The sequence below is a fragment of the Amycolatopsis arida genome (assembly GCF_900115565.1).
GTDB classification, from domain to species: domain Bacteria; phylum Actinomycetota; class Actinomycetes; order Mycobacteriales; family Pseudonocardiaceae; genus Yuhushiella; species Yuhushiella arida.
Map to the genome: position 1 here is coordinate 288,103 of NZ_FOWW01000004.1, position 113,610 is coordinate 401,712.

Consider the following 113,610-nt stretch of genomic DNA (forward strand, 5'->3'; position numbering starts at 1 on the left):
TCGTCGGTGTCGGGCGTAGCGCACGGGTCCGGCCACAGGACCTCGTGGGTGCCATCGCCGGCGAGTCGCAGCTGACCGGTCGGGACATCGGGGCGATCGAGATCGCCGACCGGTTCTCGCTGGTGGAGGTGCCGGAAGGCGCGGCGGACGACGTCGTCGCGGCGTTGCGGGCGACGACCATCAAGGGGCGCCGACCGACCGTCCGCCGCGAGCGGTTCTAGCGCTCCACGCCGGGACCTTCCGCCGGGGCAGGGGAGCACCACCGCCAGCACCGCCACCACCGCCACCAAGGGGCCTTGGTGGCACGAGCGCCCCCGGGTTCCGGCGCCCCGCTCGCGCGACTGTGTTGGTAATCACAATTTCCGCCGGCCTCGTGGCCGCTCCGGAGGGCGCGACGGAAAACATTCCCGTGCATGGTCGACTCATTCCGTGGCGACTCGGAAACGAGGAGTCACCGACGGTTTCCGGTAACCGCGGGTGAGCGAGCCATGCCTACCGGTGTCTATTGTCAACTGGGAAAGGATAGGGTTCGGAAAGCTCCAACTTGTCGCGTTTCCGCTGGTCAGCGCGGCAACGGCGGGATCAGGTGCAGCGATGGGATGATCGGATGACGCCGCCCGGGTCTGTCGAACTGCTCCGAACGGAGATACCGTGGAGGGCGCTGTCGAGGCACAATTTTCTGGCCTGCCGACCACCGATCCACTGCCCCGGGAGTAGTCATCAGTTCGCACGGGAAGCGGAAGCCCAGCGGGAGCACCCCGGAGTTCCACCCGCTCGCGTTCGGTGGCTGGGGTGACTACCAGCAGTGGGCCGAGCACGACTTTCGCCACCGCGAGCCGGACGACGAGCCGCCGGCCGGCTCCAGCCCGCCCACCGGCGGCGATGTCGGCGGTGCCGACGATCGCACCCCCGCTCCGCCGCAGGAGCGGGATCTCCCCCGCCCCTACCCGAGGGGAACCGGAGCGCCCGCGCCGGGCCCGCGCCGCGCCGCGGAGCTCGGGCCGCGCTCCGCCGCCGAGGCGCGGGACCGGGACGAGCCGTCGTCCTGGCCGGGTGCCGGTGACGCCGGGGACGGCGAGGACCTGGTCATGGTGCGGCCGTACGTGCGCACCCGCGGGCGGGCCAGCACGTCCTACGACCTGCGCCTGGAGTCGCTGATCTCCGCGACCCGGCTGCGGGTGCCGATCGACCGGTCCCGGTTGGGCGCCGACCACCTGGCGATTTGCCAGCTGTGCACCAAGCCCACGTCGGTCGCCGAGATCGCCGCGCACCTGCGCGCGCCGCTCGGGGTGGCCAGGGTCCTCATCGGCGACGGGCTGGACCTCGGCCTGCTGATGCTGCACGAGAACACCACCATCGCCGACGGCCGCCCGCCGCTCGAGCTGCTGCACCGCGTCGTCGACGGGCTGCGCAAGCTCGCCTGAGCGCCCGCACCCGGAACCGAACGCTCGGGAGGACATTTCCCATCCCGACCCCCCATCCCGACCCCCCATCCCGAGCCCCCAACCCGAGCCCCTTCATCCCGAGCCGGTGACGCCGCCGCGCTACCCGCGCCCGCCCGCGCCCCGCAGGGTGGAGCCGACACGACGTCCGGGGAGGTCGACGGGATCCGGTACTCGAGGTGCGCGGGCCGCGGCACGCCTACGGCGACACGGTCGCGCTGGCCGGGGTGGACCTGACGCGTGCCCTGCGGTGGCGCCGCGTCGGCGTCGGTCGGGGTGGCCGGCCGCACCCGGCCCGTCATGCCTCCACTGTGCCGCGCCGCCGTTCCGCGCGGCTCACCCGCGGCCCCCGGCGCGGTGGCGCCCGCGCCGGGGGCTCGATGTCCCGGGCGGTACCGTGACACTCCACGAACCGGCACGCCCCGCACCGACACCTCGCGCGCCGGCGACAGCGCGCGGGGGCTTCACACGGGATTTCCCACCGGTGGTTAGGGTTCGCGGCGGTGGCCGGTGACGGGGCACGGATTGACACCACCCGGAGCGGAAGGGGCGGGACGCGGGATGAGGTTCGAGGACGAGGTCGGCGCGGCGGCCGGGGACCTGGTGCTGGAGAGCCGGAACGCGATCAGCGAGGCGTGGCTGCGACTCCCGGTGTTCGCCCGGCGCCGCGGGTACGACGAGGAGCAGGCCGTGGCCGACTGCCACGCCCTCGTCTCCGCCGTGGCCGAGGCCGTCCGGGACGGCCGCGCCCACGACCCGGCCTCACCCGCCTTCGCACAGGCCAAGCCGATCCTCAGCGAGCTCGCCGACGCGCGGGCCCGCGCCGGGGTCAGCGCCGCGCAGGCCGCGCTGGAGCTCAACGACCTCAAGGCGCCGCTGCTGGAGCTGCTCGTCCGGCGGAAGGACCACGCCGCGCACCTGGAGGCCGCGCTGCTGTCCACCGCGGTGGACAGCCTGCGGTTGCTGCTCATGGACCTCGCGCTCAACGTCGGCAGCGACGTCATCGCCGCGCAGCGCCAGCAGCTGATGGAGCTGTCCACCCCGGTGATCACGCTCTGGAAGGGCGTCCTGGCCGTGCCGCTGATCGGCACGCTGGACAGCGCGCGCAGCCAGACGGCGATGGAGAACCTGCTGCACGCGATCGTCGACCAGCGGGCCGAGGTCGCGATCCTGGACATCACCGGTGTGCCGACGATCGACACGATGGTCGCCCAGCACCTGCTCAAGACCGCCATGGCGGCGCGGCTGATGGGCGCGCACTGCATCATCAGCGGCATCCGCCCGCAGATCGCCCAGACCATGGTCCAGCTCGGGATCGACCTCGAGGAGGTCACCACCCGGGCGAGCCTGTCCGACGCGCTGGCGTTCGCGCTGGACCGGTTCGGGGTGACGGTACGGAAGGCAGGGCAGTCGTAGGTGGGCGGGAACGGCGAGATTCCCGTACTGCAGCTCGGTGACGTCCTGCTGGTCACCATCCAGACCGAGCTGCACGACCGGCTGGCGTTGCGCCTGCAGGAGGCGCTGACCGAGCGCGTCCACCGGACCGGCGCGCGCGGCGTGGTGATCGACATCTCGGCGGTCGAGATCGTCGACTCGTTCCTGGCCAGGGTGCTGCACGACGTCGCCGCCGCGACCACCGCGCTGGCCGCCCGCACGATCGTGGCCGGCATGCGTCCCGAGGTCGCGATCACCCTCACCGAACTCGGCCTGCCGCTGCGCGGCCTGCGGACCGCGCTCGACGTCGATCGGGCGTTCCGGCTGCTCCACGAGCCGGGTGGCGGAGCGCCGGAGCGGGCATGAGCACCGCCACGAGCGAGCAGGTCTGCCACATCTCCACCGAGAGCGACATCGTCCTGGTCCGCCAGGCCGTCCGGGAGGCCACCGTCACCGCCCGGTTCTCCCTGGTCGAGCAGACCAAGCTGGTGACCGCGGCCAGTGAACTGGCCCGCAACGCCCTCGTGCACGGCGGCGGCGGGCGGGCCGAGATCGCCGTCCGGGAGAACTCCGACGGCACCGCGACGGTCACCGTCACCTGCACCGACGAGGGTCCGGGCATCGGGGACGTCGAGCAGGCACTCGCCGACGGCTTCAGCACCGGCGACGGCCTCGGCCTCGGGCTGGGCGGCGCGCGCCGCCTCGTCCACGAGTTCAGCATCGACTCCGCGCCCGGGCGCGGCACCACCGTCCGGATCGGTGCCACCGGCCCCGGCGCGCGCCGATGATCACCCGCTGCGTGCCGGTCCACGGTCCCTCGCAGGTGGGGCAGGCACGGGTGGCGGCGCGCACCGCTGCCCGCGGGGCGGGGCTGACCGAGCACCAGGTGCAGCAGGTCGCGCTGGCCGCCACCGAGCTGGCCACCAACCTTCTCCGGCACGCCACGGAGGGGGCGGTGCTGGCCCGCCACGACGGCGAGCGGGTCGAGGTGATCGCGGTCGATCGCGGCCCCGGGCTCACCTCCGCCAGCGACAGCATGCGGGACGGCTACTCCACCGGCGGCACGTTGGGCACCGGCCTCGGCGCGGTGCGCCGCGCCGCCGCCACCTTCGACCTCTACTCCCGGCCGGGGGTCGGCACCGCGGTGCTGGCCCGCTGGCCGGCGCTGCCGCCCGCGCGGAACCCGTGGGCCTGGGGTGTGGAGGTCGCCGCGCCGGGGGAGGAGGTGTGCGGCGACGCCTACGCCGTTCTCCGTGCCGACGACCGGCTCACCCTGGTGGTCAGCGACGGCCTCGGCCACGGCCCCGAGGCGAGCGTGGTCAGCAAGCAGGTCGTGGAGGTCGCCCGCGCGCACGCCGCCGACCGGCCGCGCGACCTGCTCGGCGCCCTGCACCGCGCGCTGGCCGGCGGCCGCGGCGCGGCGGTGGCGGTGGCGCAACTGGACGTCGCCGCGGCCACCCTGCGCTACGCCGGGATGGGCAACATCAGCGGTCGGCTGGTCGACCGGGACACCGGTGACCAGCAGGCGTTGCTGTCGGTGCCCGGCATCGTCGGGATGCCCGCCGCGAGGTCGCGGTTCGGCGAGACCGTGCGGCCGTGGCCGCCGGACGGGCAGCTGCTGATGCACTCCGACGGGCTCACCCAGCGGTGGCGGCTCGCGGACTGGCCCGGGATCGAGGACCACGACCCGGTGCTGGTCGCGGCCTGGGTGCTGTGGCACACGTGGCGCCGCCGCGACGACGCGTGCCTTGCGGTACTGGCCAGTACGATGCCGTAGCGATGACCCCTCAGTCCGTCCGTTTCACCAGCGCGGCCCAGGCCGACGACGCGCTCCGGTCCCTCGTGCGGGACAGCCTCGCGCTGCCCATCGAACCGCTGCTCAGGGCGCGGCTGCTGGCCGAGACCGCCGCCGCACTGCGCGAGCTGGTCGGCGACAGCGGGTCGGGCACGCTGCGCTGGCACGTCGAGGGCCGCACCGGGACGGACAAGGGTCGGCGGTCGGCGGGCGCGCCGGTGGCCGACCTGGTGCTCACCCCGCTGCTGGAGCACATCGCCCGGCAGGACGAGGCGATGGCCGGCTACGAGCGGGAGCTGCAGCAGACCAACAGCGGGTTGCTCGCGCTGCACGCCGAGTTGGAGCGGCAGCGCGCCGACCTGGCCCTGCTCGACGAGCTCAGCTCCGCCACGGCCACCTCGCTGCAGGTCGACGACGTGCTGGGGACCACGGTGCACCTGCTCACCCGGCACGGGCTGGCCGAGACGGCGGCCGCGTGGCTGCCCGACGAGCGGGGCGTGCTGCGCCAGCCGCTGCGCCCCGACGCCGGGCCGGCGCCCGCCGCGGTGCGGGAGGCCTTCCGCGGTGGTGACCTCACCCTGGCCGACCCCACCCACCTGCTGGCGCCGCTGCGGGTGGGGCCGCGCCGGCTCGGCGTGCTCGAGCTGGCCAGGTCGACGCCGTTCGACGGCACCGCGCGCAACCTCGTGCAGCACCTCGCCGGCCGGGCCGCGGTGGCGCTGCGCAACGCGCGGGAGTACGAGCGCGAGCACGAGCTGGCCAGCACGTTGCAGCAGGCGATGCTGCCGCAGCCGGCGCCGGTCGCCGGTGCCGCGCTGTGCACCCGCTACCTGCCGGCGACGTCGGGGGTCAACATCGGCGGCGACTGGTACGACGCGTTCACCCGGCCGGACGGCACGCTGGTGCTCGCCGTTGGGGACGTGACCGGGCACGGCCTCGACGCGGCGGTGCTCATGGGACAGCTGCAGAACGCGCTGCGGGCCTACGCCCTCGAGGGCCATGGCCCCAGCCGGGCGCTGCACCGCGCGAACGAGTTCCTGCTCGCGCGGAACACGCCCCTGCTCGCCAGCGCGGCCGTCGCGGAGGTCTCCCCGGGTGGCCGGTTGCGCTGGTCCATCGCCGGGCACCCGCCGCCGCTGGCGCGGACCCCCGACGGCGGGGCCACGTTCCTCGACCACGGGCGCGGCGCGATGCTCGGCGTCCCGACGCACCGACCGATCCCGGAGCACGAGCTCGACCTTCCCGCCGGCGCCGTGTTGTTGCTCTACACCGACGGGCTGGTGGAACGGCGGGACAGCGCGCTCGACGACCGGCTCGACCGGCTCGCCGCGGAGCTGGCCGGGCTGCCGGCCGGGTGCTCGCTCGACGACGCCGCGGACCGCCTGCTCGCCAGGATGCTGGGCACCGACCGGCACCAGGACGACGTCTGCCTGCTGCTGTACCGGCGGGGCTGACCGGCCGGGCGGCTACTCGGTCGCCGGATGCTCCGGTGCGGCGCCGGGCCGCGGGGTGCCGTAGAGGCGCGGGTCGCCGGGCGGGAGGACCGGCCGGTCGCCGTGTGGCTGCGGGTCGTCCTCGTAGCGGAACGAGCGGCCGCTCCCGTCGGGCATCTCCCCGCTGGCCCACCGGCCGTCGCCGGCGGCGGTGCCGTCGCTGCAGTTCAGGTACTGGGTGATGAAGTCGGTGTTCTGCTCGGTGTCGTTGGGGAAGGCCTCCGGGACCGGCAGGCCCTCCAGCCCGTCGGCCTTCAGCTCCTCGATCGCGGCCAGCCACTGCTGCTGATGCATGTGGTCGCGGGCGAGGTTGAACCGCAGCATCTCCCTGACGCCGGGGTCGTCGGTCATGTTGTACAGCCGCGCGACCTGCAGCCTGCCCTGCATCTCGGCGGTGGCGTTGAGGTGGAAGTCGGCCATCAGGTTGCCCGAGGACGTGGTGTAGGCGCCGAGCCAGGGCACCCCGCTGCTGTCTTGGTAGTAGCCGCCACCGCCGTTGTTGATGAGGTGCTGCGGGTTGGTGCCACCGTAGACCGCGGCGGTCATCGGGTTGTCGGCGACCGCGGCCTCGTGCACTGACAGCGGCGCGCCCTCGTTCAGCCGCGCGATCATCGTGCAGATCATCTCGACGTGGGCGAGCTCCTCGGTGCCGATGCCCAGCAGGAGGTCCTTGTACTTCCCGGGCATCCGGCAGTTCCAGCCCTGCTGCAGGTACTGCAGCGCGACGGTGAGCTCGCCCCACTTGCCGCCGAGGATCTCCTGCAGCCGCTTGGCGAACGCGGGGTCGGGCCGGTCCGGCTTGGCCTCGAACTGGAGGGTCTGCACGTGGTAGAACATGGCGCTCCCTTCGCGCGGTGACGCGACGTACTCGACCTCTCCCAGCGTGGCCCCCGGCGGTGCCCCGAGAAGGTCAAGGTTGGCCCCGAAAGGTCAGCGGGTGACCGATTGCTCGCGCTGGGTACGGGGAACCCCTCGCGTGGCCGGTGTGCCGGCGGTGTCGACGGCGTGAGGAGCCGGGGGAATGGTGGGCGCGGACCCGGCGGTGCGGATCGTGGTGGTGGGTCCGCAGCCGCTGTTCAGTCGGGGGCTGGCGATGCTGCTGGCGTCGGTGAGCGGCGGCAGGCTCACGGTGGTCGCGAGCGGGTGCGCGGCGGGGGAGGCCGGCGGCCTCGTCCGCCGGCACCGGCCCGACGTGGCGCTGGTCGACCTCGGCCTGCCACCGCCCGGTGGGGCCGGGGCGGTCGCCGCCATCCGCCGCGCCGACCCCGCCGTGGCCGTGGCAGTGCTGGGCGACGAGACCGCGCGGGACGTGGTGCTGCCGGCGGTGCGCGCCGGCGCCCGCGGCGTGCTGCCGAAGTCCGCGGAGCCGGAGCGGTTGCTCCCGCCGCTGCTGGCGCTGGTGGACGGCTGGGCCGTGCTGCCGGCGGACGTGGTCGCCCGGTTGTCCGCGCCCGGCCCGGCCGCCCGGCCCCGTGACGGCCTCGACGGTCGGGACCGGCGGCTGTGGCGGTTGCTCGCCACGGATCGCACGCTGGCCCAGATCGCCGTGGAGTTGCACGTGTCCGAGCGGACGGCCAAGCGGCTGACGGCGGCGCTGCTGCGGCGGTTGCGGGTCAGCAGCCGGCCGGAGGCCGCGGCGCTCGCCGGCCAGTGCGGGCTGCTCGCCCCACCGGCGCCGCCACGACCCGGCCGCGGTGGCTGAGCTCCGGTGGGGTCAGTGGGCGGGGCGGGTGCGACTCTCGGTCGCGTGGCGGTAGGCCTCGGCCTGCTCGCGCTGCTCGACCACGCGGACGCCGTAGCGGTAGGACAGCGTGCCACCCAGGTAGCCGGAGACACCCAGCACGGCCAGTGTCACCGCGGACAGCACCAACGGTCCGATCGCGACCGCGTCCGCCTGCGAGAAGGCCGCCTGCCGCCAGAGGAAGTTCACCACGAAGGCGGCGACCACGAGCAGGTTGAGGCTCATGTGCAGCAGGCCGGTGCGGAACGCCCTGGTGCCCCTGGGGATGGCGAGCAGGTCGAGCGCGCCGACCGCCGCGGCGGCCAGCGCGCCGACGACGCCGATCGCGATCAGCCAGACCGAGCCCCTGGCGAGGAACCCGGGATCGGCGACGACGTGCGAGCCGATGTCGAAGACGAGGCTGGACACCCAGGCGCCGATCGGGACGGTGACCAGGATCGGGTGGAAGGGGTGACCGTAGGGGCCGGCCAGCGCGGCGTTCACCGGTCGCTTGGCGGCCTGTTCCTCGGACATTGTGGAACCTCCCTCGCGGTGGTCGGCAGCTGTCGGGCACCATGGTCTTTCACCAATCGATATTGGTCTTAGTCGCCGGGCCCCGCAACTCGGCCGGCTCCACGCTCAGGGCACGCGGGGCAGCACCACGACACCGTCGTCGTCGGCGTAGAGGACGTCGCCCGGGGTGAAGGTGATCCCGCCGAAGCCGACCGGGACGTCGACGGCGCCCGCGCCGGCCTTGGCGCTCTTGCGCGGGTTGGTGCCCAGCGCCTTGATGCCGATCGGCAGCTCGGCCAGCGCCGCGCTGTCCCGTACCGCGCCGTGCACGACGAGCCCGGCCCAGCCGTTGCGGGCCGCGGCGGCCGCGATCAGGTCGCCGGTCAGCGCGGTGTGCAGCGAGCCGCCGCCGTCGACCACGAGGACCGCGCCGCCGCCCGCCGTGTTGAGCAGGTCACGGACCAGGGCGTTGTCCTCGTGGCAGGACACCGTGCGCACCGGTCCGGTGAACGACCGCCGGCCGCCGAACTGGCGGAACTGCGTGTCGCACACCCGCAGCCGGTCGCCGTGCTCGTCCACGAGGTCGGCGGTGCTGAAGGTCTCGGTCACGGCTGGCCACCCTTCCTGGGATTACTGACGAGTAACAAGGGCATTGTGCCAGCTCGCCCTGCGCGGGACGCCGGCATGGTTTCCAGTTGGTGGGGGTGGGTATCTCTGGCGCGCCACAGGGCGAGAGGAGCGAAGGATGTCCAACCCGATCCAGATGCAGAAGTTCCTGTCCGGTGTGGACTACCCGTGCGGGAAGGACGACCTGGTGCGACACGCCAGGGGTCAGGGTGCCGACGACCAGGTGCTGCGGCGGCTGGAGGAGCTGCCGGACCGCACCTACGACGGTCCCAACGCCGTCAGCGAGGCCTACGCCGGCAGCTGAGCCGCTGGGCACTCGCCGGCGCACGACGGTTCTGCGTTCTAGGTCTGCCGGGGGCGCAGGCGGACGAACGGCAGGTGCCGGCCGACCGCGCGGTAGTCCTCCGGCGACCCGTCCACCGCGAAGCCCAGCACGCGCACCAGTCGGCGGGCCGTCCACGGGTGATGGCGGGCGTAGCGGGCCATGGTCTCGCCGCCCTCCTCCTCGCCCAGTGGGACCGCGGTGGCGGGCAGGACATGCCGGCCCACCTGGATGGTCACCTCCGGGGTGGTCAGGACGTTGCGGTACCAGTCGGCGCGCGGGCCGTAACCGGAGCAGACGACGTAGTCGCCGGCCCGCGGATCGTGCTCGATGACCTCGATCACCGTTCTCCTGGTCCGACCCGACACCCGCCCGACGTGGGTCAGCAGCAGGAACCGGTCGCCGAGCAACCAGCCCAGCCCCAGCCGGTAGAGGTGGATCGGCAGCCGGAACAGCAGGCGGCCCAGCCCGGTCGGCGGTCGCCGGTCCTTGATGATCTCCATGGCCCCTCGGATCGGTCGGTGCGGTCGGCGGGACACGGGACGGCGACGAGCCATGTGGTTGGTCATCCGCCCAAGTTGGTCGCTCGACCAACATAGCACCATTCAGCCGGCGGTGGCACCGCGGAACGTCGCGCGGTACGCGCTCGGGGAGACCCCGATCGCGGCCTGCAGGTGCTGGCGCAGCGAGGCCGCCGTGCCGAAGCCGCACTCGGCGGCGATCCGGTCGACCGGGAGGTCCGTCTCCTCCAGCAGCTGCCGGGCGCGCTCGACCCGCTGCCGGGTCAGCCACTGGCCCGGCGAGAGGCCCACCTCGTCGCGGAAGCGGCGGGTGAACGTGCGCACGCTCGTCGCCTCCCTGGCGGCCAGCTCGCGCAGGGTGAGCGGCCGGTCGAGGTGCGCCAGCGCCCACGCCCTGGCGGCGCGGGTCGAGGAGACGGTCGGCTCGGGTACCGGGCGGCGGATGTACTGCGCCTGCCCGCCGTCCCGGTGCGGCGGCACCACCGTGCGGCGGGCCACGTCATTGGCCACCGCGGCGCCGTGGTCCGCCCTGATGAGGTGGAGGCACAGGTCGATCCCGGCCGCCTCCCCCGCGGAGGTGAGCACCCCGCCCTCGTCGGTGTAGAGGACGTCCGGGTCGAGCCGGACCGCGGGGAACAGGGCCCGGAAGCGGTCCGCCGACTGCCAGTGGGTGGTGGCCCGTCGTCCGTCCAGCAGCCCGGCGGCGGCCAGCACGAACGCGCCCGTGCAGATCGACGCGATCCGGGTGCGCGGGCGGATCCGGGCGAGCGCGGCGGCGAGCCGGTCGTCGAGGCGGCCGACCGCCTCGGGTTCGTCGGGGCCGTGGGAGGCCGGGACGACCACGGTGTCCGCCTCGGCCAGCGTCTCCGGTCCGTGCGGCACGTGGATGTCGAAGTCGGCGTCCGTGCGCAGCGGACCGGGTACCGGCGCGCACGTCACCACCTCGTACAGCCGATCGCCGCCGGCCGACCTGGCCGCGCCGAACAGCTGGTGCACGATCCCCAGCTCGAGGGGCAGCAGCCCGGGGCGGACGAGCACGGCGACCCGGTGCCGCCCGCGCGAGGCGAACGGTGCCGGGGTGGACGCTGCCGAGGTGGAGCGGGCCGAGGTGGAGCGGGCCGAGGTGGAGCGGGCCGAGGTGGAGCGGGCCGAGGTGGAAGAGGCCATGGCCGGATTCTTCCACCTGCCGCCAGCCGGGCCACCCGAAGCGCCCTGCCCGCCGAGCTGATGGAGCACCAACGCCACCAAGGACGCCTTGGTGGCACTCGACGCGACCACGAAGGCCTTGCTGGCACGGTGGCGTCGGGTTCTAGTGCCGCGCTCCGGGTGTCGGGCGCGGCGCTCCGGCGACGAGGCGGACGGTGAACCCGTCGTCGTGCCGGTGCAGCGTCACGTAGTCGCAGATCTGGTGGACCACCCAGAGGCCGAGGCCGCCGGTGGAGCCGCGCGGTCGGGCGGGCAGCAGGCCGGCGAACGGATCGTGCGGCCCGTCCCCGCGGTCGGTCACGGTCAGCACGGCCCTTCCGGTCGTCGCCCACCCGCGCAGCTCCACCGGAGGCCGTCCGTGGCGGACCGCGTTGGTCACCACCTCGCTCGCCGCCATGACCAGGTCCTCGCGGTGCGTCGCCGGCAGCGCCGCCGTGGCGCCCAGCTCGGCGGCGGCGTGTCGGGCGGCCTTCGGCGCGGGGTCGACGAGGGTGACCAGCGGCGGCGACAGCTCCAGCGGGTCGACGTGGCCGGGGGAGTGCCGGCTGAGGAAGCCCGTGGCATCCTCGTAGCGGTCGTTGGCATGGTGGAGCCCGTCGACCGTCGCCAGGTGCGGGTGGGTGCGCGCGACGTCGGCGAGCACCTCGTCCGGGGTGGTGCGGGTGTCGTACGGGCACAGCCCCCACAGCGGGTAGGGAGCCAGCGCGTGGTTGATCGCGGCCTCGTAGCGGGCCCACCAGTCCCAGGGCGCCCCCATTCCCGGGTGCGGCACGTCGCCGGTGATGCGGATCTGCTCCGCGCCGGCGGCCATGTGCTCGTCGACCAGCCGCTGGTAGCTCCTGATCGCGCTGGCCGGGCGGGCGTACTGCACGTCGTTGGGCACGAACGAGATCCCCTCCGGGTCCGCCAGCGCCCCGCGCACCAGCCGTTCGTTTCGCTGGTCGAACGCCGCGAGCGTGGGCTCGCCGGCGTCCCGGCCGCCCTCCAGGAAGGGGATCACGAGCGCCAGGAACTCGTCGTCGGAACCGTAGAAGCCGGTCTGGTGGAAGTAGCCCTCGCTACCGGCGGCCGCCCCCGATCTCATCGGACCGGCTCCGTCCGCACGTTCGGCATATCGAGGACGTCGATGAGCCGGGCGGGGCCGGTCAGGTCGGTGCGCAGCACCGCGGTCGCGCGCCGGCGCCGGGCGGCGTGGGCGAGCAGCAGCAGGCTCCGGTGGTCGGCGAAGGTGAGCTCGCGGGCGTCCACCACCAGCTCGCCGTCCACCGGCCGCAGCTCCACGCGGTCCAGGGCCAGCGCGAGCAGGTCTCGGGCGGTCAGGTCCAGCTCACCGCTGAGCGTGATGGTTCCGTCGTCGGCGGCGTACAGGCGGAACGGGGTGGCACCGGCGCTGGTGCCGGGATGCAGGCAGGCGATCTGGGCCACGGTGTCGCCGCCGAGCTCGACGCGGTTGTACGCGCAGAGGGCGGAGAAGGGCTGGCCGGTCATGAACCGGTCGACGAGATGCTCGTAGCGGGCGAAGCTGTCCAGCTGCTCCGGCCGGCGGACCAGCGAGGTGGCCTCCGCCGCGACCCGCAGTCCGGTGTACCCCGCGGCGAGCGCGGCCCGGGTGGCCTCGGCATAGGCCCGCAGCTGGTCGGCCGGGTCCAGCAGCGCGTGGGTGCGGTACCGGTCGCGCAGCGACTGCACCTGGAGCGCGCCGCGGGTTAGCGCCTCGTCGACGTCGTCCAGCCCGCGCAGCGCCCCGATCAGCTCGTCCGCGGGCGCGTCGGCGATCAGGGACACCCGTTGCCCCTGGGAGATCCCGTCGGCCAGGAAGTCCAACATCCGCCGGCGGTAGTCGTCGGGGTCGTCGTAGGCCCAGCACACGTGGTCGTGCGGACCGAGTCCGCGCGTCGTGGTGACCTCTCCGCTCAGGCGCACCCGTGAAGGATAGGGGAGGACGGCGGCCCGACCCAGCCCGTGCCCGCGGCCCGGTCGCCGGCGATCACCTTGTCGGGGGGCCGGCCAGGTCAGTTCACCCGGTGGGCGAGTGGTTCGCCCCGCAGGTGGCGCCCGGCCTCGGCCGCGACGATGCGGGCCGCGGCGTGCGCCGTCTGCTTGCTGGCTCCGGCGAGGTGTGGGGTGAGCACCACACCCGGGGTTCGCGGCAACCGAGAGTCGGCCGGCAGCGGCTCCTCGGGGAACACGTCGAACGCCGCGGCGAACAGGTGGCCCGCGTCCAACGCGTCGCACACCGCGTCGTAGTCGAGCAGCCCGCCGCGGGCACAGTTGACCAGGATCGCCCCGGGGCGCATCGCGGCGATCTCGGCCGCGCCGAGCAGCCCCGCGGTCTCCGGGGTCAGCCGCGCGTGCAGGGACACCACGTCCGCCCTGCCCAGCAGCTCGGCCAGTTCCACCACCTCGTCGGCCTCGATCGACTCCGCCGGCACGAACGGGTCGTGCACGACGACCCGCGCGCCGAAGCCCCGCAGGATCCGCGCGACCCGCCGGCCGACGGCGCCGTAGCCGACCAGGCCGGCACACGCGCCGTCGAGCTCGATGCCCACCTCGTCGTACCGGTAGTAGTCGCCCCGCCAGACACCCTGCCGCAGCTCGCGGTCGGTGTGCGGGACGCGCCGCGCGGCCGCCAGCAGCATCGCCACCGTGTGCTCCGCCGTCGCGGACGCGTTGCGGCCCGGCGCGGCGGTCACCGCCACCCCGTGCGCCGCGGCCGCCGCCAGGTTGGCGTTCACCGGGCCGCCGCGCCCCACCGCGAACAGCTCGAGGTCCGGGCACGCCGCCAGCACCCGTTCGGTCAGCGGCGCCAGCTGCGTGACGCACACGCGGACCCCGCGCAGCGCGGCGATCATCTCCTCCTCGTCGCCCGACGCCTCGTCGACCTCGGCCACCCGCCCGAACGGCCGCACCGGCCACGGCAGCTCCAGGGTGGTGATCTCCGGCCCTTCACCGAGCTCGCGGCGCAGCGCGCCGACGAGCAGCTCCGGGCGCACGAACTGGTCGCCGGCGGCGAGGATCCGCGCGGTCATGGGGTGGCCTCCTTCCCGCCGCATCCGGCGTGGACAGTGGTCGGGACAGTGGTCGGGACAGTGGTCGGGACGTTGTACTCCACCAGCGCCGCGGCGCCGGTGCCGCCCCAGTGGACGGTGGTGACGGCACAGTTGCGCACCACCGGGAAGGCGGAGCGATAGCGGGCCAGCGGCAGGCCGAGCAGCCGGCACAGCAGCAGCCGGGTCAGCGTGCTGTGCCCCACCACCAGCACCCGCTGACCCGGGCAGCGGCGCGTCACGTCGGCGAGGCAGGCCGACCCCCGGTCGGCCGCCGCCCTCGGGTCCTCGCCGCCGGGCAGCGGGTGCGCCACCGGGTCGGAGCGGAACGCGGCCCGCGCGGCGGGGAACCGCTGGTGCATTTCCGCGGCGGTGAGCCCCTCCCCGGAGCCGAAGTCGAGCTCGCGCAGGCGCTCGTCCACTGTGGCCACCAGTCCGGTGGCGGCGCTCACCGCGGCGGCGGTGTCCCTGGCCCTGGCCAGCGGCGAGACCCACACCGCGTCGAGCCGGGCCAGCCGCGCCCAGCCGGCCAGCTCCTCGGCCTGCCGCCGCCCGCGGTCGGTGAGCGCGACGTCGCTGCTGCCGGTGTAGCGGTTGTCCGCGTGCCACACCGTCTCGCCGTGCCGGACCAGCATCAGTTCGGTCGTCACGCCGTGCTCCTCTCCCGCGCATGCCGGGCCAGCGCGTCGGGCAGCCAACCCCTGCGGTGTAGCTCGTCGGCCAGGCCGAGGTACCCCTCCCGGAGCGCCTCCGCCGGCTCGCCGCGCGGCACGAAGGTCCGGTGTGGACGAACGAGATGGCGCCCCGCCTCGGCGAGCGACCCGGTGCCGGCCCTGGCCAGCACGGCCATCCCGACGGCCGGCTCGGCCTGCTCCGGCACGACCACCTCGCGGCCGAGGGTGTCGGCGCGGAGCTGGCACCAGTGCCGGCTGCGCGTGCCGCCACCGGTCAGCCGGATCGGGCCGTCCACCGGCGCGCCGAGCAGGTCCAGGTAGTCGAAGCAGAGCCGCTCGACGAAGGCGACCCCGCGCAGCACCGCGGCGAAGGCGTCGACCTCGCTGGCCGGCTCGCCGAGGGTGAACCGCTCGGCGTCGGGCGCGACGAACGGGAACCGTTCCCCGCGGGACACCAGCGGGTAGGTGACCATGGTGGACGGAGGAAGGGCGGCGGCGCGGGCGCCGAGCTCGTCGAGGTCCCGGCCGGGGAACTCGGCGGAGAGCACCCCGGCGCCGGCGCCGGAGGCGCCACCGGGCAGCCACGCCCCGCCGGGTGCCCGGTGCGAGTACACCACGCCCAGCGGGTCGCGCAGCCGGTGCGCCGTCACGCCCTTGAGCACCAGCGTCGTGCCGAGCACGGCGTTCCAGCTGCCCACCGTGAGGGCACCCGAGCCGAGCAGCGCGGCGCACCCGTCGGTCATCCCCGCGCGCACCGGTGTGCCGGCGGGGATGCCGGTCTCCGCGGCCGCGGCGGCGCAGACCTCGCCGAGCGGGCTGCCCGGCCGCACCACCTCGGGCAGTGCCTCCGCGGGCACCCCGAGCTCGGCGAGCAGCTCGCCCGGCCACCGCTCGCGCACGAGGTCGTACCCGGTCTTGAGTGCCGAGCTGGAGTCCGCCGCCGTGGGCCGCCCGGTGAGCAGGCCGGTCAGGTGGTCGGACTGGTGCCGCAGCCGGACCCCGGCCGGCCGGTCGGCGCCGTGGTGGTCGAGCAGCCACAGCAGTTTGGGCAGCGCCCACGACGGCTGTGGCCGGTAGCCCAGCTCCCGCCACAGCGCCGCGCCCGCGGCGGCCGCCCGGTCCGCCTCGCCGGCCGCGCGGGTGTCGTCGTACATGAGGCCGGGTGAGACCGGCCGCCCGGCGCGGTCGGCGAGCAGCACGGTGCCGGAGGTGGCGCACAGGGCGACCGCGCGCACGCCGGTCGGGAGGCCGGCTGGGAGGTCGGCCAGCGCCCGCCGGCAGGCCGTGACCAGTGCCGCCCACCAGTCCCGCGGGTCCTGCTCGTGCCGGTTCCCGGCGCGCCGGCCGGCCAGCGGGGCCGAGCCGGCGCCGGCCACGCGGTCGCCGGCCACCGCGACGCAGCGCACGCTCTGGGTGCCCACGTCGATGCCGAGCCAGATCGGTTCCGCCATGATCAGCCCTTCCCGCCCTGCCCTGCCCAGCGCGCCCAGCCGCGGCGCGCCACGGCACGCAGGTCGCGGAAGTCGGCGAACCCGGCCGCGTACCGCCGGGCCTGCTCCGGTGCCGGCTCGGCGGCGGTGCGGACCCGGACGTGCCGCGCGGCCGCCGTGGCGAGGTCCGGCGCGGCGCCGGTGGCCACCATCCCGGACAGGAACGCGCCCTTGGCGCCGACCTCGGTGTCGGCCGAGCGGACCACCGGCAGCCCGGTGACGTCGGCGATCAGCTGGCACCACAGTGGACTGCTCGCCCCGCCGCCGCAGACCCGCAGCTCGCCGGCGCCGACGCCGGCCACGGCGACGCAGTCGGCGATCACGTAGCTCAGCCCCTCCAGCACGGCGCGGGCGATGTCGGCCGGCCCGTGCTCGAGGCTCAGCCCCCACACGGTGCCCCTGGCGTCGCCGTCCAGGAACGGTGCCCGCTCGCCGGCGGGGGAGAGGTAGGGCAGGAACACCAGCCCGCCGGCGCCGGGCCCGGACCGCCCGGCGAGCTCGACCAGATCGCGCGGCCCGGCGAGGCCGAGCAGCCGGGCCGCCCAGCCGAGCACCTCCGTCCCGGCCAGCGTGGGGAACGCCCTGAGCACGGTGCCCGCCGAGTCCAGCGCGACGGTGAGCCCGGACGGCTCCTCCGTGCCGGCGGGGCGGGCGGCGGAGCCGTTCCGGACGACCTCGGTGCACAGGGTGGTGCCCAGGATCGTGCACGCTTGCCCCGGCGACGTCGCACCCACCCCGATGGCGGTGGCCGCCACGTCATAGGGCGCCAGCACCACCGGCAGCCCGGCCGGCAGGCCGAGTCGCGCCGCGGCCGCGGCGGTGAGCGTGCCCGCCCTGCGGTCGTCACCGCGCACCTCGGGCAGCAGTGGGCGGGCCCACTCCATCCCGAAGGCCTCGACCAGCTCCGGCGCGTACCGCCGGGTGCCGAGGTCGAGGAACGGCGCGGAGGCGTCCGACTCGTCCACCGCCCGCTCGCCGGTGCACCGCAGGAACACCCAGCCACCACAGTAGAGGGCGGCGCGGGACCGGGCGAGGCGGTCCGGGTCGTGCTCGGCCAGCCAGGTGAGGATGGCGTTGGGCAGCCCGGGGAAGGTGAGCGAGCCGTTGTGCCGGAAGGCCCGCTCCAGCACGCCGGTGCCGCGCCACCGCTCGACGATCCCGGCGGCACGCCCGTCCGACCACAGCACGGCGGGACCGGTCGGCTCGCCCCGGTCGTCCACCAACCAGCAGCCGTCGCCCTGCGCGGTCAGCGCGAGGAACCGCACGGGGCCGGGCACCGTGGGCAGCACCTGGCGCACGGTGTCCACCACGGCCTCCCACACCGCGGTCATGTCCTGCTCGGCCCACCCGGGCCGGGGCCGGCGCACCTCGGTGGCCTGCCGCGCGACGGCGACCTCCGTCCCGGTGTCGTCGAACACCACCGTCTTGATCATCGAGGTGCCGACGTCGACGGCCAGTGCGGACATCTGCCCCGCCTCCTTCAGCCGACGCGGGCGGGCGCCGGGCCCGCCGGGTCACCGGTCGGCGCGGGCACCCGGAGGAACAGCGTCAGCACCGCGCTGACCACGTACAACCCGGCGAAGGTCAGCATGACACCTTCCACGCCCAGCGACCCGAGGAACAGGCCGGCGATCGCCGGGCCGGCCATGACGCTCGCGCCGGCGCCGAGGTTGAGCGCGGCCATGGCCTGGCCCTTGTGCTCGGGGGCGAGCGAGGGCATCAGCGCCGACAGCGGGACGTATCCGGCGAGCGTGGCGCCGTAGAGCGCGGCCACGAGCAGCGCCAGCCAGTACTGCGGCCCGGCCGCCACGGGCACGTAGTACAGCAGCACGGTGGTGAGCGCCGAGCCGACGCCGCCGAACCACGTCACCGTGCGCCGCCAGCCGAGCCGGTCGCCGACGATGCCGAAGATCAGGTTGAAGACGATGTTGGTGGCGAACATGACGGTCAGCAGCCGCAGCCACTCGCCGAGGGTGAACCCGATGGTCTGGGTGAAGAAGACCGGGAGGAACACCAGGTAGCCGAACTGCGGGGCGGTGTTGATCATCCGGACCACGGCGCCCAGTCCGATCCTCGGGTTGCGCCACAGGATCGTCACGCTGCCCAGCAGGGTGATCAGCGGGCGTTCCCCCGGCGGCGCGAGGCGGGCGTAGCCGGTGCGCTCGCGCACGCCGAGCAACGCCACCAGCCCGCCGGCGGTGATGAGCGCGAGGGCGAACCACAGCGTGCGGTACTCGCCGACGGCCGGCACCAGCCCGCTGGCCACCAGCGACCCCAGTGTCGGCAGCCCGCCGGTGAAGGCGAACCAGAACCAGCCGACCGCGGTGCCGAGCCGGTGGCGCGGGGTGGCCGCGGCGATCCAGACCAGGAAGCCGAACGCGAACAGCGGGTAGCCGAACCCGCGCAGGCCATAGCCGAGCAGCAGCAGCGGGTAGTTCACCGTGGGCACGGCCACGGCGAGGAACAGCACCTGCAACGCCACCCAGATCGCCAGGCCGAGCCACATCACCCGGCGCGGCCCCCACAGGTCGGACAGCGCGCCGGACAGCCATGCCGCCACGCCCGCGGTCACGCCGTACACGGTGAACAGCACCGCGACCTGGTGCTCGGTCAGCCCGCGGGCGAGCAGGTACGGCGAGAGGTAGCCGGCCTCGACACCGTCGCCGATCATGAAGATCAGCAGGCCGACGAAGCCCCACGCCAGCGGGCGGGGAATGCCCAGCCGGTCCACCCAGGACCGGGCCGGGGGCCCCTCGGCCGGGGTCGCGTCCCGGCCCGGCGGGCCCGCCGGCTCCGCCGCCCCTGACGCGGCGGGTGTCACCGGCGCCACCGGCTCGGCCGGCGTGTCGGACCCCGCTCGGCCGTGACGTGACACCTCGCTGTGTCCCATGGCCACCACCTTCTTCCTCGCCCTCGCTGCCCCCTGCGCGCTCCCGCGGCCGTCCGACGAGGAGCGCACCGAGCAGACCTCGACCGGTGCCGGTGCGGCAATCGTTCCGGCGCAACACACCGGGAAGTCCGGCGGCGCCGATGTGAAGTTCCGGACCGGTGGCCGGGCCGCGGCCGGGATTGGGCCCGGTCGTCGCGTGAGGTTCGTGATAACTTCACTCGAACGTTCGTGGCGGCGAGGAGGCCGGAGATGCCGGCGCGGTGGAAGGATCCGAGCGGCTCGGCGGACGGGCGCGACGTGCCCGGCCAGCCCGCCGGGGTGGCGCCGTCAGTGCGGTCGGGCGCCCAGTGGGACCGGCAGCGGCGGATCCGCGAGCGGGTGAGCGCCGTGGGGTTCCTGCGGACCGCCGACCTGGCCGCGGAGTTCGGGGTCAGCCTGATGACCATCCACCGGGACTTCGACGTGCTGCAGGCGCAGGGCTGGCTGCGCAAGGTGCGCGGCGGCGCCACGGCCGTGCCGTCGGCGATGTTCCACGGCGACGTCGAGCAGCGGATGGCGGCGAACCCGGCGGCCAAGCGGCGGCTGGCCGCCGCGGCGCTGGACCTGGTGGTTCCCGGCCAGGTGGTGATGCTCGACGAGAGCACCACCTGCCTGTACCTGGCCCAGCGCCTGGCGGAGCGCACGCCGTTGACGCTCGTGACGTACTTCCAGCCGGTGGTCGAGTTGCTCGCCGGCACGCCCGGGATCACCCTGATCGCGCTGGGCGGGGAGTACTTCCCGGCCTACGACGCTTTCCTCGGGCTGTACACCGCTGAGGGCGTGGCCAAGGTTCGGGCGGACACCGTGTTCCTGTCCACCACGGCCATCTCGCACGGGCGGTGCTACCACCAGTCACAGGAGACGGTCGCGGTGAAGCGGGCGCTCATGGCGGCGGCGTCGCGCCGGGTGCTGCTCGTCGACCACACCAAGTTCGCCCGCCAGGGCCTCTACGCACTGGCCGCGCTCGCCGACTTCGATCTCGTGCTCGTCGACGAGGGGCTGCCGCCGGCCGAGCAGCGCCGGCTCCGCGACACCGGCGTCGCGCTCCGCGTCGTCCCGACCCGCTGACCACCGAGTTCGACGCCAGGAACCGCGAGTCGCGCCGCGGCGTGGAAGCAAGAGTCCCGAGCCGCGCACGCGGAAGGCGCCGCTGCCGTAGGCTCGTACTCGTGATCAAAGACTCCGCCGCCGAGCTGTTCGACGGCCTCGCCGCGACCTATGACGGGGACGACTACCACCGGATTGTTGCCGAACGGCTCGTCGACGGCGTGCCGGTCCCGGCGGGCGCGGGCACCGGCTCGGACGGCGGACCGAACACCCTGCTGGACAGGGTGCTGGACATTGCCACCGGCACCGGCGAGGCGGCGTTCGCGGCGGTGCGCCGGCTGGGCGCCCGCCACGTGCTGGCCGTCGACATCGCGCCCGGCATGATCGCCGAGGCGAGGGCGAAGGCCAGCACGAGGGACCCGGATCGGCGGATCGAGTGGCGGGTGGCGCCGGGCGTCCCGGCGCCGGTCACTCCGGCGAGCGTCGACCTCGTGCTCTGCGCGTCCGCGCTGCACTTCCTCGGCACCGCCGCGCTCGTTGACTGGCGGCGGGTGCTGCGCCCCGGCGGCCGGGTGGCCTTCACCCTCCCTTGTGCCAGCACCTTCGCCGCCTCCGGCGCGGCGGCCGCCCTGCTCGCTCCCGACCTTCGGCCACCCGCGACCGCCGGGGAGGCGGCCGCGTCGGCGGCGACCGCCGGCTTCACCGAGGTCTCCGTCGAGCGCCTCGTGGTGCGCGCCGGTGGCCGGGCCAGGGCGGTATATGTTGTGCACGCACTCGCCGGGCCCACTCCGGGTCCGGTCTGACGCTATTCTGGGGCGGCCCGGCAAAAGCTCGGTAGAAAGGGCGACAGTACGAGGAACCATTCATACTCCGCGTTCCGTCACCCGCTCGGCCCAGGCCGGCGCGACCGCGGGGTTACCTACTGGTTGGTCGGTTCACCTGGTCGTCGGGCTACTTGCGCCGGTTGGTACATGTAAGTAAGTTACCTGACGCGTCTTGGCTCAACAGTGCGAAGCGTCGAGTCGTCTGGGGCAAGTTTGGCTGCATCTTAACGTCACATAACGCTGCTGTACCCGTACCTCTTCTCGTCACGAAGCGCTGGGGGCTGGATGTGGCATGGAATTTCAGGGTGTTGGGTCCGCTCGTCGTCGAGCAGGACGGGCGCGATTTCACCCCGACCGCGCCCAAGCTGAGAACGCTGCTCGGTTTGCTGGTCGCCCAGCAGAACCGGATGGTCCGGACCAGCGCGCTCATCGACGAGCTGTGGGGCGAAACGCCACCGGGTAGCGCCCGCGCCGTCGTCCAGACCTACGTGCACCGGCTCCGCCGGCTGTTCCTCGGCGAGGGCGCCGTACCTGCGGAGATCGGCCTCCACACCTACGGCGACGGGTACTGCCTCCGCGTCCCGACGACCCGCGTGGACCACTGCGCCTTCAACGACCTGGTCAGGGACGGCGCGGCCGCCAGGGCCGGTGGCGATCTCGACCGCGCGTCGACCCTGCTGCGCCGGGCGCTCGCCCTCTGGCACGGCCCGGCCATGGCCGGGGTGGAGACCGGGAGCCGGCTGTCCGCCTTCGCCGCCAGGATGGAGGAGAACCGGCTGCACGCGCTCGAGGCTCGCATCGACGTGGATCTCGAGCTCGGGCTGCACCGGGTGCTGGTCGCCGAGCTCAAGGAGCACGTCCTCACCTTCCCGCTGCACGAGGGGTTCCACGCCCGCCTCATGCGGGCCCTGTACGGATGCGACCGGCGACCCGAGGCGCTCGACGTCTACCGCGACTTCCGCCATCGGATGATCAGCTCGGTGGGGCTCGAGCCATCGAACTCGCTGCAGCGGCTGCACCAGTCGATGATCTCCGGCGAGACGCCCGCCGGCTCGCGGTACCCCTGACCGGCCAGCTCGGGAGCCGCTCCCGAGCTGGCCGTCGTCGTCAGGACAGTGCCGGCTGGCCGATCAGCGCCGCCTCGTCCAGCGGCGACCGCTGCCGGGGCGGGTGCCGCTCGACACCGAGCTGGTGCCCGACCGTGCGCACCCGCGGCAGGAACCAGTACCGGAACCGGTCGGGCTCGCCGGTCACCGGCTCGATCTCCAGCAGCCGCACCTCCGCGAGCTCCTCCAGCAGCGCCTCGGCCGTGTACTCGTCGACGTCGAGGCTGGTCGCGGCGGCGCCGACGGTGACGTGGTGCGCGGCGGTCGCGGTGAGCGCGCGAAACGCCGCCCTGGCGTGCTCCGGCAGCATCCGGTAGGTCCGCTCGACGCTCGGCCGCAGGGTGAGCGGGTCGGCCCCGGTGCTGACGCAGTGGCCGATCTCCTGGTTCAGCCACTGCGCCGCCCGACCGATCGACCAGTGCGGTCGCAACTGCAGGCGGCTGGCCGCGGCGTGCAGCGCCGCGGGCAGGCCATCGCAGATCCGCACCACGCCGCGCGCGGCCTCGACGTCCCGGCCGACCCGTTCGGCGCCGATCGCCTGGGCCAGCAGCTCGACACCGTCGGCCATCGTGAGCGGAGACAGGTCCACGGTCGTCGTCGGGTACGGCACGGACAGCCGTCTCCGGCTCGCCGCCAGCACCCCGCAGCCGGGCCCGGCCGGCAGCAGCGCGAGCAGTTGCCGGTCGTCCACCACGTCGTCGAGCACGATCAGCGCCTTCCGCTGCGCGGTCCAGCCGCGATAGGCGTGCAGCCGCTCGTCGGTCCCGCCCGGGATCTCGCCGGCCGGCACCCCCGCCCGGCGCAGCAGAGCACCGAGCACCTCGCCCAGCTCGGCGGGCTCGTCGCGGGCGTCCAGCAGCCGGGCGCTGAGCAGCCCGTCCGGGTACGCGTCGGCCAACCGGTGGGCCACGTGCCGGCAGAACGCCAACTTCCCGACCCCTGGTGGCCCGATCACCACCGCGATCGGCCGCCCCTGGCCACCGGGCGACAGCGCCGACACCGCCGCCGCGACCTCCTCGTCCCTGCCGACCAGCGCCGGGCCCTCCGGGCTGAGCTGGGTGGGCACGTTCGGTCGGGAGCGGACCCGCGCGGAGCCGCCCACCGGCGTGAGGTCGAGGCTGCGGTCGGAAGCCAGCACGGCGCGGTGCAACCGCTGGATGTCCCGTGACGGGTCCAGGCCGAGCTCGTCAGCCAGCACGGTCCGGGCTTGCTGGTAGGCGTGCAGCGCCTCCGAACGCCGGCCGGCCCGGTACAGCGCCAGCATCAACTTGGCCTGGAACCCCTCGTGCGTCGGCTGCTGGGCGACCAGCCCGGTCAGCTCGCCGAGGAGGCTGTGGTGCCGGCCGAGCCGGAGGTCGGCGTCGATGCGCAGCTCCAGCGTGCTCTTGCGGATCTCCTCCAGCCGCAGCACCTCGGCCTGCAGGAGTGGGCCGGGATCGACGTCGACGAGCGCCGGTCCGCGCCACACGGTCAGCGCCTTGGCGAGGGTGTCCGCGGCCTGTGCCACCTCGCCCGACTCGAGCTGGGCGTGACCCCGCTGGGCGAGTGACTCGAAGATCCGCGCGTCGAGCGACTCCGGCGACAGGGACAGCAGGTAGCCGCTGGGAAAGGAGTGCAGCGCCGTGGATCGTCCGGCCTGGTCCGAACCGGCGGGCTCGGGGGCCCGGAGCTTGAGCAGCTTGCGGAGCTGGTAGATGTAGGTCTGCAGGGTGGTGGTGACGCTGACCGGGGGGTTGTCCTCCCAGAGCTCCTCGACGATCTGCTCGTTGCGCACGACGCTGTTGGCCCGCATGACCAGCAGGCTCAACACCTGCCGGAGCTTGGGCGCCGAGGGGGTGGCGACGACTCCGTCGCGCAACACCTCCAGCGGGCCGAGTACGGAAACCTTCACGATAGCCAATCCCTCCCAGTGTGGAGCGCGCTAACGCTCGTCCAGCCAGCCCTTCGGGAACTGGCGATGGCTACGCGGCCGACTGTTCTCCAGCCGACTTGATGCCCGCTATACGGCAACTTGAGCCGTCATGGAGAGTTACTGAAACGTTGGTTCCAGGTTCAACGAGGCCCCTTTGCCCGCGCCGCGCCACCGGTTCGGACCAAGGTGGCAAAACTGTCCGCGACGATCCCGCCCGCGCAATCCGCTGATCAGGTTAGGTAAATATAGTGATACGTCACCGCAGGTGTTCGCCGGTGCGGGCCGGGGCGACCCCTGTTGGTCCACCTGCCGTCTTTCACTCGAAGCACGATCACGAACCGCTGGCGAATCTGCCTCGATCGGTGAGATTTCTGGAAGGATAACGACCGTCGCCGCTGGGGGCGAACCGCGGGGAGCGCCGGCGCCAAGCGGACGCGTCACGCGGATCCGACGAATGGCGAGGAAGTGTTCGATGTCCGACGGAACGATGGAGCAGACCACGGAAGACCTGGTGGACCGGCTGGCCGACGTCGGGCGCCAGCTCGGGCTCGCGACGGTGATGTTCCACGCCGTCATCGCCGAGCAGGTCGGCCTTTCGGTGACCGCGCACAAGTGCCTCGACCTGGTCGCCAGGGCCAACGGCCCGCTCACCGTCGGCCGGATCGCCGAGCTCTCCGGGCTGTCCACCGGCGCCGCCACCGGGGTCGTGGACCAGCTCGAGCGGCAGGGCTACGTGCGCAGGGTGCGCGACGCGCAGGACCGGCGCCGGGTGCTGGTCGAGCTGTGCCCGCACGCCATCGGTGAGCTCGGCCCGCGGTTCGGCCAGTTCCGCTCCGAGGTGGACAAGCTGGCCGCCCGGTTCGCCCGGGACGAGCTGGTCACCATCCTGCGCTTCCTCGACGAGGCGGTGCACCTGCTGCGGATGGAGACCGGCCGGATGCGCGCCGGGCTGGGCACCTCGGCGCGCCGGGCCCGCCGCGTCCGGGAGTTGGGCTAGCGCCAAGGCCGGGTCGTCGAGGGTTGCCCCTGTCAGCGGCCTTGACAGCGCAGCCCATCCCCACGCTGACGCCTCGCGGCTGGTATTGCGCTGGTGCCGGGGCCGGGCCTCGTGATCGCGGACGTGGCGGCACGGTGGTGTGGCGGCGTGGCCGCGTGATGCGGGGCGGCCACCGGTGGAGCACGCCGGGCCCGTGGGGAGCACGGCTGATCGGGCGGTGCTACCAGTCGATCCGGCCGGTGCCGCTGAGGAACACGCCGCTGGGCCCGTCGTCGGGCAGCGTCGCGGCGTGGGCGATGTCGACGGCCGCCTCGGCGGGGGAGCGCTGCGCGGTGGGCATCATCCGTGTCCGGGTGCGTCCCGGGTTGACCGCGTTGACCAGGACGCCGGTGCCGCTGGTCTGCGCGGCCAGCATGGTGGTCAGCCCGTTCAGCGCGGTCTTGGACACCGAGTACGCGGCCGCCTTGCCGAACAACCCGACGCTGAACGCCCCGGTGCCGCTGGACACCATCACCACCCTGCCCCATCGGCGCCGCACCATCGACGGCACGAACGCCTGCGCGACCCGCCACGAGCCCAGCAGGTTCACCGCGAGGGTCTGCTCCAGCGTCTCGATCGGCACGGTGAGCGGGTCGGAGTCGCTGTCCAGCAGCACGCCCGCGTTGCTGACCAGGATGTCGACGTGGCCGACCTCCTTCGCCGCGCGCCGCACGCTCTGCGGGTCGGTCACGTCGAGCTCCACCGGGCGGGCGGCCGGGCCGAGGCGGGTCGCGGCCTCCGCGGCCGCGTCGGCCTGGCGGGCCGCCAACACCACCCTCAGCCCGCGCCGGTGCAGCTCGGTGGCGGCGGCCAGTCCCAGTCCCCGGTTCGCCCCGGTGACCAGTGCGGTGCGCGTCGGTTCGGCCATGGCATCCTCCAGCGACGATGTTCGCCCGTGGTTCCGGAGCGTTCCCGGCGGAATCGATGGTCCCCGACCCCACTCGACGCGGTCTGGTGCCGGAAGCGGGACCTTTCCCGCTCCAGTGACTCGCGAGCGGACTCTCCGACACTCGATCTCCGGTAGCCCGCGAACAGAAGGGTGTCGAAATGCGTGTGCTGTTGACCACCTGGGCATGGCCGACCCACCTCTACGCGCTGGTGCCGTTCGGCTGGGCGGCCCGACTGGCCGGGCACGAGGTGGTGGTCGCCAGCCAGCCGGCGCTGCTGCCGGAGATCGCCCGCACCGGGCTTCCCGGGGTCGCGGTGGGCCACGATGTCGACGCCGTCGGCATGGTGCGCGGCTACCTCCTGCCCAAGGCCGGTGGCGGGTCGCCGGCTCCCCAGCCGCCGCGAGCCGGTGACCGGCCTCGCGCGCTGCAGATGGTCCTGGCCCACGCCGAGTCCATGGTGGACGATCTGGTGGCCTTCGCCAGGGATTGGCGGGCCGACGTGGTGGTGTACGAGCCGACCGCGCTGGCCGGCCCGGTGGCGGCGGCCGCGGAGGGGCTTCCCGCGGTGCGGCACCTGTTCGGCCCGGACCTGCTGCACCGCTCCCGTGCCGTGCTGCCCGAGGTGTTGGCGCCGGTGGCCGAGCGGCACGGCGCCGGCCCGGTCGATCCCTTCGGGGTGGTGACCGTCGACCCGACCCCCGACGAGTTGCAGGTCGCCACCGACTACCCGCGCATCCCGGTGCGGTACGTGCCGTTCGCCGGCGGCGGGTCGCTCCCGGTGTGGGGGAAGGGCCGCGGCGGCCGGCCGCGGGTGTGCCTGACCTGGGGGCACACGATCGCGAAGGTGGACCCGGAGCGATTCCTGGTGCCCTGGCTGGCCGGCGTTCTCGGCGACATGGACGTGGACCTCGTGGCGGCGGTGTCCTCCGCGCAGCGGCCGCTGCTCGGCGACGCCGTCGAGGATGGCGTCGACGTCGTGGTGGACGCGGCGCTGCGGGACGTGCTGCCCGGCTGCGACCTGGTGGTGAGCCACGGTGGCGCGGCGACGACGCTGACCGCGCTCGGCCTCGGCGTGCCGCTGCTGGTGATGCCCGCGCTGCCCGACCACGCGGGGCACTCCGCGCGGGTCGTCGCGGCGGGCGCCGGTGAGCAGCTGCCCGCCGGCTCGGCGACCCCGGCCGCGGTGCGGGCCGCGGTACACCGGTTGCTCGACGGCCCGGACGCGCGCGCCGGCGCGGCGGCGGTGCGGGAGCGGATGCTCGCGCGGCCGGCGCCCGGTGACGCCGTGACCGAGGTGGAACGGCTGGTGGAGGTCGGGGCCGCCGCCACGTGAGGGGCGGGTGATGACCGAGCGCGCGAGCGAACGGCCGGAGGCGGCCCGGCGAGCGACGTCGACGGGCGTCGGCGAGCAGTGGTGTCCGAGCGAGCGGGCGAGCTCGCCGTCCGGCGCGGCGGCCGGCTCGCGGGTCAACGATGAGCACGCACCAGGCGGCGGTCCTGCTGTTCGACCTCGCGCTGATCATGGCGCTGGCGGTTGCTGGTCGCGGCGGCTGGCCATGCGGTGTCGCGGTGGCCCTGGTGTTGCCGCGGCAGCATCCGCGCGACCAGCCGGTGGGATTCGTGCTGTTCGTGGGTGTGGCACTGGCGGTGGCGGCGTTCCCCGCCCTGCCAGCGACTTCCTCCCGGCGAACCGGACGGGGTGAGTGGCGCGGCCGCGCCGGCGGTCAGAGGTCGAGGCCGCGCAGCAGGATGTCGAAGCCCCGGCGGAACTCCTCCTCCGGGGGGATGGTCCTGGCCCGCGCCGCGGTCTCGGCCAGGAGCGGGAACTCCTCGGGCGGCAGCGCGGCCAGCGCGGCGGTCCCCGGCCCGGACAGCGCCCCGAAGTGCTCGACCTGCAGTGCGCCGAACACGTAGCCCAGGATGGCCCGGAACGCGATCACCCGCCGCCTGCCGCCGAGTCCCGCGCCGGTGAGCACGGTCAGCATCACCTCACCCCATCGGAGCGAGCTCGGTGCGCGGTGCCGGTGCGCGAGCAGCAGCGGCACGACCGCGGGATGCTCGGCCACCGCCACGCGCACCCGGTCGGCCAGCACGCGCAGCCGGGTACCGGCCGAGCCGCGCGGCATGGTCAGGTCCACCGCGCGCAGGACCAGGTCGACCACGAGCTCCTCGAGCTGCCCCCGGTCGGCGACGTAGCGGTAGAGCGCCATCGTGCTCATGCCGAGCTCGCCGGCGACCGTGCGCATCGAGAGGGCGGCGAGCCCGTCCCGGTCGAGGACGGTCAGCGCCGCGGTCGCGATCCGATCGGGCGTCAGGGAACGGGGTCGAGGCATGGCGGTTGACAGCGTACACCTTACGCGCATAGCGTCGTAGGTGTACACCGCACGCTTACGAATCCGCGAACCGAACCCGTGAGTCGAACCCGCGAGCCGAGGCTCCGCCCGAGCCGAGGTTCCTGCGGAGGCGCGGAGCGTGCCCCGAGGAAAGCGAGTCCCCCATGCGTGAGGTCCCCGCGCGCGAGCTGGTCACCGTCACCGGCGAGCGCATCCGCGTTCCCGATCCCGGGCTCCTGGTGCACCTGCAGTTCCGCCGGTTCGCCGGGTGCCCGATCTGCAACCTCCACCTGCGCTCGGTCGTGCGCCGGCACGACGAGATCATCGCCGCGGGAATCCGCGAGGTGGTGTTCTTCCACTCCCCGGCCGAGGAGTTGCGTGACCACGACCTGCCCTTCGCGGTCGTCGCCGATCCGGGCAGGCGCCTCTACCGGGAGTTCGGTGTCGAGTCGAGCCGACGCGCGCTGCTGCACCCGCGGACCTGGGGTGCCATCGCGCGGGGCGCGGCACTGACGCTCGCCGGCCGGTTCCGGCCGCCGGCGGCGCGACAGGAGGGTGGGCGGCTCGGCCTGCCCGCCGACTTCCTGATCGATCCCGGTGGCCGGGTGCTCGCCGCCAAGTACGGCGAGCACGCCTACGACCAGTGGTCGGTGGACGAGCTGCTCGCCCACGCCAGGACGGAGGCGGCCCGGTGACGGCGTTCGGCCTGATGCTGTTCACGGACACCTTCGGCGGTGACGTGCCGTCCAAGGAGGTGCTCGACTGGTCGCTGGCCTACGTTCGGGAGGCCGAACGGGGCGGCTGGGACGAGGTGTGGACCACCGAGCACCACTTCACGACCGTGGTGCAGAACCCGTCGGCCATCGCCATGGCGGCGTTCCTGCTCGGGCGCACCCGGCTCCGCGTCGGCACGGCCGTCGCGGTGCTGCCCAACCACCACCCCGTCGCGCTCGCCGAGCAGACCGCGCTGCTGCACCACCTGAGTGACGGTCGGTTCACCCTCGGAGTCGGGCGCGGCCAGCCCCTTCTCGACCTGGAGATCTTCGGCGACGGGCTGGCGGGGTACCGCGACATCGAGGAACCGCTCGCGCTGCTGGAGTCCACTCTGCGCGAGGGTCGGGCCAAGGCGAACGGCCAGCGGTTCGCGTTCGACGAGGTGCGGCTCGTGCCCGATCCTCCGGAGCGGCCGCCGCTGGCACTGTCCGTCGGGTCAGCGGCCTCCGCGCGGTTGGCCGGACGGCTCGGCGTGTCGGTCATCCTCGCCCCGTTCGCCAGCCTCGCCGACAAGCGGGTGCTGCTCGACGAGCACGCGCGGGCAGCGGCCGCGCACGGACACCGGATCGACCCTGGCGACAACATCGACTCGACGTACTTCGCGATCGACGACACCACCGAATCGGCACGGCAGCTGCTGATCGACGGCGTGCGCGCGCTCGTGCTGCGGGGCGCGCCCGGCTCGCGGGCGCTGATCGAGCGGCCGGCGACGACCCCGGAAGCCGCCGAAGCGATGGCGCGCGAGGTCGTCGACCACCTCGTGGCGGGTGACCCGGACGAGTGCGTGCGGCAGCTGCGGGAGCGGCGGCGGCTGCTCGGGACCGGAAGGGTGATCCTGATGCCCGAGGGCGCGGGCTCCAGGGAGGCCACGCTGCGCACGGTCCGGCGAGCCGGGCCGGAGGTGTTCGCCCGCGTCGCGGCGGCCGCCGCGGCCCCGGGAGGTTCGCCGTGAGCCTCCCGGGGCCGCGGTCTGGCACTGGCTGACGTCGACCTCACCGGCCGGCTCCCGCCGCCGGGACCACCGGCGTGGACCGACTGGGGGTGCCGCGGCGTGCCCTCGCCGCCCTCCGCGCCCAGCGCCACCACCCGCTCCACGCGCTCCCGGCGCAGGTGCTCGTACTCGGTGAACGCGCCCGCACTGACGCCGTGACGGAGGTGGAGCGGCTGGTGGAGGTCGGGCCGCCGCCAGGTGAAGAGGGGTGGACAGGGCGTGGCCCGGCGGGCCGAGGGTGGGCCCCGCCGAGTCGTTCGGCGGGGCCGCACCCGTTCCGGTCCGCGCTGGTCCACTCGCCGGTCGTCCACCGAGCGGCGCTCAGGCAAGCTCGGGGGCCGGCGCGTCCCACTCGATGTGGTGATCCCACATCCACCGCTGGGCGTCGGTTCCGGTGGCGGCCTGCCCGCGGAACGTGCGTGCCACGAAGAAGTCGCGCAGAATCCGGCCGAGCGGCCCCACGGTCTTGTTGCCGCCGTTGCGTGCGCCCTGCGCCACCACGGCCTCGACCCGCTCCCGCCGGGCCGCCTCGTACCCGGCGAACGCCTCGTCGATCCCCGGGGCGTCCCGCAGCGACTTCGCCAGTACCACCGCGTCCTCCATGGCCATCGCCGCGCCCTGGCCGGCCGCCGGTGACGCCGCATGCGCGGCGTCACCGATGACGATCATCCGGTCGCGGTGCCACAGCGGTACCCTGGGGAAGTAGTACGTCCCGTACGGCGGGTGGATCCGCGGGCTTGCCTCGATCAGCTCGACGGCCGGCGTGCGGTCCACGGCGAACAGGTCGAGCAGCTCCTTGCGGAAGCCCGCGCGGATCCGCCGCAACTCGGCGTCGCCGGGCTCGCCACGCCGCACGGGGTTGGCGAACCACCACACCTCGCCGTCGGGATGCGGCACGTAACTGAAGAAGCACCGCTTGCCGAACACCATCCGCACCTCCCCGGGCTCGGCGTCGACGTCGACCCCGTGCGCGATGCCGGCCGTGTTCAGCAGCCCCTGGTAGGTCGCCCGCGGCGCGTCGGGGTCGATGATCCGCCGCACCGTCGAGTGCAGCCCGTCCGCGCCGACGAGCAGGTCCCCGTGCGCCTCGCTGCCGTCGGCGAACGTCGCCCGCACCCCGTCCCCGGTACGGACGGCCGCGACCAGCCGCTTGCCGTACTCGATCGGCACACCTTGCCGGACGGCCTCGTCGCGCAGCGCCAGGTAGACGTCCGAGCGCAGGATGGTCCGGCACACCGTGCCGTCCGGCAGCGGCCCGCCGAGCGAGAACCCGCCGAGGTCGCGGCCGTTGCCGTTGGTGAACCGTACTCGCGGGGTCGCGAACCCGAGGTCCTGAACCAGCTCCTTCAGTCCGACCGCGCCCAACGCGTCCAGGCCGTTGACGGCGAGCGTCAGGTACGCCCCCGCGCCCTCGGCGCCGCGGTCGTAGGCCTCGTAGACGGTCGATTCGATGCCGGCCCGCCGCAACGCGATCGCGGTCACCGGCCCCGCGATACCACCCCCGATGATCAGTGCCCGGGTCACTGTTTCCTCCTGTCGAAAGTCTCGGAAAATGATTCGTTCTACGGAACTAAATACTTCCGTTCGTCGACATGAGCTGTCAAGTCCGGAGATGGTCGAGTCGTGGTGGACGCCCGCCCGCCGGGCCCGCCCGCCCACCGGGGTCGGCGGGCGCTCGCTCCGCGCGCCAGGGTTCTTCGAGTCGCCCTCGGTACTCCTGCTGAGACGCGGTGCTGGTTAGGGACACCGGCAGCCGGATGGGCAGGCGGATGAGAAGGCTCAGCGTGCAGTGCTGACGTAGTGGCGAGACGAAGGAGTGTCCATCATGGATGTTGGTGTCGGGCTGCCGACCACCGTGCCCGGTACGGACGGCGGGGAACTGCTCGAGTTCGCCCGGCGGGCCGACCGGCTGGGGTTCTCCACGCTGGCGGTGATCGACCGGCTGGTCTACGACAACTACGACAGTCTGACGGCGCTGGCCGCCGCGGCCGGGGTCACCGAGCGGATCACGTTGGCGACCACGATCCTGATCGCGGCCTACCAGCCGAGCCCGGCACTGCTGGCCAAGCAACTGGCCAGCATCGACCGGCTCTCCGGCGGCCGGCTGGTGGTCGGTGTCGCCGCCGGTGGACGGCCGGACGACTTCCAGGCCACCGGGGTGGACTACTCCCGGCGCGGCCGAATCCTCGACGACCTGCTCGACGAGGTCAAGCGGGTGTGGGCGGGGGAGCACGAGCTCGGCATCGGGCCGAAGCCCACCGCCGGACAGGTTCCACTGTGGGTCGGCGGACACTCGCGGGCCGCGCTGCGCAGGGCGGCCCGGCACGGGACCGGCTGGATCGCGCCGGGCGGCTCGGTGTCCGCCTTCCCGGACCTCGTGGCCGGTGCCAGGGCGTTGTGGGCCGAGGAGGGCAGGACCGACGCCCTACGGATCGTCGCGCTCACCTACGTCGCGCTCGGCGCCGACCGCAAGGAGAAGGGCGGGAAGTACCTCGTCGACTACTACTCCCACATCGGGGAGAAGGCGAAGTACCTGGCCGCCGGGGTGATCGCCAACGAGGGCCGGCTGCGGGAGACGATCGACGGCTACGCCGAGGTCGGCTGCGACGAACTGCTGCTGTTCCCGTGCACCACCGACCCCGACCATCTCGACCTGATCGCGAAGGTCGCGCTGCCGTGACGGTGGACGTGCTGGCCGGCGCCTCGGCCGGATCCAGCACGTCGAGGCGAACCGGTACGCGGTGCGGCCCACCGGGCAGGTGCCCGGGGTCGTCGCCGAGGGCCCGTGCTCGGCCGGTTGATCCCGCGGACCGACTTCTGGACGTGGACGAGCCTCGCCGTCACCGTGGGGGAGCGCTCGTCGCGCTGGCCACCTGACCGACGCGGACGTGGGGCGTCGCGGGGTTGCGCGGCGGGTCGGTCCGTGGCCACTGTGGTGCGGTGTCCGTTCGTACCGTACGCGTACCCACGATCGCCGACCTCGATCGGGCGGAGGAGATCGTCCGCGCCCACCTGCGCCCCACGCCGCTGCTGCCGGGCGGCGGCGACGACCCGGCGCTGAAGCTGGAGTCGCTGCAGCCCACCGGGTCATTCAAGGTGCGTGGCGCGCTCACCGCGGTGAGCGGGGTGCCGGTGGACGTGCCGGTGATCACCGCGTCGGCCGGCAACCACGCGCTCGGCATCGCCTTCGCCGCCGGGGTGCTCGGCCGTAAGGCGACCGTCGTGGTGCCGGGCAACGCCTCCGCCGCCAAGGTCGCCGCGCTGCGCCGCACGGGCGCCGAACTGGTGGAGGTGGGCACGGGATTCGACGACGCCGAGCGGCACGCGCTCGCCCTCGCCGCGGAGGGCGCGGCCTACGTGTCGGCGTACAACGATCCGGGCGTCATCGCCGGCCAGGGCACCATCGGCCGGGAGCTGGCCACCCAGGTCGACGGCCCGATGACCGTGGTCTGCACGGTCGGCGGCGGTGGCCTCGCCGCCGGGCTGGGCCTGTGGGCGTCCACCCGCCCCGACGTCCGGTTGGCCGGGGCGGAGGTCGCGGCGTCGCCGTCGGTGTCCGCGGCGGTCCGCGCGGGCCGGCGGGTGCCGATCGAGGTGCGCCCGACCCTGGCCGACGGCGCGAAGGGCAACATCGAGCCCGGCTCGGTGACCGTGGACCTCGTCGCCCGGCACGTGGACCAGCTGGTCACCGTGGAGGAGGACGAGCTGCGCGCGGCGGTCCGGTACCTGGTGCGCGAGCGCGGCCTCGTCGCGGAGGGCGCCGGCGCGGTCGGCCTGGCCGCGCTGCTCGCCGGCAAGGTGACGGTGCACGGCCAGCCGGTCGTGGTGATCTCCGGGCGCAACATCGCGCTGCCCACCCTCGCCGAGGTTCTCGCCGGCTGACGCGCCCCACTCCGCCGCGCGGGTCGGCCCGGAGTCGGCCGGATCAGGGCCGTGGAGAGCGCGCGACGCGGAACCCCACGTCGTCGCTGCGGAAGGCCGGGTGGCTGCGCCGCCGCACCGAGGCCCGGCAGCTCCAGTGCTCGTCGAACCACCCGCCGCCGCGTAGTACCCGGTAGCCGCCGTACACCTCGGCGTCGTAGACGTCCCAGCACCAGTCCCACACGTTGCCCAGCGTGTCGTACAGGCCCCACGCGTTGGGCCGCCGGCCGCCCACGTCGTGCACCCGCTCGTCCGAGTTGTCGCGATACCACGCGATCTCGTCGAGCGGGCCGTACCGCGGCCCGGTGCTGCCGGCCCGGCACGCGTGCTCCCACTCGGCCTCCGTCGGCAGCCGGTACCCGCCGGCGGTGGTGTCCCACTCGACGTCCTCGCCGCGCATCCGGTAGGCCGGCGCCAACCCCTCCCGTCGGGACAGGGCGTTGCAGAACCGCACCGCGTCCCACCACGACACGCTCTCCACCGGCAACCGGTCGCCGCGCGCGGCGCTCGGCCGCTCACCAGTGATCAGGGCATACCGCGCCTGCGTCACCGGGCATGCCCCGATCACGAAGGCCGCGACGTCGACCGGCCACTCGCGCCGCGTCCGCCGGTCCGACAGCGTCACCCGCCCCGCCGGAACCGCCACCATCTCGTCTCCCATGAGTGGGCAACCCTAGCGGCGCCACCCGTCCCACCGCGCCCGCGAGCGGCTCGGTCACGGAGGCTGAGCGGTCTGGTCCTCTCCGGTGCGCGCGGCGCGCTCCTACCGTGGATCGACGACGCAGTCACGGAGGGTGGTCAGGCGTGGGGATGCGGGTCGCGCAGCCGATGACGCCGGTGGCGGCCGCCTTCCACCAGGTCGGCCGGGTGGCCGCGCTGCTGCTCGACGTGCTCGGGGCCGCGCCGCGCCGACCGTTCCCGGTGCGCGAGTTCCTCCACCAGGCGTGGTTCTTCGCCAGCGTGACCATCCTGCCCACCGCGCTGGTGGCCATCCCGTTCGGCGCGGTGGTGGCGCTGCAGTTGGGCTCGCTCACCCAGCAGATCGGCGCGCAGTCGTTCACCGGCGCGGCCAGCGCGCTGGCGATCGTGCAGCAGGCCAGCCCGCTGGTCACCGCGCTGCTGGTGGCCGGCGCCGGCGGCAGCGCCGTCTGTGCCGACATCGGGGCGCGCAAGATCCGCGAGGAGATCGACGCCATGCAGGTGCTCGGCGTCGACCCGGTGCACCGGCTCATCCTGCCCAGGGTGCTGGCCGCCATGGTGGTCGCGGTGCTGCTCAACGGGCTGGTCAGCGTGGTCGGCGTGGTCGGCGGCTACGTGTTCAACGTCCTGGTGCAGGGTGGCACCCCCGGCGCCTACCTGGCCAGCTTCAGCGCACTGGCCCAGCTGTCCGACCTCGGCATCTCCTCGGTCAAGGCCCTGCTGTTCGGGCTGGTCGCCGGCATCGTCGCGGCCGATCGCGGGCTCAACCCGGCCGCGGGCCCCAAGGGCGTCGGCGACGCGGTGAACCAGTCGGTGGTCATCACGTTCCTGCTGCTGTTCCTGATCAACGTCGTGCTCACCGGCGTCTACCTGCAGCTCGTCCCGCCGAAGTTGGTGTAGCCGATGACCCCCACCCCTCCCTCGGTGGCCCGGCTCGAGCGGGCGCTGGCCCGGCCGGCGGGCGCGCTGGCCGGGTTGGGCCGGCAGTTCGCCTTCTACGGCGCCGTGCTCGCGTGGGTGCCACGCACCCTGCGCCGCTACCTCCGGGAGACCACCCGGCTGCTGGCCGAGGTGTCGTTCGGCACCGGTGCGCTCGCGGTGATCGGCGGCACCCTCGGCGTGATGGTCGGGCTGACGCTGTTCACCGGCACCGTCGTCGGCCTGCAGGGCTACTCGGCGCTGAACCAGCTCGGCACCGGCGCGCTCACCGGTTTCTTCACCGCCTACTTCAACACCCGCGAGATCGCCCCGCTGGCCGCCGGGCTGGCGCTGTCGGCCACCGTCGGCTGTGGGTTCACCGCGCAGCTCGGCGCCATGCGGATCTCCGAGGAGATCGACGCGCTCGACGTCATGGGCGTGCCCAGCCTGCCCTACCTGGTGACCACCCGGGTGCTCGCCGGCCTCGCCGCGGTGGTGCCGTTCTACGTGATCGGCCTGTTCACCTCCTACCTGGCGTCCCGGCAGATCACCGTGTGGTTCTACGGGCAGTCGGCCGGCACCTACGACCATTACTTCAACCTCTTCCTGCCGCCCGAGGACGTGCTGTGGTCCTTCGGCAAGGTGCTGGTGTTCAGCCTCGTGGTGATCATGAGCCACTGCTACTACGGCTACACCGCGCGGGGCGGTCCGGCCGGCGTCGGCGTCGCGGTCGGCCGGGCGGTGCGGACCTCGATCGTGGCGCTCACCGTGCTGGACTTCTTCCTCAGCCTGGCGATCTGGGGCGCCACCACGACCGTCAGGATCGCCGGATGAGCGCCCGGTCCGCGCTCCGCTCCGCCCGCTACCCGCTGCTCGGGCTGGTGTTCCTGGTGGTGATCGCGTCGTTCCTCGCGCTCACCGTCGCGGTCTACGCCAAGGTGTTCTCCCGCACCGTCGAGGTCGAGCTGGAGACCGACCGGATCGGCAACCAGATGCGGATCGGATCCGAGGTCAAGCTGCGCGACGTCCGCGTCGGCGAGGTCAGCGCGCTGCGCTCGGACGGGCGGCGGGCCGTGCTCACCCTGGCGCTGAACCCCGAGCAGGTGCACCGCGTCCCGGCGAACGTCACCGCCCGGTTGCTGCCCAAGACGCTGTTCGGCGAGCGGTTCGTGTCACTGGAGGTGCCCGACCGGCCGGCGCCGGTTCCGTTGGCCGCGGGCGCGGTCATCCCGCAGGACCGCAGCGCCAACGCGGTGGAGATCGAGCGGGTGCTCGACGAGCTGATGCCGGTCCTGCGCGCGGTGCAGCCGCAGAAGCTCGCCGCGACGCTGACCGCGGTGGCCACGGCCCTGGAGGGGCGAGGGGCCAGTCTCGGCGAGACGGTGCGGCTGCTCGACGGCTACGTGCGTGAGCTGGTGCCGGCGCTGCCCGACCTCACCGCGGTTCTCGCCGACGCCGCCCCGGTCGCCGAGGGCTACGGGCGGGCCGGGCCCGACCTGCTCGCCGCGCTGGCCGACCTGACCGCCACCAGCCGGACGCTCGTGGCCCGGCGAGACACCCTGCGCGAGCTGATGGTCGCCGGCACCACCGTGGCGCTCGACGCGCACGCCTTCCTCGCCGCCAACCGGGACAATGTCATCGGGCTGGTGGCTGCGGGCCGCGGCCCGGCCGAGGTGCTGGCCCGGTACGCCCCGCAGTACCCGTGCCTGCTGCGGCAGGTGGCCGACCTGGTCCCGAAGGCCGAGGAGTTCGTCGGCAAGGGCACCGACCACCCCGGCATCGCGACGTTCACCGCGGAGATCACCGTCAACCGGGGCCCCTACGTCCCCGGCGTCGACACCCCGCGCTACGGCGACAGGCGCGGCCCGCGCTGCTACGCGTTGTCCGGTCCGGGGGAGCACCCGCCCGCGTACCCGGCCGACGGCCCGTTCGAGGACGGCTCGACCAAGCCCGCCGCCCGGCAGCCGCAGCACGGCGCGCTCCCGCCCGGTGGAGGCGGGGCACCAGAGGGCGCCGCCGGTTCGCTGGCCCACTCGCCGGCCGAGCGGGACCTGCTCGGTGTGCTGCTGTCCCCGCGGCTCGGGGTGCCGCCACCGGAGGTGCCCGGGTGGAGCAGCCTGCTGGTCGGCCCGCTCTACCGCGGGGCGGAGGTGGTCCTGCGATGAGGGGCTTGCTCGCGCCGGCGCTGAAGCTGGCCGTGTTCGCGGTGGTCACGATCCTCCTCACCGGCCTGCTCGCGGTCACCATCACCGGGGTGAGTCTCGGCCCCGAGCGGACGTACGTGGCCCAGTTCCGCGACGTGCTCGGCCTGAACGAGGGCGACGACGTGCGGATGTCCGGGGTGCGGGTGGGCACCGTGCGGGAGATCGAGGCGGTGGACCCGCGCTACGCCGAGGTGCGGTTCAGCATCGAGGACGGCAGGGCCGTCGCCGCGGACGCCACCGCCGCCGTGCGCTACCGCAACCTGATCGGCCAGCGCTACGTCGCGATCGACTCCGCCGCGCCGGCGCCCGGCGAGGAACTGCCCGACGGCGGCACGATCCCGGTGGAGCGCACCACGCCGGCGCTGAACCTGACCGAGTTGCTGGGCGGCTTCCGGCCGCTGTTCGCCGCGCTCGACCCGGAGCAGGTGAACCGGCTGGCCGAGCACGTCGTGGCGGTGCTGCAGGGCGAGGGCGGCACCATCGACGGGGTGCTCGCGCACACCGCGTCGCTCACCGCGACGCTGGCCGAGCGGGACGCCGTGGTCGGCAGGGTGATCGACAAACTCAACGCGGTGCTGGACACGGTGAACGCGCGCGACGGCGAGCTCGCCACGTTGCTGGACGAGACCCAGGCCCTGGTGTCCGGACTGGCCGAGCAGCGCCGGCCGATCGGCGACGCGGTGGCCGCGATGGGTGAGCTGGCGGACGGCACCGGCGACCTGCTCGCGCACGCCCGCGCCCCGCTCCGCGAGGGCATCGCCAACCTGGGCGCGCTCAGCGCGAACCTGGCCGACGCCGAGCCGCTCGTCGAGCACTTCCTGCGCACCCTGCCGGGCAAGGCCGCGACCCTGACCCGGGTGGTGAGCTACGGGAGCTGGCTCAACTTCTACCTCTGCGGGGTCAGCGGCACCGTCGGCGTCCGCGCGCTCGACGTCGAGCTGCCGATCCTGCCGCTGCCCGCCACCAGCGCCGCGCCGAGGTGTGGTTCATGAGGAGGAGCTCGGCCGTGAGATCGTTCCGCGAACGCGACCTGACCCTGCTCGGCGTCGTCTCCACCGTCCTGGCCGGCCTGGCCGTGCTCGCCGCGCTCAACTCCGACGAGCTGCCGCTGATCGGCAGCGGCGGCGTCACCTACGTCGCCGAGTTCGCCGAGGCCGCCGGGATCGACGACACCGTCGAGGTGCGGGCCACCGGGGTCAAGGTGGGCGAGGTGGAGGAGGTCGCGCTCGCCGGCGACCGGATCCGCGTCGAGTTCACCGTCGCCGGCGTCCCGGTCGGCGACCGCAGCACGGTGTCCATCGAGATCAAGACGTTGCTCGGGCAGAAGTACCTGGCCGTGCACCCGGCCGGCGACCGGCCGCAGGATCCCGGCACGCCGATCCCGCGCGAGCGCACCCGGGTGCCCTACGACCTCGGCACGGTCGGCAACGACCTCGCCGCCACCGTCGGGGAGATCGACGCCGACGGGCTCGCCCGCAGCTTCCGGGTCCTCGCCGAGACCTTCGCCGGCAGCCCGCGGCACGTGCGGGACGCGCTGGACGGCGTGTCGGCGCTGTCCGAGGCGATCGCCGCCAGGGACGGCGAGCTGGCCCGGCTGCTGCGCAACACCAACCAGGTCTCCGGCGTGCTCGCCGGCCGGGACGAGCAGGTCACCGCGCTGCTGCGGGACGGCGAGGCGCTGCTGGCGGAGATTCAGCACCGCAAGGACGCCATCGGGCGGTTGCTCGCCGCCACCGTGCGGCTGGCCGACGAGGTGCGCGGGACGGTCGCGGACAACACCGAGCAGCTCGGCCCGGTGCTGGCCGAGCTGGGCCGGGTGACCGACCTGCTCCAGCGCAACCAGGACCACCTGGAACGGGGGCTGGCCAACCTCGCGCCGTTCGCCCGGCTGGCCAACAACGCGCTCGGCAACGGGCGCTGGTTCGAGGTCTACCTGTGCGGGCTGCTGCCGCCGACCGTCGAGGTCGGGGGGCTCACCGTCAACCCCCAGGGCTGCCGGCCACCGTACGGGGGTGGCCAGTGAGCGAGCGTGCGAGCGAACCACTCACCACCGCGGTCCGGCGAGCGCGGACGAGCCCCCGTGAGGTGGCGACGTGAACCCCCGCGCGAACCGGCGGCTCGCGCTGGCCTGCGTCGCGCTGCTCGTGCTGGCCACCGGGTGGTGGTGGCTGGGCCGGGACCGCGGCGGCACCCCGCTCACCGCGTACTTCACCGCCGCCGTCGGCGTGTACCCGGGCTCGGACGTCCGGGTGCTCGGCCTGAAGGTGGGCCGGATCGACGGCGTCGTGCCCGAGGGGGACCGGGTGCGGGTGGACATGACCGTCGACCCGGGCGTGCCGGTGCCGGCCGAGGCCGGCGCGGTGATCGTGGCGCCCACCCTGGTCAGCGACCGGTACGTGCAGCTCACCCCGGTGTACACCGGCGGCCCCACGCTGGCGCCCGGCACGGTGCTCGGCCGGGACCGCACCGCCGCGCCGGTCGAGCTCGACGACCTGGCCCGCGACCTCGACGAGCTGCTCACCGCGCTCGGCCCGGACGGGGCCAACGCCGACGGCGCGCTGGCCGGCGCGCTGGACACCGGCGCGGCGGTGCTCGACGGCACCGGCGCCCGGTTCGGCGAGACGGTGCGGCGGCTGGGCGCCGCGGCGGCCACCCTCGAGGGGGCCAAGGACGACCTGTTCGGCAACGTCGACGGGCTGGCCGGGTTCGCCCGCACCCTCGCCGAGAGCGACGCGCGGCTGCGCGCGGTGTCCGACCGGCTGGTCGACGTCACCGGGTTCCTCGCCGACGAGCGGGCGGCCTTCGCCGTGGCGACCTCGGCCATCGGCACCGCGCTGGCCGAGGTGCACGACTTCATCGGCACCCACCGCGGCGCGCTGCAGTCCAACGTGGACAAGCTGACCGGGATCACCCAGGCGCTGGTGGACCAGCGGGCCGCGCTGGCCGAGGTGCTCGACGTGGCGCCACTGCTGGCCAGCAACGCGATCAACACCTACGACCCCGCCTCCGGCACGCTGCAGGTGCGGGCGAACGTCAACGAGCTCACCAGCCCGCCGATCCTGATGGTGTGCAGCTGCTCCGCCAGGCCGCGCCCGGTCCGGCGGGGGACACCGCGGTGCCGGCGGTGCTGTTCGACACCTGCGCGCGGCTCGCCGGGGTACTCGACGGCACCCTGCCACTGCCCTCGGTGGCCGAGACGCTCGCCGCCATCCAGGCCGGCACCCTGCCACCGTTGCCGCTGCCGCTGGTGGACGCCCTCCGCCTCGGCCCGCCGGGGGGAGGTGGCTGGTGACCCGCCGCGCGCTGCCCGCCTGCCTCGTGGCGGTCCTGCTGGTCGTCACCGGCTGCTCGGGCCGGTTCTCCGGGATGGCCGACCTTCCGCTGCCCGGTGGGGCCGACGTCGGACCCGACCCCTACCGGGTCACCGTGCTGTTCACCGACGTTGCCGACCTGGTGCCGCAGGCGGCGGTGAAGGTCAACGACGTGCCGGTGGGCCGGGTGGAGGGGATCGCGCTGCGCGCGGACAACCGCACGGCCGAGGTGCGGGTGCTGCTCGCCCGGTCGGTGGTGCTGCCCGCCAACGCCACCGGGCGACTACGGCAGTCCAGCCTTCTCGGCGAGAAGTACGTCGACCTCTCGCCGCCGGCTGCCGAGCCGCCGGCCGGCACCCTCGCCGACGGGGCGGTGATCGGCGTGGACCGCACCACCCGCGGCACCGAGGTCGAGGAGGTGCTCGGCGCGGTGTCCCTGGTGCTCTCCGGTGGCGGGTTGACCCAGCTCCGCTCGATCGCCACCGAGCTCGACGCCGCGCTGTCCGGCAACACCGAGCACATCCGCTCGCTGCTGTCCAATGTGGAAACGCTGGCCGCCGCGCTGGACGCCCGGCGCGGCGACATCGTCCGCGCACTGGACGGCGTGGAGCGGCTCACCGGCACGCTTGCCGCGCAGCGGGACACGATCGCCGGCGCGTTGGACGGGCTGGGGCCGGGCATGCGGGTGCTCACCGAGCAGCGGGACCAGCTGGTCGCCCTGCTGGCGGCGATGGACCGGCTGTCCGACGTCACCGTCGACACCCTCGACCGCGGCCGCGCCGAGCTGCTCGCCGACCTGCGCGCGCTGGTGCCGATCCTGGGCCGGCTCGCCGACGCCGGCAGCGCCCTGCCCGAGTCGTTGGAGCTGCTGCTCACCTTCCCGTTCCCGGACGAGGGCCTCGACGTCATCAAGGGCGACTACGCCAACGCGCGCATCAAGGCCGACCTGCGGCTGGACGAGCTGCTGCGCAACCTCGACTCGCCGTACCCGATCATCCAGCCGCCCGGGGGCTCGCCCACCCCGAACCCCGGTGGGACGGTCCCCGCGCCCGGCCCGCCGCTGCCGCTGCCCCCGGTGGGCCCGGCGCCACCCGCCGGGCCGGGGCCGCTGGACGGGCCGCTCGGCGGCCTCGTCGATGGTCTCCTCGGTGGCCTGACGGGAGGTGCGTGATGCCGCGCCGGAGCGTCCGCCTGCGGATCATGGCGTTCTTCGTGATCGCGGTGGTGAGCGTCGGCTACGCCGGGTGGCGCTACGCCGGGCTGGACCGGCTGTTCGGCCACCGGGGGTACCTGGTGACCGTCGAGCTGGCCAGGGGTGGCGGCGTGTTCCCCGGCGCCGACGTCACCTACCGGGGGGTGAGCGTCGGCAGGGTGGCCGAGCTGCGGCTCACCGGCACCGCGGTGGAGGCCGTGCTGGACATCGAGCCCGGCGCGCCGCCAGTGCCGGCGGCCACCCGCGTCGTGGTGGCCAACCGCTCGGCCATCGGTGAGCAGTACGTCGACCTGCGCCCGGACCGCGCGGGGGAGCCCTACCTCGCCGACGGGGCGCGCATCCCGCTGTCGGCCACCACGCTGCCGCTGCCACCGGACCGGCTGCTGTCCGGCGCGCGGGCGCTGCTCGGCGGGGTGTCCACCGAGTCGCTGCGCACCGTGGTGGACGAGCTGCACGCCGGCCTCGCCGGCACCGGGGACGATCTGCAGCGCATTCTGGACACCACCGCCGAGTTCCTGCCGGCGGCGATCGACGCGCTGCCGCGGACCCGGCAGCTGCTGGCCGACGGCCGGACGGTGCTCGGCACCCAGCGCGACCTGACCGGGCCGATCACCGAGTTCGGCGGCGACCTGCGGGCGCTGGCCGCGCAGCTACGCGCCTCCGACCCCGACCTGCGCCGGCTCGTCGACGTCACACCACCGCTGGCCCGGCAGGTCGGCGACGTGCTCGCCCGGTCCGGCTCGGACCTGTCGGTGGTGCTGGCGAACCTGCTCACCACGGCGACCGTGTTCGCGGTCCGGGTCGACGCGTTGGAGCAGGCCAACGTGCTCTACCCGTACCTCCCGGTGATCGGCAACGCGCTGTTCCCCGGGGACGGCACCGCGCACATGGGCCTGGTGCTCAACGTCTTCCACCCGTTCTCCTGCACGAAGGGCTACGAGGGCACCGCGCGACGACCCGGCGGGGACCTCACCGACGCGCCGCCCAACCCGCGGGCAAACTGCGCCGAGCCACCCGGCAGCCCGACGAGCGTGCGCGGCTCGCAGAACGCGCCCTACCCCGGGGTGCCGCCCGCGGTGCCGGCCCCGACCGAAACAGGCGCCGCGCCAGCGGGGGAGCCTACGCCAGGGCTGCTCGGCCGGTCGGGGGTGACGTTCAGCGGCTGGCGACCGCTGCTGGGCCTGCCCGGCTGATGCGGGTGGGCGGCCGTGCCGCGGTGGCACACGGCGAGGCATAAGGTGAACGGCATGTCTGTGGCCCGAACCGGAGTCAGCGGGGAGCGTCGCGGCCAGTCCCGCCGCGCGGGCCGGAGCGGTCGCACGGGTCGCACCCAGGAGGAACGCAGTGCCGCCATGCGGCAGCGGCTGCTCGACGCGACCATCGACTGTCTCGTGGAGTACGGCTACGCGGGCACCACGACGACCAAGGTGGCCGACCGGGCCGGGGTCACCCGCGGTGCGCAGGTCCACCACTTCCCGACCAAGTCGGACCTGGTGGTCTCGGCGATCCGCTACCTCGCCGCGAAGCGGACCGAGCTGGCCTTCGGTGAGCTGGACCGGCTGCGCGAGTCGGCCGACCCGATCGGCGACGCGCTCGACCTGCTGTGGGAGATCCACCAGGGGCCGGTGTTCTCGGCCACGGTCGAGCTGTGGGTGGCCGCCCGCACGGACCCCGAGCTGCGCCGGCACATGTCGGTGGCCGAGCCGGTGGCGACCAGCAGCCTCGTCGAGTTCGGCAAGGCGCTGCTGCCGGACTACGCCGAGCACCCGGAGTTCCTGCACGCCGTCTACACCGCGATGGACGTGGTGCGCGGCATCCTGATCGCCAGCTGGGCCACCCGGGACCGCCGGGAGCTGGACGCCCGCTGGGCCCGGGCCCGCCGGCACCTGCGCCTGCTGATCGACGGCCTCATGGCCGGCCACGTGCACCCGGCCGACGCCTGATCGCCGCGACTCGATCACCCAGGTCGCGCACGTCGGTTGACATCGGGTGAGCGCCGGTGCTCATCCGGGTGAGGGTTCACCCACCCGGCGCCATACGATGCCCGCGACAGCTGTCAGAGTGTGGCGCGACCGGGCCGGGAGGCGAGGCGGTGGGCTCACCAGCACGCGAGGACACCACGGCGGTCGACGGCGCGACGCGCGAGGGTGCGGCGGAGGGCCCGGAACGTTCGGACCACCACCCGCCGGCGCCGGTCGCGTGGTGGCCGGTCGGCGGGATCGCCGCGGCGGTGGGAGTCGTGCTGCTGGCCACCGCCGGCCGGATCGGCTACTTCGGCGACGAGCTGTACTTCCTGGCCGCGGGGCGGTACCACCTGGAGTGGGGCTACGCCGACCAGCCCTGGCTGCTGCCGCTGCTGGCCCGCGCCATGGACACGCTGTTCCCCGGCTCGGTGGTCGGGCTGCGGCTGCCCGCGCTGCTGGTCACCGTCGCCGGCGTGGTGGTCACCGCGCTGATCGCCCGCGAGCTCGGCGGTGGCCGGCACGCGCAGACCCTGGCCGCCGGCGCCTACGCGATCTGCCCGCAGCTGCTGGTCTCCGGCCACCTGCTGGCCACCTCCACCATCGACCCGTTCCTGTGGACGGTCACCACCTGGCTGGTGGTCCGCTGGGTGCGGGTGCGCGGCCAGCGCGGCGCCGACCGCCTGCTGCTGCTCGCCGGCTGCGTCACCGCGGTGGCGATGCAGGGCAAGTTCCTCATCGTGTTCCTCTGGCTCGCGCTGGCCGCCGTGGTGCTGGTCACCGGCCCGCGCGAGTTGCTGCGCCGCCCCGCGCTGTGGGCCGGCGGCGCGATCGCCGTGCTCGCCACCGTGCCGACCCTGCTGTGGCAGGCCCGCAACGGCTGGCCGTACCTGGAGATGCAGGAGGTGGTGGCCGAGCAGGTCCACCGCATCCTCGGCGGGCCGCTGCTGTTCGTGCCGATCGCCCTGGTGGCCGCCGGCCCGCTGGTGGGCGCGTTCCTGGCGGTGCACGGCCTGTGGCAGCTGCTGCGCGCCCCGGAGCTGGCCGCCTACCGCTTCCTCGGCTGGACCGCGCTGGCGGTCACCGCGCTCTTCGTGGTCACCGTCGGCCGCTACTACTACGTCGCCGGGCTGTACGGGCTGCTGTTCGCCGCGTCCGCGGTGCGCCTCGAACGGCACCGGCCGGCCCGGTGGTGGCGGTGGGTGCCCACCTGGCCGGTGTACGCCCTGTCGGCGGTGGTCGTGATCGGCGTCGGGCTGCCCGTCCGTCCGGTGTCGACGGTCACCACCACCGACTTCGTCGCCAGCGGCAGCCTCGGCTGGCCCGAGCTGGCCGACACCGTGGCCGCCGCGCACCGCGCGCTGCCGCCCGGCGAACGGGACCGGGCCGTGGTGTTCACCGAGACCTACTGGCAGGCCGGCGCGCTGGAGGTCTACGGTCCCGAGCGCGGGCTGCCGCCGGTGTTCAGTCCCGAGCGCGGCTACTGGTTCACCGGGCGCCCGCCGGAGGGCAGCGACCCGCTGCTCGTGGTCGGCATGGACCCCGGGTACCTGCGCGGGTTCTGTGCCGGCGTGCGCGAGGTCGAGCGGGTGCGGCTGGCCGCCGTGCCCGAGGAGAACGTGAACCAGGGCGTGCCGGTGTGGCTGTGCTCGGGGCCGCGCGCGCCGTGGGACCGGTTGTGGCCCGAGCTGCGCCGGATGTGACGCCGAGGCCGAAGCTCCACAGTAGACAGTTCGAGGACAAGGGGGACAGGTGACCGGATCCGGTACGACGCTGCGGCTGCGCCCGCCGCGTCACCAGGTGGACCGCAGGGCGATCGGCTGGTGGCTGGTGCAGACGTCGGTGACCGTGGCCGTGCCCGTCGTGGTGCTGGTCGTGCTGGGGCTCGCGCTGCCCGGCGCGCGGTTCTGGCTGCTGGCGCCGGCCGTCGTGCTCGCCGTGGTGGGCCTGCCGCTGGCGGCGCTGCTGCCGTTCTGGTGGTACCGGGTGCACCGCTGGGAGGTGACCGACAGCGCCGTCTACACCCGCACCGGCTTCTTCTGGCAGGAGTGGCGGGTGGCCCCGATGTCCCGGATCCAGACGGTGGACACCCAGCGCGGCCCGCTCGAGCAGCTCTTCGGGCTGGCCACGGTCACCGTCACCACCGCGTCGGCCAAGGGCGCGGTGACGATTCCCGGCCTCGACCACCAGGTGGCCGCCGACCTCGCCGAGCAGCTCACCGCGACCACCCAGGCCACCCCCGGGGACGCGACATGACCGCCGAGTGGTGCAAGCTGGACCGCCGCACGGTCGCCGTCACCGCGTTGACCACCGCCGGGGTGGCCGTCGCCGCCGGCGTGCCCACCGGCGTCGGCCTGGCGAAGGGCACCGGGCCCTGGGCGGCGCTCGCGCTGGTGCTCGGTGGGGCGCTGCTGCTGACCGTCGGCGCCGCGGCGGTGGACGACCTGCGGTGGCGGCGCACCAGCTACCGGGTCGGCGCGGAGCGGGTGGAGCTGCGGTCCGGGATCCTGGTCCGCAACCGGCGCTCGCTGGCCCGTGAGCGAATCCGCAGCGTGGACCTCACCGCCAACCCGCTGTTGCGGATCTTCGGCCTGACCAACGTCAAGATCGGCACCGGGGAGAGCACCGGCGCCGGTGAGGGCTCGCTGATGCTTCACCCGGTGACCCGGGAGGAGGGCGAGCGGCTGCGCACCGAGCTGCTGCATCGGGCCCCCGCCGGCGGTGACGACGACGCCGGGAGTGCCGGCGGCGGCGACGGTGTCGTTGCCGGGGAGCTGGCCCGGCTCGATCCGAGCTGGGTGCGGTTCGCCCCGATGTCGTTTCTCACCCCCACCATCGGGGTGGCCGCGTTCGGCGTCGTCCTGCAGGTGGCCGAGTGGTTCGGCCTGCAGGAGGGGGTGATCAGTTGGGCGCTGGACCTGCTGCGCGGCCTGCCGCTGCTGCTGGCGCTGCTGTCGGTGGTGGTCACCGGGATCGTGGTGGGCGTGCTCGGCTCGCTCGCGGTGTTCGTCGAGATGTGGTGGCAGTTCCGGCTGGAGCGCGAGCCCAACGGCACGCTGCGGGTGCGCCGCGGCCTGCTCACCACCCGCTCGGTGTCGCTGGAGGAGCGCCGGCTGCGCGGGGTCGAGCTGGTCGAGCCGCTGGGCAACCGGCTGCTCGGCGGGGCCCGGCTGGACGCGGTCGCCACCGGCCTGGTGCGGCCCAAGGAGGGCAGCAGGACCGACCACAAGACGCTGCTGCCGCCCGCGCCGCGCGCCGACGCCGACCGGGTCGCCGCGGCGGTGCTGCGCGAGCCGGTCGCGCCGACCGCGTCGGTGCGGCTGACCGGCCACCCGCCGGCGGCCCGCGCCCGGCGGCTGCGCTGGGCGGTGCTGGCCGCCCTGGTCCCGCCCGCGGTGCTGGCCGTGCTGGGCGCGCTGCTCACCGACGTGCTGCTGCACCTGGCCTGGATCACCGCGTTGGTGCTGCTGCCGGTGGCCGTGCTGCTCGCGCTGGAGGCGTACCGCAACCTCGGGCACGGCCTCACCGGCGGCTACCTGGTGACGCGGCACGGTTCCGTGCGGCGGACCACGGTGGCCCTGCAGCGGCGCGGCGTGATCGGCTGGACCGCCACCCAGTCGATCTTCCAGCGGCGCGCCGGGCTGCTCACCCTCACCGCGACCACCGCCGCCGGCGCCGGCGCCTACTCGATCTACGACGTGGGCCAGGAGCAGGGTCTCGCGTTCGCCGAGGAGGCCGTCCCCGACCTGTTCGGCCCCTTCCTCGACCGCACCTGACCCCCTGCCGTGTTCGCCCGCCACGTCGGCGGGGATGTCGGTGGGGGGCGCTAGGTTGCGGGCATGCGTGAGGCTTTCGGCGCCGAGTTCGCCGTTCCCGACGGGTACCTGAACACCCCGAGCATCGGCGTGCCGCCAGCGCACGTGGCCGACGCCGTTGTCGAGTCCGTGCAACGTTGGCGGCGTGCCGCCGACAACGCCGACGACTTCGAGGACGTGGTCGACGCGTCGCGGGCCGGGTTCGCCCGGCTGGTCGGCGTGCCCACCGAGTGGGTGGCGATCGGGACGACGGTGGCGCAGTTGGTGGCACTGGCCGCGGCCGGCGTCCCGGATGGCGGGCGGGTGCTGCTGGCCCGCGGCGACTTCACCAGCGTCGGCTACCCGTTCGCCGCGCAGGCCCGACGCGGGATCACCACCACCGAGGTGCCGCTGGCCGAGCTGCCGGAGCGGGTGGCGGGGCACGACCTGGTCGCGGTGAGCGTGGCGCAGTCCGCCGACGGCGCGTTGGTCGACCTCGCCGCGCTGCGTGCCGCGGCGGAGGCCGCGGGGGTGCCGGTGCTGCTGGACGCCACCCAGGCGGCCGGCTGGCTTCCGCTGCGGCTGGACTGGGCGGACTGGGTGGTCGCCGCGGCGTACAAGTGGCTGCTCTCGCCGCGCGGCGCGGCGTGGCTGGCCGTGCGCCCCCGGGCGGCGGAGCGCTCGGTGCCGGTGGCGGCGAACTGGTACGCGGGGGAGGATCCGTGGGGCCGCTCGGCGTACGGCCTGCCGATGCGGCTGGCGTCGGGCGCCCGCGGCCTGGCCGCCTCGCCGGTCTGGCTGGCCCACGTCGGCGCCGCCGCCGCGCTGCCCTACCTGGCCGACCTCGACCTGGAGGAGGTGCGCCGGCACGACGTCGGGCTGGCCAACCGGCTGCGGGCCGGTCTGGGCCTGCCGCCGGGGGACAGCGCCATCGTCGCCGTCGAGGCCGACCGGGCGGCCGAGCGGCTCGCCGCCGCCGGTGTCAGGGCGAGTGTGCGCAACGGCCGGGCCCGGGTGGGCTTCCACCTCTACAACACCACCGACGACGTGGACCGCGCGCTCGAGGCGCTCGCGCGGCCGTCGTGACCTCCCGGTCGGCGGCCAGATTCGGTACGGTGCCCCACCGTGGTTGGAACGCGACACGAACCCGCCGAGCCCGCCGGGATGCGGCACACCGCGCCGCTGCCCAGGGTGCCGGCGGCGGCACCGGAACGGTCACGTGGCCGCCGCCGGCACCTGCTCGTCGCCGCCGGGCTGGTGGCCGTCGCCGCGGCGTCGGCGCTGGTGTGGTCGCTGGTCCGGGACGCCCAGCGCGACCCCGGCCAGGCCGTGCCGGTGGACCCGCTGACCAGCGGCGCCTTCCGCTACCAGGTGGTGGCCGGCCCGGTGACCACCGCCGACTGCGCGGCCAACTCCTACGGTGCGGTCCACGACTGGTTCACCACCCACCCGTGCACCCGGCTCTCCCGCTCGCTCTACGTCACCGAGACCGCCGAGGTCAGGGCCCTGGTGTCGGTCGCCCAGGTCACCATGCCGACACCGGCGCTGGCCCAACAGTTGAAGGCGATCACCGACACCGACAACACCGGCAACGTCAGCGACCTCGTGCGGGACGGCACGGCCGACCTCCCCGGCGCGCCGAGCGTCGCGCGGGGGGAGTACGCCTCCCGCTCAGGGGGCGCCACGGTCACCGTGGTGGAGGCGAACTTCTTCGCCGACCACCGCGACCCCGCACTGCTCACCCGGATCGCCACCGACGCGCTCCGGCTCGCCGACACCCTGCCCTGACGGGGGCCCGGCCGATCGAACCGCGGCTCACGGCGTGCCGGGCAGCGGGACGGCGGCCGGCTCCCGGCCGGCCTCGGCGCGCCAGCTCGTGCCGCGGGTCGCCGAGCCCACCAGCGCCCCCGCGGCCATCGTGCGCAGTCCCTCGTCGTCGGTCCGTTCCAGGACGCCGCGCCAGGCCAGCGCCGCGTCGGCCTCGGCCGTGGCGACCACCGCGGTCGCCGACGCCTCGTCGGTCACCGGCTCCGGCGTGAGGTAGGCCGGCTCGGCCGGGACCGACTCCGCGCCCGCCGCGTCGAGCACCCGCTCGCAGGCGTCCCGGCGGTCCCGGTGCGCGGCGGCGCCCTCGGTGACCCCCCTGTCGTAGGCCGCCGGCAGGAACGCGCTGACCAACCCGTAGACCCAGACCGCCGCGTGCTCGGCGGCCAGTGCCTGCCGCAGCGCGTTCACCGCCTCCGGGGGCAGCGGCCCGGTCGACACCGGCCCCAACGCGCCCGGCTGGCCCGCGCCGAGCTCGCGGGCGAGCTGCTGCACCCCCGCGCAGCCGGCGGCCACGGAGCCGACCAGTCCCGCCCGGTACCGCGGCACGGCCGGCACCAGCCCCAGCGCCTCCTCCCGCGCCTCGGTCAACCGCTGTCCCAGTGCCGCCAGGTCGGCGACCGCGCCGGGGTCGCCGCCGGCGGCCCGCTCCGGGCGCGGGCTGTTCTGCCGCTCGATCTCGGCGCGTAGCGCGTCCGCGTGCGCGGTGCGCACCGCGACCACCTGCTGGGCGAGCTGGGCGTGCCGCGGCGCCGACTCGGCGAGCGCTCCGGCCGCGCGTGCGTCCGCCTCCGCGCGCGCCAGCAGCGGCAGCAGCGGGTCGGGGCCGGTCGAGTAACCCGTGGCACCCAGATCACAGCCGGCCAGCGGCAGGGCGAGCGCGGCCAGCGCGCCGGTCCGCAGCACGTCACGCCGAGTGAGCGGTAGGGGGCCAAGTCTGCGTCCGAGTCTCCATCCGAGCGTCACGTGGCCCCATCCTGCCAGGCGAGCCCTGACCACCGGCGACCGCGCACGCCGGCAGGATAAGCTGGACCATCGACAACAGAACGGCAGCAGGGACGCCGCGGGAGGCAGCACCCCGGCGGACGGACCGGCTACGTACCGCAGCCGAACAGGGAGCAGCACGGTGCCAGGAGAACTCGCCAGCCGGCTGGAGCCGATCGTGGCCGAGGCCGTCGCGACCGCGGGTTTCGACCTCGACGCGCTCGACGTCCAGCAGGCCGGCCGGCGCAAGCTGGTCAAGGTGGTGGTGGACGGCGACGACGGCGTCGGCCTGGACGAGGTCGCCGACATCAGCCGCCTGGTCTCCGCGCGGCTGGACGAGCACGACGAGCTGATCGCCGGCGCCTACACCCTGGAGGTCACCTCCCCCGGTGTGGACCGGCCGCTCACCAGGCCGCGACACTGGCGGCGGGCGCGGTTCCGGCTGGTGCGGGTGACCCCCACCGAGGGGCCCGCGTTCGTCGGCCGCGTCGGGCACGCCGGCGAGGACGCGGTGCGGATGCTGGTCGACGGTGAGCTGCGCGACGTCGCCTACTCCGACGTGACCAGAGCGGTCATCGAGGTCGAGTTCCGGCAGCCACCGGCCGCCGAGCTCAAGATGCTGGAAGAAGACGGGCGAGACCTGGAGGAGCCGAGGTGAACGTCGACATCGCGGCGCTGCGCGCGATCGAGCGGGACAAGGACATCCCGTTCGAGACCGTGCTCGAGGCCATCGAGTCCGCCCTGCTGACCGCCTACAAGCACACCGAGGGCCACCAGCCCCGGGCGCGGATCGACATCGACCGCAAGACCGGCCACGTCCGGGTGCTGGCGCACACGCTGGACGAGAACGGCGAGATCGCCGAGGAGTGGGACGACACCCCGGAGGGCTTCGGCCGGATCGCGGCCACCACCGCGCGGCAGGTCATCCTGCAGCGGCTGCGCGACGCCGAGCACGAGCGGACCTACGGCGAGTTCTCCGCCAGGGAGGGCGAGATCGTCGCCGGGGTGATCCAGCGCGACGCCAGGGCCAACGCCCGCGGCATGGTGATCGTCCAGGTCGGCGACACCGAGGGCGTGCTGCCCGCCGGCGAGCAGGTGCCCGGTGAGAGCTACGAGCACGGCGCCAGGATCAAGGCCTACGTGGTCACGGTCTCGCGCAGCGCCCGCGGCCCTTCGATCACCCTGTCCCGCAGCCATCCGAATCTGGTGCGCAAGCTGTTCGCGCTGGAGGTTCCGGAGATCGCCGACGGCACGGTGGAGATCGCCGCGGTCGCCCGCGAGGCGGGGCACCGGTCGAAGATCGCGGTGCGGTCGACGGTGCCCGGGGTCAACGCCAAGGGCGCGTGCATCGGGCCGGTGGGCGCCCGGGTGCGCAACGTGATGAGCGAGCTCAACGGCGAGAAGATCGACATCATCGACTACTCGGAGGATCCCGCGCGGTTCGTCGGGAATGCGCTGTCCCCGGCGAAGGTTGTGTCCGTCAGGGTCGTCGACGAGCGCACCAAGACGGCCAGGGTGGTGGTCCCCGACTTCCAGTTGTCCCTGGCCATCGGCAAGGAAGGGCAGAACGCCCGCCTCGCCGCGCGGCTCACCGGCTGGCGGATCGACATCCGCAGCGACGCCGCGCCGGAGGAGCCCGCCGGCCCGGCGCCGGTGGACCCCTCGCGCGCGGCGGCAACCGGTTCGGCTGAGTGAGGGGCGACGGGCTAGACTTGGCGGTGGTGCAAGGTCCGAGGCCGAGTTCCGCACGCCGCGAGCACGGAGATCATCCGGTTCGCACCTGCGTGGGGTGCCGGCAGCGGGCGTTGGCCGCCGAGTTGCTGCGCGTCGTCGCGCGGGACGGGCACGTGGTCGTCGACGAACGTCGGCGGCTGCCCGGGCGGGGTGCGTGGCTGCACCGCAGCCCGGAGTGCCTGGCCAAGGCCGAACGGCGGCGGGTCTTCCCCAGGGCGTTACGGGTGTCCGGGGTGCTCGCCACCGGGGAGCTACGGCATCATCTCGAGTGGCAGGCCGAGCGGTCCGCACCGCCGCGGCCCGTGCAGGACGCGGCACCGGGAACCTCCCGGGGCCGGTGGGAACGAAGGAAGCAGGTCGACCCGTCATGAGTCAGCCGTGAAGCTGAAGCCATGAACGCGCGACGATAGGACGAGGTCAGCGGGTTGCGCCGCCGACCTCACCAGTTGAGGAGAGCAGTGGCAGGCAAAGCCCGCGTACACGAGCTCGCGAAAGAGCTCGGGGTCACGAGTAAGGAAGTTCTCGCCAAGCTGAAGGAGCAGGGCGAGTTCGTGAAGTCCGCGTCGTCCACGGTGGAGGCGCCCGTCGCCCGCCGCGTGCGCGACGCGTTCGCCCGCAAGGACGGCAAGCAGGACAGGGCCGCCGGCAAGAAGCCCGCGGCGACCAGCGGTAACGGCACGGCCGGGACGAGCACTGCTGCTGCCCCGGTGAAGTCGGTGCCCGCACAGTCGGAGGCCGCCCGGCCCGCGACCAAGCCAGGGCCGCCGGGGCCGCCGGGGCCGAAGCCCGGCCCCAAGCCCGGTCCCGCGCCCACCCCGGCCGAGCCCCCGGCCGCCAGGCCGGGTCCCAAGCCGCAGCCCGCGCAGCCGGCGAGCCCGGCCGCCAGCGGTGGCTCCGTGGTGCCGCCCAAGCCGCAGGGTCCCAAGCCCGGCCCGAAGCCGGGTCCGCGCACGCCGCGGGTCGGCAACAACCCGTTCGGCGTCGGCTCCGGCTCGGCGCCCCGCCCCGCCGCGCCCCGGCCCGGTCCGGGTCAGGGCGGTGAGCGGGCACCGCGGCCCGGCGGTGAGCGGCCGGCCGCGGGTCCCCGTCCCGGTGGCGCGCCCGGCGGCAACCGGCCCAGTCCCGGCAACATGCCGCCGCGCCCGAACCCGGGCATGATGCCCACCCGCCCGCCGCGTCCGGGTGGTCCCGCCGGTGGCCGCGGTGGTCCCGGTGGCCGCACCAGCGCCGGTGCCGGCCGGGGTGGTCCCGGCGGTGGCGGTCCGCGCGGCGGTGGCGGCGGTGGTTTCCGCGGCGGCCCCGGTGGTGGCGGCGGTGGCGGCGGTTTCCGGGGTGGTCCCGGTGCCCCGCCCGCCGGTGGTGGCTTCCGCGGTGGTCGTGGCGGCCCCGGTGGTCGCGGTGGCGCGGCCGGCGCGTTCGGCCGCCCCGGTGGCCCCTCGCGCAAGGGCCGCAAGTCGAAGCGGCAGAAGCGCCAGGAGTACATGGACAACATGCAGGCGCCCACCGTGGGTGGGGTGCGCCTGCCCAAGGGCAACGGCGAGACGGTCCGGCTGCCCCGCGGCGCGTCGCTGACCGACTTCGCCGAGAAGATCGACGCCAACCCGGCCTCGCTGGTGCAGGTGTTGTTCCACCTCGGTGAGATGGTCACGGCCACCCAGTCGGTGTCCGAGGAGGTCCTCGAGCTGCTCGGCTCGGAGATGAACTACACCGTGCAGGTGGTCAGCCCGGAGGAGGAGGACCGCGAGCTGCTCGAGGCCTTCGACATCACCTACGGCGAGGACGCCGGCGACGAGGAGGACCTGCGGGTCCGGCCGCCGGTGGTCACCGTGATGGGCCACGTCGACCACGGTAAGACCCGCCTGCTGGACACCATCCGGAAGACGAAGGTGCACGAGGGCGAGGCCGGTGGCATCACCCAGCACATCGGTGCCTACCAGGTCGAGACCGAGCTCGAGGGCGAGGAGCGGCTCATCACCTTCATCGACACCCCGGGTCACGAGGCGTTCACCGCCATGCGTGCCCGCGGTGCCCAGGCCACCGACATCGCGGTGATCGTGGTCGCCGCCGACGACGGCGTGATGCCGCAGACGGTGGAGGCGATCAACCACGCCCAGGCGGCGAAGGCGCCGATCGTGGTCGCGGTCAACAAGATCGACAAGGAGGGCGCCAACCCGCAGAAGATCCGGCAGCAGCTCACCGAGTACGGCCTGGTCGCCGAGGAGTACGGCGGCGACACGATGTTCGTCGACATCTCCGCCCGGGAGAACATCAACATCGACGGGCTGCTCGAGGCGATCCTGCTGACCGCGGACGCGGCGCTGGACCTGCGGGCCAACCCCGACATGGAGGCCCAGGGCGTGGCGATCGAGGCGCACCTCGACCGCGGCCGCGGTCCGGTGGCGACCGTGCTGGTGCAGCGCGGCACGCTGCGGGTCGGTGACTCGGTGGTGGCCGGCGACGCCTACGGCCGGGTGCGCCGGATGGTCGACGAGTACAACCGCGACGTCACCGAGGCGACCCCGTCGCAGCCGGTCCAGGTCATCGGGTTCACCTCGGTGCCGGGTGCCGGCGACACGTTCCTCGTGGTGGACGAGGACCGGGTGGCCCGGCAGATCGCCGAGCGCCGCCAGGCCCGGATCCGCAACGCGCAGAACGCGGCCAAGCGCAAGCGGGTCAGCCTGGAGGACCTGGACTCCGCGTTGAAGGAGACCAACACCCTCAACCTGATCATCAAGGGTGACAACTCGGGTACCGTCGAGGCACTCGAGAGTGCCCTGATGCAGCTCGAGGTGGGGGACGAGGTCGACCTCAACGTCGTCCACCGCGGCGTCGGCGGGGTGACCGAGAGCGACATCGACCTGGCGACCGCGTCCGACGCGATCGTGCTGGGCTTCAACGTGCGGGCGCAGGGCAAGGCGACCGAGCGGGCCACCCGCGAGGGCGTCGACGTCCGCTACTACACGGTGATCTACCAGGCGATCGAGGAGATCGAGCAGGCGCTCAAGGGCATGCTCAAGCCGGAGTACGAGGAGGTCGAGCTCGGCAGGGCGGAGGTCCGCGAGGTCTTCAAGTCCTCCAAGGTCGGCACCATCGCCGGCTGCCTGGTCACCTCCGGGATCATCCGGCGCAACGCCAGGGCGCGGCTGCTGCGGGACAACGTGGTGGTCGCGGACAATCTGCCGGTCAACTCGCTGCGCCGGTTCAAGGACGACGTGGTGGAGGTGCGTGACGGCTTCGAGTGCGGTCTCACCCTCGGCTCGTACAACGACATCAAGGTCGACGATGTCGTCGAGACGTACGAGCAGCGGGAGAAGCCGCGGAGCTGAGCCACCGGCCCGGTGGGGACCCGGCACGCCCTGGCCCCCACCGGGCTCCGCTCGTCACTGTCGTCGATGACCTGGTGATGCCCGTTGTACGTCGGTTCGCTCGAGCTGGACCTGCTGCTCGGTGACGTCCGGTCGCTGAAGCAGAAGCGCTCCGCGGTGCGTCCGCTGCTGGCCGAGGTGCGCCGCCGGTTCGACGTGTCCGTGGCCGAGGCCGGCCACCTGGACCTGCACCGGCGCGCCCTGGTCGGGGTCGCCGTGGTGGCCGCCGACGCCGCGCACGTGCGCGACGTGCTCGACCGCTGCGAGCGGTTGGTGGCCGAGCGTCCCGAGCTGGAGCTGCTGTCCGCGAGGCGCCGCCTCATCGGGCCCGACGACGAGTAGCTACCCGTTTCCCGAACGAGAAGGGGGTGCGCCGTGGCCGATCAGGCACGCGCCCGCAGGTTGGCCAAGCGGATCGCGCAGATCGTCGCGTCCGCGCTGGAGCACGAGGTGAAGGATCCGCGCCTCGGCCACGTGACGATCACCGACGCCAAGGTCACCGGCGACCTGCGCGACGCCACCGTGTACTACACCGTCCGCGGGGAGCGGCTGGACGTCCCGCCGGACTTCGCCGGTGCCGCCGCCGCACTGGAGTCGGCCAAGGGCGTGCTGCGCAGCAAGGTGGGGGAGGGCACCGGCGTCCGGTACACCCCGACGCTGACCTTCGTCGCCGACAGCGTTCCCGAGGACGCGCGGCGGATCGAGGAGCTCCTGGCCAAGGCCAGGGAGGCCGACGCCGAGGTGGCCCGCCGGGCCACGGAGGCACGGCCGGCGGGGGACCCCGACCCCTACCGCGCGCCGCGCGAGGAGGAGCCGGAGGAGACCGACGAGTTCACCGGCCCGGACTCCCGCGGCTGACCGACATCGGCGAGCTCAACGTCAGCGTGGCTTGCTCGCCACCACGAGGTCGCGCACGATGGCCTGGTCGACCCGGTGGACGAACTCCTCGAACGGGCCGCCGGTGCGCACCTCCAGGCCGGCCCGCTCGAGGATCGCGACCAGCTCGGCCCGGTCGACGACGTGGGTGTTCCACGAGATGCCCATCGCGCCGCCGCGGCGGAGCACCCTGGTCCACACCGGCACCGCGGCGGCGAGCAGCTCGCGCGGGTTGCGGGTCACTCCCGGCGTCTGGGCGCGGTGGCTGCCGTGCTGGATGCCGTAGGGCGCGTCGGCGACGACGACGTCGACCGAGCCGGGCCGGACCAGCTCGTCGGTGGTCAGCGTGTCGCACTGCAGGTGGGTGAGCCGGCGGGTGTCACCGGCCTTGTAGGCCTCCTTGGTCAGGCCGAACTCGACCTCCAGCCGCCGGCCGAGGCGCACCTTGTTGCGGCGCACCTGCCCGGACTCGGCGCGGTGCTTGATCCGCTTGGTGCGCAACCAGGTCTTGAGGAACTGCTCGTGGGCCTCGAAGTCGCGGCCGTCGACGTCCAGCCCGGTGGCCGAGTAGCCGTACATCATGGCCTGGTGCAGCGTGGTGCCCCGGCCGCACAGCGGGTCGAGCACGTGCAGCGCCCGCTCCCGCATCGCCGCCGGCCGGTCGGTGGCCATCAGCGTCACGTTGAGCAGCAGCTTGGTGAACAGCTCGTTGGTCTTGCCGGAGTACTTGGGGATGGTCAGCAGGTCCGAGTCGAACCGGTCGAGCGGATCCACCGGCAGCGGCCGCAGCAGCTCGCCGGTGCGTTCGAACAACGCGTACCGGGCGGACAGGTCGGACAGGAACCCGACGTCGGCGGCGGACAGCGGGCGCTCGGTGGCGAAGGTCACGTAGTCCACTCCGCCCATCCGCTCCTGCCCGATCTCGCCCACCGGGGTCGACAGCACGGCGTCGGCGAAGACCCGCAGCTCGGCGCGCAGCAGCCGGGGTGCGGTGTCGGTGTAGACCCGGTTGGCCGAGGGGTAGACGAGGATCGCGTACTCGGGCATGGCGCCAGAGCGTAACTTGCCCGGTGTCGACCCCCAGCCGCCCGCACCCGTGAAGGACGCCCCGTGCCCGGAACCCTCCAGACCGACCTCACCCGCGCCGCCGACCTGCTGCGCGCCGCCACCGACGTGACGTTGCTGGCGCACGTCCGGCCCGACGCCGACGCGCTGGGCAGCGCGCTCGCGCTCGGCCTGGTGCTGCGGCGCCGCGGCGCGCGGGTGCGGGTGTCGTTCGCCGACCCGGCCGAGCCGCCGGAGGGCCTGCGCGGCCTGGACACCGAGGGGTTGTGGGTGCCGCCCGCGACGTTGCCGGCGGGGGAGGGGCTGCTGGTCGTGCTGGACACGGCGAGCCCCGCTCGGCTCGGGGCGCTGGGCGGGCGGGTGCCGGCCGCGGTCGCCGCCGGGGTCCCGGTGCTGGTCGTCGACCACCACGCGACGAACACCCGCTACGGCACCCACGATGTCGTGGACGGCACCGCCGAGGCGACCGCCGTGCTGGTGCTGCGGCTGATCGACGAGCTCGGCGCGGAGCTCGACGAGCCGGTGGCGCGCTGCCTCTACGCCGGGGTGATGACCGACACCAGTGGGTTCCGCCGGGCCCGCCCGGCCACCCACCACGTGGCCGCGCGGCTGCTCGCGGCCGGCGTCGACCCCGACCCGCTGACCCGCGCGCTGGTCGACGACCACCCGTTCGCGTGGCTGCCGATGCTCGGTGCCGTGCTCGCCGGCGCCCGGCTCGACCCGGCCGCGGCGGCGGGGCGTGGCCTGGTGCACGCGGTCGTGCCGGCCGAGCTGGTCGCCACGGTCCGGTTGGAGGAGGTGGAGAGCGTGATCGACGTCGTACGGTCCACCCGGGAGGCGGAGGTCGCGGCGGTGCTCAAGGAGCTGGAGCCGGGGGAGTGGACGGTGTCGCTGCGGGCGAAGGAGGCGGTGGACGTGGCCGCGGCCGCCCGCGCCCTGGGCGGCGGCGGGCACCGGCTGGCGGCCGGGTGCACGGTGCGCGGCACCGCCGACGAGGTGGTGGCCCGGATCAAGGCCGCACTGGCTGGCGTCGCCGGCTGACGTCTGCTGTGGTCTTCTCCTGAGTTGCCGCGTCCCGGACCCCATCCCGAAGCCTGATTGTGTTGGCGGCTTCGGATCGGGATGGGGTGGGGGAGTGGATGTGGCTTCAACCCGTGTTGGCCCGCCCGACCGTTCGCGGCGCTGCGCTGGGCCGGGTGGGGGACGGGGATGGCGCGCTCTTTGGGATGAGGCGTGCCGCACTGGGGCTGGGCGGTGCGATCGGTCGTGTCGGTGGCGGCGGCTACCGTGGCCTTGCGCGCGCCTGGCGGACTCGGCCACGGCCTCGCGGCGAAACGCGTGCACGACCACGGAAATGGGGGGATGGCGGCGGTGACGGCGACCTCGCCGGTGGCGGACCGGGTGCCGGCGCGCCGGGTGCTGGGGCTGGCGGTCCCGGCGCTCGGAGTGCTCGCCGCCGAGCCGCTGTACGTCCTGGTCGACACGGCGGTGGTCGGGCACCTCGGCGCGCTGCCGCTGGCCGGCCTCGCCCTCGGCGGCGCGCTGCTCACCCTGGTGTCCACGCAGCTGACCTTCCTGTCCTACGGCACCACCGCCCGGGCGGCCCGGCTGCACGGCGCCGGCCGGCGCGCCGACGCGGTCGGCGAGGGGGCGCAGGCGACCTGGCTGGCGCTGGCCGTCGGGCTGGTGGTGCTGGGCCTCGGCCAGCTGCTCGCCGCGCCGGTGGCGCTGGCCATGTCCGGCGACCCCGCCATCGCCGACCGGGCCGTGTCCTGGCTGCGGATCGCGCTGTTCGGCGCGCCACTGATCCTGGTCACCGTGGCCGGCAACGGCTGGATGCGCGGGGTGCAGGACACCGTGCGCCCGCTGCGTTACGTCCTGGCCGGCAACGGGATCTCCGCCGTGCTGTGCCCGGTCCTGGTGTACCCGGTCGGCTGGGGCCTGGAGGGTTCCGCGGTCGCCAACGTCGTCGCCCAGACGATCTCGGCCGGACTGTTCGTGCGTGCGCTCGCCCGGGAACGGGTGGGCCTGCGGCCCCGCCCCGCCGTGGTGCGCGCCCAGCTCGGACTCGGCCGCGACCTGGTGCTGCGCAGCCTCGCGTTCCAGGCCTGCTTCGTCTCCGCCACGGCGGTGGCCGCTCGCACCTCCACCGAGGCGGTCGGCGCCCACCAGGTGGTGTGGCAGCTGTGGATGTTCCTCGCGCTGGTGCTGGACTCGCTGGCGATCGCCGCCCAGTCGCTGGTCGGCGCCGCGCTCGGCGCCGGGTCGGCCCGGCAGGCGCGGGTGGTGGCCGGCCAGGTCACCGCCTACGGGCTGGTCCTGGGCTGCGCGCTCACCGTGGTGTTCGCCGCGCTGGCGCCGGTGCTGCCGCGGGCGTTCACCTCCGACGCCGGCGTGCTCGCCACGATCCCGCACGCGTGGTGGTTCTTCGTCGCCCTGCAGCCGGTCGCCGGCGTGGTGTTCGCCCTCGACGGCGTGCTGCTCGGCGCCGGTGACGCCGCGTTCCTGCGCACCGCGACCCTGGCCGCCGCGCTGCTCGGGTTCCTCCCGCTGATCTGGGTCTCCCACGGGCTCGGCTGGGGCCTCGGCGGAATCTGGACCGGCCTGTCGGTGTTCATGGTGCTCCGGCTGCTGACCGTGGTGGCCCGCTGGCGTTCCGGCCGCTGGGCCGTCACCGGTGCCGTCCGCACCGCCTGACCCACAGGTCGTGTCCGCGTTCCCTGACCGGATGTCGGCGTCGCACGGCGCGGACACCCGTACCCGGGCGGCGGACACCGGTACACAGAGCGCGGACACGGTGTGGCGAACTCCACGTGGGTCACGGGTATGTTTCGGGATTGCGTAGGCGATACAACTATCGGGGCGCCGCCTCGTTTCGCACCGCTTCCCGACCAGTGGCACCGCCGCCATCCCGCCCGCCCGCGTGTCCGAAGGGAGCCTCGTGGCCTCGTCGCCCCCCGCCGCGCGTGGGTCGTCGCCCCCGATGATCCGGCGGGCCAGCCGGGGGTCCTGGGCCGTGTGGTTGGTCGGTGCCGCCGTCTACGTCCTCGCCGTCTTCCACCGCACGTCGTTCGGGGTGGCCGCGTTGCCCGCCGCCGAGCGCTTCGGCGTGGGTGCCGCCGCCCTCGGTGTCTTCACCGTGCTGCAGGTCGGCGTGTACGCGGCGATGCAGATCCCCACCGGCGTGCTGGTCGACCGGTTCGGCCCGCGGCGCGTGCTCACCGCCGCGCTGCTGCTGCTCGGCCTCGGCCAGGTCCTGCTCGCCGTGGCGCACTCCTACCCGCTGGGCCTGCTCGCCCGCGGCGTGCTCGGCCTCGGCGACGCGCTCAGCTTCGTCTCCGTGCTGCGGCTGGCCGCCAACCACTTCCCCGGCCGCCAGTACACCTCCGTCACCGCGTTCACCAGCGCGCTGGGCTTCGCCGGCAACCTCGCCGCCACCGTCCCGCTGGCCCTGCTGCTGGCCGGCCCCGGCTGGACGCCGACCTTCCTCGTCGCCGGGGTGGTCACCATGCTGTTCGTCGTCGCGGTGCAACTGCGCGTGCGGGACACCCCGACCCGCCGGACCACCGAGTCCCGGCCGGTCCCGCCGCGTGAGGTGACTCGGCAGGTCGCGGCCGCGTGGCGGGTGCCGGGCACCCGGCTGGGCTTCTGGACCCACTTCTCCACCATGTTCGGCCCGACCGTGCTGGTGCTGCTGTGGGGCGTGCCGTTCCTGGTGGAGGGCCAGGGCTACCCGGCGACCACGGCGAGCGGGCTGCTCGTGGTGTTCGTGGCCGGCTCGATAGTCGGTAACCCCCTGGTCGGCGCGTTCATCGGGCGCCGGCCCGCGCTGCGGATGCCACTGGTGATCGGCTACCTGGCCGGTGCCGCCGGGGTGTGGGCGGTGCTGCTGAGCTGGCCGGGGCGGATCCCGCTGGCCGTGCTGGTCCCCGCGTTCGGCTACCTCTCGCTGGGCGGCCCCGCCTCGGTGATCGGCTTCGCGCTGGCCAGGGACTACAACCCGCTGCCCAGGGTCGGCACCGCCACCGGCGTGGTCAACGTCGGCGGGTTCGTGGCCACCACGGTGACCGCGCTGACGGTCGGGGTCCTGCTGGAGGCGACCGGCGGCGACTTCCGGGTCGCGCTGCTGTCGGTGGTGGTCGTGCTGCTGTTCGGCAGCTGGCGGATGGCCGTCTGGTACCGGCGGACCAGGGCCGCGGTGCTGGCCGCGCAGGCCCGCGGCGAGGACGTCCCGGTCCGGCTGCGCCGACGGCGGTGGGACGTGCCCGTTCCGTACCGGGAGTCGGTGGCCCCGGCGGCCTGATCCCCGGCTCCCCCGCCGCGTTACAGTGCGCGGCGTGCCACGCCCCACCCCACCCCCGCCGGGGCTGCTGGTCGTCGACAAGCCCGGCGGCATGACCTCGCACGACGTGGTCGCCCGCGTCCGGCGGATCCTCGGCACCCGCAAGGTCGGCCACGCCGGCACGCTCGACCCGATGGCCACCGGGGTGCTCGTGTTGGGCGTCGAGCGGGCGACCAAGCTGCTCGGTCACCTTGCCCTGGACCGCAAGACCTACCTCGCCACCATCGTCCTCGGCGCCGCCACCACCACCGACGACGCCGAGGGCGAGCCGCTGTCCGAGGCCGGGCCGGAGGCGGTCGGCGAGATCACCCAGCCGGCCGTGCGGGCCGGCATCGCGGCGCTCACCGGGGACATCCAGCAGGTGCCGAGCGCGGTGAGCGCGGTCAAGGTCGACGGCCGGCGCGCCTACGCCAGGGTGCGCGCGGGCGAGCGGGTGGACCTGCCGCCCCGCCCGGTCACCGTGTACCGCTTCGACCTGCTCGCCCTGCGCCGCACGGACACCAGGGCCGAGCTCGACGTGGTGGTCGAGTGCTCCTCCGGCACCTACGTCCGCGCGCTCGCCCGTGACCTGGGCGCCGCGCTGGGCGTCGGTGGCCACCTCGGCGCGCTGTGCCGGACCACGGTGGGACCGTTCACCCTGGCCGCGGCGCGCACGCTGGACCAGCTCGAGCAGCGGCCCGAGCTGTCCTACGACCTGGACGCCGCGGTCGCCGCCGCGTTCCCCCGCCGCGACGTGGATCAGGCCACCGCCAAAGCGGTCCGGCACGGCCGGCCCATCCCACCCGCCGGCCGGTCCGGCGTCTACGGCGTGTTCGATCCGGACGGCCACGCGCTCGCGCTCGCCGCCGACGCCGGCGACGTGGCCCGCTCCGTCGTGGTGCTGGCGCCGGCATCGCAAGGAGACCGAAAGTGAGCGGACCACCGCGACGTGCTGACCTGGCCGAATGGCTCACTTCCGGTCGGATTGCCAGCGACCAGCATTGTAGGGTGGGACCGGCCCTTCGGCGGGACCCGGGCCGAAGGGCCGGTTCGGTAGTGACAGTGCGGAGTGACAAGTGCAGCGGTGGCGCGGTTTGACGGACCTCCCCGGCGGCTGGGGGCGGTGCGTGGTCACGATCGGCGTGTTCGACGGCGTGCACCGGGGGCACCAGGCACTGATCCGGCGGACCGTCGAGGTGGCCAGGGCCCGTGGCCTGCCGAGCGTCGTGCTCACCTTCGACCCGCATCCGTCCGAGGTGGTCCGCCCCGGCAGCCACCCGGCGCAGCTGACCACCCTGCGCCGCAAGGCCGACCTGGTCGAGCAGCTCGGCGTCGACGTGTTCGCCGTGCTGCCGTTCACGCCGGAGCTGTCCCGGCTGCCGGCGCACGACTTCGCGCACGAGGTCCTGGTCGACAAGCTGCACGCGGCCGTGGTGGTGGTGGGCCGGAACTTCCGGTTCGGGCACAAGGCCGCCGGCGACGTCGAGTTGCTCCGCAAGCTCGGCGAGCGGTTCGGCTTCGTGGTCGACGCGGCGCAGCTGCAGGGCCGCACCCTGCCCGACGGCACCACCGGGGACCAGCCGGTGGGCGAGATCACCTTCTCGTCGACGTACGTGCGCTCCTGCATCGACGCCGGCGATGTCGCCGCGGCGGCCGAGGCGCTGGGCCGGCCGCACCGGCTCGAGGGCATCGTGGTCCGCGGCGAGGGGCGGGGGAGGGCGCTGGGCTATCCCACCGCCAACCTGTCGACGCCCCGGTTCGCCGCGGTGCCCGCCGACGGCGTCTACGCCTGCTGGTTCACCCGCGCCACCGCGCCGGACCAGCGGCTGCCGGCGGCCGTGTCGGTCGGCACCAACCCCACGTTCTCCGGTCGGGAGCGCACGGTGGAGGCCTACGTCCTCGACCTCGACGAGGACTTCTACGGCCAGCACGTGGCACTGGACTTCGTCCACCGGCTGCGCGGGCAGATCCGGTTCGCCGACCCGGGCGAGCTGGTGGATCGGATCGCCGACGACGTGGCCCGCACCCGGGCGACGCTGGGCGTGGACTGATCGGACGCTCTCGTCGACCGGTCGGCGGGTGCGAATGCGAACGCCTGGGTGAATCTGCCCCGGATGGCCGGCCCTACCTGGCAAGATGCTCGGGGACCATTCGCAGGAGGAACCCGTCCGACGCCGTCAAGGGGAGCAGGGCCACGTGGAGGACCACAAGATCGTCCAGCGCAACGTCGCGTTGCAGCGCGAGTGGTACGGGGAACCGCTCGGCGACCGGGTGCGGCGGCTGGTGGTGGCCTTCGACGTCTCCCAGGCCTACCTCGCCGAGGTGCTGGGGATCAGCGCTCCGATGTTGAGCCAGGTGATGAGCGGGCGGCGGGCCAAGATCGGCAACCCGGTGGTGCTCGCCCGGATGATCATGCTGGAACGCAAGATCCTGCTCCCCGACGTCGCCGCCGGGCGGAAGGAGGCCCTGCGGGCCGCGCTGGAGGACGTCCGGCTGTCCCGGCCGAGGGTGGGCCGGGACACCCTGCCGGTGGCCGCGGCGACCGACGACCAGCCCGCGCTGGCCGCGTTGCGGGACGTCGCCGAGGACGAGGACCTCGTCGCGGCCGCCGACCGGCTCGACCCCGACTTCCCGGCGATCGCCGACCTGCTCCGCAGGGCGGGCAAGAACTCCTGAGCATGCGCCTGTTCAGCGCGGTCGTCCCGCCGGCGGAGGCGGTGCGGTCACTGCAGGCGGCACTGGCCGTCGCGCCGCGCGGCGCGGGCCTGCGCTGGGTGCCGTCCGGCCAGTGGCACATCACCCTCGGCTTCTACGGCGAGGACGACCTGGTGGCCAGGGTGGCGTGGTTGCGCCGGCGGCTCGCCGGGCTGCCGGCTCCGGCGCTGCGGCTGACCGGTGCCGGCACGTTCCCCGGGGTGCTGTGGGTGGGGGTCGACGGCCAGCTCACCGCGCTCGCCGCGGCCGCCGGCGCCACGGTCGACGATCCCACCGGCCCGGCGTCGGCCGCCGGCACGACCGACGGCACGACCGGGGGCGCGGCCGGGGCCGCCACGGAGGATCTCCCGTTCCACCCCCATCTCACCCTGGCGAGGGGCCGGGTCCGCTCCGAGCGACGCCGCTGGGTCGACCTGCTGGCCGGCTACGCGGGGCCGCGCTGGACGGCCACCGAGGTGGTGCTGTTGTCCAGCGAGCTGGGCCCCGGCGGGCCGCACTACACGCCGGTCGAGCGGTTCGCCCTCGCCGCGGGAGCGGCCGGTTAGCCCGGCTGTTACGCTAGACAGCCGAGTCCGGCTGCAGTCCGTGGCGGCCGCGACCGACTACCCGGTGTTCCGGACGGTGTCCCCATGACGCCGTCCCAGGGAGCCGGGCCGCACGGTACAGCGCGGGGAGGCCGGCCCACCGGCCCACCGCAGAACCATGACGAGGAGTTGAACGCGTGGCACTGTCCACCGACGAGAAGAAGTCGGTCCTGACCGAGTACGGCTTGCACGACTCGGACACCGGATCGCCCGAGGCCCAGGTGGCCCTGCTCACCAAGCGGATCATCGGCCTCACCGAGCACCTGAAGGTGCACAAGCACGACCACCACTCCCGTCGCGGCCTGTTGCTGCTGGTCGGCCGTCGTCGCCGGCTGCTCAACTACGTGATGCGGGTGGACATCGAGCGGTACCGGTCGCTGATCCAGCGGCTCGGCCTCCGCCGATGACCCGTGCCGAGGGGGAGTGACCGCCGGTCGCTCCCCCTCGGTGCACCACGGGTAGGACAACACACAACACGGACGAGCGTCGAGGCGCGCGAGGACGACACCGCCGGTCCTCGGTAGTGGCTCCCGGGTCGATCCCGGGGGCTTCGATCGAAGACCGGCTCGCTCCTCGGGTGTGCCCGGCGTGTGGGTGCTCACAGGGGTGGGGACCCTCGGCGGGACAGGCGCCGTCCGCAGGAACGAGGAGAGTTCGACAACCATGACCGAGACAAGCGGGTTCAGCGTGCACGAAACCGAGGCCGTGATCGACAACGGCCCGTTCGGCACCCGCACCGTCCGCTTCGAGACCGGCCGGCTGGCCCGCCAGGCCGCCGGCGCCGTCGTCGCCTATCTGGACGACGAGACCATGCTGCTGTCCGCCACCACGGCGTCCAAGCAGCCGAAGGAGCACTTCGACTTCTTCCCGCTGACCGTGGACGTCGAGGAGCGGATGTACGCCGCGGGCCGGATCCCGGGCGCGTTCTTCCGCCGCGAGGGGCGGCCCTCGACCGACGCGATCCTCACCTGCCGGCTGATCGACCGGCCGCTGCGCCCCTCGTTCACCGAGGGCCTGCGCAACGAGATACAGGTCGTCGTCACCGTGCAGAGCCTGCACCCGGACGACCCGTACGACGTGCTGGCGATCAACGCGGCGTCGGCCTCCACGCAGATCGGCGGCCTGCCGTTCTCCGGCCCGATCGGCGGCGTCCGGGTGGCGCTGATCGACGGCACGTGGGTGGCCTTCCCGACCTGGTCGCAGCTGGAGCGGGCCACCTTCAACATGGTGGTCGCCGGGCGCATCGTGGGGTCGGGGGAGAAGGACGTCGCGATCATGATGGTCGAGGCGGAGGGCACCGAGAACACCGTCGACCTGGTCGCCGAGGGCGCGACCGCGCCGACCGAGGAGGTCGTCGCGCGGGGCCTGGACGCGGCCAAGCCGTTCATCCGGGTGCTGTGCGAGGCGCAGCAGCGGTTGGCCGACGTGGCCGCCAAGCCCACCGGGGACTTCCCGATCTTCCCGGCCTACGCCCAGGACGCCTACGACGCGGTCGCCGCCGTCGCCAACGACGAGCTGGCCAGGGCGCTCACCATCGCCGGCAAGCAGGAGCGGGAGAGCACCATCGACGAGGTCAAGGCCAGGGTGCTGGCCGAGGTCGGCGTCGGCGAGGGCGAGCCGTTCGAGGGCAGGGACAAGGAGATCGGTGCCGCCTTCCGGGCGCTGACCAAGAAGCTGATCCGGCAGCGGATCCTGCGCGACAAGGTCCGCATCGACGGCCGTGGGCTGACCGACATCCGGCAGCTCACCGCCGAGGTCGGTGTGGTGCCGCGGGCACACGGCTCGGCGCTGTTCGAGCGCGGCGAGACCCAGATCCTGGGCATCACCACGCTGAACATGCTGCGGATGGAGCAGCAGATCGACTCGCTGTCGCCGGAGACCACCAAGAGGTACCTGCACCACTACAACTTCCCGCCGTTCTCGACCGGGGAGACCGGCCGGGTCGGCTCGCCCAAGCGGCGGGAGATCGGCCACGGGATGCTGGCCGAGCGGGCGCTGGTGCCGGTGCTGCCCAAGCGGGACGAGTTCCCGTACACCATCCGGCAGGTCTCCGAGGCGCTCGGCTCCAACGGCTCCACGTCGATGGGCTCGGTCTGCGCCTCCACGATGGGGCTGCTCAACGCCGGCGTGCCGCTCAGGGCATCGGTGGCGGGCATCGCCATGGGACTGGTGTCGGACGAGATCGACGGCAAGACCGAGTACGTCGCGCTGACCGACATCCTCGGCGCGGAGGACGCCTTCGGCGACATGGACTTCAAGGTCGCCGGCACCAAGGACTTCATCACCGCGCTGCAGCTGGACACCAAGCTGGACGGCATCCCGTCCGACGTGCTCGGCGCCGCGCTGAACCAGGCGCGGGACGCCCGGATCACCATCCTGGAGGTCATGGCCGAGGCCATCGACGCTCCGGACGAGATGAGCCCGTACGCCCCGCGCGTCACCAGCGTGAAGATCCCGGTGGACAAGATCGGCGAGGTCATCGGCCCGAAGGGCAAGATGATCAACTCGATCACCGAGGAGACCGGCGCGGACATCTCGATCGAGGACGACGGCACGATCTACGTGGGCGCGGCCGACGGGCCGTCCGCGGAGGCGGCGATCGACAAGATCAACGCCATCGCCAACCCGCAACTGCCGAAGGTCGGGGAGCGCTTCCTCGGCACCGTGGTGAAGACGGCCGCGTTCGGTGCGTTCGTCTCGCTGCTTCCCGGCAAGGACGGCCTGGTGCACATCTCCAAGCTGGGCAACGGCAAGCGGATCGACAAGGTCGAGGACGTGGTCAACGTCGGCGACAAGATCCGGGTGGAGATCGCCGACATCGACAGTCGCGGCAAGATCAGCCTGGTCCCGGTCAAGGACGAGGACGACCAGTCCGGCGCGAAGGCCGACACGAAGGCCGACGCCAGCAAGTAACGCCGTACACGCCGCCCGCCCTCCGCCCGGTCACCACTCGGGCGGAGGGCGGGCCGGTCTTGCGGAAACCCTCCCGTCGAACAGGAACCCATGCCGCGACAGACCGCAGGGCACGAGCAGCCCGTGGGCAGCACCCGCACCCTCGAGAAGGGCCCGACGGTGGTCCGACGCACCGTGCTGCCGGGCGGGCTGCGGGTGATCACCGAGCAGCTGCCCGGAACGCACTCGGCCACCGTGGGGCTGTGGGTCGGCGTCGGCTCCCGGGACGAGCAGCCCGCGCTCGCCGGGGCCGCGCACTACCTGGAGCACCTGCTGTTCAAGGGCACCCGGCGGCGGGACGCCCGGCGGATCGCCGAGGAGATCGACGCCGTCGGCGGGGAGTTCAACGCCTTCACCGCCAAGGAACACACCTGCTACTACGCGCAGGTCCTCGACGAGAACCTGCCGCTGGCCGTCGACCTGGTCACCGACGTGGTGTTCGACGCGCTGTGCACCGACTCCGACGTGGACACCGAGCGGCGGGTGGTGCTCGAGGAGATCGCCATGCGCGACGACGACCCCGAGGACCTGCTGCACGAGACGTTCGTCGGCGCCATCCTCGGCCGGCACCCGCTGGCACGGCCGGTGCTCGGCACCGAGGAGTCGATCATCGGCATGTCCGGCGGGGCGTTGCGATCCTTCTACCGGCGCCGCTACCGGCTGCCGAACATGGTGCTCGCGGTCGCCGGCAACATCGAGCACGGCCGCGTGCTGCGGCTGGTTCGCGCGGCGCTGCACGACCGGCTGTCCGGTTCGGACACCCCGCTACCGCCCCGCCAGGGTCGGGCTCGCGTCCGGGCCGGGCGCACGCTGGCGCTGCGCGCCGACGACACCGAGCAGGCCCACGTCATGCTCGGCGTCGCGGCGCCGTCCCGGCACGACGAGCGGCGGTTCACCCTGTCGGTGCTCAACGCCGCGCTCGGCGGCGGGATGAGCTCGCGGTTGTTCCAGGAGGTCCGGGAGCGGCGCGGGCTGGCCTACCAGGTGTACTCGTCGGTCGCCGGCTACGCCGACACCGGGCACCTGTCGGTGTACGCCGGCTGCCAGCCGGAGCGGCTCGGTGAGGTGGTCGCCGTGCTGCGGGAGGTGCTCGGTCAGGTCGCCGCGGACGGTCTCGACGACGCCGAGGTGGCCCGCGCGAAGGGGCAGCTGCGCGGCAGCATGGTGCTCGGCCTGGAGGACACCGCGTCGCGGATGTCCCGGATCGGCAAGAACGAGCTGAACTACGGCCACTACCTCGGGGTCACCGACACGATCGCCCGGATCGACGCGGTCACCACGGACGACGTCCGCCGGTTGGCCCGCGAGCTGCTCCGCGGCCGGGGCCGCGGCGGCCGGCCGGTGACCGTCTCCGCGGCCGCCGTGGTCGGACCGTACGCTTCCGACGAGGACCTGCCCGCCGACCTGCACGAGGTGATCGCGTCATGACGGAGGCGGCCGACCGCGGCCACGACAACCCGATCCGGGTCGGGGTGCTGGGCGCTCGAGGGCGGATGGGCGCCCAGGTCGTCCAGGCCGTGGAGAGCAGCCCGGACACCACGCTGGTCGCGGCGGTCGACGCCGGCGACGACCGCGCCGGGATCGTCGACGCCGGCGCCGAGGTGGTGGTCGACTTCACCCACCCCGACGCGGTGATGGACAACCTGCGGTTCGCCGTGACGCACGGCGTGCACGCCGTGGTCGGCACCACCGGGTTCACCGACGAGCGGCTGGCGACGGTGCGCGAGTGGCTGACCCCCGAGCCAGGGTTGGGCGTGTTGATCGCGCCGAACTTCGCGCTCGGCGCGGTGCTCGCGATGCGGTTCGCCGAGCAGGCGGCCCGGTTCTACCCGGCCTGCGAGGTGATCGAGCTGCACCACGACCGCAAGGCCGACGCGCCGTCGGGCACCGCCGCGCACACCGCGCGGTTGGTCGGGCGGGCGCGGGCCGCGGCGGGGCTCGGCCCGGCACCGGACGCGACGACCAGCGAGCTGCCGGGCGCCCGCGGGGCCACCGTGGAGGGCGTGCGGGTGCATTCGGTGCGCCTGCCCGGGCTGGTCGCCCACGAGGAGATCCTGTTCGGCGGCACGGGCGAGACGCTCACCATCCGGCACGACTCGCTGGACCGGTCGTCGTTCATGCCCGGTGTGCTGCTCGGGGTGCGCTCGGTGCTGCGCCGGCCGGGGCTGACCGTCGGCCTGGAGAACGTGCTGGAGCTGTAGGGAGAGTGGAGCTCGTGGCCGGTCGGGACGCCCGGTGAGGGCGCGCAACGCCGCGGTGCTGCTCACCGTCGCGCTCGCGGTGTACCTCGTGCTGCTCGCCGGGCGGGGGGTGGCGCTGGTCCGTACCGCGGAGCCGGTGCCGGTGTTGCTCGGCGCCGGCGTGCTGCTGCTGCCGCTGCTCGGGGTGTGGGTGACGGTGGTGACCTGGCGCTCGGGCGCCCGAATCCAGCGGCTGTCCCGCAAGTTGGCCGCGGAGGGGGCGCTGCCCGACGTGTCCGGGTTGCCCCGCCGGCCGTCCGGCCGGGTCGACCGCGCCGCCGCCGACGCGTGGTTCGAGGAGCGGCGCGCCGAGGTGGCGGCCGCCCCCGACGACTGGCGCACCTGGTACCGGCTGGCCTACGCCTACGACGTCGCCGGTGACCGCGGTCGGGCCCGGCGCACCATGCGCAGGGCCGTGGAGCTGGAGGCTCGCGACCGGTAGCCGGTCGGCATCGGCTGGGTGGCCCAGCGGCCGTCTAGAGGTGGAACCAGCCGGCGAACAGCGCCGGCGCGGCGGCCAGCGTGCTGAACCGGACGAAGCGGCCGAGCAGGCCGGCGGCGACGAACGTGGACAGCGGCATCCGGACCAGCCCGGCGAGCACGGTGGTCGCCATGTAGGGCGGCAGGCCGAGCACGGCACTGACCCCGTAGGTGCCGGTCATCCAGTGCGGGTGGCGGTGGCAGCGTTCCCGCAGCGCCTCGACCCACACCCGGACGCGCTTGGTGCGGACCCGCCACCGGTCGCGTCGCGATGACGGCGGCCGCTGCCGGTGCAGCCGGTCGTGCAGCACGCGCGGCAGCCGGATCGAGCCCCGCGCGGCGAGGTAGAACAGCAGCTTGCCGGCGACCTGGCCGACCGCGACCACGGAGCCGACGGCGAGCCAGGGAATGCTCGGGTCGCTGCTGAGCAGCCCGAGGACGAACACCTCGACGCTCACCAGCGGCACGATGGCCGAACCGAACGCGACACCGAGGGTCACGCACAACCACCCGACCAACGCGCCTCCCGGTGAGATCCCCGCCATCACGCTAGCAGGAGGACGCGCCGCGGCCTCTGGGGTTGTCCCCAGTCCTGCCCCGCGGGTTTCCCTCACCGCCCGGCGGCTGAGGTGTGCGTCCGTACCCTGCCGGCGCGGGTGGCCGCGGCGAAGACGGCCAGTGCCACGGCGCCGAGGATCGCCGACGCGGGAGCGAGCGCGACCACGCCGGCGTGGGCCAGCAGGATCCCGCCCAGCGCACCGCCGACCGCGGTGCCCAGGTAGCTCGAGCTGGTGTTGAGTGCCAGCGCCTGCGCTCCGGAGGGACCGGCCAGCAGGAACAGCCGTGCCTGGATGGCCGGCGAGTTCCAGAACGCCGATCCGGCCCACACCAGTGCCACCGGGACGACCACGGCGACGGGGATCGGGCGCAGCGGCCACAGCAGGGTGAACACCAGCATGCTGGCCACGAACGCGCCGATCCCGGCGAGCAGGGTGCGGTCCTGGCCCCACCGGTCGGTGGCCAGGCCGCCGAGCCAGATGCCGAGCATCCCGGCGAGGCCCGAGGCGGCGAACAGCGCGCCGCGGGTGCCCGGCCCGGCGCCGGCCAGCTCGCGGACGAACGGCGCGAGGTAGGTCAGCAGCATCATGCTGGCCAGGATGGTGACCAGGTTGGCGGCCAAGCCCAGGGTGACCGGCGCGGCGACCAGTGGGCGCAGCCGCTCGCGCAGGCCGGTCGCCGGTGGCGCCGGCGTGGCCGGCAGGGTGGCGGCGATGCCGGCCAAGGCGAGCACACCGGCGGCGGCCATCGCGGCGAACGTCCAGCGCCACCCCACCGCGGCGCCGAGCCAGGTGCCGAGCGGAACGCCGGCGACGAGCGAGCCGGTGACGCCGAGCGACACGGCGGCCAGGTAGCGGCCGCGCCGGTCGGCGGGGGCCAGCGCCGCGGTGACGGCGAACAGGGCCGGGGTGCTGGCGGCGGCCGCGAGCGCGGCGCCGACCCGCAGCGCGACCAGCGGCCCGTAGGCGGGGGCGACCGCGGCGAGCCCGTTGGCCGCGACGAACACGACCAGGGACCCGGCGAACAGGCGGCGCCGCGACCAGTGCGCGGCGACGACCGACGCCACCGGCGCGGCGAGGGCGATGGTCAGCGAGAACACCGTGATCAGCTGGCCGGCCGCGGCCTCGCTCACCCTCAGGTCGTGGGCGATCTCGGGCAGCACGCCGGCGACGACGTAGTCGTCGGTGAAGAACACGAACACGGCGAACACCAGCGCCACCAGCCACCCCGACACGGGTCGCGACGCTACGGATCCTCCGCCGGCCCCGGCAACCGATTTCCGCTCAGCCGACGCGCCGGCCCAGTCGGTCGCCGATCAGGGTTGTGACCTCGAAGCCGGGCACGCTGCCCTCCGGTCCTCGGCCGCGTCGGGCCGCCTGCTCGAGGGTGGCCAACAACCGGTAGTACGCGCCGGGATCCTTCAGCTCGCGGTAGGCGAGGTGCCGCCACTTGTGCAGCATGTCGTGCACGCCGGTGATGGTCTTGTCCCGCTTCGCCCGCTCGAGCACGATCTCCCACTCGCGGTCGAACTCGGCCACCAGTGACCGGGTCAGGGAGTGGCGAGGCGCAGGTCGAGGGTTCCGGTGAGGCGGATCTCGCGGAGGGTTTTCTCGCCGGTGTCCAGGGTGCGCACGGTGCCGTCCGGGTGCCAGCCGGCGCGGCGGAAGAACGCCAGGGTCGCCGAGTCCGACTGGGCGGCCCAGGTGATCCCGCGTTCCGCACCGGCGGCGCGCAGCCCCGCGGCGGCGGTGGCCAGCAGCCGGCCGCCGTGGCCGCGCCGGCCCCAGCGCGGCTCGACCAGCATCGTCGCGACGAGGCCCACCCTGGCGGCGTCCGCGGGCAGCGCGCCGTCCGCCCCGGCGACCTCCTCCTCGGGCGCTGGCCCGGCGACGCAGAACCCCACCGTGCTCACTCCCTCGACGGCCACGTACACCGCCGTGCCGGGATGCTCGATCGCCGCCGCCCAGCGCCGCTCGGTGCCCGGCGCGTCGAGCTCGGCCAGTGCCCGGTCGCCGACCAACTCCGCGTACGCCGTGCGCCAGGTCATCCGCTGGATGCGGGCGATCTCGGGGGCGTCGGCGGGCGTGGCGGGACGGACCTCGGCGGTGCTCATGCCCCCGCAACCTACGCGATGCCGCCCTTCCGCCGGCTCGGGACGTCGCGGTGGGGCCAGCCCGCGGCGGGTAACCACTGTCTTTTTGTCGGTGGTTCATGGCAGAGTCCGGGTCATGAGCAACAGAGCCTGGCCGGCGTGGGTGGCGCTCGGTGTCGTGTACGTGGTCTGGGGGTCCACGTACCTCGCCATCCGTTTCCTGGTCGACACGTTCCCCCCGCTGCTCGGCGCCGGGCTGCGGTTCCTGGTCGCCGGTCCGGTGCTGCTCGTGCTCGTGCTGCTGGTCGCCGGGCGGGGCGCGCTGCGGATGACCCGCGCGCAGGCCGGCTCGGCCGCCCTCGTCGGCCTGCTGCTCGCCGCCGGCGGGCAGGGGGTGCTCACCGTCGCCGAGACCCAGGTGGCCTCCGGCCTCGCCGCGCTGTTGGTCGCCTGCGTCCCGCTGTTCGTGCTGCTGCTGCGCCGCCTGCTCGGCGAGGTCCCGCCCGCGGTCACCGTGCTCGGCGTGCTGCTCGGCCTGGGTGGCCTCGGCGTGCTGCTGCTGTTCGGCGGCCCGGCCGAGGGCGCGCACGGCGCCGCGTGGTGGGGGCCGTGGCTGGTGCTGATCGCCGCCGCCAGCTGGTCGGTCGGCACCGTCGCCAGCACCCGCCTTCCGATGCCGGCCAACCCGTTCGCCTCCTCCGCCGTCGGGCTCACCACCGCCGGCGTCGCGCTCGCCGTGGCCGGCCTCGCCGCCGGGCAGCGGGTCGACGTCACGGCGGTGAGCGCCCGGTCCTGGTTCGGCCTCGCCTACCTGATCGTCGCCGGCTCGCTGGTCGGGTACAGCGCCTACGTGTTCGTCCTCGACCGGCTACCGCTGTCCACCGTGGCCACCTACGCCTACGTGAACCCGGTGATCGCGGTGCTGCTGGGCGTGCTGCTCGCCGGTGAGCGGTTCGGCCCCGCCCAGCTCGCCGGCGGAGTGCTGGTGCTGGTCGCCGTGCTGGTCGTGGTCCGCGCCGAGGCCGCTCACCGGGCCGCGCGACTGGCCGCCGAGCGGGAAACGTCGGCGCCCGCTGGCACCATGTCCGACCGATGGACACGATGAGCGTGGCCGCCGCCCGCCGCGCGGCGCTGGCGGCACAGGGCTTCACCGATCCGCGGCCGGCAGGGACGCCCACCCGGCGGCACCTGCGCCGGGTGCTGTCCCGGGTGCGGCTGCTGCAGCTCGACTCGGTGAACGTGGTCGTCCGCGCCCACTACGCGCCGGTGTTCGCCCGGCTCGGGGGCTACGACCCCGCGCTGGTCGACGACGCCGCGTGGGCGCACTCGGCACGCCGGCCGCGGCTGCTGGTCGAGTACTGGGCACACGAGGCCAGCCTGGTACCGGTCGAGGACTGGCCGCTGCTGCAGTCGGGGGCCAAGCGGCCGGGCTGGTGGCGCGGCTACGCCCGGATCGCCGACCGCTCACCCACCCTGGTGGACGACGTGCTCGCCGTGGTCAAGGAGTCCGGGCCGATCGGGGCGGGCGCGATCGAGCGGGCCCTCACCGGGCCGGCGAACCGCGCACCCGGCGCGTGGTGGAACCGCTCCGAGGTGAAGAAGATCTGCGAGTGGCTGTTCGGCCTCGGCCAGCTCACCACCGGCACCCGCCGCGGCTTCGAACGGCTCTACGACCTCCCCGAACGGGTCCTGCCGCCGGAGGTGCTCGCCCGCAGGGTCGACGCCGACCAGGCCGCTCGCGAGCTGACCATGCGCGCCGCCACCGCGCTGGGCGTCGCGACCGAGCCCGACCTGCGGGATTACTACCGGCTCGGCCCGGAGGTGAGCCGTGGGGCGGTGGCCGAGCTGGTGGAGGAGGGGGTGCTCGAGCCGGTGCGGGTGCGCGGCTGGCGGCAGCAGGCGTACCGGCACGTCGCCGCCCGCGTGCCCCGCGCGGTGCCGGGCCGGGCCCTGCTGTGCCCGTTCGACCCGCTGATCTGGGAGCGCTCGCGCACCGAGCGGCTGTTCGACTTCCACTACCGGATCGAGATCTACGTTCCGGAGCCGAAGCGGGTCCACGGCTACTACGTGTTCCCGTTCCTGCTCGACGGCGAGCTGGTCGCGCGGGTCGACCTCAAGGCCGACCGGGCCCGTGGCGTGCTGCGGGTGCCCGGCGCCTTCGCCGAACCGGGCACCGACCACGGCCGGGTCGCCGCGGAGCTCGCCGCCGAGTTGCGCGCGATGGCCGAGTGGTTGGAGCTGACCGGCGTCGAGGTGGGCGAGCGGGGCGACCTCGCCGCCCCGCTCGCCGCGCTGTGCCACACCGGCTGACGGCGCCGCCCGCCGCTACCGGGCGGCCTTGGTGACCAGCGCGGTGCCGGAGCCGGTACGAGCTCGCACCCGCAGCGCGACCTCCCCGTCGGGTGGGCTGTCGGCCACGTCCAGCTCGCTGGCGACGCGGCCGGAGGCGGAGGACAGCCGCACCTCCGCGGCCACGCCCGAGCGGATCCCGACCCGGACGTCGCCGGACCCGGTGATCAGCTCCAGCTCGCCGGAGGCGGCCTCGGCCACGGACAGGTCGCCGCGACCGCTGCGCACCAGCACCCGGCCCGCGGTGACCCCCAGCCACACGTCACCCGTGCCGGTGGCCAGGGTCGCCGAGTCGGCCACCGACGACGCCTCGACGTCGCCGCTGCCGGTGCGCACCTGCAAGCCGGCCAGCGCGGTGCCGAGCCGGATCGCGCCGCTGCCGGTGCGCACCGTCGTCGACCCGTCCACCCGGTCCAGGCTCACCTCGCCGGACACGGTGGCCACGTCCGCCCTGCCGGCCGTGCCCGCGACGGCGACGTCGCCGGCACCCGTCCGCAGGTCCAGCCGGGACCCGGCCGGCGCGTGCACGGTGATCGCCAGCGGCACGTTGCGGAGGGCGAGGGCCTTCGGGCCGCGGACGACCAGGCGGTTGCCCAGCTTCTCGATCCGCACCTGCCGCACCGCCTCGGCGGGAGAGCCCCGCAGGTCGGTGCCGAGCTGCGGGCCGAACCGCTCGCCCACCCAGCCCAGCAGCTGCGCCACGCCCTCGGCCCACGGTTGCTGCGCCGTCGGGTCGTGCCGTACCTCCACGCTCGCCTCACCCGTGCCGGCCTCGCCCGTCCCGGCGCCGGCCGCGCCGTTCTCGCCGGCCGTGCCGTGGGGGGTGTCGAGCCGGATGTCGACCCTGCCGATGGTGATGTCCACGTCCAGCTCGACCGGGCCGTCGGTGGGGAACGTCTGGGTGCGGACCAGCTCGTCGGGTCGCTCGGTGGACTGCTCACTCGGTTGCTCGGTCATGGTTCACCCCCGGACCCAGCCGTGCAGTTGGGTGTCGCTCGGGCCGGACCAGTGCGGGTCGCGGCGGTGCCCCTTGCCGTGCAGCGCTCCCTGCACCGCCTGGGAGACGAACGTGTTCAGCGAGACGCCCTGGGCGGCGGCCGCCTGCTCGGCCTGCTCCTTGATCTGCTCGAACAGGCGCAGCGTGATCCGGCTGATGTCACCGCCGGCGTCGGTCGGCGGTGGTGGTGGCGGTGGCGGTGGTGCTGTGTCGCCGTCGGTGCCGCTCCCGCCGCCGGTGACCACCACGCGCACGTCCCGGCCGTCCAGCCGCACCTCGACCACGTGGTCCGCCAGGTGCGCGGTGACCTCCGCGGCGAGGTCGGACAGCGCGTTCATCAGGGCGAGCCGGGCCGCCGGCTCGAGCGCGGCGCCGAGCACCGCCGCGGTCCGCCGGGTCTGCTCGTCCCCGGCCGACGCGGCGGTCGCCAGATCCTCCCGGAGTTGTTCCAGATACGGTGTCAGATCCATGACGCCAATATGACGCCATAGATGACATCAGTCAAGCCGGGATTGATGTCAAGTCTGGTGTCCGAGTAGTGCCGTGCTGGTCCCGGCCGGTCCCGCAACGCGACGACGGTTCTGTCGGGCCCGGCGGTTACCCTGCCGGGAGTCGAAGTTCGCGGCACGGGAGAGGGAGTAGGGAGTGGAGACAGACGTGGCCGAGACGGTCTCGCCAAGGGTTCAGCTGATCGCCAAGACGGAGTTCTTCCCACCGGAGGACGTCCCGTGGTCCACCGACGCCGACGGGGGGCAGGCGCTGGCGGAGTTCGCCGGGCGGGCCTGCTACCAGTCCTGGAAGAAGCCGAACCCGAAGACCGCGACCAACGCCGGCTACCTCGACCACATCATCGAGGTCGGTCACCTCTCGGTGCTCGAGCACGGGTCGGCCAGCTTCTACGTCACCGGCGTCTCGCGCTCGCTCACCCACGAGCTCATCCGGCACCGGCACTTCTCCTACTCGCAGCTGTCCCAGCGTTACGTGCCCGAGCGAGACGCCGCGTTCGTCGAGCCGGACGTCATCGCGCGGGACCCGGAGCTGCACGCGAAGTTCCTCGCCGCCACCCAGGCCAGCCTCGACGCCTACAACGAGCTGCTGGCCGGCCTGGAGGAGAGGTTCGCCGACGCGCCCAGCGCCACGCTGCGCCGCAAGCAGGCCCGGCAGGCCGCCCGCTCGGTGCTGCCCAACGCCACCGAGACCCGGATCGTCGTGACCGGCAACTACCGGGCGTGGCGACACTTCATCGCGATGCGTGCCACCGAGCACGCCGACGTGGAGATCCGCGCGCTGGCCGTGGAGTGCCTGCGGCAGCTGCAGAAGGCCGCGGAGAACGTGTTCGCCGACTTCACCATCTCCACCCTGCCCGACGGCACCGAGGTCGCGTCCAGCCCGAAGGTGCTCGAAGGCTGATGCGCCGGCTCGGCATCGACGTCCGGCCCGGCGACTACGCCGTGGCCCGGCTCGACCCCGCCGCGCCCGTGCCGGCCGGCCTGCTCGACGCGGCCGGCGCGGGCCTGGTCTCGGTCACCAGGACCGCGGAGGAGCTGTCGGTCGTCTGTCCGGCCGAGCGTGCCCCCGCCGAGGCCGAGGTGGAGCGCGGCTGGCGGCTGCTGTCCGTGCGGGGGCCGCTGGCCGTCACGCTCACCGGGGTGATCGCCGCGCTGTCCAGCGAGCTCGCCGCGGCCGGCGTCGCGCTGGTCACCGTGTCCACTTTCGACACCGACCACATCCTGGTCAGGGCCGGCGACCTGACCAGGGCGGTCGCCGCGCTACGGGCCGCGGGCAACGAGGTGCACGGCGACTGACGCCCCGTGTGACCGGGGCGGGGGAGGGGCGGAACCGTGCGGCACCCGTGGTGGTCGGAACACCAGCGCGGCCTCACCGTCGCTACGATGCTGCCCCGACCGACGAAAGGCCCACCCCCGTGACCGACGAGCTGACCCAGCAGCAGACCCAGCCGGCGCCCGCCGCGACCACGCCCCGGACGATCGCCGGGCGCTACGTGCTGCGGGGCGAGCTGGGCCGGGGCGGCATGGGCATCGTCTGGCGCGCCGAGGACACGGTGATCGGCCGGCAGGTGGCGGTCAAGGAGCTGCGGCTGCCCGACGGCGCCGACGACACGGAGGTCTTCCAGGAACGCGTGCTGCGCGAGGTGCGCACCGGTGGGCGGCTCAACGACCCGGCGGTGGTGACCGTGTTCGACGTGGTGGCCGACGGGGACGCCACGTTCATCGTGATGGAGCTGGTCGAGGCGCCGACGCTGTCCGACCTGGTCCGCCAGCACGGGCCGATGCCGCCGCACCAGGTCGCCTCGATCGGCCTGCAGGTGCTCTCCGCACTGCAGGCCGCGCACGAGGCCGGCATCGTGCACCGCGACGTCAAGCCCGGCAACATCATGGTCGGCCCCGGTGGCCGGGTGAAACTCACCGACTTCGGCATCGCCCAGGCCGTGGACGACCCCCGGCTGACCACCAGCGGGATGCTCGTCGGCTCGCCCGCGTTCATGGCCCCGGAACGGGTGGCCGGCCGGGAGGCGCTGCCCGCGTCGGACCTGTGGTCACTGGGCGCCACGCTGTTCTTCGCCGTGGAGGGCACGGTGGCGTTCGAACGGTCCAGCACCGCCGCCACGCTGCACGCGATCCTGCACGAGGTGCCCTACCTGACCCACGCGCAGGGCCCGCTCGCCTCGGCCATCATGAGCCTGCTCATCGCCAACCCGGAGGCCCGGATCACCGTGGCCCAGGCCCACGGCCTACTGTCCATGGCGGCGGCGCAGCAGGGCCAGTCCACCCCACCGGGCGGCCAGACGATGCCCTACCCCGGCCAGGCGCCGACGATGCTGTCCCCGGCCGGCGGCCCGACGCCGCCGCTGCCGGGCCAGGCCCCACCGGCCAACCCGGCCAACCCGGCCAAGCGCACCGTGTTGCTGGTCGCCGGTACCGCCGCCGTGGTGCTGCTGGTGGCCGGGCTGTTCCTCGGCAGGTGGATCTTCTCGCCGCCCACGGACAACGCCATGCTGCCCACGATGACCTACGGGGAGGGCGGTGCCATCACGGAGCTGGGCAGGACCAGCGGCTCCGACTGGTGCCTCAACACCCAGCTGACCGGGGGTTGGCTCGTGGACAGCAACTGGGTGGACTGCGACGACCCGCACTACCTGCAGCTGTACGCCTCGCTCAACGGCCTGCCGCTGGCTTCCTCGTCGTCGAGCAGCGATGCCACGGTCGCCAAGTACCCCGGGGAGGAGCGACTGCGCGAACTTGCCGAGCGGTGGTGCTCGACTGCCTTCCACGGCGGTCGGGTCAACCCGAATGACCCGGCCCAGCTCCAGTACCGCGCGCTCGTCCCGACGGAGAAGGAGTGGGCCGAGAACCCGACCGGCAGCGGTGCCAACCCGACCCGCGCCATCCACTGCTTCGTCGGCAGCGCCAGGGGACAGCTCACCAAGTCCGTGGTGGTGGACCTGAAGTAGCGGTGCAGGGTTTCCGCACCCCACCTTCCCTCGGCGTGGATCGTCCGCCCGCCCGCTGGATCGCCGGGTGATCGTGTCGAACCGGCCGGTGGGCGGCGGAGTCGGCGCCGTGACGAGGTACCGTCAGCACATGGTCACTCCACCCTCCGCCGCACCCGGCCGTCCGTTCGGCCGTGTGCTCACCGCGATGGTCAGCCCCTTCGACGCCGACGGCGCGCTGGACCTGAAGCGGGCGCAGGAGCTCGCCGAGCACCTGGTGGACCTGGGCAACGACGGCCTGGTGGTCAACGGCACCACCGGGGAGAGCCCCACCACCAGCGACAAGGAGAAGGCCGACCTGGTGCGCGCGGTCGTCGAGGCGGTCGGCGACCGGGCCACGGTGGTCAGCGGCGCCGGCACCTACGACACCGCGCACAGTATGGAGCTGGCCCGCCAGGCGGAGAAGACCGGCGCGCACGGCCTGCTGCTGGTGACCCCGTACTACTCCCGGCCCACCCAGGCCGGGCTGTACGCGCACTTCACCACGGTCGCCGACGCCACCGAGCTGCCGGTGATGCTCTACGACATCCCGCCCCGGTCGGTGGTGCCGATCGAGGTGGACACCCTGCGCCGGCTCGCCGAGCACCCGCGGATCCTGGCCGTCAAGGACGCCAAGGGCGACCTGCTGGCCGGCAGCGAGGTCATCGCCAACACGCACCTGGCCTACTACTCCGGGGACGACGCGCTGAACCTGCCATGGCTGTCGGTCGGCGCCACCGGCGTGGTCAGCGTCATCGGCCACGTCGTCGCCGGCCGGATCGCGGCGATGATCGAGGCGTACGAGACCGGCGACACGTCCACGGCTCGCACCAACCACCGCGGTATGCTGCCGGTGCTGCGCGCGTTCTCCCGTGTGGGCGGCGTCGTGTTCGGCAAGACGGCGCTGCGGCTGCGCGGCTACGACGCCGGCGAGCCGCGGCTGCCGATCGTGCCCGCCACCGAGGAGCAGGTCCAGGCCATCGCCGCCGACCTGACCCAGGCGGGGGTGCCGCTCGAGACGTCGTCGGCGACCGACTGGCACAGCGCCAGGGTCGCCCACGCCGACTCGGCCGCGGCCTACGTGGCGCCGACCACGCACACCAGCGTCGGCACGATCCACCCCTGACACCCGCCGTGTGCGGCACGACCGGGGTCACCTCAGCGCCGGCGCCGGTCACGGCCCCGCGGAGCGGAGCGACCGGCGCGCCCCTGCCCGTCGAGTGAGGAGCGAACGGAACACCTTGACACTCAACCCACACCTGGCCCCGCAGGCACCCGGACCGGCCAATCCCCCGCCCGCGCTGCCGCCCGGCGGCCTGCGCGTCGTCGCCCTCGGTGGGATCGGCGAGATCGGCCGCAACATGACGGTCTTCGAGTACGACGGCCGGTTGCTGGTCGTCGACTGCGGGGTGCTCTTCCCCGAGGACGCCCAACCCGGCGTCGACCTGATCCTGCCCGACTTCCGGGCCATCGAGGACCGGCTCGACGACATCGAGGCACTCGTGCTCACCCACGGGCACGAGGACCACATCGGCGCGGTGCCCTTCCTCCTGCGCATGCGGCCCGACCTGCCGGTCTACGGCTCGAGGTTCACCCTGGCGCTGCTGGCCGCCAAGTGCCGGGAGCACCGGCAGCGCCCGGCGCTGCACGAGGTGCGCGAGGGTGAGCGCCGCGACGTGGGCGCGTTCGGCCTGGAGTTCTTCGCGGTCAACCACTCCATCCCGGACGCGCTCGCGGTGGCCATTCGCACCCCGGCCGGGGTGGTGCTGCACACCGGCGACATCAAGCTCGACCAGCTGCCACTGGACGGCCGGCTCACCGACCTGGCCGGGTTCTACCGGCTCGGCGCCGAGGGCGTCGACCTGTTCCTGGTGGACTCGACCAACGCCGAGGTACCCGGCTTCGTGATGCCCGAGCGGGACATCGGGCCGGTGCTCGACGACGTGATCCGCCGGGTGGACCAGCGGGTGATCGTCGCGTGCTTCGCCAGCCATGTGCACCGGGTGCAGCAGGTACTGGACGTGGCCGCCGAGCACGGCCGGCGGGTGGCGTTCGTCGGCAGGTCGATGGCCCGCAACATGGGCATCGCCGCCGAGCTGGGCCTGCTCCGGATGCCCGAGGGGCTGCTGGTCGACCTGGACGAGGCGGCGGCGCTGCCGGAGAGCAAGGTCGTGTTCGTCTCCACCGGCTCGCAGGGCGAGCCGCTGTCCGCGCTGTCCCGGATGGCCCGCGGCGAGCACCGGCAGATCTCCATCCGGGCCGGTGACACCGTGATCCTGGCCAGCTCGATGATCCCGGGCAACGAGACCGCGGTGTTCGGCGTGGTCAACGGCCTGGTCCGGCTCGGCGCGCACGTGGTGCACCAGGGCAACGCGAAGGTGCACGTGTCCGGGCACGCGTCGGCCGGTGAGCTGCTGTACCTGTACAACGCGGTGCGGCCGAGCAACGTGATGCCGGTGCACGGCGAGTGGAAGCACCTGCGGGCCAACGCCGAGCTCGCGGTGCGCACCGGCGTGGACCCGGAGAGCGTCGTGATCGCCGAGGACGGCGTGGTGGTCGACCTGGTGGACGGGAAGGCTCGCGTCTCCGGGCGGGTCGGGGTCGGGCACGTGTACGTCGACGGGCTGTCCGTCGGCGACGTCGGCGAGTCCACCCTGTCCGACCGGCTGGTCCTCGGTGAGGGCGGCTTCATCGCGATCACCGTGGCGGTGGACTCCACCACGGGCAGGGCGGTGAGCCGCCCCACGGTGTCCGGGCGCGGCTTCTCCGACGACCCGAAGGCACTGGACGCGGCGGTGGCGCTGGTGGAGATGGAGCTGTCCCGCACCGAGGTCGAGGGGATCACCGACACCCATCGGATCGCGCAGGCGATTCGCAGGGTGGTGGGCCGCTGGGTCGCCGAGACCTACCGCCGCCGGCCCATGATCGTCCCCACCGTCATTCCGGTCTGACGGTCGGCTCGGGCAGCGGCTCGGCCGGGGTGGGCGGCCGCTTGCCGGGCGAGGTGAGCTGCACGACGGTGGCACCGCCGAGCAGCACCGCGGCGCCGAGCAGCTGCGGCCAGGTCAGCGCCTCGCCGAGCGTGGCCCACGCCAGGCCGGTCGCGACCAGCGGCTCGCCCAGCGCGAGCACGCTGGCCACCGAGGCCGGCAGGTGCCGTAGCGCGGTGATCCCCGCCAGGTAGGCCAGTACGGTGGACACCAGCGCCACCGCGACCAGCAGCAGCCACACCGGCGGCCGCCACGGGCCGAACGCGGCCGGCGCGGCGAGCACCTCGGTCGGCCACGTCCACGGGGGAGCCACGGCGCAGACCGCGACCGCACCGATGATCATTCCCCAGGTGACCATGCCCAGCGGGTGCCGGCTGGCCACCCCGTGCTCGCCGAGCAGGAAGTACGCGGCCGAGCACAGCGCGGCGCCGAGCCCGGCGAGCAGCCCGAGCCCGTCCAGCCGCAGCCCCTGGTGCACCTGCGCCACCATCGCCAGCCCGAGCATCGCCAGGCCGATGCCGGCCCACATCACCCTGGGCAGCCGCACCCGCCGGACGAACCGCACCCACAACGCCACCAGCACCGGCGAGGTGAACTCCAGCAGGATCGCCACGCCGACCGGAACACGGGAGACGGCCACGAAGTACAGCAGTTGCACGCCGGCCACCCCGAGCAGGCCGTACCCGGCGAGCAGCCTCCACTCCCCGCGGCGCACCCTCAGCAGCGCCGGCCGGACGAGTCCGACGCCGAGCGCCAGCACCACGGCGGAGAGGGCGATCCTGGCCGCGGCGACCTGTTCCGGCGCGAGCCCGGCGAGCATGGCCGGCTTGCCGATCGCTCCTGAGCTGCCGAAGCAGACCGAGGCGAGCAGGATCAGCAGCAGGCCACGGGCCTGGCTCGGGCTGAACGGCCGTGGGGGAGCGGAGACGTCGGTGGTCACGCGCCGAAGGGTAGGTCGCCGACGACATCTCCCGGTACCTGATTTCGCTAACCGGTCATCCATGTTCACCGGTTATCGCAAGCCGCGAGGAGGCCATGCCCCCACGGCAACGACCGCCAAGCTCGGGCGCGGGGACGCCGCGTGCCACCACGGCTCCCGATGGGCCCCGCTGCGCGACGACGGCGAAGCCGCGCGGTAGGGGAGCGTTGAGCAAGCACAGTGCCGCGCGGCGTCTGCGTGGGGTGGTGGGGGAGAGGGGGGTGCCCCCGGAGGTCCCCGTGGTGGCGTCGAGTGTGACCAAGGGACCGTGGTGGCGGTGGGTGCCGTGGGGGCCGTGGCTGCCCGGGGACGGGCGGCTGGGCCGGTCGGTGCCGCGCGGTTTCCGTCGGGGTCGGTGCCGGGGCGGTCAGCGCTGGGGTTTCCAGGGGCTGACGGTGTCGGTGGGGCGGGTGGGGTCGTGGAACCGGGGAAGGTCGGGCTCGTCGCGGCGCAGCGGAACCAGGCCCTCGGTGATCGCCCGCATGATCCTGGCGTGCGCGCGCACGGCGCTGCCGGGCCGCCCTTCGGCGAACTCGCTCAGGTCGACCGGCTCGCCGAAGTGCACCCGGAGCGTGGGCCGGCGCAGCGGGGCGGTGAGCCCGGACCGGGCCAGCGGCAGGATGTCGGCCGGCCTGCTCACGGTCTCCGTGCCCCAGTACACCGCCTCGTGCGCGCCCCACTGGCTGATCGGCACCACCGGCACGCCGGCCGCCAGCGCCAGCCGGGCCGCGCCGGTCTTGCCCCGCTCCGGCCACAGCCCCGGGTCGTGGCTGATTCGGCCCTCGGGGTAGACGATGATCGGCGAGCGGGTGGCGCGCAACGCCTCGACGGCCGCGGCGAACTGCTCGATGGCCGCCGCCTTGCCGCGGTCCACTCGCAGGTGCCCACTGGCCCGCAGCGCCCGTCCGAGGACCGGTGTGTCGAGCAGGCCGCCGGCGAGCAGGAAGCGCGGCGCGAGACCGATCCGGCGGCAGGCCGCCATCAGCACGAAGGCGTCGAACACGCCGATGTGGTTGGCCGCCATCAGCAGCGGGCGCCCGCGCAGCTCGCGGGGTATCCCACCGGTGACCCGCAGTCGCCCGACCAGGCGCACCAGGCCCGCGTCGAGGGCGAGTACGGTCCGCCACACCGCCGGTGGCCGGATGTCGCCCGGCTCGGGTTCGTCGACCTCGGTCGTGTCGGGTTGGGGTGTGTCGGGTTGGGGTGTGTCGCTGTCACGCGCGAACATGGTGCAGAGCATGGCATGGCGCCAAGGCCCCGCCGGGCCGGTATCGGCGGTTCCGGCCGTACCTCGCCGCCGGGCCGCGGATGTTTGGCCTGGGGCCGGTGTGGCGACGGTGAACTCGTGGGCCTCAGGGGGCTACCGTAGGAGGCATGGCGAGCGGGTCGGTGACGAAAGGGCGCGGCACGGCACGAGGCGGCAGGAGCCGGAAGGCGCCTGCCCGCGGCTCCCGTGGCGGTGGCCGGTCCCGGTCCGCGGCCCGCCGGCCGGCCACGCGCCGCCGCTCGTCCGGCGGTGCCTTCGCCCAGGCCGTGCGGGGCGGCTGGAGCCTGCTGGCCAAGGGCGTCGGCGGGCTGGCCAGGACGGTCGGGCGGGGCCGGGAGTTGGAGGCCGAGCACCGCCGGGACGGGCTCGCGCTCGCGCTGATCGCGCTCGGCCTCGTCGCCGCGGTCGGCGTGTGGTGGAAGGCCGCGGGGCCGGTCGGGCAGTGGGTGGCCGTGGGCACTCGCAGCGTGTTCGGTGCGGGTGCGGTGACCCTGCCGCTGGTGCTGTTCGTGGTCGCCGTGGCGCTCATGCGCTCCGAGCCGCGGCCGGAGACGCGGCCGCGCATGGTGATCGGCGCGCTGCTGGTCACGCTCTCCCTGCTGGGCCTGCTGCACCTGTTCAGCGGCCGGCCGGAGGCGTTCGAGGACCAGATGTACGCCGGCGGCTGGCTTGGCTGGCTGGGCGGTGGCCTGCTGGCCGAGGGGGTCACGCCGTGGGTCGCGGTGCCGCTGCTGGTGCTCGTGCTCGGCTACGGCGTGCTGGTGTTCACCGGCACGTCGGTGCGGCAGGTGCCGCGCCGGCTGCGCGAGTGGGGGATGGACCCCGATGAGCTGGCCGAGGAGCGGAGCGGGAAGGGCCGGGGGCGGTCCGGCGAGGACCCGGTCACCGAGGTCGACCCGGCGGCCGTGCGGCTGCGCAAGCCGTCCCGGCGGCGGCAGGGCGCCAGCGCGGGCGACGTCCCGGCGGAGCCGCCCGCCCCGGCGCCGACCCCGACTCCCACTCCGGCACCGGCGGCCAGGGCGCGGCCCGCCGAGCCGCCGGCGAAGGCCCGCGCCGCGCTCGCGGTGACCCGCACGGTGGAGGGCGACTACCAGCTGCCCCCGGCGGACCTGCTGGAGGTCGGTGACGCGCCGAAGACCCGCAGCAAGGCCAACGACGCGATGATCGAGGCGATCACCGGGGTGCTCGAGCAGTTCAACGTCGACGCCCAGGTCACCGGCTTCACCCGGGGGCCGACGGTGACCCGGTACGAGGTGGAGCTCGGCCCCGGGGTGAAGGTCGAGAAGATCACCGCGCTGACCAAGAACATCGCCTACGCCGCGGCCACCGACAACGTGCGGCTGCTGGCGCCGATCCCGGGGAAGTCGGCGGTCGGCATCGAGGTGCCCAACGCCGATCGCGAGATGGTGCGGCTCGGCGACGTGCTCCGCGCGCCGGAGGCGGTGCGGGACAACCACCCGATGGTCATCGGGCTGGGCAAGGACATCGAGGGGCACTTCGTCACCGCGAACCTGACGAAGATGCCGCACCTGCTGGTGGCCGGGTCGACCGGTTCCGGTAAGTCGAGCTTCGTCAACTCGATGCTGGTGTCGCTGCTGTCGAGGGCGACGCCGGACGAGTGCCGGATGATCCTGATCGACCCGAAGATGGTCGAGCTGACCCCGTACGAGGGGATCCCGCACCTGATCACGCCCATCATCACCCAGCCGAAGAAGGCCGCGGCGGCGCTGGCCTGGCTGGTGGAGGAGATGGAGCAGCGGTACCAGGACATGCAGGCCAACCGGGTGCGGCACATCGACGACTTCAACCGGAAGGTGCGGGCCGGAGAGATCACCGCGCCACCGGGAAGCGAGCGGGAGTACCGGCCGTACCCGTACATCATGGCGATCGTCGACGAGCTGGCCGACCTGATGATGACCGCGCCGCGCGACGTGGAGGACGCCATCGTGCGGATCACCCAGAAGGCTCGCGCCGCGGGGATCCACCTGGTGCTGGCCACGCAGCGGCCGTCGGTGGACGTCGTGACCGGGCTGATCAAGACGAACGTGCCGTCGCGGTTGGCGTTCGCGACGTCGTCGCTCACCGACTCGCGGGTCATCCTGGACCAGCCGGGCGCGGAGAAGCTGATCGGCATGGGCGACGCGCTCTACCTGCCGATGGGAGCCGGCAAGCCGATCCGGGTGCAGGGCGCGTTCGTCGGGGACGACGAGATCTCCGCGGTGGTGGGGTTCACCAAGGACCAGGCGCAGCCGGAGTACACGGAGGGCGTGACCGCCGCGAAGGCCGGCGAGAAGAAGGAGATCGACCCCGACATCGGCGACGACCTGGACGTGCTGCTGCAGGCCGCCGAGCTGGTGGTCACCTCGCAGTTCGGGTCGACCTCCATGTTGCAGCGCAAGCTCCGCGTCGGCTTCGCCAAGGCCGGGCGGCTGATGGACCTGCTGGAGACCAGGGGAGTGGTCGGCCCCTCGGAGGGCTCGAAGGCCCGCGACGTGCTGGTCAAGCCCGAGGATCTGGACTCGGTGCTGGCCACCATCCGCGGCACCGAGCCCCCCGCCGCCCCCAGCGAGGACGCACCGTAACCACCGGATCGGAGGTGCTTTGCGGCCTCTCGTGCGGTTACCGGTACGAGAGGCGGTGAAACCCGGCTGCTGTCGCTGCTCGCCGCGGCCGACGTGGGCATCACCGACATCCATGTGGAGGAACGGCAAGGGGCGAGCGAGTCGCGAGCTCCTGGCTACGTCGTCTACGACGGGAAAAGCGCTCATGCGGTATCCGCGGAGCTCAACAGCGGCGGATCATTCTCCGATCAGAACAGGGGCTGTCTCGCCTCCCGGCCGTTTCCCCGTCGGACCTGCTGTCCGCCCGCTGGCCCCGGACCGAGCTCAAGCTCTCGCACTCAGGGCAAGGCGAGCGCTTGGGGCTGGAGGAGGAGTCGGCGGGGACGCGGAACTGGCTGGTCCTGCTGCCCCACGTGCTGGAGGCCCTCGACAGTACCTCGGCGGCAGCTACGGCGCGGTGCCGGTGGTGGATCGGCAGGATGTCGTCGACGACATCCTCTCCCGATGACCGCGGGGAGAATCGGCGCTCCCGCCGCCCACCCCGCCTCGAACCTCGCCAGGCGGCTCGTCCGGCACGTGCCGCACTACGACAAGGCCGACCTGCGGTTCACCGACTTCGCTCCGGGTGTGGAGACGGCGATCGAACGGGCGAGGGCACGCACCGCGGACTGGACCGCGGCCCACCGCCGGAACCCGTCGACCGGTGTCTGGGCATTGATGGAGCGCGTTCGATGAGGGCGAGCTCCTCGGTCGTGTACGTGGGCGGCGGGATCGCTCAGCTGGCGCCGAACTTGCGGACGGCCTGGTAGTAGGTCCAGGCGGCGCTGTCGCACTGCCAGCGGCCCGCGCAGATGGTCTTCATGTCGCCGTAGAAGTTGTCGTCGATGCGCTTGCGGTTGGTCTCGGTGAACCGGCTCTGCCGCTTGTAGTTGCGGTACCCGAAGTCGTGCCGGTGGCAGGCCCTGGTGAAGTCGTACCCGAGCGGCTTGTCCGGCGACCACGAGCACGCGTCCGACGACCAGTCGAGCACGCCGGCGTGCGGCCGGTCGGCGCGCACCTGGGCGAACCGGCTCAGCGAGATCTCGAACAGATACCGATCGGTCACCGTCCTGGCGTCGACCGCCTGTGCGGTGCCGGCGCCGAGCACGACGGACAGGGCGATCGCGCCCACACCGGCCAGCTGGCGGGCACCGGAGCGCGGGGTGGTTCGGGTCATGGCAGGGCTCCCTCGCTGATTGCGACCGACGCGGGTGCGATCAGCGTCGAGCCCACCGCCGACAAGATCTACCGCTGACCGGCGGAATGCCGGTGAACTTCACCCCACTTCGAGGTGATTCGCCCGTTCAGGGCATCACGAAGGGTGTTTGCCCAGGTGGAGCAGCATCCGCGTGTTGCCCAGCGTGTTCGGCTTCACGAACGGCAGGTCGAGGAACTCGGCGACCCCGGCGTCGGGGGACCGGCGCATCTCCTCGTACACCTCGCGCGGCACCGGCGTCCCCTCGATCTTGGCGAACCCGTGCCGGGCGAAGAACTCCGTCTCGAACGTCAACACGAAGATCCGCGTGAGGCCCAGCTCACCGGCCAGGTCGATGAGCCGCCCCACCAGCGCGTGCCCGATCCCGCGCCCGCGCATCGCCCGGTCGACCGCGACCGTCCGGATCTCGGCGAGGTCCTCCCACAGCACGTGCAGCGCGCCGCAGCCCACCACCCTGCCGTCGAGCTCGGCGACCCAGAACTCCTGCACGTCCTCGTAGAGCGTCACCAGCTCCTTCTCGAGCAGCACCCGGCCCGCGTCGGAGTCGACCAACTGCTTGATGGTGCGGACGTCGCCGATCCGCGCGCGGCGGACGGCGACCGGTGGAGTTTCGGCGGCCACGCCGACAACCTATCCCGGTGGTGCCCGCGTGTTATCCCGGTGGTGACCGCGTGCCACCGGTGGCGCACCTGCACGCGGGACCGCGCTGTTGAGCGTGCAATCATCGTGTGCCACCCGACAGGTGGCCACCTTCACCCGGTCGTGCAGTAACGGAGGCCCGCGCGCATGAGTCTGCCTGGATCGGAGGTCCTGCGCGTTGCTCCGTCCGGGGGTGCCCGGCCCGAGCCCCGGCGCTACCGCCCCGAACTGCAGGGGTTGCGCGCCCTCGCCGTGCTGCTGGTGGTCGTCTACCACGTCTGGCTGGACCGGGTCTCCGGTGGGGTGGACGTGTTCTTCGTGTTGTCGGGGTTCCTGATCACCGGGCAGTTGGTGCGGTCGTGTGCGCGGGGTGGGATCCGGTTCCGGCCGATGTGGGGTCGGATGATTCGGCGGTTGTTCCCGGCGGCGTTGACGGTGCTGCTGGCGGTGATGGCCGTCAGCTTCGTCCTCCTCCCGGAGAGCCGCTGGTTCCAGACCATCCGCGAGGTCGTGGCCTCCGCGCTGTACCTGGAGAACTGGCAGCTCGTCGCCGACTCGACCGACTACTTCGCCCAGCACAACACCGCCAGTGTGGTGCAGCACTTCTGGTCGTTGTCGATCCAGGGCCAGTTCTACGTGGTGTGGCCGGTGCTGGTGGCGGGGTTGGCGTTGCTGGCGGTGCGGTTGCGGCGTGGGCTGCGGCCGGTGCTGGTGGGTGTGTTCGGTGTGGTGTTCGCCGGGAGCCTGGCGGTGTCGGTGTGGTTGACCGCGGTGGACCAGCCGATGGCCTATTTCCACTCGGCCACCCGGGTGTGGGAGTTCGCGCTGGGTGGGTTGCTGGCGTTGGTGATCGACGCGGTTCGGCTGCCCCGGGTAGCCCGGTGGGTGCTGGGCTGGTTGGGTGTGGTCGGGCTGGTGTCGTGCGGGTTGGTGCTGCAGGTGGGCACGGTGTTTCCGGGGTGGGCGGCGTTGTGGCCGACGCTGTCGGCGGTGGCGGTGGTGACCGCCGGCGCGACCGGCAGCCGCAGCGGCGCCGACCGGTTGCTGTCGACCCGCCCGTTGGAGTACCTGGGCAACCTCAGCTACGCCCTCTACCTCTGGCACTGGCCCGTCCTGCTCTTCTACCTCGTCGCGCGCGATGAGGAGCGGGTCGGGTTGCGTGGCGGAGCGGTCGTCATCGGGGTGTCCCTGGGGCTGTCCGTGCTCACCTACCACCTCGTGGAGACACCGGTCCGGCGGTGGTCGCCCGCCGGTGGCCGCTCCTGGCCCGCCTACCGGCTCGGCGTGCTCATGCTCGCGCCCGTGCTGCTGACCGCCGCCGCCTGGCAGGTCGTCGCCATCGAGAAGGCGAGCGCCTACGCGCTCACCACCGACGACCCCGACCACCCCGGCGCGCTGGCCCGCGAGCCGGGGTTCGAGTACTGGGGCGCCGACGACGTGCCGCTCGTGCCGTCGTTCGTCGGGGTGCCCCAGGACTGGGCGATCATTCCGAACCAGGACTGCACGATCTCCCCACGCAACCCCGACCTGCGGATGTGCCGCAACTGGGTGGAGGGCGTGCCCGACCGCCGGATCGTGGTCGTCGGCGACTCGCACGTGGAGCAGTACCTGGCCGCGCTGGTCCCGATCGCGGAGGACCGGAACTGGGAGGTCACCGCGATGCTGCGGGGTGCGTGCCCGTTCTCCACCGACTCGGAGGCCCGCCCGGGTGACCAGCGCTGTGTCGACTGGAACGCCGACGTCGTCCAGGAGATCGTCGGCACTCGACCGGACGCCGTGGTGACGCTGGCCAGCCGCGAGGTGCGGGTGGGCCTGACCGAGCAGACCCCGCCTGGCTTCGTGACCCAGTGGCGGACGCTGGAGCGTGCCGGGATCCCGGTGCTGGCCGTGCGGGACAACCCGCGCTACGACTTCAAGCCGTCGGCCTGCGTGGAACAGCACGGTGTCGACGACCCGCGCTGTGCCACGCCGCGTGCCGAGCTGTACTCCGCCGAACCGCCCTGGTCCGGCATCCCCGACCCGCCGGCGAACGTGACGTTCCTGGACTTCACCGACTATCTCTGCACCGAGACGGTCTGCCCGCCGGCGATCGGCAACGTGCTGGTGTACCTGGACGACAACCACCTCAGCGCCACCTACGTGCGCACCATGACGCCGATCGTCGAGCGGGAGGTGCTCGCGGCGCTCGGGTGGTGACGCGGCGGGCGCCCCGCCTCGCCCGCCCGCCCGGCGGTTACCCTGATGCCCGTGTCCACCCCCACCACGAACTCCTCGCCGGCGCGCCGGGTCTCGTTGCTCACCCTGGGCTGCGCACGCAACGAGGTCGACTCCGAGGAGCTCGCCGGCCGACTGGCCGAGGGCGGCTGGGAGCTGACCGCCGACCCCGAGGACGCCGAGGTCGTGGTGGTGAACACCTGCGGCTTCGTCGAGTCGGCCAAGAAGGACTCGGTGGACACCCTGCTCGCCGCCGCCGACACCGGTGCCAAGGTCGTGGCCGTCGGCTGCCTCGCCGAGCGCTACGGCGCCGAGCTGGCGGAGAGCCTGCCGGAGGCCGACGCGGTGCTCGGCTTCGACCACTACCCGGACCTCGCCGAGCGGCTCGGTGACGTCGTCGCCGGTCGCCCGGTCGCCGCGCACACCCCCACCGACCGGCGCACCCTGCTGCCGATCAGCCCGGTGCGGCGGTCCGCCGCGGCCGGTGCGGTCGCCATCCCCGGGCACGCGCAGGACGGCCCCGCGCCGCGTGCTCCGTGGGTGCCGGGCGTGCTGCGGACCCGGCTGGACGACGCCCCGGTGGCCGCGCTCAAGATCGCCTCCGGCTGCGACCGCCGCTGCTCGTTCTGCGCCATCCCGTCGTTCCGCGGCGCCTTCGTCTCCCGCCGCCCCGAGGAGATCCTCGCCGAGGCGGCGTGGCTGGCCGAGCGCGGCGTGCGCGAGCTGTTCCTGGTCAGCGAGAACTCCACCTCCTACGGCAAGGACCTCGGCCGGGAGCACGGCGGCGGGCGCGCGCTGGAGCTGCTGCTGCCCGCGCTGGCCGAGGTGCCCGGCGTCGAGCGGGTGCGGGTGTCGTACCTGCAGCCCGCCGAGACCCGGCCCGGCCTGGTCCGTGCGATCGCCAGCACCCCCGGTGTCGCCCCCTATTTCGACCTGTCCTTCCAGCACGCCAGCGAGCCGGTGCTGCGTCGGATGCGGCGGTTCGGCGGGCGCGGCCCGTTCCTCGCGCTGATCGACCAGATCCGCGAGCTGGCCCCGACCGCGGGCATCCGCACCAACGTGATCGTCGGCTTCCCCGGCGAGACCGAGGAGGACCTGCGGGAGCTGGAGCGGTTCCTCACCGCCGCGCGGCTGGACACGGTCGGCGTGTTCGGCTACTCCGACGAGGACGGTACGGAGGCGGCGACCCTCGACGGCAAGCTGGACGCCGACACGATCGCCGAGCGGGTCGGCCGGATCTCCGCGCTGGTCGAGGAGCTCACCGCGCAGCGGGCCGAGGAGCGCGTCGGCGAGGTGGTCGACGTGCTGGTCGAGACCGCCGGCGAGGAGACCACCGGCCGGGCCGCGCACCAGGGCCCCGAGGTCGACGGCGAGTGCGTGCTGCTCGACGCCGGCGACCGAACCCCCGGCGAGCTGGTGCGCTGCGAGGTCGTCGACAGCGTGGGCGTCGACCTGGTCGTGCGGCCGTGCGCCCCGGGACCGGATGCCGGCCGGTGAGTGCGGTTCCCGACGATCCGACCGACGCCGGTGACGGTGGTGAGCGCGCGGCCGGTGTTCCCGCGCCGACCCCGGTGCCCACGCTGAACGTCGCGAACGTCCTGACGCTGTCCCGGCTGGCGCTGGTCCCGCTGTTCGTGGGCGCCCTGTTCGTCGGCACCGGCGCCGACCCGCTGTGGCGCTCACTGGCCACCGCGCTGTTCGCCGTCGCCTCGCTGACCGACCAGGTGGACGGCTGGGTGGCCCGCCGGTTCGGGCTGGTCACCGACTTCGGCAAGATCGCCGACCCGATCGCCGACAAGGCGCTGATCGGCGCGGCGCTGGTCGGGCTGAGCGTGCTGGGCGAGCTGCCGTGGTGGATCACCGTGACGATCGCCGTCCGGGAGATCGGGGTGACGCTGCTGCGGTTCTGGGTGATCCGGCACGGGGTCATCCCGGCCAGCCGCGGTGGGAAGGCCAAGACGTTGGCCCAGATCGTGGCGATCGTGCTCTACCTGCTGCCGCTGCCGGCCGGCGCCGATCCGGTGCGCTGGGCGCTGATGGGCGTCGCGGTCGCGTTGACCGTCGCCACCGGGGTCGACTACGTGATCAGGGCGCTGCGGCTGCGGGCGGCCGGGCGCAGGGCGGGCGTGGGCCGGTGACCGAGCCGACCGAGCCCGCCGACCCGATCGCCGCGGAGGTGCTCGCCGCGCTGGTCCGCCGGGGTGAGACGGTGGCCACGGCCGAGTCGCTGACCGCTGGCCTGGTCTGCGCCACGCTCACCGAGGTGCCGGGCGCCAGCGCTGCCGTCCGCGGCGGGCTGGTGGTGTACGCCACCGAACTGAAGGCCACGCTGGCCGGGGTGGACCGAACGCTGCTCGCCGCGCGCGGCGCCGTGCACCCCGACGTGGCCGCCCAGCTGGCCGACGGCGCCCGGCGCCGCTGCGCCGCCGACTGGGGCCTCGGGCTCACCGGGGTGGCCGGCCCGGACCCGCAGGACGGCGTGTCGCCCGGCACCGTGCACCTCGCGGTGGCCGGGCCGGGGGTGCGGACCGGACGAACGCTGGAGTGCCCCGGCGACCGCGCGGCCGTGCGCGGCGCGGCGGTGACGGGGGCACTGGCGTTGCTCTGGGAACATCTGGGGGCACGCTGAGCGTTCGCCCTTGGCGGACGGACGTGTCATGGCCTGCGGTGAGCCGTCCGAACTGGGTAACGTGGGTCGTACCCGAAGGGAGGGCGCGGAATGACCGTGCTGTTGCGTGAGGCGATCGGTGATCGGCTCCGGCATGCCCGCACCAACCAGCGCCGCACGCTGCGCGAGATCTCTCGTGCCGCCAGGGTGAGCCTGGGTTACCTCTCCGAGGTGGAGCGCGGGCAGAAGGAGGCGTCGAGCGAGCTGCTGGCCTCGATCTGTGACGCGCTGGAGCTGCCGCTGGCGGAGCTGCTGCGCCACGTGGCCGCCGACATGTCGGCGCTGGACGGCGTCGACCTCGGCTCCGTCGAGCGGGCGACCGAGCGGCACACCGAGCGGGAGCGGACGATGCCGGCCGGCTCCGGCGGCTTCGAGGGCGGCCGGTTGGCCTCGGGCGTCCCCGGAGGCGACCGTGCCGACCTTGCCGACCGTGGCGACTTCGGTGACCTCGGTGACCTGCCCGAGCTGCGGGCGCCGGGCGAGGCGCGGGCCTCGATGACCCCGACCCTGTGCAGGACCATCACCGCGCCGAAGCTCACCGCCACGATCGCGGCCTGAGCCACCGCGCCCGCGACCTCGGTCGCCCCGGCGCGCGAGCCCCGACGACCCCGAGCGGCCCTCGGGGTCGTCGCCGTCCCGCGACGGCCCGGCGAGGTCCGGGCAATCCCTGAATTCCCCCGGGGTCACCTGGAACGGCGACGGGTGACCTGACACGATGGAACCCGACACCGTGGTCGCGCCGTTGCCGAGGGGAGGTGACGTGCGCCGGCCGGCGGGATCGATCAGCCCGTGGGACGCAAGAAGGCAGGCGGAGGAGATGGCCAACCCTTTCGTGAAGTTCTGGAAGTACCTCATGGCGGCGTTCTCGTCGAAGGTCGATGAGTACGCCGACCCGAAGGTGCAGATCCAGCAGGCCATCGAGGAGGCTCAGCGCAACCACCAGGCGCTCTCCCAGCAGGCCGCGGCCGTGATCGGCAACCAGCGCCAGCTGGAGATGAAGCTCAACCGGCAGCTGAGCGAGGTGGAGAAGCTGCAGGCGTCCACCCGGCAGGCGCTGGTGCTCGCCGACGAGGCCAGGGCCAAGGGTGACGATCAGAAGGCCACCGAGTTCGAGAACGCCGCCGAGGGCTTCGCCGCGCAGTTGGTTACCGCCGAGCAGAGCATCGAGGACCTGAAGACCCTGCACGACCAGGCGTTGCAGGCGGCCGCGCAGGCCAAGCAGGCGGTGGAGCGCAACGCCACGATGCTGCAGCAAAAGCTGGCCGAGCGCACCAAGCTGCTCTCGCAGCTGGAGCAGGCGAAGATGCAGGAGCGGGTGTCCGCCTCGCTGACCCAGATGAGCGAGCTCGCCGCGCCGGGCACCACCCCGTCGCTGGACGAGGTGCGGGAGAAGATCGAGAAGCGCTACGCCACGGCGCTGGGCTCGGCCGAGCTGGCGCAGAACTCGGTGCAGGGCCGGATGCTGGAGGTGCAGCACTCCACCACCCAGCTGGCCGGGCACAACCGGTTGGAGCAGATCCGGGCCTCGATGCGCGGTGAGTCGGTCGCGCAGGTGACCGACGGCGCCGCCGAGCAGAAGCCGGCCGCGTCCTCGGCGACATCGACGAACCAGCCGAGCCCGAACATCCAGCAGGAGATCCAGGCCAGGTTGCGGGCGGAGCAGCAGAAGAACGAGGCGTGAGCGAGCGTGCGAGCGAACCGTTCGGCACAGCAGCCCGGCGAGTGCCGCGACGAGCGCCAGCGAGGAGGGGCGTGAGCTGATGGCGGGCGGCAAGGGCTCCTGGCGTCGGGACTTCGACAGGTTCGGTGCCAAGCTGGAGAAGCACGTCGAGCGGCTGCCCGACTATGCCTACCGCGCCCAGGAGAAGCTGCAGCGTCACCTGCCGCCGAGCTCGCCGGCGCGGCCCGGCGAGCCGGCCCGCCCGGTGCCGCCGTCCGCGCCCCGGCTGCCGCAGCTGTCGGCCGAGCTGCCCGTGGTCGGCGACCTGCGGGCGAAGTGGGAGCGGTGGAACGACCCGGCCGCCAAGCTCGAGCGGCGCAAGCGGCGCACCTCCCGCGCGCTCACCCTGTGGATCGTGCTGACCATCCTGTGCGGGCTGGTGGCCGTGGCCGGGCTGACCGGCGTGGTCGGCGCCGCCGGTGCCGCCGGCGCGGAGTTCCTCGCCGGCGCCGCCGGGATGGTGGTGTTCGGTGCGCTCGGCGTGCGCTCCGGGCTGCGACTGCGCCAGCTCAACCGGGTCGAGCTTCCGGCCAGCACGGCCCCGCCGCCGCTGCCCTCCGCAGGGTCGGCGGCACGCGAGCCGATGGAGCGGCTCGCCGAGTGCGAGGCGTCGCTGACGGAGCTGCTCACCCAGCTCGACACACCGTCGGCGGGTGCCCCGGCGTCGGTCCCGGAGGTCTCCGTCGAGGAGGCCAGGGCCACCGCGCGGGAGGCGGCCGCGGCGCTGCGCGGCCTCGCCGCGCGGGTGCAGGCCATCGAGCGCGCCATGGCCACCGCGCCCGCCGCCGAGCGGGGCCCACTGGGCTCGGCGGTGCGAACGCTCCGGGAGCAGCTGGACGACGGCCTCACCGGCTACCGCGGGCTGATCGCGGCGGCCGGGCAGGCCGTGGCGGCCAGCAGCGGCGGCATCCAGCCGGCCAAGGAGGCGCTCACCGACGCCACGGACCGGCTGGCCGGGCTGGCGATCGCGCTGCGCGAGCTGTCCTGACGCGGGCGAGTGCGAGTGGTGCCGCGGTCAGGACAGCCCGGTGGCGGGCTGGGCGGCTCGGGCTCGGTGGACGTCGCCGGTCGGGTGCGGGCCGCGTTCGACCGGCTCGCCGAGGTCGACCGGCCCGACGTGTGGGTGACCCTGCGCGACCGGGACGCGGTGCTGGCCGACGCGCGGGCGGTGGCGGCCCGGCTCGACGCCGGCGAGGTCCTGCCGTTGGCCGGCATGCTCGTCGCGGTCAAGGACAACATCGACGTGGCCGGTGTGCCCACCACCGCCGGGTGCCCGGCCTTCGCGTTCACGCCGGGGACGAGCGCATCGGTGGTGTGCCGGCTGTGCTCGGCGGGCGCGGTCGTGCTGGGCAAGACCACCCTCGACCAGTTCGCCACCGGCCTCGCCGGCAGCCGCACGCCCGCCGGCCCGGTGCGCTCGGCCGTCGATCCGGACAGGGTGGCCGGCGGGTCCAGCGCCGGGTCCGCGGTCGCGGTGGCACTGGGCGTCGTCGACGTGGCGCTGGGCACCGACACCGCGGGGTCCGGCCGGGTCCCGGCGGCGTTCAACGGGATCGTCGGTCTGAAGCCCACTCGCGGGCTCGTCCCGGCCACCGGCGTCGTGCCCGCCTCGCCGTCGTACGACTGTGTCAGCGTGCTCGCCCGCCGGCTCGACCCGGCCCGGCGGGCGCTCGCCGCGATCCTCGGCCCGGATTCCGGTGACCCGCGGAGCCGGGCCTGGCCGCCGTCGGCGCGGCTCGCGGCCGGGCCCCGGCCACGCCTCGGCGTTCCGGACGACACCGGTCTCGCCCCGCTGTCCCCGGCGGCGCGGGCGACGTTCGATTCGGCCGTGGCGGTGTACACCGCGGCCGGCGCGGTGGTCGAGCGGGTCGACATCACCCCGCTGACCGAGGCGTCCGCGCTCTACGGCACGGTGATGCTCGCCGAGCGGGCCGCCGCGGTGGGCGAGTTCCTCGCCGCGCACCGCGACGAGGTGGACCCGGTGGTGGCGTCCGTGGTGCTCGCCGCGGGTGATCTGCCCGCCGCCCGGCTCGCGGCCGACCTCGACCGGCTGGCCGGGCTGGCCGCCGAGGTCGCCCCGCTGTGGCGGCGGCACGACGCGCTGCTGCTGCCCACCGTCCCGGAGCACCCCACGATCGCCGCGGTGCTCGCCGACCCGGTGGTCGTGCCCGCCCGGCTCGGCCGCTACGCGGCGTTCGCCAACCTGCTCGACCTGGCCGCGGTCGCGGTGCCGGCCGGCACCGCCGACGGCGGTCCGTTCGGGGTCAGCGTGCTCGTCCCGGCCTTCGCCGACCAGGTGGCGCTCGACGTGGCCGCCGTCCTCACCGACGAGCCGGAGCTGGAGCCGTACCCGGTGCCGGCGCTCGACCTGGTGGTGTTCGGGCCCCGCCCGCCGGCGGTGCTGGTGGAGCTGGGTGCGCGGCCCATGGGCCCGGTCCGGACCACGCCGGGCTACCGCGGCGTCCCGGCACCCACCGACCTGGCGGTGGCCGCCCTCCACGCGCCGGGGGGCGGCTCCCTGGCGGGGGAGCGGTGGCGGCTGCCCCCGGCCGCGCTCGACGGGCTGCTGGCGGCGCTGCCACCCGGCGTGGCGCTCGGCCCGCTGGAGCTCGCCGACGGGACGCCGGCGGTCGCGCCGCTCGCGGTCAGCCGGTGATCGGGTGCCGGGCGGCGAGGGCGCGGGTGATGTGCCGGACCAGGCCGGGGCCGTACAGCGCGAACCCGGTGTAGAGCTGCACCAGCGACGCGCCGGCGTCGAGCATCAGCTCGGCGTCGTGTGGGCCGAGGATGCCGCCGACCCCGATGATCGGCAGCGCGCCCCCGGTCTGCTCGTGCACGAACCGCACGACCTCCCTGGCCCGCGCGGCCAGCGGCCGGCCGGACAGCCCGCCGACCTCCTTGCCCAGGTGTGCCTCGGTCCCGTCGAGCCCCTCCCTGGCGAGCGTGGTGTTGGTGGCGATGACGCCGGCCACGCCGTGGTCGAGGCACACCTCGAGCAGCTCGGCGAGCGCCTCGGCGGTGAGGTCGGGGGCCACCTTGACCAGCAGCGGGACCGGCTCGCGGCCGGCCCGCTCGGCGAGGGTGCGGGAGGTCGCCCGTAGCTCGGTGAGCAGGTCGCTGAGCGCCTCCCGGTCCTGCAGGGCCCGCAGCCCGGCGGTGTTGGGTGAGCTGACGTTGATCGCGACGTAGTCCGCGTAGGGATGGAGCGCGCGTAGCGCCGCCTGGTAGTCGGCGACCGCCTCGTCCAGCGGCACCACCTTGGACTTGCCGATGCTCACGCCCAGCGGCACCGGCGGCTTGCCGCCGGTGGCCAGCCGCTCGGCGAGGGCGTCGGCGCCGGCGTTGTTGAAGCCCATCCGGTTGATCACCGCGTCGCTGCCCGGCAGCACGAACAGCCGCGGCTTCGGGTTGCCCGGCTGGGCGAGCCGGGTGACCGTGCCGACCTCGACGAACCCGAAGCCGAGCGCCGGCCAGGCGTGCAGCGCGCGTCCGTCCTTGTCCATCCCGGCGGCCAGCCCGACCCGGTTGGCGAAGCGCACGCCGAACACCGTGACCGGGTCGTCGTGGCGGTAACGCCGCTCCAGCATGGCCAGCGCCGGCGGCACCTCGGCGAGCCGGCCCAGTGCCCGGACCGTGCGCTCGTGCACGGCCTCCGGGTCGCCACCGTTCAGCCGGTACAGGGTCGGTCGGACGAGCTTGTCGAACAGCACGGCCCACATGCTGCCGCACGCCGGCGCTAAGCGCCGGACCAGGTCCGAGCGGGAACACCGAGGACCGGCAGGCGAACGGGAACCGCCGCGGAAAGCGGAGCACCGCACGGCGGCGCGGAAAGAAAGCGGCCCCCGTCGCGACTCCGCGAGCGGTGCTCGCGGCCCGGGGCGGACTGGTTCCCGGGAGCGTCGGGGGCCGGGTGACTGCCTGGTATTCACCGCCGGCAGACACGGATGCCCGCGAAAGTCAGGTCACGTGCCGTCCGTCAGCGGACAGCCACCTCACGAGTCCTGTCGTTCTTCAACGTTGGACCACCTCCCTTCTCGTGTACGCGCCACGCTAGGCGACGTCGTCCCCCCGCGGCAACAGGATTTGCGCGTCCCGCCCCACCGCGTCGATCTCGGCCAGCAGCGCAGCCCTTCGCTCCTCCGGCAGGAACGCCGCCGTCACCCCGGCGCGGGCGAGCTCCACCACTTCGGCCGGGCGCAGCCCCAACGCCGTCGCGACCGCGAGGTACTCGCCGTTCAGCGTCGCGCCGAACATCGGCGGGTCGTCGGTGTTCAGCGTCACCACCAGCCCGTGGTCGAGCATCCGCCGCACCGGGTGGGCGGCGACCGAGGGCACCTGCCCGGTGCGCACGTTGGAGGTCGGGCACACCTCCAGCGGGATCCGGTGCTCGGCCAGGTACTCCAGCAGCCGCGGGTCCGCCACGCAGCTGGTGCCGTGCCCGATCCGCTCCGCGCCGAGGTCGTGGATCGCCGACCAGACCGTCGCCGGGCCGGTGGTCTCCCCGGCGTGCGGGACGCTGTGCAGGCCTGCCTCCCGCGCCGCGGTGAAGAACGGGGCGAACCGGGCCCGGCCGACGCCGACCTCGGGCCCGCCCAGCCCGAAGCCCACCAGCCCGTCCGGCCGGTTGCGCAGCGCGAACACCACCGTCTCCCGGCCGGCGACCGCGCCGCGCTCGCCCGGGATGTCGAAGCACCACGCGAGGTCCACCCCGTGCTCGGCGGCGGCCGCGGCGCGCCCCGCGGCCAGCCCGGCGAGCAGCTCGTCACCGTCCATCCCGTCGAGCAGGTGGTTGTACGGGGTGACCGTCACCTCGGCGTAGCGGCAGTTCTGCGCCGCGAGGTCCCGGGCGAGCCCGCTGACCAGCGTGGCGATGTCGGTGCCGTCGCGCAGTAGGGACTGCACCGCCCAGAACGCGGCGAGGAAGTCGTCGAAGGTGCGGAAGGTGTAGAACTCGCGCAGCCCGGCCGGGTCGGTGGGCACCCCGGAGGAGGGGTGCCGGCGGGCCAGCGCGGCCACGGTGTGGTGGCCGGCCGAGCCGACCAGGTGGACGTGGAGCTCCACTTTGGGCAGTGCGGCGACGAGGTCGCGCAGCGTGCGGTACTCGGGCATGGGCTCGAGCTCCCGAAGCGAGGGGTGCGGACGGACGGGCGCGGCGGGCCGGGGGCCGCCACGGCCGCCGCTCAGCGAGCGGCCGGGGTGGGCCTCGCCCGGCGTGGTGGCGTCACGGCGCGAGGTCACCGCGGGTGCGGTCGCTGCCGTACAGCGGGAGCTGGTACGTCGGCACTCGGCGAGTGTACCGGCGCCGCCCGGCCTCGCGAGAGCCCAGCGCGCGGTCAGCGGGCCGGGGCGGGGCCGCGTTGGCAGCGCGGGCAGAACCAGGTGGGCCGGCGGTGCAGCCCGCTGCCCTGCCCGGCGACACGCACCGGGCCGCCGCACCGGAAGCAGCCCTGCCGGGTGCGCTCGTACACCCAGTTCCGCCGCCCCCTGGCCAGCTCGCCGGTGGTGCTCTGCTCCGGGCGCCACGCGTTGGCGGTCAGCAGCTTCCTGGCCAGCGTCACCACCCGCTCGGCGTCGACCTGGCCCACCGGGGTCCACGGCGTCAGTCCGAGCAGGAAGCAGATCTCCACCTTGTAGAGGTTGCCCACCCCCGCCATGACCCGCTGGTCCAGCAGGGCGAGCCCGAGCTCACGCTCGGAGTCGGCGGCCAGCAGCGCGGCCGCCAGCCCCTCGTGCTCGTCAGTCCACTGTGGATCGAGCAGGTCCGGGCCGAGGTGGCCGACCAGGCGGGCTTCCTGGCCGGTGGGCAGCAGCTCGAGGTCGTGCAGCCGGAAGCCGACGGCCTCGGCCTCGGCGTTGGCCAGCACCACCCGCGCGTGGTGCGCCGGAAGCGGCCACCGCGCCCCGGGTCGGAGCACTCGCCAGCTGCCGTCCATCCGGAGGTGGCTGTGCAGGCTGAGATCCCCGGAGAAGCGGGTGAACAGGTGCTTGCCCACCGACCGCACGGAGCACACGGTCCGCCCGACCAGGTCGACCGTGGCCAGCGCGGGGTGCCGCAGCTCCGCGCGGACCAGCGGCCGGCCGGCCAGCGCGCGGTGCAGCTTCCGGCCGGCCAGGAACACGGTGTCGCCCTCGGGCACGACTCAGCCGGTCTCCGGCTCGGCGTAGGCCCGCACCGCCGGGAACTCCGAGGTCGTCTCGGCGCCGCCCGGCTCACCGGCGCCGGTGGTGTCCGTGGTCTCGTCGGGGTCGCGCTCGAGCCGGTGCCGGCCGGCGCGGCCGGAGCGCAGGATCTTCGCCAGCACCATGTTGAACGTCAGCGCGATCTCCTGCGCACCGGGGGAGTTCCACTCGTGGATGGGGGTGCACGCGCCCTGCGCCTGCTGCACGGCCAGCCGGTCGGGGATCGCCGTGGGCATCACCAGCCGGCCGAAGTACTCCCGCAGCTCGGCGATCCGGTACTGGTGCTCGTAGGAACGTGGCCGCAGCCGGTTCACCAGCACTCCCGCCGGCCGCAGGTTCGGGTTGTGCTCGGCGCGGATCGACTCGATCGCCTCCAGCGCCCGGTCGGCGCCGGCCACCGCGTACATCGTCGGCTCGGTGACCAGCAGGGCGCTGTCCGCGGCGATCAGCGCGGACCGGGTCAGCCGGCCCAGCGACGGCGGGCAGTCCAGGATCACCAGCTCGTACGGCTCCCCGCTGGGCGCGGCGTGCAGCTCGTCCAGCGCGCGGGCGAGGTTCTCCATCCGGCGCCCGCCGGTGCGTCCCGGCTCGTTCAGCAGCTCCAGCTCCTCGGCGCCGACCAGGACGTCAAGCGTGTCGCTCCAGCCGCTGGGCGCGATGGCCTCGTCCAGCACCGCGCGGCGGGGCGTCTTCAGCACGTCGGCGAGGGTCGCGTCGGTCAGCGGCGGGTCGAGCGAGGCCGTGGCGTTGCCCTGCGGGTCGAGGTCCACCACCAGGGTGCGCGCGCTGCGGCGCAGCGCCGCGGAGGCGATTCCGAGCGCAACCGTCGTCTTCCCGACGCCTCCCTTGAGGCTGAGTACCGCGACCGTGTGCACGACGACCAGCCTACGGTCTCCGCCCCGGGTGCGGACCCCGGCGTGGCCCCCGGGCGCACCCGGAGTCCGCGGCGACCGGCGGCGACCGGCGGCGGCCCACTAGGCTGTCGGGCCATGAGGACGGACACCGCGGCGGCTCGCGGCTCGGCGGCCGTGCACCGCGTGCTGGAGGCCGAGCTGGCCGGTGCCAGGGCGCGCGGGGTCGACCGGCCCCGGGTGGTCGACGTGGGCGGCGGCAGCGGCGTCTGGGCGGTGCCGTTCGCGTCCGCCGGCTGCCTGGTCACCGTGGTCGAGCCGAACCCGAACGCGCTGGCCACCCTGCGCCGCCGCGCCGAGGAGAGCGGCGTCGCCGACCGGATCACCGTGGTGGCCGACGACTCCGACGCCCTCGGCACCCACGTCCCGCCCGGCTCGGCCGATCTGGTGCTGGCCCACGGTTTGCTGGAGGTGGTCGACGACCCCGCCCCGACGGTCGCCGCGCTGGCCGCCACCGCGGTGCCCGGCGGCGCGGTGTCCGTGCTGGCGGCCAACCGCTTCGCCGCCGTGCTGCACCGCGCGCTGGCCGGGCGGGTGGCCGAGGCCCGCCGGCTGCTCGCCGCGCCGGACGGGGTGCTCGGCGAGGACGGCGAGACCCTGCTGCGCCGGCTCGACCGCGACCGGTTGACCGGCCTGCTCACCAATGCCGGCCTCGAGGTGGCGCTGCTGCAGGGCGATGGCGTGATCTCCGACGCCATGCAGGGCGTGCCCAGGGACACCGTCGACGCCGCGGACGAGGTCGCCGCCTGGGAGGGTGAGCTGGTCGAGTTCGAGGACGCCGCGGCCGGCATTCCGCCGCTGCGCGACATCGCCAGCCGGCTGCACGCGCTGGCCCGCCGGCCCGGCTGAGCCGCCGCGCCGCTGTCCGGAAACGTCAGTCCGGGCGGTTAACCTGGGCGCGATGGGACGCACCGCGGGGCTGCCCGCCGAGCTCGCCCGGCTCCGCGTGGACGAGCGCGCGGACCCGGCACAGTGGCCCGATGACACCGGCTGCGGGCTGCTGCACGTCGACATGGACGCGTTCTTCGCGATGGTCGAGCTGCGCACCCGGCCCGAGCTGGTGGACCGGCCGGTGGTCGTCGCCGGGGTGGGGCCGCGCTCGGTGGTGCTGTCGGCGAACTATCCGGCGCGCCGGTTCGGGGTGCGCTCGGCGATGCCGGTGTCGGCCGCGCGCCGGCTGTGCCCGCAGGCGGTGTACCTGCCGCCGACGCCGGGCCGGTACCGGGAGGTGTCCCGCGGCGTGCTGGGTCTCTTCCGCGAGCTGACCCCGCTGGTGGAGCCGCTCAGCCTCGACGAGGCGTTCCTCGACGTGAGCGGCGCGCTGCGCCGGTTGGGCAGCACCCCCGCCCGGATCGGCGCCGAGCTGCGCCGCAGGGTCGCCGCGGAGCACGGGATCACCTGCTCGGTCGGGATCGGCGCGGTGAAGTTCGTCGCCAAGCTCGCCTCCGGGATGGCCAAGCCGGACGGGATGGTCGTGGTGCCGGCGGACCGGACCCTGGCGTTCCTCGACCCGCTGCCGGTGTCCGCGTTGTGGGGCGTCGGCACGCGCACCGAGGAACACCTGCGCCGGCTGGGACTGGACACCGTCGGCGACATCGCCCGCGCCCCGTTGCCACGGTTGCGCCGGGCGCTCGGCGCGGCGGCCGGCGAGCACCTGCACGCGCTGGCGAACGGGCGGGACGACCGGGCGGTGGTGCCCGACGCGGCGGAGAAGTCGATCGGCGCCGAGCACACCTTCGACGTCGACCACCACGACCGCGTGGTGCTGGAGCGCGAGCTGCTGCGGTTGGCCGAGCGGGTGGCGGCGACCCTGCGCCGGAAGGGGCTGCGCGGGCGAACGGTGTCGATCAAGGTCCGGTTCGCCGACTTCCGCACCATCACCAGGGCCCGCACGCTGCCCTCGGCGACGGACGTGGCCAGGGAGATCCACGGCACCACGGTGGCGTTGCTGGCCGAGGAGGGCGGCACCCCGGCGGTGCGGCTGATCGGGGTGCGGGTCGAGGGGCTCACCGACGCGACCGGGGCCGAGCAGCTGAGCCTGGACGCGGTGGGGCCCGGGAGCCCGCCGCGGTGGCGGGACGCCGAGCGGGCCGCCGACAGCGCCCGCGCCAGGTTCGGCGACGCGGCCGTGCGCCCGGCGTCGCTGCTGTCGGCCGACGACCGGTGACGTGGCGTGACGGGTTGTGGCAGAGTACGGAGTCGGGTGCGGTGCCCCGCGAGCCGAAAACAGTTCCCCGCTAGGGCGGGGATCGGGTAGTACTCGACGCGTGGGGCTCGTATCCTAGACAGTGACACCTCACTCGGGGTGTCGGTTGGGTCCACGACGTTGCGCGGCCCGGCGCCCGCGACAGCTGTGCCGGAGGAGGAAAGATGCCACTCTCCGAGCATGAGCAGCGGCTGCTCGACCAGATCGAGCGCGAGCTCTATGCCGAGGACCCGAAGTTCGCATCCACGGTGCGTGGCACCAGGTTGCGCCGTCCGGCCCGTCGCCGCCGCATCCAGGGCGTGGCGTTGTTCGTCGTCGGTGTCGCGCTGTTGGTGTTGGGCGTGGTGGTGCCGTTCCGGGTCGCCGAGATTCCCCTGATCAGTGTGTTCGGGTTCCTGGTGATGTTCTTCGGGGTGCTGCTCGCGGTCACCGCGATCCGGCAGCCCGACGTCGCCGGCGCCGAGGACGCGCCAGCCGGCGCCGAGGCGAAACGCGCGCCGCGCAAGAGCTCGTTCACGCAGCGCATGGAGGACCGGTTCCGCCAGCGCTTCGAGGACAGGTAACCGCCGACTCCGCCACCCCGGTGTGGCCCGTCGACACAGCCAGACGTCGCCCGGGCACGCCGGGGTGAATGCTGTTCGGACCCCGATCACCGGCACTCGAGCGGTGGCGGCCGCGCACGGCCGACGCCACCGACGGGAACGGCCAACACGGCGACGTAGCCGGCGAACACGGCGGTGTGGGTGGTGCGCTGGCGGCGTTGACCGGGGTGGTCAGCGGCGCCGGCGGTGGAACAGGGAGCGGGGCAAGAGCCGACCCCGCCACGACATCGGCGCGCTCCGGCGCAGGCTGCGGCGCAACCCCTCGAACGCCGCCGCGAACTCCGGGTCGCGGGCGTCCACCGGGCTGTACCAGGACCGCTCCACGATGCCGACCACCATGCGCAGGTCCTGCCGCCCGCCCTCGTCCAGGTGGTGGCGCTGCGCCACCTTCTGCGCCGCCGCCCGCACGGTGTCCGTCCGCGGAATGACGATGCCCCGGTCCGCGCACTCGTCCAGCAGCTCCGCCCAGGCAGCGTCGGCCGCGCCGGGACTGCTGCCGGCGATCAGCCGCAGCCGGCGCCGGCGCTGGATCTCCCGGACCACCGACGGGGCCAGCCCCAGGCACGCCATCGACAGCAACGCGAGCGCGAAGCCCCAGTGCACCTGCCACCCGGTGAGCACCAGCGAGAGCAACCACAGCGCCGCGACGCACACCGGCAACCAGTCCGGCGTCGCGCCCGACCCGTGCCGCAGCGTCCGCGAGCGGCGACCCAGCACGACGGTCGCCACCGTGAGCACCAGCGCGGCCAGCGCGCTGACCAGCGCACCCCACCCGGACCACGCCGGCGGCTCCTGGAGGAGACCGCCCTGCGTGCCGGCCGCCGGCGCGGCGACCGGCACGGGCTCGCGGTCCCGCTCGGCCGGCGCCGTCGACGGCGCCGCACTCGGCACCTCCTCGCCGTCCTCGGTCGGCTCGCCGGCGGGCGTGTCGTTCTCCCGCAGGTACTCCGGCAGGTACCCGCGGCCGTCGGCCAGCGGGGTCGGGTCGAAGCCGACCCACCCGTGCTCGCCGAAGTACACCTCCACCCAGGCGTGCGCGTCCTGCGAGGTGATCGACCGGTACTCGCCGGCGGGCACGCCCGTGGTGAACCCGATCGCCACCCTGGCCGGGATGTCCAGCGTCCGCAGCATCACCGCCATCGCCGAGGCGAACTGCTCGCAGAATCCCTGCTTACCGTTGAGGAGGAAGTCGGCCAGGGCGTCAGCGTCGGCGGCGCGCGCGGTGCGGGTGTCGTAGGTGAACCCGTTCTCCGGGGTGGTGAAGTAGCGCCACAGCGCGGTGGCCTTGTCGAAGGTGGTCGGCTCGCCCTGGGTCAGCTGCCGCGCCAGCGTGCTGACCCGCGGGTCCACCGGCCCCGTCGTGCGGTAGATCGGCGCGATCTCGTCCCGCCGCGGCTCGGCCGCCCGCAGCTCGTCCTTGCTCGGCTCGGCCAGCGAGGCCAGCTCGACGTACGGCGCGGGCCGCTCGCGGCGCTCGCGGAACACCGCGCCGCTGTCCCGGTCGTAGAACCAGCCGGGGGAGACGTTCTGCAACGCCCGGGGCGCGCCGTACACCGGCAGCCACAGGTCCACCCAGTTCATCGGCTCGATCAGGATCTGCCGGGTCTCCCCGGTGCCGTCGTCACCGGGAGCCAGCGGCAGCGGCCCGTCCGCCGGCACCCCCGCCGGCATCGGCCCGTCCGGCAACCCCCAGCCCTGGTTCGGCCGGTAGGTGTCGAGGGTGAACGCGCGCAGCAGCCGGCGGTCGTTCTCGAGGCCACGCACTCGGAACAGCTCGACGCTGGGGCCCTGGTCGAGCATGCCGCGCATCGACGTGAACGGGTTGACCCCGAGACCGCCGCTCACCGCTCCCTGGTTGCCGCCGGCGCGCCCGGGCAGGCTGCCGACCGTGCCGATTGCCGTCACCGTCGACCCGGCGACCAGCCCGACCAGCAGCGCCACCGCCACCACCGCGACCGGCGCGCCCGCCGCGGCAGGGGAACCGCCGAGGCCCGGCGACTCCCGGTTGCGCCAGGTGCGGTGCCGGTGCGCGCCGTCCACGGCGAGCAACCCGGCGAACGCGGCCGCGCCCAGCACGAAGGTCCACCACGGGAGCATCCTGTCGGACAGCGACGCCGGCACAGCGTAGACGCACAGCAGTACCAGGCCGGTGGCGGCGGGCGCGGCGGCCGCCACGGCGAGCGTGTCGACCAGGATCGCGACGAGGCCGATCGCGATGGTGACCAGGCAGAGGATCGGCGGCGTGCCGTCCACCGGGGCGAGTCCCGTGCGGATCTCCTCGAACGCCGCGATCAGGATCTCGTTCAGCTCGGCCAGCGCCGCGGGCCCGGGGATGACCGCCAGGATGCCGCTGCCGGTGAAGACGCCGACCACCATCCCGAGCAGCACCAGGAGCTGGGCCAGCCCGACCAGCAGTGTCGGGGTGCGCACCGCGCGCAGCGCGAGCCCGGTGCAGCCGACCAGCACCACGGCCACGATCACGTAGCCCAGCCACGCCCAGCCGGCGACCACACCGGTGAGCGAGGTGGCAGCGCACACCGTCGCCAACCCCGCCGCGGTGGGGGCGAGCACCGAGTCGGCCCAGCCCGCGCGCGGTCGCTCCGCCGGCTCCGACGGCGGGGCGGGGGTGTGCCGGGTCGGCGCGGTAGCGCTCACCGCACGCCTCCGATCGGCGCCGTCCGCGGCGTGGCCGCGCGGCACAGCTCGACCCACACCCGCGGCATCGGGCTGTGCGGCCCCGCCACCACCACGCCCCAACCGGCGGCGCGCAGCAGCTCGGCCGACTCTCCGGTGGCGGCCGCCCGCTGCTCGGGCGCGATCACCCCGGCGGACCAGGCGGGCGTGTCCAGCAGCACCGCGAGGCTGCGCACCCCCCGCGGCCGGTACCGCGCCAGCTCGTGCACCGAGTCGCTGCTGACCGTGCCCAGCACCGCGATGAGCTCCTGGCCCTCGGCCAGGTCGTAGCCGGAGGTGATGTCCCGCTGGTGGCCCGGCTGCAGGGCGGCGAGCGCGTCGAGCACCACGTGGTCGTACTGCGCGCCGCCGTCGCCCGGCGTGTCGGCCACGACGTCACCGTGCTCGGTGAGCAGCCGGACCCGGTGGCCGGACCGGCGCAGATGCAGGCACACGCTGGCGGCGAAGGAGACGGCCCACTCGATGCTCGCGCTCGGTCCGGTGCCGTGGTGCGCGGCGGCGCGGCGGTCGAGCAGCACCGTGGTGCCACCTCGCCACGGTCGCTCCTCGACCCTGACCATGATCTCGTCCCGGCGCGCGGTGGACCGCCAGTGCACCTTGCGCAGGTCGTCGCCCTGCCGGTAGTGCCGGACCACGACATCGGTCTCGCCCTGCCCGGCGTGCAGCCGCACGCTGCCGTCGTCGCCGGAGCCGACGCCGGCTCCGGCCGGCATGCCCCCCAGCGGCTCCACCCGCGGCACCACCAGCAGCCGGGAGTGGCCGATGAGCTCGCGCTCGAACTCGCACAGGCCGAACGGGTCGGTGACGGTGGCCCGCAGCGGTCCCACCTGCTGGACCCCGCGCAGCAACGGCTGGATCGGGTACCGCAGCGCCACGGCGCGGTGCAGCGGCAGCCGCTCCACCACGAACCGCGGCCGGGTGCCGAGCGTGTACGGAAGGCCGTCCTCCAGCAGCACCTCACCGGCCGGCAGCCGCCCGGTGCGCCACAGCTCGAGCTGCACCTCGCCGGACCGGCCCACGGCCACCCGTTCGGGCAGCAGCGTGCGGGCCGCGCCGACGCGCAGCCGCGCGGCGGCCACGAAGAACGCCACCAGCACCGGCAGCGCGATGACGAACAGCGCCACGCGCAGGAGGTCGCGCTCGTTGAGCACCGCCGCGCACACGGCCGCTGCGGCGCCCGCGGCGAGCAGGCAGCGGCCGCGGGTGGTCAGCCCGGACAGCGCGCGCAGCATCGGGGACCTCGGGTGGCCGGTCGCCGGGAACGGGACATCACGCTCACCGCCGGACGTGGCCGTTGCCGGTGGGCACCGGCACGCGCTGCAGCACCGAGCGGACCACGTCGGTGGCCGAGCGCCGGGCGGCGTGCGCCTCGGTGGTCAGCACCAGCCGGTGCGCGAGCACCGGCACCGCGACCGCGTGCAGGTCGTCGGGCACCACGAACTCCCGGCCGGACAGCGCCGCCTGCGCGCGGGCCGCCCGCACCAGGTGCAACGTGGCCCGGGGCGAGGCGCCGAGCCGCAGCTCCGGCACCTGGCGGGTGGCCGAGACCAGCTCGACCGCGTACTGGCGCACCTCGGGGGCGATGTGCACGGAGCGCACCGCGTGGACGAGCCGGTGCACGGTGGCCGCGTCGGACACCGGCTCCAGGTCGGTCAGCGGGTTGTGCCCGGCGTGCTCGTCGACCATCGCCAGCTCGGCCTGTGGGTCCGGGTAGCCGATCGACACCCTGGCGGTGAACCGGTCGCGCTGCGCCTCCGGAAGGGCGTAGGTGCCCTCCATCTCGATCGGGTTCTGCGTGGCGATCACCATGAACGGCTCGTGCAGCCGGTAGGTGGTGGTGTCCACGGTGACCTGGTGCTCCTCCATGCACTCCAGCAGCGCGGACTGCGTCTTCGGGGAGGCACGGTTGATCTCGTCGCCGACGACGATGTTGGCGAAGACCGGTCCCGGCCGAAACTCGAAGTCGGCGGTCTGCCGGTTGTAGATGGAGACCCCGGTGACGTCGCTGGGCAGCAGGTCGGGGGTGAACTGGATCCGGCTGACCGAGCAGTCGATGGACCGGGCCAGCGCCTTGGCCAGCGAGGTCTTGCCGACCCCGGGCACGTCCTCCACCAGGAGGTGGCCCTCGGCGAGCAGGGTGACCAGCGCGATGCGCACCACCTCGGGCTTGCCGACCAGCACTCGCTCGACGTTGCTCGCGATCCGGCGGGCGGTCTCGTGCAGCTCGTCGAGTCCGGCGGGCACCGCGGCGCCGTGTCGGCCCGCCTGGAGTGCGGCACCGTGCCGGCCGTGCTCTGCCGCCTGACCGCGCACCTGCTCGCCGGGCACGACCTGCGTTCTCGACGTCACTCGACCTCCTGGTGCCGAAGCCCCTGCCATCTTGCCTGCGCCCTGCCGTCTCGCACACCGCCGGGCGCGATCGCACCCGAAGTGGTTACCGGCCGCCCCACCGGGGGACAAGCCTGCCACGAAGTGTGTCAAACCCGGGCGAGTTGGGGGAGGGAACCCTGTGGTGACGCTTCGTCACCGCTGTGGTTCGCCCGATCGGTGGTACGGCGCCCCCGGACCTGGGGCCTCCCGTGACCGGCGGTTCTGACCTAAGCTTTCCCCACGGATTCGGTCGACTACGGAGAGGCGCGGTCGTGCGACCATGGCAGACGACGACACAGCCACAGCCATGACCGATGTGGGCAGGACGGGTCCGGACGCCGCGCCCGGCACGGCCGGCTTCGCCGTCGCCCCCGAGCTGGCCGTCGAGACCTTCCGCCGGCTCAGCGAGCTGCAGGACGTGGTGGGCGCGATGGTGCGGCAGGCGAAGGTGCTCGGCCGTTCCGTGCCGCTCGGCGGCGGGTACGCGGCCGAGGTCGGGGACTTCATGGCGCGGTACGGCCTCGAGGGGCCGGGGTCCGCGGTCGCCGCGCTCACCCGTTTCGGGCGGGAGCTGGAGGAGCTGAAGGACCGGATCGACACTGCGGTGCGGCGTTACCGGGACGCCGACGAGGACGCGGCCGGCGGCGTCGACTGCACGGGTGGCTGAGCGGGATGGCGCTGAGCACCCGGGGCACCCGGAGCACCCGGAGAACTCTGAGCACTCGGAACACGGCCCGGACCGCCGGCGGGGGCCGGCGGGGCGTGGTCGCGGCGCTGCTCGGGGCCGGTGCCGCGATGCTGCTGGTCGGGTGTGGCGCCACGTTGCCGGGGTCGGCCGCGCCACGCGCGGACTCCGGCGAGGGACCGGCCGGCACCGCGCCGGCGACCCCCGCGGGACTGGCCGACCTGCGGCCGTGCACGCTGCTCGGCCCGACCGAACGGTCCACCGCGGGACTGACCTCGCCCGGCCAGGAGATCACGATCGGGGTCGCCCGCGGGTGTGACTGGGCCGAGACCGGCACGTTCGGCGTGACGATCACCGTGGACACCACCAGCGGGCTGGCGGACCTGGCGGTGCGCCGCGCGCACACCACCGAGGACACCGTGGGTGACCGGGCGGCGCTGCGGGTCGCCGACCCGAAGGCCGACGACGGCACGTGCGCCGTGCTGCTGGCCGCCGGCGACGGGGCCAGCGTGCACGTCGACGTCACGAACGCGGACTTCACCGACACCGCGTCGGCGTGCCGGCGGGCGAGCACGATCGCGGAACTGATCGGGCCGAAGCTGCCCACGTGAGCGGAGCTTGCGGAGCGAACCATGGAACACAGCAGCCTTGGCGAACGCCGCGACGAGCGCCAGAGGAGGGGCGTGAGCGAGCGTGCGAGCGAACCATGGAACACAGTAGCGCGGGGGAGGAGCGTGGAATGGACCAGCGGGGCGTGCCCGAGCCGGACCGGCGGTACGAGGCCTACAGCCATCCCGCGATGCGGGCCGAGGTCGAGACCGGCAACGACCCCGCCGAGGCGGGTGACGTGGGCCAGCAGTGGGGCGAGCTGGCGGCGCGGTTGCGGGAGTCGACGG

The 113,610-nt window shown here is 74.3% G+C and carries 111 protein-coding genes and 1 pseudogene (2 of these 112 cut by a window edge); 76 read left to right on the forward strand and 36 right to left on the reverse strand.

The genetic code is table 11. From position 1 onward, the window contains the following. The 8 genes from BM051_RS14415 to BM051_RS14445 all read left to right on the forward strand — a co-directional run. On the forward strand, positions 1–221 hold the 3' end of the coding sequence (locus tag BM051_RS14415) for a DEAD/DEAH box helicase (protein WP_092530643.1). The gene continues 1,453 nt to the left of window position 1, outside the view; the window shows 221 of its 1,674 coding nt (coding positions 1,454–1,674); its start codon lies beyond the left edge, outside the window; the stop codon is at positions 219–221. Positions 222–1,088: 867 nt separating this feature from the next. Further along, entirely contained in the window at positions 1,089–1,424 is a 336-nt protein-coding gene (locus tag BM051_RS14420; RefSeq protein WP_092530644.1) for a DUF742 domain-containing protein, read from the forward strand. Between the two features lie 197 nt (positions 1,425–1,621). Next, positions 1,622–1,843, forward strand: a complete 222-nt coding sequence (locus tag BM051_RS28490) for a hypothetical protein (protein ID WP_134046232.1) — start codon at positions 1,622–1,624, stop codon at positions 1,841–1,843. 160 nt (positions 1,844–2,003) lie between these two features. After that, positions 2,004–2,858 (forward strand): STAS domain-containing protein, encoded by an 855-nt coding sequence (locus BM051_RS14425; protein WP_092530645.1) that lies wholly within the window; start codon positions 2,004–2,006, stop codon positions 2,856–2,858. Then, complete coding sequence (locus BM051_RS14430) at positions 2,859–3,242, forward strand: STAS domain-containing protein (protein WP_092530646.1); 384 nt, start codon at positions 2,859–2,861, stop codon at positions 3,240–3,242. Further along, positions 3,239–3,664, forward strand: coding sequence for an ATP-binding protein (locus BM051_RS14435; protein ID WP_092530647.1), 426 nt, complete (start codon positions 3,239–3,241; stop codon positions 3,662–3,664). The genes BM051_RS14430 and BM051_RS14435 overlap by 4 nt, the downstream gene beginning before the upstream one ends. A 35-nt stretch (positions 3,665–3,699) precedes the next feature. Continuing rightward, positions 3,700–4,653, forward strand: coding sequence for a SpoIIE family protein phosphatase (locus BM051_RS14440; protein WP_177216933.1), 954 nt, complete (start codon positions 3,700–3,702; stop codon positions 4,651–4,653). Positions 4,654–4,655: 2 nt separating this feature from the next. Continuing rightward, entirely contained in the window at positions 4,656–6,125 is a 1,470-nt protein-coding gene (locus tag BM051_RS14445) for a PP2C family protein-serine/threonine phosphatase (RefSeq protein WP_092530649.1), read from the forward strand. Positions 6,126–6,137: 12 nt separating this feature from the next. Here BM051_RS14445 and BM051_RS14450 read toward each other — a convergent pair whose 3' ends face one another. Continuing rightward, positions 6,138–7,001, reverse strand: a complete 864-nt coding sequence (locus BM051_RS14450; protein ID WP_092530650.1) for a manganese catalase — start codon at positions 6,999–7,001, stop codon at positions 6,138–6,140. A 184-nt stretch (positions 7,002–7,185) separates the two neighbouring features. On the opposite strand from BM051_RS14450, the gene BM051_RS14455 reads away from it, so the two are divergent. Continuing rightward, positions 7,186–7,866: a response regulator gene (locus tag BM051_RS14455; protein ID WP_092530651.1), complete on the forward strand. Its 681-nt coding sequence runs from the start codon at positions 7,186–7,188 to the stop codon at positions 7,864–7,866. A 12-nt stretch (positions 7,867–7,878) separates the two neighbouring features. Here BM051_RS14455 and BM051_RS14460 read toward each other — a convergent pair whose 3' ends face one another. Beyond that, positions 7,879–8,418, reverse strand: a complete 540-nt coding sequence (locus BM051_RS14460) for a DUF2231 domain-containing protein (protein ID WP_092530652.1) — start codon at positions 8,416–8,418, stop codon at positions 7,879–7,881. Between the two features lie 105 nt (positions 8,419–8,523). Continuing rightward, complete coding sequence (rraA, locus tag BM051_RS14465) at positions 8,524–9,006, reverse strand: ribonuclease E activity regulator RraA (protein ID WP_092530653.1); 483 nt, start codon at positions 9,004–9,006, stop codon at positions 8,524–8,526. 136 nt (positions 9,007–9,142) lie between these two features. On the opposite strand from rraA, the gene BM051_RS14470 reads away from it, so the two are divergent. Beyond that, complete coding sequence (locus tag BM051_RS14470; RefSeq protein ID WP_092530654.1) at positions 9,143–9,328, forward strand: DUF2795 domain-containing protein; 186 nt, start codon at positions 9,143–9,145, stop codon at positions 9,326–9,328. A gap of 38 nt (positions 9,329–9,366) precedes the next feature. Here the strand turns inward: BM051_RS14470 and BM051_RS14475 are convergent, their stop codons facing one another. Both BM051_RS14475 and BM051_RS14480 read right to left on the reverse strand, forming a co-directional pair. Further along, positions 9,367–9,849, reverse strand: coding sequence for a nitroreductase family deazaflavin-dependent oxidoreductase (locus BM051_RS14475; protein ID WP_092530655.1), 483 nt, complete (start codon positions 9,847–9,849; stop codon positions 9,367–9,369). Positions 9,850–9,951: 102 nt separating this feature from the next. Next, a complete protein-coding gene (locus BM051_RS14480) occupies positions 9,952–10,905 on the reverse strand; it encodes a GlxA family transcriptional regulator (protein ID WP_243859628.1) in 954 nt (317 codons plus the stop codon). A gap of 40 nt (positions 10,906–10,945) precedes the next feature. Between BM051_RS14480 and BM051_RS29910 the strand changes: the two genes are divergently transcribed. Beyond that, on the forward strand, positions 10,946–11,095 hold the full coding sequence (locus BM051_RS29910) for a hypothetical protein (protein ID WP_243859629.1): 150 nt from the start codon (positions 10,946–10,948) through the stop codon (positions 11,093–11,095). 81 nt (positions 11,096–11,176) lie between these two features. Here BM051_RS29910 and BM051_RS14485 read toward each other — a convergent pair whose 3' ends face one another. From BM051_RS14485 to BM051_RS14515, 7 genes are all read right to left on the reverse strand, one after another. Next, positions 11,177–12,157, reverse strand: a complete 981-nt coding sequence (locus BM051_RS14485; protein WP_092530657.1) for a sensor histidine kinase — start codon at positions 12,155–12,157, stop codon at positions 11,177–11,179. Beyond that, complete coding sequence (locus tag BM051_RS14490) at positions 12,154–12,996, reverse strand: MEDS domain-containing protein (protein ID WP_092530658.1); 843 nt, start codon at positions 12,994–12,996, stop codon at positions 12,154–12,156. Before BM051_RS14490 ends, BM051_RS14485 begins: the two co-directional genes overlap by 4 nt. 89 nt (positions 12,997–13,085) lie before the next feature. After that, positions 13,086–14,102 (reverse strand): NAD(P)-dependent oxidoreductase, encoded by a 1,017-nt coding sequence (locus tag BM051_RS14495; RefSeq protein ID WP_092530659.1) that lies wholly within the window; start codon positions 14,100–14,102, stop codon positions 13,086–13,088. Then, positions 14,099–14,770: a histidine phosphatase family protein gene (locus BM051_RS14500; protein ID WP_243859630.1), complete on the reverse strand. Its 672-nt coding sequence runs from the start codon at positions 14,768–14,770 to the stop codon at positions 14,099–14,101. The genes BM051_RS14495 and BM051_RS14500 overlap by 4 nt, the downstream gene beginning before the upstream one ends. After that, positions 14,767–16,245: an FGGY-family carbohydrate kinase gene (locus BM051_RS14505; RefSeq protein ID WP_092530660.1), complete on the reverse strand. Its 1,479-nt coding sequence runs from the start codon at positions 16,243–16,245 to the stop codon at positions 14,767–14,769. The genes BM051_RS14500 and BM051_RS14505 overlap by 4 nt, the downstream gene beginning before the upstream one ends. 2 nt (positions 16,246–16,247) lie before the next feature. Next, the gene (locus BM051_RS14510) at positions 16,248–17,750 is read right to left on the reverse strand and encodes an FGGY-family carbohydrate kinase (protein ID WP_092530661.1); all 1,503 of its coding nucleotides are present in this window, start codon (positions 17,748–17,750) and stop codon (positions 16,248–16,250) included. Between the two features lie 14 nt (positions 17,751–17,764). Next, positions 17,765–19,174, reverse strand: a complete 1,410-nt coding sequence (locus BM051_RS14515) for an MFS transporter (RefSeq protein WP_092530662.1) — start codon at positions 19,172–19,174, stop codon at positions 17,765–17,767. 249 nt (positions 19,175–19,423) lie between these two features. Here BM051_RS14515 and BM051_RS14520 point away from each other — a divergent pair, with 249 nt between their 5' ends. From BM051_RS14520 to BM051_RS14530, 3 genes are all read left to right on the forward strand, one after another. Then, a complete protein-coding gene (locus BM051_RS14520; RefSeq protein WP_092530663.1) occupies positions 19,424–20,281 on the forward strand; it encodes a DeoR/GlpR family DNA-binding transcription regulator in 858 nt (285 codons plus the stop codon). Positions 20,282–20,382: 101 nt separating this feature from the next. Beyond that, a complete protein-coding gene (locus BM051_RS14525; protein WP_092530664.1) occupies positions 20,383–21,063 on the forward strand; it encodes a class I SAM-dependent methyltransferase in 681 nt (226 codons plus the stop codon). Between the two features lie 326 nt (positions 21,064–21,389). Then, a complete protein-coding gene (locus tag BM051_RS14530; RefSeq protein WP_134046234.1) occupies positions 21,390–22,151 on the forward strand; it encodes an AfsR/SARP family transcriptional regulator in 762 nt (253 codons plus the stop codon). A 40-nt stretch (positions 22,152–22,191) separates the two neighbouring features. Here BM051_RS14530 and BM051_RS14535 read toward each other — a convergent pair whose 3' ends face one another. Continuing rightward, entirely contained in the window at positions 22,192–24,081 is a 1,890-nt protein-coding gene (locus BM051_RS14535; RefSeq protein ID WP_092530666.1) for an AfsR/SARP family transcriptional regulator, read from the reverse strand. A gap of 493 nt (positions 24,082–24,574) precedes the next feature. Between BM051_RS14535 and BM051_RS14540 the strand changes: the two genes are divergently transcribed. Next, positions 24,575–25,099: a MarR family winged helix-turn-helix transcriptional regulator gene (locus BM051_RS14540; protein ID WP_092530667.1), complete on the forward strand. Its 525-nt coding sequence runs from the start codon at positions 24,575–24,577 to the stop codon at positions 25,097–25,099. A 220-nt stretch (positions 25,100–25,319) separates the two neighbouring features. Here the strand turns inward: BM051_RS14540 and BM051_RS14545 are convergent, their stop codons facing one another. Then, entirely contained in the window at positions 25,320–26,006 is a 687-nt protein-coding gene (locus BM051_RS14545) for an SDR family NAD(P)-dependent oxidoreductase (protein WP_092530668.1), read from the reverse strand. A gap of 179 nt (positions 26,007–26,185) precedes the next feature. Between BM051_RS14545 and BM051_RS14550 the strand changes: the two genes are divergently transcribed. After that, entirely contained in the window at positions 26,186–27,361 is a 1,176-nt protein-coding gene (locus tag BM051_RS14550; RefSeq protein ID WP_092530669.1) for a nucleotide disphospho-sugar-binding domain-containing protein, read from the forward strand. 391 nt (positions 27,362–27,752) lie between these two features. Here BM051_RS14550 and BM051_RS14555 read toward each other — a convergent pair whose 3' ends face one another. After that, positions 27,753–28,361 (reverse strand): TetR/AcrR family transcriptional regulator, encoded by a 609-nt coding sequence (locus tag BM051_RS14555; RefSeq protein WP_092530670.1) that lies wholly within the window; start codon positions 28,359–28,361, stop codon positions 27,753–27,755. Between the two features lie 164 nt (positions 28,362–28,525). Here BM051_RS14555 and BM051_RS14560 point away from each other — a divergent pair, with 164 nt between their 5' ends. Next, positions 28,526–29,056, forward strand: a complete 531-nt coding sequence (locus BM051_RS14560) for a peroxiredoxin-like family protein (protein WP_092530671.1) — start codon at positions 28,526–28,528, stop codon at positions 29,054–29,056. Beyond that, entirely contained in the window at positions 29,053–30,087 is a 1,035-nt protein-coding gene (locus tag BM051_RS14565) for an LLM class flavin-dependent oxidoreductase (protein ID WP_243859631.1), read from the forward strand. Before BM051_RS14560 ends, BM051_RS14565 begins: the two co-directional genes overlap by 4 nt. Before the next feature lie 360 nt (positions 30,088–30,447). On the opposite strand, the gene BM051_RS14570 is transcribed toward BM051_RS14565, so the two are convergent. Beyond that, positions 30,448–31,650, reverse strand: coding sequence for an FAD-dependent oxidoreductase (locus BM051_RS14570; RefSeq protein ID WP_092530672.1), 1,203 nt, complete (start codon positions 31,648–31,650; stop codon positions 30,448–30,450). A 301-nt stretch (positions 31,651–31,951) separates the two neighbouring features. On the opposite strand from BM051_RS14570, the gene BM051_RS14575 reads away from it, so the two are divergent. Both BM051_RS14575 and BM051_RS14580 read left to right on the forward strand, forming a co-directional pair. Next, positions 31,952–32,806 (forward strand): LLM class flavin-dependent oxidoreductase, encoded by an 855-nt coding sequence (locus BM051_RS14575; RefSeq protein ID WP_092530673.1) that lies wholly within the window; start codon positions 31,952–31,954, stop codon positions 32,804–32,806. Between the two features lie 260 nt (positions 32,807–33,066). After that, positions 33,067–34,008, forward strand: a complete 942-nt coding sequence (locus tag BM051_RS14580; protein ID WP_092530674.1) for a threonine ammonia-lyase — start codon at positions 33,067–33,069, stop codon at positions 34,006–34,008. A 43-nt stretch (positions 34,009–34,051) separates the two neighbouring features. Here the strand turns inward: BM051_RS14580 and BM051_RS14585 are convergent, their stop codons facing one another. Next, positions 34,052–34,708 (reverse strand): formylglycine-generating enzyme family protein, encoded by a 657-nt coding sequence (locus BM051_RS14585; RefSeq protein WP_208325971.1) that lies wholly within the window; start codon positions 34,706–34,708, stop codon positions 34,052–34,054. A 149-nt stretch (positions 34,709–34,857) separates the two neighbouring features. On the opposite strand from BM051_RS14585, the gene BM051_RS14590 reads away from it, so the two are divergent. The 15 genes and pseudogenes from BM051_RS14590 (at position 34,858) to BM051_RS14655 (ending at position 49,935) form a co-directional block, all read left to right on the forward strand. After that, positions 34,858–35,646, forward strand: a complete 789-nt coding sequence (locus BM051_RS14590; protein WP_092530676.1) for an MlaE family ABC transporter permease — start codon at positions 34,858–34,860, stop codon at positions 35,644–35,646. 3 nt (positions 35,647–35,649) lie between these two features. Continuing rightward, the gene (locus BM051_RS14595) at positions 35,650–36,498 is read left to right on the forward strand and encodes an MlaE family ABC transporter permease (protein ID WP_092530677.1); all 849 of its coding nucleotides are present in this window, start codon (positions 35,650–35,652) and stop codon (positions 36,496–36,498) included. Continuing rightward, the gene (locus BM051_RS14600; protein ID WP_092530678.1) at positions 36,495–37,829 is read left to right on the forward strand and encodes an MCE family protein; all 1,335 of its coding nucleotides are present in this window, start codon (positions 36,495–36,497) and stop codon (positions 37,827–37,829) included. Before BM051_RS14595 ends, BM051_RS14600 begins: the two co-directional genes overlap by 4 nt. After that, positions 37,826–38,860, forward strand: a complete 1,035-nt coding sequence (locus BM051_RS14605; protein WP_092530679.1) for an MCE family protein — start codon at positions 37,826–37,828, stop codon at positions 38,858–38,860. Before BM051_RS14600 ends, BM051_RS14605 begins: the two co-directional genes overlap by 4 nt. A 14-nt stretch (positions 38,861–38,874) precedes the next feature. Further along, positions 38,875–39,891 carry an MCE family protein gene (locus BM051_RS14610; RefSeq protein WP_092530680.1) on the forward strand — a complete coding sequence of 339 codons (1,017 nt, stop codon included), beginning with the start codon at positions 38,875–38,877 and terminating at the stop codon, positions 39,889–39,891. A 121-nt stretch (positions 39,892–40,012) separates the two neighbouring features. Continuing rightward, positions 40,013–40,780 (forward strand): annotated as a pseudogene (locus BM051_RS30495) (MCE family protein); the annotation flags it as partial. Between the two features lie 155 nt (positions 40,781–40,935). Next, the gene (locus BM051_RS30500) at positions 40,936–41,160 is read left to right on the forward strand and encodes a hypothetical protein (RefSeq protein WP_341770819.1); all 225 of its coding nucleotides are present in this window, start codon (positions 40,936–40,938) and stop codon (positions 41,158–41,160) included. After that, entirely contained in the window at positions 41,154–42,350 is a 1,197-nt protein-coding gene (locus BM051_RS14620; RefSeq protein ID WP_424923295.1) for an MCE family protein, read from the forward strand. The genes BM051_RS30500 and BM051_RS14620 overlap by 7 nt, the downstream gene beginning before the upstream one ends. Next, positions 42,350–43,585: an MlaD family protein gene (locus BM051_RS14625; RefSeq protein WP_092530681.1), complete on the forward strand. Its 1,236-nt coding sequence runs from the start codon at positions 42,350–42,352 to the stop codon at positions 43,583–43,585. The genes BM051_RS14620 and BM051_RS14625 overlap by 1 nt, the downstream gene beginning before the upstream one ends. 159 nt (positions 43,586–43,744) lie before the next feature. Next, positions 43,745–44,335 carry a TetR/AcrR family transcriptional regulator gene (locus tag BM051_RS14630; RefSeq protein WP_092530682.1) on the forward strand — a complete coding sequence of 197 codons (591 nt, stop codon included), beginning with the start codon at positions 43,745–43,747 and terminating at the stop codon, positions 44,333–44,335. A gap of 149 nt (positions 44,336–44,484) precedes the next feature. Further along, positions 44,485–46,056 carry a glycosyltransferase family 39 protein gene (locus tag BM051_RS14635; protein WP_243859634.1) on the forward strand — a complete coding sequence of 524 codons (1,572 nt, stop codon included), beginning with the start codon at positions 44,485–44,487 and terminating at the stop codon, positions 46,054–46,056. Positions 46,057–46,105: 49 nt separating this feature from the next. Further along, on the forward strand, positions 46,106–46,609 hold the full coding sequence (locus BM051_RS14640; RefSeq protein ID WP_243859635.1) for a PH domain-containing protein: 504 nt from the start codon (positions 46,106–46,108) through the stop codon (positions 46,607–46,609). Continuing rightward, entirely contained in the window at positions 46,606–48,129 is a 1,524-nt protein-coding gene (locus BM051_RS14645; protein WP_092530683.1) for a PH domain-containing protein, read from the forward strand. Before BM051_RS14640 ends, BM051_RS14645 begins: the two co-directional genes overlap by 4 nt. A gap of 63 nt (positions 48,130–48,192) precedes the next feature. Then, positions 48,193–49,233, forward strand: coding sequence for an aminotransferase class V-fold PLP-dependent enzyme (locus BM051_RS14650; RefSeq protein WP_092530684.1), 1,041 nt, complete (start codon positions 48,193–48,195; stop codon positions 49,231–49,233). Positions 49,234–49,311: 78 nt separating this feature from the next. Beyond that, positions 49,312–49,935, forward strand: a complete 624-nt coding sequence (locus BM051_RS14655; protein ID WP_092530685.1) for a hypothetical protein — start codon at positions 49,312–49,314, stop codon at positions 49,933–49,935. Positions 49,936–49,962: 27 nt separating this feature from the next. Here BM051_RS14655 and BM051_RS14660 read toward each other — a convergent pair whose 3' ends face one another. Next, positions 49,963–50,877, reverse strand: coding sequence for a ferritin-like domain-containing protein (locus BM051_RS14660; protein WP_243859637.1), 915 nt, complete (start codon positions 50,875–50,877; stop codon positions 49,963–49,965). A 220-nt stretch (positions 50,878–51,097) separates the two neighbouring features. Here BM051_RS14660 and rimP point away from each other — a divergent pair, with 220 nt between their 5' ends. The 6 genes from rimP (at position 51,098) to rbfA (ending at position 56,912) form a co-directional block, all read left to right on the forward strand. After that, the gene (gene rimP / locus BM051_RS14665; protein ID WP_092530687.1) at positions 51,098–51,613 is read left to right on the forward strand and encodes a ribosome maturation factor RimP; all 516 of its coding nucleotides are present in this window, start codon (positions 51,098–51,100) and stop codon (positions 51,611–51,613) included. Next, positions 51,610–52,650, forward strand: a complete 1,041-nt coding sequence (gene nusA / locus BM051_RS14670) for a transcription termination factor NusA (RefSeq protein ID WP_092530688.1) — start codon at positions 51,610–51,612, stop codon at positions 52,648–52,650. The genes rimP and nusA overlap by 4 nt, the downstream gene beginning before the upstream one ends. Positions 52,651–52,673: 23 nt before the next feature. Continuing rightward, positions 52,674–53,060 (forward strand): YlxR family protein, encoded by a 387-nt coding sequence (locus tag BM051_RS14675; protein WP_092530893.1) that lies wholly within the window; start codon positions 52,674–52,676, stop codon positions 53,058–53,060. Positions 53,061–53,147: 87 nt separating this feature from the next. Continuing rightward, positions 53,148–56,015 carry a translation initiation factor IF-2 gene (gene infB / locus BM051_RS14680; RefSeq protein ID WP_092530689.1) on the forward strand — a complete coding sequence of 956 codons (2,868 nt, stop codon included), beginning with the start codon at positions 53,148–53,150 and terminating at the stop codon, positions 56,013–56,015. Between the two features lie 84 nt (positions 56,016–56,099). Then, positions 56,100–56,396, forward strand: coding sequence for a DUF503 domain-containing protein (locus BM051_RS14685; RefSeq protein ID WP_092530690.1), 297 nt, complete (start codon positions 56,100–56,102; stop codon positions 56,394–56,396). 33 nt (positions 56,397–56,429) lie between these two features. Continuing rightward, on the forward strand, positions 56,430–56,912 hold the full coding sequence (gene rbfA / locus BM051_RS14690; RefSeq protein ID WP_092530691.1) for a 30S ribosome-binding factor RbfA: 483 nt from the start codon (positions 56,430–56,432) through the stop codon (positions 56,910–56,912). A gap of 21 nt (positions 56,913–56,933) precedes the next feature. On the opposite strand, the gene BM051_RS14695 is transcribed toward rbfA, so the two are convergent. Then, positions 56,934–57,977 carry a TRM11 family SAM-dependent methyltransferase gene (locus tag BM051_RS14695; RefSeq protein WP_092530692.1) on the reverse strand — a complete coding sequence of 348 codons (1,044 nt, stop codon included), beginning with the start codon at positions 57,975–57,977 and terminating at the stop codon, positions 56,934–56,936. A 63-nt stretch (positions 57,978–58,040) separates the two neighbouring features. Between BM051_RS14695 and BM051_RS14700 the strand changes: the two genes are divergently transcribed. The 12 genes from BM051_RS14700 to BM051_RS14755 all read left to right on the forward strand — a co-directional run bounded on the left by BM051_RS14700 (position 58,041) and on the right by BM051_RS14755 (position 71,249). Next, on the forward strand, positions 58,041–59,036 hold the full coding sequence (locus BM051_RS14700) for a DHH family phosphoesterase (RefSeq protein WP_092530693.1): 996 nt from the start codon (positions 58,041–58,043) through the stop codon (positions 59,034–59,036). 321 nt (positions 59,037–59,357) lie between these two features. Continuing rightward, positions 59,358–60,692: an MATE family efflux transporter gene (locus tag BM051_RS14705; RefSeq protein ID WP_092530694.1), complete on the forward strand. Its 1,335-nt coding sequence runs from the start codon at positions 59,358–59,360 to the stop codon at positions 60,690–60,692. 286 nt (positions 60,693–60,978) lie between these two features. Next, positions 60,979–62,298 carry an MFS transporter gene (locus BM051_RS14710; protein ID WP_092530695.1) on the forward strand — a complete coding sequence of 440 codons (1,320 nt, stop codon included), beginning with the start codon at positions 60,979–60,981 and terminating at the stop codon, positions 62,296–62,298. 34 nt (positions 62,299–62,332) lie between these two features. Beyond that, the gene (truB, locus tag BM051_RS14715) at positions 62,333–63,250 is read left to right on the forward strand and encodes a tRNA pseudouridine(55) synthase TruB (RefSeq protein WP_208325972.1); all 918 of its coding nucleotides are present in this window, start codon (positions 62,333–62,335) and stop codon (positions 63,248–63,250) included. Between the two features lie 142 nt (positions 63,251–63,392). Continuing rightward, on the forward strand, positions 63,393–64,367 hold the full coding sequence (locus BM051_RS14720; RefSeq protein ID WP_092530697.1) for a bifunctional riboflavin kinase/FAD synthetase: 975 nt from the start codon (positions 63,393–63,395) through the stop codon (positions 64,365–64,367). A gap of 145 nt (positions 64,368–64,512) precedes the next feature. Beyond that, positions 64,513–64,992, forward strand: coding sequence for a helix-turn-helix domain-containing protein (locus BM051_RS14725; RefSeq protein WP_092530698.1), 480 nt, complete (start codon positions 64,513–64,515; stop codon positions 64,990–64,992). Positions 64,993–64,994: 2 nt separating this feature from the next. Continuing rightward, positions 64,995–65,576, forward strand: a complete 582-nt coding sequence (locus BM051_RS14730) for a 2'-5' RNA ligase family protein (RefSeq protein WP_092530699.1) — start codon at positions 64,995–64,997, stop codon at positions 65,574–65,576. A 176-nt stretch (positions 65,577–65,752) separates the two neighbouring features. Further along, positions 65,753–66,022, forward strand: coding sequence for a 30S ribosomal protein S15 (gene rpsO, locus BM051_RS14735; RefSeq protein WP_092530700.1), 270 nt, complete (start codon positions 65,753–65,755; stop codon positions 66,020–66,022). Between the two features lie 256 nt (positions 66,023–66,278). Further along, positions 66,279–68,528, forward strand: a complete 2,250-nt coding sequence (locus BM051_RS14740; RefSeq protein WP_092530701.1) for a polyribonucleotide nucleotidyltransferase — start codon at positions 66,279–66,281, stop codon at positions 68,526–68,528. 90 nt (positions 68,529–68,618) lie between these two features. After that, a complete protein-coding gene (locus BM051_RS14745) occupies positions 68,619–69,995 on the forward strand; it encodes a M16 family metallopeptidase (protein WP_092530702.1) in 1,377 nt (458 codons plus the stop codon). Beyond that, complete coding sequence (gene dapB / locus BM051_RS14750; protein ID WP_092530703.1) at positions 69,992–70,768, forward strand: 4-hydroxy-tetrahydrodipicolinate reductase; 777 nt, start codon at positions 69,992–69,994, stop codon at positions 70,766–70,768. Before BM051_RS14745 ends, dapB begins: the two co-directional genes overlap by 4 nt. A gap of 34 nt (positions 70,769–70,802) precedes the next feature. Further along, positions 70,803–71,249, forward strand: a complete 447-nt coding sequence (locus tag BM051_RS14755) for a hypothetical protein (RefSeq protein ID WP_092530704.1) — start codon at positions 70,803–70,805, stop codon at positions 71,247–71,249. Positions 71,250–71,283: 34 nt separating this feature from the next. Here the strand turns inward: BM051_RS14755 and BM051_RS14760 are convergent, their stop codons facing one another. The 4 genes from BM051_RS14760 to BM051_RS14775 form a co-directional block, all read right to left on the reverse strand. After that, the gene (locus BM051_RS14760) at positions 71,284–71,805 is read right to left on the reverse strand and encodes a YqaA family protein (protein ID WP_177216934.1); all 522 of its coding nucleotides are present in this window, start codon (positions 71,803–71,805) and stop codon (positions 71,284–71,286) included. A 92-nt stretch (positions 71,806–71,897) separates the two neighbouring features. Further along, positions 71,898–73,079, reverse strand: coding sequence for an MFS transporter (locus tag BM051_RS14765; protein ID WP_092530705.1), 1,182 nt, complete (start codon positions 73,077–73,079; stop codon positions 71,898–71,900). 49 nt (positions 73,080–73,128) lie between these two features. Then, positions 73,129–73,383, reverse strand: coding sequence for a DUF6247 family protein (locus BM051_RS14770; protein WP_092530706.1), 255 nt, complete (start codon positions 73,381–73,383; stop codon positions 73,129–73,131). Positions 73,384–73,394: 11 nt separating this feature from the next. After that, positions 73,395–73,958, reverse strand: a complete 564-nt coding sequence (locus tag BM051_RS14775) for a GNAT family N-acetyltransferase (protein ID WP_092530707.1) — start codon at positions 73,956–73,958, stop codon at positions 73,395–73,397. Between the two features lie 115 nt (positions 73,959–74,073). Here BM051_RS14775 and BM051_RS14780 point away from each other — a divergent pair, with 115 nt between their 5' ends. Continuing rightward, positions 74,074–75,042 (forward strand): EamA family transporter, encoded by a 969-nt coding sequence (locus tag BM051_RS14780; RefSeq protein WP_092530708.1) that lies wholly within the window; start codon positions 74,074–74,076, stop codon positions 75,040–75,042. Continuing rightward, positions 75,030–76,247, forward strand: a complete 1,218-nt coding sequence (locus BM051_RS14785; protein ID WP_092530709.1) for a winged helix-turn-helix domain-containing protein — start codon at positions 75,030–75,032, stop codon at positions 76,245–76,247. The genes BM051_RS14780 and BM051_RS14785 overlap by 13 nt, the downstream gene beginning before the upstream one ends. Positions 76,248–76,262: 15 nt before the next feature. On the opposite strand, the gene BM051_RS14790 is transcribed toward BM051_RS14785, so the two are convergent. Together BM051_RS14790 and BM051_RS14795 are read right to left on the reverse strand one after the other, a co-directional pair. Further along, the gene (locus tag BM051_RS14790) at positions 76,263–77,243 is read right to left on the reverse strand and encodes a DUF4097 family beta strand repeat-containing protein (RefSeq protein ID WP_092530710.1); all 981 of its coding nucleotides are present in this window, start codon (positions 77,241–77,243) and stop codon (positions 76,263–76,265) included. Positions 77,244–77,246: 3 nt separating this feature from the next. After that, complete coding sequence (locus BM051_RS14795) at positions 77,247–77,753, reverse strand: toxin-antitoxin system HicB family antitoxin (protein ID WP_092530711.1); 507 nt, start codon at positions 77,751–77,753, stop codon at positions 77,247–77,249. Between the two features lie 187 nt (positions 77,754–77,940). On the opposite strand from BM051_RS14795, the gene thyX reads away from it, so the two are divergent. From thyX to BM051_RS14820, 5 genes are all read left to right on the forward strand, one after another. Next, positions 77,941–78,693, forward strand: a complete 753-nt coding sequence (gene thyX / locus BM051_RS14800) for an FAD-dependent thymidylate synthase (protein ID WP_092530712.1) — start codon at positions 77,941–77,943, stop codon at positions 78,691–78,693. After that, the gene (locus BM051_RS14805; RefSeq protein WP_092530713.1) at positions 78,693–79,088 is read left to right on the forward strand and encodes an ACT domain-containing protein; all 396 of its coding nucleotides are present in this window, start codon (positions 78,693–78,695) and stop codon (positions 79,086–79,088) included. The genes thyX and BM051_RS14805 overlap by 1 nt, the downstream gene beginning before the upstream one ends. A gap of 119 nt (positions 79,089–79,207) precedes the next feature. Further along, positions 79,208–80,755, forward strand: coding sequence for a serine/threonine-protein kinase (locus BM051_RS14810; protein ID WP_243859639.1), 1,548 nt, complete (start codon positions 79,208–79,210; stop codon positions 80,753–80,755). A gap of 130 nt (positions 80,756–80,885) precedes the next feature. Then, positions 80,886–81,899 (forward strand): 4-hydroxy-tetrahydrodipicolinate synthase, encoded by a 1,014-nt coding sequence (gene dapA / locus BM051_RS14815; RefSeq protein WP_092530896.1) that lies wholly within the window; start codon positions 80,886–80,888, stop codon positions 81,897–81,899. 190 nt (positions 81,900–82,089) lie between these two features. Then, positions 82,090–83,724 carry a ribonuclease J gene (locus tag BM051_RS14820; RefSeq protein WP_092530897.1) on the forward strand — a complete coding sequence of 545 codons (1,635 nt, stop codon included), beginning with the start codon at positions 82,090–82,092 and terminating at the stop codon, positions 83,722–83,724. On the opposite strand, the gene BM051_RS14825 is transcribed toward BM051_RS14820, so the two are convergent. Beyond that, complete coding sequence (locus BM051_RS14825; RefSeq protein ID WP_243859640.1) at positions 83,711–84,703, reverse strand: EamA family transporter; 993 nt, start codon at positions 84,701–84,703, stop codon at positions 83,711–83,713. The two genes, BM051_RS14820 and BM051_RS14825, sit on opposite strands and share 14 nt — an antisense overlap. 406 nt (positions 84,704–85,109) lie before the next feature. Then, positions 85,110–85,982 (reverse strand): lysophospholipid acyltransferase family protein, encoded by an 873-nt coding sequence (locus BM051_RS14830; protein WP_092530715.1) that lies wholly within the window; start codon positions 85,980–85,982, stop codon positions 85,110–85,112. 134 nt (positions 85,983–86,116) lie between these two features. Between BM051_RS14830 and BM051_RS14835 the strand changes: the two genes are divergently transcribed. Continuing rightward, on the forward strand, positions 86,117–88,591 hold the full coding sequence (locus BM051_RS14835; RefSeq protein WP_092530716.1) for a DNA translocase FtsK: 2,475 nt from the start codon (positions 86,117–86,119) through the stop codon (positions 88,589–88,591). Positions 88,592–89,074: 483 nt separating this feature from the next. After that, the gene (locus BM051_RS14840; protein WP_092530717.1) at positions 89,075–89,305 is read left to right on the forward strand and encodes a hypothetical protein; all 231 of its coding nucleotides are present in this window, start codon (positions 89,075–89,077) and stop codon (positions 89,303–89,305) included. 40 nt (positions 89,306–89,345) lie between these two features. Here the strand turns inward: BM051_RS14840 and BM051_RS14845 are convergent, their stop codons facing one another. Beyond that, positions 89,346–89,786, reverse strand: coding sequence for a phospholipase (locus BM051_RS14845; protein WP_092530718.1), 441 nt, complete (start codon positions 89,784–89,786; stop codon positions 89,346–89,348). A gap of 135 nt (positions 89,787–89,921) precedes the next feature. Continuing rightward, the gene (locus BM051_RS14850) at positions 89,922–90,446 is read right to left on the reverse strand and encodes an amino-acid N-acetyltransferase (protein ID WP_092530719.1); all 525 of its coding nucleotides are present in this window, start codon (positions 90,444–90,446) and stop codon (positions 89,922–89,924) included. A 165-nt stretch (positions 90,447–90,611) separates the two neighbouring features. Here BM051_RS14850 and BM051_RS14855 point away from each other — a divergent pair, with 165 nt between their 5' ends. The 8 genes from BM051_RS14855 to BM051_RS14890 all read left to right on the forward strand — a co-directional run bounded on the left by BM051_RS14855 (position 90,612) and on the right by BM051_RS14890 (position 99,722). Further along, positions 90,612–92,660, forward strand: coding sequence for an acyltransferase family protein (locus tag BM051_RS14855; protein ID WP_092530720.1), 2,049 nt, complete (start codon positions 90,612–90,614; stop codon positions 92,658–92,660). A gap of 45 nt (positions 92,661–92,705) precedes the next feature. Beyond that, positions 92,706–94,175: a 30S ribosomal protein S12 methylthiotransferase RimO gene (gene rimO / locus BM051_RS14860; protein WP_092530721.1), complete on the forward strand. Its 1,470-nt coding sequence runs from the start codon at positions 92,706–92,708 to the stop codon at positions 94,173–94,175. Next, the gene (gene pgsA, locus BM051_RS14865; protein ID WP_092530898.1) at positions 94,172–94,816 is read left to right on the forward strand and encodes a CDP-diacylglycerol--glycerol-3-phosphate 3-phosphatidyltransferase; all 645 of its coding nucleotides are present in this window, start codon (positions 94,172–94,174) and stop codon (positions 94,814–94,816) included. The genes rimO and pgsA overlap by 4 nt, the downstream gene beginning before the upstream one ends. Next, the gene (locus BM051_RS14870) at positions 94,813–95,307 is read left to right on the forward strand and encodes a CinA family protein (RefSeq protein WP_092530722.1); all 495 of its coding nucleotides are present in this window, start codon (positions 94,813–94,815) and stop codon (positions 95,305–95,307) included. Before pgsA ends, BM051_RS14870 begins: the two co-directional genes overlap by 4 nt. 90 nt (positions 95,308–95,397) lie before the next feature. After that, positions 95,398–95,904, forward strand: coding sequence for a helix-turn-helix domain-containing protein (locus tag BM051_RS14875; RefSeq protein ID WP_092530723.1), 507 nt, complete (start codon positions 95,398–95,400; stop codon positions 95,902–95,904). A 259-nt stretch (positions 95,905–96,163) separates the two neighbouring features. Next, the gene (locus BM051_RS14880; RefSeq protein WP_092530724.1) at positions 96,164–97,027 is read left to right on the forward strand and encodes a PspA/IM30 family protein; all 864 of its coding nucleotides are present in this window, start codon (positions 96,164–96,166) and stop codon (positions 97,025–97,027) included. Between the two features lie 79 nt (positions 97,028–97,106). Beyond that, positions 97,107–98,054 (forward strand): phage shock envelope stress response protein PspM, encoded by a 948-nt coding sequence (pspM, locus tag BM051_RS14885; protein ID WP_092530725.1) that lies wholly within the window; start codon positions 97,107–97,109, stop codon positions 98,052–98,054. A gap of 18 nt (positions 98,055–98,072) precedes the next feature. After that, positions 98,073–99,722, forward strand: coding sequence for an allophanate hydrolase (locus BM051_RS14890; RefSeq protein WP_243859832.1), 1,650 nt, complete (start codon positions 98,073–98,075; stop codon positions 99,720–99,722). Here BM051_RS14890 and BM051_RS14895 read toward each other — a convergent pair. From BM051_RS14895 to BM051_RS14910, 4 genes are all read right to left on the reverse strand, one after another. After that, positions 99,712–100,776, reverse strand: coding sequence for a quinone-dependent dihydroorotate dehydrogenase (locus BM051_RS14895; RefSeq protein ID WP_166677852.1), 1,065 nt, complete (start codon positions 100,774–100,776; stop codon positions 99,712–99,714). The two genes, BM051_RS14890 and BM051_RS14895, sit on opposite strands and share 11 nt — an antisense overlap. 340 nt (positions 100,777–101,116) lie before the next feature. After that, the gene (gene add, locus BM051_RS14900) at positions 101,117–102,175 is read right to left on the reverse strand and encodes an adenosine deaminase (RefSeq protein ID WP_092530899.1); all 1,059 of its coding nucleotides are present in this window, start codon (positions 102,173–102,175) and stop codon (positions 101,117–101,119) included. Between the two features lie 224 nt (positions 102,176–102,399). Beyond that, the gene (locus tag BM051_RS14905) at positions 102,400–103,203 is read right to left on the reverse strand and encodes a DNA-formamidopyrimidine glycosylase family protein (RefSeq protein WP_092530728.1); all 804 of its coding nucleotides are present in this window, start codon (positions 103,201–103,203) and stop codon (positions 102,400–102,402) included. 3 nt (positions 103,204–103,206) lie between these two features. Next, positions 103,207–104,121: a ParA family protein gene (locus tag BM051_RS14910; RefSeq protein ID WP_092530729.1), complete on the reverse strand. Its 915-nt coding sequence runs from the start codon at positions 104,119–104,121 to the stop codon at positions 103,207–103,209. 114 nt (positions 104,122–104,235) lie between these two features. On the opposite strand from BM051_RS14910, the gene BM051_RS14915 reads away from it, so the two are divergent. The 3 genes from BM051_RS14915 (at position 104,236) to BM051_RS14925 (ending at position 106,926) form a co-directional block, all read left to right on the forward strand. Beyond that, the gene (locus BM051_RS14915; protein WP_092530730.1) at positions 104,236–105,006 is read left to right on the forward strand and encodes a methyltransferase domain-containing protein; all 771 of its coding nucleotides are present in this window, start codon (positions 104,236–104,238) and stop codon (positions 105,004–105,006) included. Positions 105,007–105,058: 52 nt separating this feature from the next. After that, entirely contained in the window at positions 105,059–106,324 is a 1,266-nt protein-coding gene (locus BM051_RS14920; protein ID WP_092530731.1) for a DNA polymerase IV, read from the forward strand. Between the two features lie 203 nt (positions 106,325–106,527). Then, a complete protein-coding gene (locus BM051_RS14925) occupies positions 106,528–106,926 on the forward strand; it encodes a DUF3040 domain-containing protein (protein WP_092530732.1) in 399 nt (132 codons plus the stop codon). Between the two features lie 210 nt (positions 106,927–107,136). Here BM051_RS14925 and BM051_RS14930 read toward each other — a convergent pair whose 3' ends face one another. Genes BM051_RS14930 through BM051_RS14940 form a run of 3 tightly spaced genes read right to left on the reverse strand, consistent with a single transcriptional unit; the run spans position 107,137 to position 112,008 of the window. Then, complete coding sequence (locus BM051_RS14930) at positions 107,137–109,620, reverse strand: transglutaminase TgpA family protein (RefSeq protein ID WP_092530900.1); 2,484 nt, start codon at positions 109,618–109,620, stop codon at positions 107,137–107,139. Further along, entirely contained in the window at positions 109,617–110,891 is a 1,275-nt protein-coding gene (locus BM051_RS14935; protein ID WP_092530733.1) for a DUF58 domain-containing protein, read from the reverse strand. The genes BM051_RS14930 and BM051_RS14935 overlap by 4 nt, the downstream gene beginning before the upstream one ends. Before the next feature lie 43 nt (positions 110,892–110,934). After that, entirely contained in the window at positions 110,935–112,008 is a 1,074-nt protein-coding gene (locus tag BM051_RS14940) for an AAA family ATPase (RefSeq protein WP_424923314.1), read from the reverse strand. Positions 112,009–112,336: 328 nt separating this feature from the next. Here BM051_RS14940 and BM051_RS14945 point away from each other — a divergent pair, with 328 nt between their 5' ends. From BM051_RS14945 to BM051_RS14955, 3 genes are all read left to right on the forward strand, one after another. After that, positions 112,337–112,696, forward strand: a complete 360-nt coding sequence (locus tag BM051_RS14945) for a hypothetical protein (protein ID WP_092530734.1) — start codon at positions 112,337–112,339, stop codon at positions 112,694–112,696. Positions 112,697–112,701: 5 nt separating this feature from the next. Beyond that, a complete protein-coding gene (locus BM051_RS14950; RefSeq protein WP_092530735.1) occupies positions 112,702–113,325 on the forward strand; it encodes a DUF3558 family protein in 624 nt (207 codons plus the stop codon). A gap of 128 nt (positions 113,326–113,453) precedes the next feature. Then, a protein-coding gene (locus tag BM051_RS14955) for a PE-PGRS family protein (protein ID WP_092530736.1) crosses the window boundary here: on the forward strand, positions 113,454–113,610 show its 5' end (the start). 416 nt of this gene lie beyond the right edge of the window; only the first 157 of its 573 coding nucleotides appear in the window; its start codon is at positions 113,454–113,456; its stop codon lies off the right edge, out of view.

Bases quoted from the DNA above. Each gene is read 5' to 3' on its own strand.
- BM051_RS14945 (WP_092530734.1), top strand. From the start codon at position 112,337: ATGACCGATGTGGGCAGGACGGGTCCGGACGCCGCGCCCGGCACGGCC.
- BM051_RS14705 (WP_092530694.1), top strand. From the start codon at position 59,358: ATGGCGGCGGTGACGGCGACCTCGCCGGTGGCGGACCGGGTGCCGGCG.
- BM051_RS14540 (WP_092530667.1), top strand. From the start codon at position 24,575: ATGTCCGACGGAACGATGGAGCAGACCACGGAAGACCTGGTGGACCGG.
- BM051_RS14495 (WP_092530659.1), bottom strand. From the start codon at position 14,102: ATGACCGCGCGGATCCTCGCCGCCGGCGACCAGTTCGTGCGCCCGGAG.
- BM051_RS14775 (WP_092530707.1), bottom strand. From the start codon at position 73,958: ATGAGCACCGCCGAGGTCCGTCCCGCCACGCCCGCCGACGCCCCCGAG.
- BM051_RS14855 (WP_092530720.1), top strand. From the start codon at position 90,612: ATGAGTCTGCCTGGATCGGAGGTCCTGCGCGTTGCTCCGTCCGGGGGT.
- BM051_RS14880 (WP_092530724.1), top strand. From the start codon at position 96,164: ATGGCCAACCCTTTCGTGAAGTTCTGGAAGTACCTCATGGCGGCGTTC.
- BM051_RS14505 (WP_092530660.1), bottom strand. From the start codon at position 16,245: ATGGCGGAACCGATCTGGCTCGGCATCGACGTGGGCACCCAGAGCGTG.
- BM051_RS14710 (WP_092530695.1), top strand. From the start codon at position 60,979: ATGATCCGGCGGGCCAGCCGGGGGTCCTGGGCCGTGTGGTTGGTCGGT.
- BM051_RS14740 (WP_092530701.1), top strand. From the start codon at position 66,279: ATGACCGAGACAAGCGGGTTCAGCGTGCACGAAACCGAGGCCGTGATC.
- BM051_RS14520 (WP_092530663.1), top strand. From the start codon at position 19,424: ATGCCGGCGCGGTGGAAGGATCCGAGCGGCTCGGCGGACGGGCGCGAC.
- BM051_RS14730 (WP_092530699.1), top strand. From the start codon at position 64,995: ATGCGCCTGTTCAGCGCGGTCGTCCCGCCGGCGGAGGCGGTGCGGTCA.
- BM051_RS14550 (WP_092530669.1), top strand. From the start codon at position 26,186: ATGCGTGTGCTGTTGACCACCTGGGCATGGCCGACCCACCTCTACGCG.
- BM051_RS14630 (WP_092530682.1), top strand. From the start codon at position 43,745: ATGCGGCAGCGGCTGCTCGACGCGACCATCGACTGTCTCGTGGAGTAC.
- BM051_RS14545 (WP_092530668.1), bottom strand. From the start codon at position 26,006: ATGGCCGAACCGACGCGCACCGCACTGGTCACCGGGGCGAACCGGGGA.
- BM051_RS14460 (WP_092530652.1), bottom strand. From the start codon at position 8,418: ATGTCCGAGGAACAGGCCGCCAAGCGACCGGTGAACGCCGCGCTGGCC.
- BM051_RS14830 (WP_092530715.1), bottom strand. From the start codon at position 85,982: ATGCTCTGCACCATGTTCGCGCGTGACAGCGACACACCCCAACCCGAC.
- BM051_RS14575 (WP_092530673.1), top strand. From the start codon at position 31,952: ATGGATGTTGGTGTCGGGCTGCCGACCACCGTGCCCGGTACGGACGGC.
- pspM (WP_092530725.1), top strand. From the start codon at position 97,107: ATGGCGGGCGGCAAGGGCTCCTGGCGTCGGGACTTCGACAGGTTCGGT.
- BM051_RS14920 (WP_092530731.1), top strand. From the start codon at position 105,059: ATGGGACGCACCGCGGGGCTGCCCGCCGAGCTCGCCCGGCTCCGCGTG.
- BM051_RS14475 (WP_092530655.1), bottom strand. From the start codon at position 9,849: ATGGAGATCATCAAGGACCGGCGACCGCCGACCGGGCTGGGCCGCCTG.
- BM051_RS14425 (WP_092530645.1), top strand. From the start codon at position 2,004: ATGAGGTTCGAGGACGAGGTCGGCGCGGCGGCCGGGGACCTGGTGCTG.
- BM051_RS14605 (WP_092530679.1), top strand. From the start codon at position 37,826: ATGAGGGGCTTGCTCGCGCCGGCGCTGAAGCTGGCCGTGTTCGCGGTG.
- BM051_RS14625 (WP_092530681.1), top strand. From the start codon at position 42,350: ATGCCGCGCCGGAGCGTCCGCCTGCGGATCATGGCGTTCTTCGTGATC.
- BM051_RS14595 (WP_092530677.1), top strand. From the start codon at position 35,650: ATGACCCCCACCCCTCCCTCGGTGGCCCGGCTCGAGCGGGCGCTGGCC.
- BM051_RS14935 (WP_092530733.1), bottom strand. From the start codon at position 110,891: ATGCTGCGCGCGCTGTCCGGGCTGACCACCCGCGGCCGCTGCCTGCTC.
- BM051_RS14455 (WP_092530651.1), top strand. From the start codon at position 7,186: ATGGTGGGCGCGGACCCGGCGGTGCGGATCGTGGTGGTGGGTCCGCAG.
- BM051_RS14780 (WP_092530708.1), top strand. From the start codon at position 74,074: ATGAGCAACAGAGCCTGGCCGGCGTGGGTGGCGCTCGGTGTCGTGTAC.
- BM051_RS14555 (WP_092530670.1), bottom strand. From the start codon at position 28,361: ATGCCTCGACCCCGTTCCCTGACGCCCGATCGGATCGCGACCGCGGCG.
- BM051_RS14445 (WP_092530649.1), top strand. From the start codon at position 4,656: ATGACCCCTCAGTCCGTCCGTTTCACCAGCGCGGCCCAGGCCGACGAC.
- BM051_RS14845 (WP_092530718.1), bottom strand. From the start codon at position 89,786: ATGACCCGAACCACCCCGCGCTCCGGTGCCCGCCAGCTGGCCGGTGTG.
- BM051_RS14585 (WP_208325971.1), bottom strand. From the start codon at position 34,708: ATGGGAGACGAGATGGTGGCGGTTCCGGCGGGGCGGGTGACGCTGTCG.
- BM051_RS14950 (WP_092530735.1), top strand. From the start codon at position 112,702: ATGGCGCTGAGCACCCGGGGCACCCGGAGCACCCGGAGAACTCTGAGC.
- dapA (WP_092530896.1), top strand. From the start codon at position 80,886: ATGGTCACTCCACCCTCCGCCGCACCCGGCCGTCCGTTCGGCCGTGTG.
- BM051_RS14795 (WP_092530711.1), bottom strand. From the start codon at position 77,753: ATGGATCTGACACCGTATCTGGAACAACTCCGGGAGGATCTGGCGACC.
- rimO (WP_092530721.1), top strand. From the start codon at position 92,706: ATGCCCGTGTCCACCCCCACCACGAACTCCTCGCCGGCGCGCCGGGTC.
- BM051_RS14470 (WP_092530654.1), top strand. From the start codon at position 9,143: ATGTCCAACCCGATCCAGATGCAGAAGTTCCTGTCCGGTGTGGACTAC.
- BM051_RS14645 (WP_092530683.1), top strand. From the start codon at position 46,606: ATGACCGCCGAGTGGTGCAAGCTGGACCGCCGCACGGTCGCCGTCACC.
- BM051_RS14790 (WP_092530710.1), bottom strand. From the start codon at position 77,243: ATGACCGAGCAACCGAGTGAGCAGTCCACCGAGCGACCCGACGAGCTG.
- BM051_RS14515 (WP_092530662.1), bottom strand. From the start codon at position 19,174: ATGGGACACAGCGAGGTGTCACGTCACGGCCGAGCGGGGTCCGACACG.
- BM051_RS14745 (WP_092530702.1), top strand. From the start codon at position 68,619: ATGCCGCGACAGACCGCAGGGCACGAGCAGCCCGTGGGCAGCACCCGC.
- BM051_RS14655 (WP_092530685.1), top strand. From the start codon at position 49,312: ATGCGGCACACCGCGCCGCTGCCCAGGGTGCCGGCGGCGGCACCGGAA.
- BM051_RS14590 (WP_092530676.1), top strand. From the start codon at position 34,858: ATGCGGGTCGCGCAGCCGATGACGCCGGTGGCGGCCGCCTTCCACCAG.
- BM051_RS14875 (WP_092530723.1), top strand. From the start codon at position 95,398: ATGACCGTGCTGTTGCGTGAGGCGATCGGTGATCGGCTCCGGCATGCC.
- BM051_RS14510 (WP_092530661.1), bottom strand. From the start codon at position 17,750: ATGTCCGCACTGGCCGTCGACGTCGGCACCTCGATGATCAAGACGGTG.
- BM051_RS14805 (WP_092530713.1), top strand. From the start codon at position 78,693: ATGCGCCGGCTCGGCATCGACGTCCGGCCCGGCGACTACGCCGTGGCC.
- BM051_RS14420 (WP_092530644.1), top strand. From the start codon at position 1,089: ATGGTGCGGCCGTACGTGCGCACCCGCGGGCGGGCCAGCACGTCCTAC.
- BM051_RS14925 (WP_092530732.1), top strand. From the start codon at position 106,528: ATGCCACTCTCCGAGCATGAGCAGCGGCTGCTCGACCAGATCGAGCGC.
- BM051_RS14485 (WP_092530657.1), bottom strand. From the start codon at position 12,157: ATGAGATCGGGGGCGGCCGCCGGTAGCGAGGGCTACTTCCACCAGACC.
- add (WP_092530899.1), bottom strand. From the start codon at position 102,175: ATGCCCGAGTACCGCACGCTGCGCGACCTCGTCGCCGCACTGCCCAAA.
- BM051_RS14560 (WP_092530671.1), top strand. From the start codon at position 28,526: ATGCGTGAGGTCCCCGCGCGCGAGCTGGTCACCGTCACCGGCGAGCGC.
- BM051_RS14840 (WP_092530717.1), top strand. From the start codon at position 89,075: ATGACCGCGGGGAGAATCGGCGCTCCCGCCGCCCACCCCGCCTCGAAC.
- dapB (WP_092530703.1), top strand. From the start codon at position 69,992: ATGACGGAGGCGGCCGACCGCGGCCACGACAACCCGATCCGGGTCGGG.
- BM051_RS14785 (WP_092530709.1), top strand. From the start codon at position 75,030: ATGGACACGATGAGCGTGGCCGCCGCCCGCCGCGCGGCGCTGGCGGCA.
- BM051_RS14435 (WP_092530647.1), top strand. From the start codon at position 3,239: ATGAGCACCGCCACGAGCGAGCAGGTCTGCCACATCTCCACCGAGAGC.
- BM051_RS14835 (WP_092530716.1), top strand. From the start codon at position 86,117: ATGGCGAGCGGGTCGGTGACGAAAGGGCGCGGCACGGCACGAGGCGGC.
- BM051_RS14650 (WP_092530684.1), top strand. From the start codon at position 48,193: ATGCGTGAGGCTTTCGGCGCCGAGTTCGCCGTTCCCGACGGGTACCTG.
- BM051_RS14600 (WP_092530678.1), top strand. From the start codon at position 36,495: ATGAGCGCCCGGTCCGCGCTCCGCTCCGCCCGCTACCCGCTGCTCGGG.
- BM051_RS14695 (WP_092530692.1), bottom strand. From the start codon at position 57,977: ATGCCCGAGTACGCGATCCTCGTCTACCCCTCGGCCAACCGGGTCTAC.
- BM051_RS14915 (WP_092530730.1), top strand. From the start codon at position 104,236: ATGAGGACGGACACCGCGGCGGCTCGCGGCTCGGCGGCCGTGCACCGC.
- BM051_RS14450 (WP_092530650.1), bottom strand. From the start codon at position 7,001: ATGTTCTACCACGTGCAGACCCTCCAGTTCGAGGCCAAGCCGGACCGG.